Genomic DNA, 115343 nt, shown 5'->3' on the forward strand with positions numbered 1-115343 from the left:
CGAGAACGCGTTCGGCCCCCCGATGTGCGGCTGGCCGAGTCGGCTGAACAGCACGCGCAGCATCGCGTTCGCGTCCGTGGCGGTGCCGACGGTGGAGCGCGGGTCGGCACCGATGCGCTCCTGGTCGACGACGATCGCGGTGGTCAGACCGTCGAGCACGTCGACGTCCGGACGCGCGAGCGAGGGCATGAACCCCTGCACGAACGCGCTGTAGGTCTCGTTGATCATCCGCTGCGACTCGGCGGCGACGGTGCCGAACACGAGCGAGCTCTTGCCCGAGCCGGAGACCCCGGTGAACACCGTGAGCCGCCGCTTCGGCAGGTCGACGTCGACGTCGCGCAGGTTGTTCGCGCGGGCGCCGCGCACCCGGATCCGGTCGTGCCGGTCGGCAGGGTGCGCGTCGGTGCCGGTGGGGTCGTCGTCGACCGGATCGGTGTGCATGCGGGTCAGCGTACCGACGGGAGGCCCGTGGCGGGGCCGCCACGGGCCTCCCGTCCGATCCTGGATCGGCCGTCAGGCCGTGGTGCGGTGCTCAGGCACCGTGTCGGCGCACCAGGTCCGGCAGCTCGGCGGGTTCGAAGTCCTCGGCGGTCGCCTCGAGTTCGTCGGCGGTCCACCACCGCGAGGCGAGGATGTCGACGCGCTCGTCGTCGGTCCACTCGGCGTCGGACAGCTCGAAGCCGGGCGTGCGGACGACGTAGAACTCGGCGTGCCCGCGGTCGTGGTCGGCGAGGTCCCACTCGACCGTGAAGTCCCAGGACCACACCGGTTCGCCGGGTTCGTCGATGACGATCCCGGTCTCCTCGCGCAGCTCGCGGATCGCGGCGTCACGGTGGGACTCCCCCGGGTCGACCCCGCCACCCGGCGTGATCCAGCGGTGGGCACCGTCTGACGAGGGCGACTTCGTGTCCATCAGGAACACGCGGCCCTCGGGATCGAGCAGCAGGATGCGGGAGGTGCGGCGCAGGCCGGGCTTGGCGGTCACCCGCCCGACGTTAGCCGACGAAGCCGCTGACGTCGCCGACCAGCTTGGTGTGGTCGGCGGGGATCGGCTCGACGGCGGCCAGGGCGATCTCGGCCGCGAACTCGGACACGCTGTAGAGCTTGCCGACCTCCTGCCGACGGCCCTCGATCGCGCCGGGGTTCAGGCGGTTCAGCAGCGTCGCGGTGATCGTGCCTTCGATCATGTCGCCGGAGACGACGACGAACTCGATGCCGGCGGCCTCGAGCTGCGGGATGAGCTCACGGAGGGCGAGTTCCCCGGCGCGCTTGCTCTTGGCGACCGGGACGTACTCGTCCATCGTCTCGGCGGTCTCGACGAAGTGGGCCTGGTGGCTCGTGACGAACACCACGCGCGACCCGGCGGGCATGTGCGGCACGGCGGTCTGCAGCATGTCGACCTGCGCGTCGCGGTTCAGGCGGAGCGCGTAGTCCTCGCCGACGCCGGACTCCATGCCGCCCGACGCGTTGAGCACGAGCAGGTCGATGCCGCCCCATTCCCGGACGACGGTGTCGACGAGGGCCTGCACGGAGTCGTGCTCGGTGAGGTCGGCGCCGACGGCCAGGGCGGAACCGCCGGCCTCGACGATCTTCTCGGCGATCTGCTCCGCACGCTTGGCCTTGTTGCGGTAGTTCACGACGACCTTCGCATCGGCCTCGGCGAGGTACCCGACGGTGTCGGCGCCGATGCCACGGGACGAACCGGTGACGACGGCGCGCTTGTCGGTGAGGGATCCGGGGGCGAGGGGGTTGCTCACAGTCGTGTTCTCCAGGTCTGGTTGCGGCCGGTCGGGCGCACCGAGCCTACCAATCGCCTGCACGACCGTCGGACGGCCCTGATATGTTGAACGGAGTTGTACCGGCTGTCGCGACGCAGCGAGCCGCCGCGCGCGACCGAGGGAGGGAGATCGCGTGAACGGAATCGATTGGATCCAGAGCACCGTCTGGATCGGCCTGGTGTTGCTCCTGGGCGTGGTCGAGATCTTCACCCTCGACTTCATCTTCATCATGCTCGCGGCGGGCGCCGCCGGCGGGCTGATCGCCGCGTTGCTCGGCGCCCCGTGGTGGCTATCCGCCATCGTCGCCGCGGTCGCCGCACTCGTGCTGCTGTCGCTCGTCCGACCGCGCCTGCTCGTGGCACTCGGCCGCGGTGCCGACCCGCACCGCACCAACGTCGAGGGGCTCATCGGGCTCCCCGGCACGGTCGCGGTCGCCTTCACCTCCTCCAGCCCCGGCCAGGTGCGCCTGGCCAACGGCGAGACCTGGAGTGCACGGTTCGCCGCGGACTCCGTCGACCGCACACCGCCACTCGGGACCCCCGTGGTCGTCGAGTCGATCGAGGGGTCGACTGCGGTCGTGCGCCTCGCAGAAAGGGCCACCTCGTGACCAGCATCTCCCCGGGGACGATCGCACTGCTCGTGCTCATCCTCGTCGTCGTCATCTTCGTGATCGTCGTCCTGGCGAAGGCGATCCGCATCGTCCCCCAGGCCACCGCAGGGATCGTCGAGCGACTCGGCAAGTACCACAAGACCCTCAACCCGGGCCTGAACCTTCTCGTCCCGTTCATCGACCGCCTGCGCCCGCTGCTCGACATGCGTGAGCAGGTCGTCTCGTTCCCGCCGCAGCCCGTGATCACCGAGGACAACCTGGTGGTCTCGATCGACACCGTCGTCTACTTCCAGGTGACCGACGCCCGCGCCGCGACGTACGAGATCGCGAACTACCTCGGTGCCGTCGAGCAGCTCACCACGACCACGCTCCGCAACGTCGTGGGTGGCCTGAACCTCGAAGAGGCACTGACCAGCCGCGACAACATCAACGGCCAGCTCCGCGTCGTCCTCGACGAAGCCACGGGCAAGTGGGGCATCCGCGTCGGCCGAGTCGAGCTGAAGGCCATCGAGCCGCCTGTGTCCATCCAGGACGCCATGGAGCAGCAGCTCCGTGCCGAGCGCAGCCGACGTGCCGCGATCCTGCAGGCAGAGGGCACCAAGCAGTCCCAGATCCTCGAAGCCGAGGGACAGCGGCAGGCCGCGATCCTGGCCGCCGAGGGTGACGCCAAGGCACAGGTGCTCCGCGCCGAGGGTGAGGCACAGGCCATCGCGACCGTGTTCGAGGCCATCCACACCGGCGACCCGGACGAGAAGCTGCTCTCCTACCAGTACCTGCAGACCCTGCCGAAGATCGCCGAGGGCACCTCGAACAAGCTCTGGATGATCCCGAGCGAGTTCACCGAGGCCCTGTCCGGCATCGCGAAGGGCTTCAGTGCCAGCCGTGGTGGCGGCGCCGGTCCGGTCGCCGGCGGTGCTGGCGGCACGGACTTCCTGTCACGCATCTCGAAGCTCGCGAACGAGAGCCTGGCGAACACTGCAGCCGCGGACACCACGATGCCGCGTGCAGACGCCACCGCCGCGGACATCGTCCCCGAGTCCGACCTCGACGCCCGCCTGGCCGAGTCGAACCGCAGTGTCGATGCACACCTCGCGGCGGCCGACGACGCGACCGCCGAGCAGGTCGAGGACACCCCGCCCACGCCGGGCGACGACGCCTCCGGTCACCGGACCAGCGACGGTTCCGGCCGGCGCTGACGCTCCGGAACGAACGAACGAACGAACGAACGACGACGCCCGCCCCGGGGAACCGGGGCGGGCGTCGTCGTGTGGTCGGTGGTGTCAGGCGCCGCGTCGTGCGCGGAGCACCTGCAGGCGCTCTTCGAGGAGCTCCTCGAGTTCCTCGCGCGAGCGGCGCTCGAGCAGCATGTCCCAGTGGGTACGGGGTGCCTTCACGTCTTCTTCGGCGACCTCGACGGGGATCCCGTCGTCACCGAGCAGCCGGCCCTCGCGGCCGGAGCGCGGCTCCGACCAGGTCTGGGGGACGTCCGCATCCGCAGAGAAGACGATGTCGAACGTCTCACCCGAATCCGTCTGGTAGACCGCGCGCTTGCGATCCGAGAGCTCGACGCCCTCTTCGCTCTGGAGACTCTGACTCCCGAGCCGCATGCCGCGGAGACTCCGATCAGCCATGTGTGTGCTCCTCTCGCTCGTCTGCCCTCCACAACACTGTCCCACGCCCCATCAATCCCGTACCGGCGCATTCACAGTCCGTTCCCAGTGGCTGGGCGCGGCGAGTCGGATCAGGAGCCGGTGCGTCGCCCCCAGGGCGCACAGGCGAGGAGCACGAGGAGGCCGCCGAGGGAGAGCAGGAGCGTGATCGAGCCGGACAGGATCGACGCCGGGGTGGTGGAGGTGCCGAGCGGCACATCGGTGACCATCGACGTCGCGGTGTACTCCGGCACCCGGTCGATCGTGCGACCGCCCGGGTCGATGACCTGCGACGCTCCGACGGTCGAGATGTTCACGAGCGACCGGCCGGTCTCGATGGCCCGCATCCGAGCGATCTCGAGCTGCTGCAGGTTCTCGTCGGTGCCCGAGAAGTCGGCGTTGTTCGTCTGCGCGAGGATCACCTGCGCTCCCCCGCGCACCATGTCGGAGGTGAGCCCGTCGTCGACGATGTCGAAGCAGATCGAGATGCCGGCCCGGATCCCCGCGACGGAGAGCACGTTCGGCTTGGTCCCCGGCGTGTAGTCGCGCTGCAACAGGCCGATCAGCGACGGCGCGAGCTTCGAGAAGAACCAGCGGTCGGGCACGTACTCGCCGAACGGCACCGGACGCTTCTTGTCGTAGGACGACTGCCAGCCGTCGGCGGTCCAGACGAACGACGTGTTGTGCAGCACCCCCGACGGCGTCTGCGTGATGGCGCCCGCCACGATCGGGGCGTCGAGCGAGTCGACCACCGAGTCGAGCGCGGCGGCGATGACCGGCTGCTGACGCGGGTCGTACTCCGCCCCTGCCTCGGGCCAGACGACCAGGTCCACACCCTTCGCGTCCACGTCCGTCGCCGCGACCTGTGCTGCCAGGACGTCGCCGGGCTCCGCACGGTCGAAGTAGCCCGCGGGGCCGTTGCCCTGCACCGACTCGACCCGGATCGTGCCGCTCGTCGCCGTCGGCCACGCCGGCACGGCCAGGACCGCCGCGACGAGCAGACCCGCCGTCGCCACCCGCACGGGCAGCCGGAGCCTGGCACCCGGCACGCGGGGCACCACGAGCGCGAGCGACACCACGACCGCGACGCAGTACACGACGATGAACGTCAGCCCGAGGACGCCGACGTACGCGGCCAGGTGGGTGAACGGCCCCTGCGACTGCGACAGGCCGACCCGACCCCACGCGAAGCCGCCGTACGGCCAGCTCCCCGAGAACCACTCGCGCCCGGTCCAGAGTGCGGCGACGACGGCCGGGAGGCCCCACACACGTCCGGCGGTCGAGGGCACCACGCGTGCGACCCAGCGGTACGCCAGGGCGATGGCGACGCTGCCGAGCGCGAAGAACGCGGCTTCGAGCAGGGCGAGTGCGAACCACGGGACCGGGCCCAGGTAGCGGCCGGCCCATGAGATGGCCGGGATCCAGAAGGCCGCGCCGGCGAGGTAGCCGATCCACGCCGCACGCCGCGCTCGCTGCCCCATCACCGCGAGCAGCATGCAGGCGAGTGCCGGGTAGGCGAGGAACCACCACCCGGGCGACGGGAACGCGAGGGCGAAGAGGATCCCGCCGACGACGGCCAACGGCAGCGCGGTGCCCAGCGGCAACGCGGCGAACGGACCGGTCGCGACCGCCCCGCGGCCGACGCGCGCGGGCAGCCCGCGCACACTGGTCTCCGGAACCGGCACCGTGCCTCCCGTCAGACCGTCGCGTAGGCGACGATGCCGCGGCGGACCGCGTCCGTCGCCCGTCGGGCGGTCTGGGCGAGCTCGTCGTCGCCGGCGTTCCGGATCTGGTCGAGCAGGTCGATGACCTGCTTCGACCAGCGCACGAAGTCGCCGGCCGGCAGGTCGAGGGTGCGGAGGACGTCGTCGAGGGCCGAGCCCGAAGCCCAGCGGAACATGCCGACGGCCATCGCCGGGGTCGGCGGCTGTGAACCGGCCAGACGTGCGGCACGCTCGATGTCGTCGAGGCGCGACCAGATGGTCAGCGTCTCGTCGAGCGCGGGCCGGAACGCACCGCGGGGCAGGGCGTGCTCGGTACCGGGCGCGTCCTCGCGTCGGGGCTGGTAGATGATCGTCGCTGCCATGGCGGCGAGCTGTGCCGGGGTGAGGTCCTTCCAGACCCCCGCCTCGAGGCACTCGGCGACGAGCAGGTCGCGGTCGCCGTAGATGCGCTGGAGGCGACGGCCGCCCGCTGCCACCGTGGCCTCGCCGTCGCCGGCGTCCACCAGGTAACCGAGTTCGAGCAGGACCTCGGTGACACGGTCGAACGTCGTCGCGACGGCGCCCGTGCGGGACCGGATCTGCTGGACGAGTTTGTCGTTGGCGCGCTTGAGCTTCCACCACCGCTCGGACCAGCGGGCGTGGGCTTCGCGTTCCGGGCAGGCGTGGCAGGGGTGGCGCTGCAGCTGGCGGCGGACCGCCGTGATCGCGGCTTGGCGTTCCTGGCGCGCGCCGTGCGACGCCTCGCGGCCGCCGGGCACGTTGGTGCGCTCGAGGTCGGAGAGTTCACGGCGGAGGGCCGAGTACTCGGTGAAGTCGCCGAGGTGGCACTGCATCGCCTGTCGGTAGCCGTCGAGCGACTCCTGCTGCGAGCGGACCTTGCGGGCGAGGTCGACCACCGACCGGTCTGCCTGGAACTGGGCGAACGACGTCTCGAGGACCTCGCGCGTGCGCTGCCGACCGAACTGGTCGATCAGGTTGACGGCCATGTTGTAGGTCGGCTTGAACGACGAGTTCAGCGGGTACGTGCGACGGCTGGCCAGCGACGCGACGGCCTGCGGGTCGAGCCCGTCGGTCCACTGGATGACCGAGTGTCCCTCGACGTCGATGCCACGGCGCCCGGCTCGACCGGTGAGCTGCGTGTACTCCCCCGGGGTGATCGGCACACGGGCTTCGCCGTTGAACTTCTCGAGCTTCTCGAGCACGACGGTGCGCGCCGGCATGTTCACGCCGAGCGCCAGGGTCTCGGTGGCGAACACGACCTTCAGCAGTTTGCGCTGGAAGAGGTTCTCGACGACCTCCTTGAAGGCGGGGAGCAGACCCGCGTGGTGCGCCGCGACTCCGCGCTCGAGCCCTTCGAGCCACTCCCAGTAGCCGAGGACGGCCAGGTCTTCGTCGAGCAACGTGCGGCAGTGGTACTCCGCCGTCTCGCGGATCTCGTTGCGCTCCTGCACCGTCGTCAGGGACAGGCCCGAGCGCAGGACGTTTCGGACTCCCTGGTCGCAGCCGTTGCGGCTGAACACGAAGAAGATGGCGGGCAGGAGCATCCGCTCGTCGAGCATGTGCGCGATCTGTTCGCGGTGCGCCTTCTCGGTGCGCGGCCCGCGGCGCTCGGGGTAGCCGCCACGACCGCGTCGGCCGCGGTGGCCGCCGCCGTTCCGCTCGCTCCGGGAACCGCCGCCGACCATGCGGAGCAGTTCCGGGTTCACACGGTTCGTCGCCGCGGCGCCGCTCGAGTCGAACAGGTCGACCATCTTCGAACCGACCAAGACGTGCTGCTCGAGCGGGACCGGACGATCCTCGGAGACGATGACGTCCGTGTCGCCGCGGACGGTCTGCAGCCAGTCGCCGAACTCCTCGGCGTTGGACACCGTGGCGCTGAGCGAGACCAGGCGGACCTCGGTCGGGAGGTGCAGGATCACCTCTTCCCACACGGCACCGCGGAACCGGTCGGCGAGGTAGTGCACCTCGTCGAGGACCACCCATGCGAGGTCGTCGAGCAGGTCCGAGTCGGCGTAGATCATGTTCCGGAGCACTTCGGTCGTCATCACGACGACGCGGGCTCGGGGGTTCACGTTCGTGTCGCCGGTGAGCAGCCCGACCTCGGACTCGCCGTAGACGTCGACGAGCTCGGCGTACTTCTGGTTGCTCAGTGCCTTCATCGGCGTCGTGTAGAAGACCTTCGCCGTCGGCTGGCGCATGGCGAGCCAGATGGCGAACTCCGCGACGATGGTCTTGCCGGCTCCGGTCGGGGCGGCGACGAGGACGCTGCGGCCCTGGTCGAGCGAGTCGCACGCGGCGAACTGGAACGGGTCGAGGTCGAACCGCAGGTCGGTCCGGAAGAGCTCGAGGTTGCGCGACCGGTTGCGCACCTTGGCCGCGGCGAAGCGCTCGGCCGCACTCGTGCTGCTCACAGGTCGTACTCCTCGTCGAGCTTCGCCTGGCGCTTGGCGAGACGACGGTCGTGGATCCACGTCACGAGGCACGCAGCCAGGTACAGCACCAACATCGGGACCGCGAGCAGGAACATCGAGATGACGTCGGAGCTCGGCGTGACGATGGCGCAGAAGACCAGGATGCAGAGGATCGCGACGCGCCAGCTCTTGATGATGGCCGCGGCCGAGAGCACCCCGACGAAGTTCAGCAGGACGAGGAACACCGGCAGCACGAAGGCGATGCCCACCGCGACGATCAGCTTGATGACGAAGTCGTAGTACGCCTTCGCGTCGACGATCGAGGTGTCCTGGCTCGACACGAAGCTGCCGAGGATGCCGACCACGTGCGGCAGGATGAACCATCCGAAGTAGCACCCGGCGAAGAACAGCGGGATCGCGGTGCCGAGGAAGCCCCAGACGTACTGCCGCTCGCGCCGGACGAGCGCGGGCACGATGAACGCCCAGATCTGGTAGAGCCAGACCGGGCTCGCGATGACGACGCCGATGGTGATCGCGATCTGCAGCTTGAGGTCGAACGCCCCGGTGATCATCGGGAAGTTCAGCTCGGCCGTGTGGCCACCGACCTTGGCCAGCTCGGTCACCGGTGCGCGCAGCGCGTCGAGCACCCACGGGGTGAGGAACCAGCCGCCGATCGCGCCGACGACGATCGCCACGACTGCGCGGAAGAGACGGTTGCGCAGCTCGATGAGGTGCTGCCCGAGCGACATGCGGCCTTCGGCGTCGGTCTTCTGGCGCCCCTGCCGCTTCGCTCGCCCGCGCGCGGTCGTCGAAGCCATGTGCTCGATCTTACGGGGTCGGGACCGACAGTCCGCCGGGTGGCGGCGCGGGAGTGTGGTGGCTGTGTGGGTGGGCGGGCGGCTGGCGCGTGGCGAGCGGGCGGGCGGGCGTGAGCGGGCGTCCCTGGCGGGATCGGGCGTACCTGGTCGGATCAACTCACCAGGTACGCCCGGAACGACCAGGTACCCGAAGCCCACCGTGCGGGATCGGGCGTACCCGGTCGGAACGTGCAGCGCTCGGACGTGCCCCAGCGGCAGACGTCAGCCCGCGGCGAGGGCCGCGGCCGCGAAGTCGCGCACGGCCTCACGGGCGGCGGGCGGGTCGAGCACCACGGCTCGACCGGGCAATCCCGCGACGAGACGGACCACCCCGTCGAACCCGTGCGACGCCGCGAGCCGGATGCGCACACGACCTTCCCCGTCGGGCGCGTCGGCGGTGTCGGACAGGAAGTCGGCGACCAGGGGCAGCGACGTCGAGTCGAGCTCCACCGTGACGATGACGTCGTCGGCGGCCTGCTGGAACAGTGTGTCCGGGATGACGACCTGATCGATCGTCTTCTCGGCCGGGCGGTCGTCGACGCGCGCCTCGGACATGCGGTCGAGCCGGAACGTCCGGAGCGCCTGCCGGTCGAGGTCCCACGCGCGCAGGTACCAGTCGGTGTCGATGGACTCGACCCGGAGCGGGTCGACCCGTCGAGTGCCGCCCTGGGTGCGCGGTCCGGCGTACTCGAAGACCAGGCCGCGGCCGTCGGACATCGCCCGGCGGATGGTGGCGAGGGCGACGTCGTGCAGGTCCTGCCCGACGGCGACGGTCGACGCCGCTCCCCCGGCGCCGCGGGACAGCTTGGCCATGAGCGCGCGGATGGCGTCACGGTCGGCGGCCTCGGGCAGCGCGGACAGGTACTGCAGACCGGCGATGAGCGCGGACGCCTCACGAGCCGACAGACGCGGTGAGTCGTCGATCGCCACGAGGTTGGTCAGCACGATCATGTCGTTCTGGTCGAAGTCGTCCCACGCGATGTCGAACAGGTCGCCGTGCTGGTACTGCATCGTCTCGCCGGGCACCCCGGACACCGCGATGAGTTCGACGGCGCGTCGGATGCGGGCCTCAGGCACACCGAAGTGCCGAGCCGCCTCGGCCACCGAGACCCGCTCACGGTCGATCAGGTACGGCACCAGGGCGAGCAGGAACGCGAGCTTGTCCTGCGCCTGCAGGGGTTGGGCGTCAGCCACGAACGGGGTCCTCTCCGGGGGCTGCGGCACGGTCGTCGTCGGTGTGGTCGCGCACGAGTGCACGGAGGCGCTCCCCGACCCGTGACCGCAGGTCGTCGGGCTCGAGTACCCGGACCTCGGGCCCGAACGCGGCGAGCTCCTCGGCGAGGATCTGCGGGTCGACGTGGTGCAGCACGAGCGCGCCGTCGGCATCGGTCTCGGTGTCGCGGCGACGGGTCAGTCGGCGTTCGGCGTCGGAACCGGGCGTCACCGCGATGCGCGCGGTGCGCTGGGCCCAGATCCGCTCGAGCTCGGCGAGGGTGCGCTCCCCAGCGCCGACAGGGGCGGTGTGCTGCCCGACCTCGTACTGCGTGACGGGTCCGACGATGCGGGCCAGTAGGTAGTTCTTGTCCGAGTCCGTCGCGAACTCGTGGGCGGCGAGCATCCACCGGCCGCCGTGCTGCACCAGTGCGAGTGGAGCCACTTCGCGCCGACGGGCGTCGTGCTGCCCCGGCGTGATGTAGTCGAAGCGCACGGCTGCACCGCGGTCGAGCGCGGAACGGAGCGGCTCGAACGAGGCGTCCCGGGCGCGGAGCCGCGGGGCGTAGGCGTCGACGCCGAGCTGCAGGGCGCCGTCGTCGTCCTCGGCACCGGCCGAGCGGACCTTGAGCAGGCCACGGCGGGAGTCGGCGGACAGCGCACCTTCGCGCCAGGCCATCGCGGCCAGGGAGAGCAACGCGGATTCGTCCGGGGTGAAGCGGACGTCGACGGGCAGGTCGTACTCGCCCTTCGGGATCCGGTACCGGAGCGTCTGGTTGTTGCCCGCCGCACCCGGCGTCTCGATGGTCTCGAGGGGGATGCCGAGCTCGCGGACGTCGTCCTTGTCGCGCTCGAACTGGCGCTCGAGCGAGGCGTTGTCGCCACCGTTCGAGAACCGCTGCCGGTACCCCTGCACGTTGGCCAGGATCTCGGCCTTGGTCAGCCCGGACTCCGTCGAGAGCAGCGCGAGCACGAGGCTGAACAGCCGCTCCTCGGCGGGCACACGGGGCACACGGGTCGCTGGCACGAGCCGATCCTACGGCAGCGCGGGTGCACCGGAGTGCACCCGCGCCGCGGTCCGTGGACGGTCGGACCGGGTCAGTTCGAGATCGCCCCGAGGACGTCGATCACGTACGCGTACGCGGTCCCCTGCTGGTTGACGATGGCCAGGACCTGATCGCCGACGTGGTGCCCGACGATGGCGGTCCGGACGCCCTCGTCGACCTGACCCTTGGTGAGCGGGATGGCCTGCGCGCCCGATCCGTCGGTCCAGCTGGAGCCGGCGACGGACGGGTCGGCACCCCAGGTCACGGCGGTGTACTTGATGACCGCGGTGTCCTTCGCGGTGAGCTCGCGGCCGTCGCCCTTGCGGAGCAGGTGCGACTCGTTCGACTTCGGGGCGCTCCACGACGGGATCGTGATGCCGGGGGCACCGGACGGGGCGAGCACCACGGCCGGCATCTTGTCGCCGGCGAGCTGCGGGGTGCCCGTGGCGCGGGCGTCGAACGCGCGCTTGACGTCGATGACGGCGATCACGGCGTCCTCGGTCTTCCCCGACGAGGAGCTGCCACCGGTGCCGTCGGTGCTGCTCAGGGCGCTCTTCGGCAGGGCCACCGCCAGGCGGTCGCCGACGCGGGCGCACTGCAGTGAGGCACCGAGGGCTCCGTAGTTGCTCGCACCGGCGGTGATCGGCGCCGTCTGGCCCGAGTAGCCACTCGTCTGGGCGACCTCGCCGGTGGAGCCGTCGACCAGGGTGTACTCGACCAGGACGGGCGTGCCGTCGTCGATCGTGCGACCGGAGCCCTGCTCGAGCACGGACACCTGGGTGCCCTTGGTGGTCAGGCCCTTCGGCACGCTGACCTTCGGCTCCGAGCCGAACTTGCCGGTGGCGGTCACCGCTTCGGACGCGGCGCCGGGAGCGGCACAGCTCGAGGGCGTGGTGCCGGCACCGTTCGACGCGCAGGCGGTGAGGGACACCGCGAGACCGATGGTGACCAGGAGTGCGGGGATGGTGCGCACGGACCCTCTTTCCGTTCGATGCAGGACGGGCACGCCGTCAGCCTACCGGTCGTCCTCGACGGCCCCGGACGGTACCGCATCGGCATCCGACGATGCCGCAGCGGGCTCGGACGGCGCCGCAGCACCATCCGCCGCCGACGACGCCTCGGCCGCCGCGACCTTGCGCGCCTGCGCCGCAGACTGCCGGGCCACCTTGCGGAGCTTCTTGTCGCTCGTCGCCCGCTCGCCCACGGCACCGGGGGTCCAGGCCTCGACGTCCTCGTCCGAGAACTCCGCCTTGCCCGCGCGGCGCTTCAGGTTCGGCAGCACCGTCCCGTCGGCCAGGCGTCGCGCGGTGACGAGGAATCCGGTGTGCCCGACCATGCGGTGGTCCGGGCGCACGGCGAGGCCCTCGACGTGCCAGGTGCGCACCAGGGTCTCGCTCGGCATCGGGTCGGTGAAGCGCCCGGTGTCGCGCAGGGCCTCGGCCGTGCGGGACAGCTGCGTGACGGTCGCGACGTAGCAGACGATGAGTCCGCCGGGCACGAGGGCGTCGGCCGCGGCGTCCACGCACTCCCACGGCGCGAGCATGTCGAGCACGACGCGGTCGACGCTCTGCTCCTCGACGGCGTCGGGCAGCTCCTCGACGAGGTCGCCGACGGTCACCGACCAGTTGTCCGGCACGGCACCGAGGAAGGTGCCGACGTTGCCCTTCGCGATCGCGGCGAACTCCTCGCGGCGCTCGAACGACTGCAGCTGCCCGGTCGGGCCGATCGCGCGGAGCAGGAACAGCGACAGCGCCCCCGAGCCGACGCCGGCCTCGACCACGCGGGCACCCGGGAAGACGTCCGCGAAGGCCACGATCTGCGCCGCGTCCTTCGGGTAGACGATCGCGGCACCACGCGGCATCGACATGACGTAGTCGTTGAGCAGCGGACGGAGCGCCAGGTACTCGTCACCGGTGCTCGCCCGGATGACGGAGCCGTCGGGCTGCCCGATGACGTCGTCGTGCCGGAGCACGCCGCGGTGTGTGTGGTACTCCCCCGCGGTCTCGAGCGACAGCGTCGTGAGCTTGCCCTTCGGACCGGTCAGCTGGACGCGGTCGCCGGCCCGGAACGGGCCGCGCGGCGGGGTGTGCGGGGCGCCACCCGCGGTGTGCGGGAGCGCTGCGGTCGGGTCCGCGGTCGGACTGGAGGCGCGGCTCGCGTCTGCCTCGTCGCGTGCGTCGTCGGCGTGGCTCATCGGGTGACCCCTTCGGTGTCCGCAGCGTGCGCCGGGTCCGGCACCGCGCCTCCAGCACGTGCGGCCAGTGCCGGCGTCGTTAACTCGACCAGCCGGTCGACGTCGACGCCCGCCAGGGTGGTCAGGTGCACGTCGCCGCCGGCGATCTCGGAGAGCGGGACGATGTGCTCGACGGCGACCGTGACGGCGCCGGAGGCGACGGCCGACGCGACGCCGGTGGCGGAGTCCTCGATCGCGACGCACGCGGTGGGCTCGACGCCGAGCTGCGCGGCGGCGGACAGGTACGCGTCCGGGAACGGCTTCGGGCGGTCGACGTCGTCGCCGGCGACGACGACGCGGAAGCCACGCTCGCCCAGGGCCTCAGCGGCGACGAGCGCCATCTTGCGACGGGACATCGTGACCAGGGCGGTCGGGATGCCGCGGGCGTGGAGCTCCTCGACGAGCTCACGGGCACCCGGCCGCCACGGCAGTTCGCCGGCGCGCAGGTGCTCCATCACGTAGTCGGTCATCCACTGGATGATCTCCTCGACCTCCATGTCGACGCCCTTGGCGCGCAGGAGCTCACCGGAGCGCTCGAGACCGCTGCCCACCAGGGACAGGCCGTCCTCGTGGGTCCACTCGGCGCCGTAGCGGCTCGTCAGGTCGACCTGGGACCGCTGCCAGATCGGCTCGGTGTCGATGATCGTGCCGTCCATGTCCCACAGCACGGCTGCGGGCGGGACGAGGGCAGGAGGATGCGCGGTCACGGGCGTCGAGTCTACCGGGGCCGTTCCGCTGGGCGCGGACGCGCGCGTGCGCCGACACCCCCTGGGCCTACAGTGGATGCCTGAATCGTGTCCGGCCGGGGGCACCGCTCCCGCCCCGCTCCGCTCCACCACCAGGAGGTCCGCTCCGTGCCACAGCACTCCCCCTTCAGCGACGGTCGCTTGCTCGTCGTCGCCTTCGAGGGCTGGAACGACGCCGGCGAGGCCGCGAGCGGTCTGGCGCGTCGCATCGTCGAGTCGCTCGGGCTCGACGAGCTGCGCGAACTCGACGGTGAGCGGTACGTCGACTACCAGTTCAACCGGCCCACCGTCGGCACCGACGACAACGGTGACCGCGGCGTGCAGTGGCCCCGCATCGTGCTGTACGGGCCCGGTGCCGAGGGGCGTCCGGTCATCGGCGCCACCGGCTCGCCCACCGACCGTGACGTCTTCGTCCTCGTCGGCCCGGAACCCTCGCGCACCTGGCGGGGCTTCTGCTCGGAGATCATCGACCTGGCGGACGTCTACTCGATCGACGCCGTCGTCTTCGTCGGCGCCATGCTCGCCGACGTCCCCCACACCCGACCGATCTCGGTGTTCGTGTCGAGCGAGAACGCCGGGGTCCGCGCCGCCTTCGACGTCGACAAGTCCTCGTACGAGGGCCCGACCGGCATCCTCGGGGTCCTCGCCGACGCGATGGACAAGGCCGGGCTGACCACGCTCTCCCTGTGGGCGTCGGTGCCGCACTACGTCCACAACTCGCCCTCGCCGAAGGCCACGCTCTCGCTGCTCGACAAGATCGAGGAACTCACGGACGTCACGGTGCCGCGCGGCTCACTGCTCGACGACGCCACCGAGTGGGAAGAGGGCATCGACGCCCTCGCCGCCGACGACGAGGACATGGCGTCCTACATCGGGCAGCTCGAGCAGGCACGCGACACCGTCGACTCCCCCGAGGCCTCGGGCGACGCCATCGCGCAGGAGTTCGAGCAGTACCTCCGTCGCCGTGAGCGCAAGGACGGCAAGGACGGCGGTACCGCCGGTGGCGAGGGGCCGTGGCGGCCACAGCAGTAGCCGTCACCCGCTGACGGACGGGAGGCGCGGTGCCAGCTGGCACCGCGCCTCCCGTCCGTCGCGAGGTGTGCGATCACGACACGCCGCTCACGTCCGGCGAGTGGTCGCGAACTGTCGGCTGCGGACCGCCTCGGCGACAGTTTCCGACCCCTCGGCGGCACGCACGCGACGTGTCGCGACCACACGGCGGGCGGGGATCAGGCCAGCCGGATGCCCAGCAGCGCGTCGATCAGGTCGAGGAGCTCCGGCGTGCACGCCGTGCCGCCGGCGATCGCCGTGTCGACCGCGGCGACGGCACCGGGGGTGTCGAGGTCGTCCGACACCCGCGCGCGGATGCGTGCCGCGACGTCCGCAGCGTCGTCGGCGTGCCCGGCGGAGGCTCCGGAAGCCCAGGCGTCCCAGCCGGCGAGCCGCGTCTGGGCGCTCGTCAGCTCGGTGTCGAACCACTCCCAGTCGTCGGAGTACTTGTGCGACAGCAGCGCGAGCCGGATGGCACGGGGGTCGGCGCCGTCGTCGAGCAGCCCGCGCACGGTGACGAGGTTGCCGAGCGACTTCGAGATCTTCGTGCCCTGGTAGGCGATCATCCCGGTGTGCACGAACGCGTTCGCGAGGGGCTGGTGTGCGAGGGCCGCAGCGTGCCCGGCGCTCATCTCGTGGTGCGGGAAGACGAGGTCGCTCCCGCCGCCCTGCACGCTGATCGGCAGCCCGAGGCGGTCACCGGCGATGACGCTGCACTCGATGTGCCAGCCGGGGCGACCGGCGCCGATCTCGGTGTCCCAGGCCGGCTCGCCGTCACGCGCGGCGCGCCACAGCAGCGGGTCGAGCGGATCACGCTTGCCCGGACGATCCGGGTCGCCGCCGCGTTCGGCTGCGAGGGCGAGCATGGTCTCGCGGTCCAGACCGCTCTCGTCGCCGAGCGTCCACGCGTCGGCGGGGCGGTTCACGTCGAAGTACAGGTCGTCACCCTCGGCGCCGTCGGTCGGGACCTCGTACGCGTAGCCGGACTCCTGCAGGAACGAGACCGCCTCGGCGACGCGCTCGACCTCGTCCGTGACGGCCACGAAGTCGTCCGGCGGCAGGATCCGCAGCGACTCCATGTCGCGGCGGAACAGGTCCACCTGCTCAGCCGCCAGGGCACGCCAGTCGACGCCGTCGCGTGCGGCACGCTCGAGCAGCGGGTCGTCCACGTCCGTGACGTTCTGCGCGTACTCGACGTCGAGCCCCGCGTCACGCCAGGCACGGCCGAGCGTGTCGAACGCCAGGTAGGTCGCCGCGTGGCCGAGGTGCGTGGCGTCGTACGGCGTGATGCCGCACACGTACAGCGCGGCGCGGTCCTCGTCGCGGGCGGGGTCCACCGGCTTGCCCGTCGCCGTGTCGTGGACGACCGGTCGGGGCGCGGCGCCGGGGACGTCGGGGACGGATGGGGCCTGCCAGGCCCTCACGGCTGGATCACTCCGAGCGACAACAACACGATGAGCACGATACCGAGTGCGATCCGGTAGACGACGAAGGGCATGAAGCTGCGCTTGCTGATGTAGTTCATGAACGCCGCGATCACGACGAACCCGACCACGAACGCGACGACGGTGGCGATGAGCGTGTCGGCGAGTCCGAACGGCGAGCCGTGGTCGCCGAGGCTCGTCGCGGCCTCGTAGAACCCGGACAGGAACACCGCCGGGATCGCCAGCAGGAACGCGAAGCGCGCGGCCGCGGGACGGGTGTACCCGAGGGCGAGACCCATCGACACGGTCGCGCCGGAACGGGAGACGCCGGGCACCAGGGCGAGCATCTGCGCCAGGCCGATGAGCAGGCCACCGCGGAAGGTCATCTGCTCGATGCGCCGCTCCTTGCGACCGACCCGGTCGAGCACCCCGAGCACGACGCCGAACACGACGAGGACGATCGCGACGATCCAGAGCGACCGGAACGTGGTCTCGATCGAGTCCTTGAGCAGGAGCCCGGCGACCCCGATCGGGATCGTGCCGAGGATCACCAGCCAGCCGAGACGGACGTCGGGGTCGCCCTTCGGCACGTCACGCTTGACCACCGAGCGGAACCACCGCCCGATGATCCGGGTGATGTCCTTCCAGAAGTAGATGAGCACCGCGGTCTCGGTGCCGAGCTGCGTCACGGCGGTGAAGGCCGCACCGGGATCCTTCGCGTCGGGCAGGAAGAGCCCCACGATGCGCAGGTGCGCGCTGGAGGACACCGGCAGGAACTCGGTGAGCCCCTGGATGAAGCCGAGGAAGATCGCCTCGAGGATGTGCATCGCACGGGCCTTTCAGAGGTGAGGTCGGTCAGGGCACCGCCACGACGGCGACCATGAACAATATCAGTACGTGGCGAGCAGGTCGGCCAGCACCCGCCGACCGAACGCCAGCGAGTCGAGCGGCACCCGCTCGTCCACGCCGTGGAACATCGCGGGGAAGTCGACACCGGCTGGCAGCTGCAGCGGCACGAACCCGTACCCCGCGATGCCGAGCGTCGAGAGCGCCTTGTTGTCGGTACCGCCGGACAGCAGGTACGGCAGGACCGGTGCGCCCGGGTCGTGCCGGCCGAGGACGTCGCGGACGGCGTCGACCAGCGGGCCGCCGAAGTCCTGCTCGAGGCCGATGTCGCGGAACGACATGACCACCTCGACCTCGGGGCCGGCGAGCTCCCGCACCCGTTCGAGCACGGACTCCTCGTCGCCGGGCAGGCAGCGGATGTCGACCAGCGCCTCGGCGGCGTCGGGGATGACGTTGTGCTTGTAGCCGGCGGTCAGCACCGTCGGGTTCGACGTGGTGTGCAGCGCGGCGTGGATGAACCGCGACGCCGACCCGGTGGCCAGCGCGACCTCGTCCGGGCCGGTGACGGTCGGGTCGACCCCGAGGAACCGCGCCACCTCGGCCACCATCGCGTCCGTCGTGCCCGAGAGCCGGACGGGCCACTCCTCGCTGCCGATCCGGGCGACCGCCGCAGCGAGCTTCGTGACGGCGTTGTCGCGGATCACGTGCGAGCCGTGGGCGGCGGTGCCGCGCGCGATCAGCTTCACCCACATGAGCGCCTTCTCGCCGGTCTGCAGCAGGTAGGCGCGACGGTCACCGAGCGTGATCGAGTACCCGCCGACCTCGCTGATCGCCGCCGACGCCCCCGCGAAGACCTCGGGGTGCTGGTCGACCACGTGGTGGGACCCCAGGACTCCCCCGGCCTCTTCGTCGGCGAAGTACGCGATCACCAGGTCACGCTCCGGCGCCCCGTGCTGCTCGACGACGTCGGCCAGCGACGTGAGCATCATCGCGTCCATGTTCTTCATGTCGACGGCGCCCCGACCCCACAGCGATCCGTCCTTGACCACACCACCGAACGGGTCGACCGACCAGTTCGCGGGGTCGGCCGGCACGACGTCGAGGTGTCCGTGCACCACGAGCGCCGGCTTGTCACGGTTCCGACCGGGCACCCGCGCCACGACGCTCACGCGGTCCGGCTCGGACTCGAACAACTGCGGCTCGAGACCCAACGCGCGGAGCTTGTCCTCGACGTAGTGGGCCGCCTCGGTCTCCCCACGGGACTTCCCCTCGCCCCAGTTCGTGGTGTCGATGCGGATGAGGTCGCGGGCGATCGCCGCGGTGGCCTCGAGCTCGGGCACGGACTGCGGCTCGGAGGGCCCGGGGTTCGTCATGGCTCCACGGTATCGGTCGGCACCGACCCCGTCGCCGAGGCCGGGAACGCAGGACTCGCCCGGGATGCGCGACCGTGTTCATCGCGCGTTCAGACCCGTGCTAGTGTCTTCTCTCGGCAGGAACGCCGGGTTCAACCCGGGAAACAGACACCAGACACCCTGTCCGGGTGGCGGAATTGGTAGACGCGCTAGCTTGAGGTGCTAGTGCCCGTATTAGGGCGTGGGGGTTCAAGTCCCCCCTCGGACACAGGAAATGCGTGCCCCCTGACCTTTCGGTCGGGGGGCATTTTCTGTTGTGTCTTCCCGGCGAGTGCCGCCATCGCTGCGCTCAGGGCGTCACCGCCTCTGGGGCGCCACTTCGCTTCGCTCAGGTCGACCACGTGCCACTTCGCTTCGCTCAGGGCATTGACGCCGCCGCCTTGCTGCGCTCGGGGCGGTCGGGGTACGGCAGAGGGCGGGCGGTGGACGCGGGACGTGCGGCCTGGAGGCGCGGGGCGGGGCCGCAGCGCGCCTCCAGGCCGGAACGTGCGCACGTCACGGGCCGGTGCGACGTTGCGGACTCCGTGTGACGGAACAAGGTCGCACCGAGTGGGCAACGCCGCACCGTGCTGCGAGACCCGCGCGCGCGGTCAGCGCGAGCGGCGCACCCGCCGCACCACCAGCACGACGGCGCCGAGCGCCGCCAGCCAGCCCCAGTTCGCGACCACCGGGTCGAGCACCTGGTGCCGCCAGTCCGACCGACTCGACCCCAGGCGCGACGCAACGGGGTGGTTCCCACGCTCCGCCGCGACACCGGTCTCGCTGATCACCCGGTCCGGCCGACCCCGGAGCGCATCGGTCACCCGGTGCGTCGCGACGTCCACGCGGTCCCCGACGACGAGCAGCATCCAGTGCGCCAGGCGGCCCTCGCTGAACCGCCGGTAGGCGTACCGCCGGACGATCCCGGCGACGCCGCTCAGGGGCTGCGCGGTGCCGAACACCGGCGTCACGTGGGCGTGCTCGATCGAGCGCTCCCGGCCGTGCGCACCGTCCTGCTGCGGCGGGCGGTCCCAGTGGGCTCCGGTGGCCGAACCGGCCTCGCGCGAGAGCTTCGGAACGGACGGCCGGTCCGCCGGGTCGAGGTCGCTCCCCCACCCCGGGATGCGGGCACGGAGTTCCTCGGCCGACGGCACCCGACGGGGTGGATCGGCGATGTACGGGGTGTGGTCGGACATGTCGGGCCTCCTCACGGCACGACGACGGTCTTGATGCAACCGTCGAGCTTGGACGAGAACAGGTGGTACCCCTCGGCGATGTGCTCGAGGGGGATGCGGTGCGTGATGATGTCGCTCGGCTTGAAGTGCCCGGCCTGGATGTGCTCGAGCAACCGCGGCCACTGGCGCTTCACGTGCGCCTGGTTCGCGTGGATCGTGACGCCCTTGTTCATCGCGTCACCGAACTTCACCGCGCTCGGGATCGGCCCGTACGCGCCGATCGCCGAGACCGTGCCGCCCTTGCGGACGCCGTCGATCGCCCAGTTGAGCGCCGTCGGGGAACCGCCCTGCAGCTTGAGCTTCGAGGCGGTGACCTGCTGGGTGAAGTTGCCGTCCGCCTCGGCTCCGACGGCGTCGATCACGCTGTCCGCACCGAGGAAGTCGGTCTGCTTCTTCATCTCGAGCACGACGTCGTCGACCTCGGCGAAGTTGATCGTCTCGGCGTGCGCGAAGCTCCGGGCCTTCTCGAGCCGGTACTCGAGCTGGTCGACGACGATCACCCGGCCGGCTCCCATGAACCACGCTGACGCCGCGGAGAACAGCCCGACCGGCCCGGCACCGAGCACGACGACGGTGTCGCCCTCGCGGATCGACGCCAACTGCGCCCCGAAGTACCCGGTGCTCAGTGCGTCCGTCATGAGGAGGGCGTCGTCGTCGTCGAGCCAGTCCGGGATCACCTGCGGTCCGACGTCGGCGAACGGCACCCGCACGCGCTCCGCCTGCCCACCGTCGTACCCGCCGGTGGTGTGCGAGTACCCGTAGATCCCGCCGACCGCGGTCGCGTTCGGGTTCACGTTGTGGCAGTTCGCGAAGAGTCCGCGGGCGCAGAACCAGCACGTGCCGCAGAAGATGTTGAACGGGACCATCACGCGGTCGCCGACCGACAGGGTCTCGACGGACGAGCCGATCTGCTCGACCACCCCGATGAACTCGTGGCCGAAGGTGTGACCGACGCGGGTGTCGGGCATCATGCCGTGGTACAGGTGCAGGTCCGAGCCGCAGATCGCGGCCCGTTCCACCCGGACGATCGCGTCGTTCGGGTGCTCGATCCGGGGATCCGGCTTCTCCTCGACGCGGACCCGGTACGGGCCGCGGTAGGTCATGGCGCGCATGGACGCTCCTCTCGCTCGTCCGTCCACGCTGACGCGCGCCACGTTGGAGCGGACACAGGACCGCAGATCGCGGACAGGCGGTGGACGTCCGCACAGACGGACGGGAGGCGCGGTGCCAGCTGGCACCGCGCCTCCCGTCCATCACCGGCGTGCGTCGACCGCTCGGCGCAGCCAAGCGCGGGCTCCGGCGACGTCATCGAAGACGCCGTCGTCCTGCGCCGCCGCGGACGCCACGAGGAGTTCGCGGAACACCGGCCCCGGGGTGAGTCCCGCGTCGACGAGGTCGCGGCCGGACAGCAGCCGCACGGGTCGACGCGCGACCTGGTCCCGGAGCGCGACGTCGAACCACGACCACGCCGAGGACCGGCTCGCCCCCGGACCACGCCCCTGCGAGTCGGCTTCGCACACCCGGGCCCACGACTCCATCGCGGGCAGGGAGGATCCGAGCCGTCGGAACAGCCGCCGAGCAGCGGGAACGGACGGTGGCGCGCCGTTGGACGAGTGCGGGACCATGTGCTCGCGAACGAGCGGGACGACCCGCTCGACGATGTGGCGTGGCGCGCCGAGGCGACCGAGCAGCACTGCTGCTGCCGCAGCGCCGGACACCTCGTGGCCTAGGCTGCGGATGCGGACCGCACCTGCGTCGTCGGCGAGGACCTGCGTGCCGGAGCCGGCCTTCCCCAGGTCGTGCAGGACGGCGGCGAGCACGATGACGACCCGGTCGTCACCCCGGATCCCGTCCGCGGTGCAGGCGCGGGCGGCAGCGTCCCCCGCCGCTCCGAGGTGGACGTGCACGGGACCCTCCGGGTGCCACCGGGGGTCCTGCGGCACGTCTCGGACCGCGGCGAGCTCGGGCAGGTGTCGCTCCCAGCCGCTGTCGTGCAGCGTTCGGAGGGCAGCCGACACGTGGTCGCCGAGTGCCAGCTTGCGGATCTCGGGCCAGATCCGCCCGGTGGCGATCGACTCGAACCGTGCCGCGATCGACCGCGCCAGACTCAGCGTCGCGGGGTGCACGGCGAAGTCGAACCGGGCGACGAGCTGCACGGCACGCAAGACCCGGAGCGGGTCCTCACTGCAGCGTTCGGAAGCGTGCCGCAGCACGCCGATGACGGCATCGTCGATCCCACCGACCGCGTCGAGGAACACGTTCGTGCGGGGGTCCCAGGCGACGGCGTTCACCGTGAAGTCCCGACCGAGGGCGGACACCGTGACCGGATCGAGCGCACCGGACTCCGCCGTCACTGCGACGTCGACGCGGGATCCGTCGAGCACCACCTTGAGGACCGGGAACCCCGCACCGGCCTCGACGACGATCGCTCCGACCGCACGCAACGCTCCGACGACCACATCGGTCCTGGTGCCGTGCACCTCGACGTCGACGTCACCGGTGGTGGTCGGTCCGCGCCCGGCTTCCCGAAGCAGCGCGTCGCGGACTGCTCCGCCGACCAGGGAGGGCTGCCCGATCCCGCCCAGGACCTCGAGCACCGTTCGGGCTCCGGCGTCGAGGCCGAAGGCGCGGAGCGGGTCGGCCGGACCGGGGCACCGGTGGACGGTGCTGTCGTGACGCTCGGCGCCGCATCGGAGGCACGATCGGACGGAGGAGGTGGTGGTGGTGGGGCGCACGTGTCGGTCGACTTCCGGGACCTCGTCGCCGTGGGCGCCGAGGGAGTCAGTATGCCGGAGAGCGGCAGGTGGGTGCGAACGCACGTGACGGACGGACGGGAGGCGCGGTGCCAGCTGGCACCGCGCCTCCCGTCCGATCCGTGGGTGCGTCTAGCTCTTCGACGCCTCGACGAAATTGCGGCCTGATGCCGCGTTCCGCCTCCTAGCTCTTCGACGCCTCGACGAAATTGCGGCCTGATGCCGCGTTCCGCCTCCTAGCTCTTCGACGCCTCGACGAAGTTGCGTCGCGGGTCCGTCTCCTTGATGAGCGAGGTCGCGTCGCGACCCGACACGGCACCGGTGATCCAGCCGATGATGATGCGGGCCTTCCGGTTCAGGGTCGGCATCGCGTACACGTGGTACGCGCGGTGCGCGAGCCACGCGAGCAGGTTGGTCATCTTGATGCCCTTGATGTTCGCGGCACCCTTGCCGACACCGTACGACGCGACGGTGCCGATGGAGGGGTGGCGGTACTCCTCGAGCGGCTTGCCGGTGATGGTCGCGACGATGTTGTCGGCGGCGACCACGGCCTGGCGCACGGCGTTCTGCGCGTTCGGCGGGTAGAACGCCGGCTGCTTGTCGGCGGTCAGGTCGGGCACCTGCGCGACGTTGCCGAGGCCCCAGACGCCCTCGACGACCTGGTGGGTGTCCTCGGCCTCGACCTGGAGCTTCGCGTTCGCGGCGAGGTGGCCCTTCGGCCCGCGCGGCAGGTCGGAGGCGTCCAGGAGCGGGTTCGGCTTCACGCCCGCGGTCCAGACGAGCAGGCCGGTGGCGAACTCGTCGCCGTCGGAGAACTTGACCACACCGCCCTCGGCGCTCGGCATGGTGGTCTTCAGGCGGACGTCGATGCCACGGGCGCGGAGCGACTCGAGCGTCCACTTGGACAGCTCGGGGCCGACCTCGGGAGCGACGCGGTCGAGGGCGTCGATGAGCACCCAGCGGGGCTGCTCGCCGGCGAGCGACGGGTAGGTCTTGATGGCGGCCTGCGAGACGTCGAACAGCTCACCGATCGCCTCGACGCCGGTGTAGCCACCGCCGACGAAGACGCTGGTCAGCAGACGGCGACGCTCGTCCTCGTCGCGGGTGGCAGCGGCCTTCGCGATGTTGTCGAGGAGCTTGGCGCGCACGTAGGCGGCCTCTTCGACGCTCTTGAAACCGACGCCGTACTCCTCGAGCCCGGGGGTCGGGAAGGTGCGGGTGACGGAACCGAGGGCGACGACCAGGTGGTCGTAGCCGAGGGTGCGGTCGTCGCCGCCGGCGGTCGCGATCGAGACGGTCTTGTCGGCCGACGAGATCGCGGTGACCTTGCCCTGGATCACGCGGGTCTTGCGCAGTGCACGGCGCAGCTCGACGGTGACGTCCTTCGGCGCGATGTGGCCACCGGCGACCTCGGGCAGGAACGGCAGGTACGTGTAGTAGGTGTTCTGGTCCACGAGCGTGATGCGCATGGGCACCGTGGCCGCGTGCTTCTGGAGCTGCTTGACCGTGGTGTAGCCAGCGGAGCCGCCGCCGAGGACGAGGACGTGAGGGATCGAGTCTGCCATTCCTCCGGTCTACCGGACTTTGGCTTGGCGCGTCATGAGTTCCGCGGCCTGTCGCGGAGCCGCCACCACGCGGTCTCGGCCAGTTCGGGTCCGGTGAACACCCCGTGCGGGGTGCGGCGGGACTCGGTGAGCGAGAACCGGCGCAGTCGGTAGCCGCCGCCGAAGCGGTCGATGATCGCCTCGGGTGACGCCTCGGGGTCGCGCGTGACGTACCAGGTGCGGTCGTCGACCGGCTCGATCACGCCGCGGTCACCGTCGTCCGCCAATGCGGGAACGCAGGATGTCGATGCGCTTCTGGATCTGCTCGATGCTCGCCTGCGCCACGGCCGGGCCACCGCTGATCCTTCGGAGTTCGGCGTGGATCGATCCGTGCGGTTCGTTCGAGTGGCGGGACCAGATCGACACGAGCCGGGCGAGCTCGGTGCGCTGCTCCTTGATCGTCATGTACATCGGTCGGTCGGGCTCGGGCGCTTTCGGCATGCCGTCCTTTGCCGTGCGGCCCTTGGAGCGCTTCGCCTGCGTCGCCTGTCGCGCGCGCAGGAGGTCGCGAACCTGGTCGGGTTCGAGGAGCCCGGGGATGCCGATGAAGTCGAGCTCCTCGAGGGAACCGACCTCGCCGCCGGTGCCGAACTCACCGCCGTCGTAGAGGACGCGGTCGAAGGACGCCTGCGAGTCGAGTGCCTCGAACGGCTGGACCTCGAGCAGGCTCTCGGACGCGCGGTCTTCCTTGTTGGCCTCGGCGACCATCGCGTCTTCGGGGTTGTACATCCCGTCGTCGGCGTCCTTCGGGCGGTCGAGGGCGTGGTCGCGCTCGAGCTCGAGGGTGGCGGCGAGGGCCATCAGGCCGGGGACGCTCGGCAGGAAGACACTCGCGGTCTCCCCGCGGCGACGGGCACGCACGAAGCGGCCGATCACCTGGGCGAAGAACAGCGGCGTGCTCGCGCTCGTGGCGTAGACCCCGACGCAGAGCCGTGGGACGTCGACGCCCTCGGACACCATGCGGACGGCGACCATCCAGCGCGAGGTGTCCTCGGCGAACGCGCTGATGCGGCTCGACCCGGCGGCTTCGTCGGACAGCACCACGGTGGGACGCTCCCCCGTGATCTGCTGCAGGATCCGGGCGTAGGCGCGCGCCGTGGTGGTGTCGGTGGCGATGACCAGACCGCCGGCGTCGGGCACACCACGACGGACCTCGGTCAGACGCTTGTCGGCGGCGGAGAGCACGGCCGGCATCCACTCGCCCTCTGGCGACAGCGCGGTGCGCCAGGCCTGCGCCGTGATGTCCTTCGTGACCTGCTCGCCCAGGGATGCCGACATCTCGTCGCCCATCCGGGTCTTCCAGCGCATCTGTCCGGCGTAGGCCATGAACAGCACCGGGCGGACGACGCCGTCCTTCAGGGCTCGGCCGTAGCCGTAGTTGTAGTCGGAGATCGAGGTGCGGATGCCCTGCTCGTCGGGGGCGTACTGCACGAACGGGATCGGTGCGGTGTCGGACCGGAAGGGGGTTCCCGACAGCGAGAGCCGGCGGGTGGCACCGGAGAACGCTTCTCGGATGCCGTCGCCCCACGTCAGGGCGTCGCCACCGTGGTGGACCTCGTCGAGGACGACCAGGGTGCGGCCGCCCTCGGTGATGCGCTTGTGCACCTCGGGGTTCATGCCGACCTGGGCGTACGTGATCGCGACGCCCTGGTAGTGCCGGCCGAACATGCCGTCGCCGTTCTTGAACATCGGGTCGATCCGGATGCCCACACGGTCGGCGGAGTCGGCCCACTGGCGCTTCAGGTGCTCGGTCGGGGCCACGACGACGATGCGGTCGACGGTGCCGCGGGCCAGGAGCTCGGTCGCCAGTCGGAGCGCGAAGGTGGTCTTGCCGGCACCCGGGGTCGCTGCCGTCAGGAAGTCGCGGGGTTCCTTCTCGAAGTACTTCGTGAGCGCTTCGATCTGCCAGGCGCGGAGCTTCGACGCCGTGCCCCAGGCGGCCCGGTCCGGGAACGCCGGCGACAGGTGCTGGACGGCGGAGTTGCCAGCCGCTTCGGCCAGGGCCGCGGCGTCGGCTTCGTCACGGGCGGCGTCGCCCTGCGCCTGCGCCGTCTGGTGCGCCTGGGTCTGGTGCCCCTGGTTCTCGTGGACCGGGGTGCCGTCGTGCGTCGGCGACGATCCGCCTGCGCCGGACCGGTCGTCACCCGACTCCGCCCACAGCGTGGCGGGCTGCTGGTCTTCGTACTCCGCTGCGCTCACTGAACCCGATTCTACCGCCACCGTCAGTCCTGCCGAGCGTGCGGGACGCCGCCGTCGGGGGTCCGGCGGACCAGGGATGCCGGTCGCAGCACGCCGGCGCCGAACCGGGCGGCGACCGCGTCGACCGTGGTCTCGGTGTCACGCCACGGCGCGTCGTCGTCCCACAGGGCGTTGCTCGCGGCCGCGGGCACGAGGTTCTCACCACGCACCCCGATCAGCCGGATCCGGTTGCCCGGTCGGTGCAGCACGTCGTACAGCTCGACGGCTTCGCGGTGCAGGCGCTTCGCGACGTCGGTGGGCTCCGCCAGGGTGCGCGACCGGGTGAGGGTGGTGAAGTCGGTGTACCGGACCTTGAGCGCCACGGTCCGGGCCTGCACGTCGGCCTGGCGCAGGCGGACGGCGACCTTGTCGGCCAGGCGCAGGAGTTCGCGGGCGACGTCGTCGCGCTCGGTCAGGTCGCGGCCGAACGTGACCTCGTGCCCGATGGACTTCTCGCCGACGCCGGTGTCGACCACGCGGGGGTCGCGACCCCACGACAGGTCGTGCAGCCGCTGCCCGCCGGCCGGGCCGAGTGCCGACACCAGCGACCCGAGCGGGGTGTTCGCCAGGTCGCCGACCGTGCGGATGCCCCGGCGTTCGAGCGTCTCCTGCGTCTTGCCGCCGACGCCCCAGAGCGCGGACACCGGCTGCGGGTGCAGGAACGCCACGGTGTCGGCGGCGGGGACCACGAGCAGGCCGTCCGGCTTCGACCGGCTGGAGGCGAGCTTCGCGACGAACTTCGTCGATGCCGCACCGACGGAGCAGTGCAGTCCGGTCTCGGCGAAGACCGTGCGGCGGATCGCCTGGCCGATCTGCCACGGAGTGCCGTACAGCCGGAGGGCACCGGCGACGTCGAGGAACGCCTCGTCGATGCCGAGGCGCTCGACCCGCGGGGTGAACCGGTCGAAGATCGCCATCACCGCGGCGGACTTCGCCCGGTACTTCTCGAAGTGCGGCTCGACGATGACGGCGTTCGGGCAGCGGCGTTTGGCGACGGCCATCGGCATCGCGGAGTTGACCCCGTAGCGACGGGCTTCGTAGGTGGCGGCGGTGACGACGGAGCGGTCGGAGTCGTGTCCGACGATGACCGGCAGCCCCACCAGGTCGGGGCGGTCGAGCAGTTCGACGGAGGCGAAGAAGGCGTCCATGTCGACGTGCAGCACGGTCGCCGAGACGTCGTCCACCGGTGCGTCGGAGACGAGGCGGTTCCGTCCGTCCTGCTTACTCACACCGAGATGATGCCAGGCGCCGCCGACATCGCCGTGCCGGGAGTGCCCACGGCCGCGCGGTGCGAGGTTCGTCGCGTCGTGCGCGGTTGCTCACCGGCCGCGGCACCGTACGCCGCCCTCAGCCGAGCGGGCCGAGCACCGACGCGGCGATCGTCCGCGCCGCGGAGTCCCGAGACGACGGGTGGTACTGCCCCGCCCGGACGTCCCGCGCCAGCCGCGCCAGCTCGCTGGAGGACCGGAACGCCGAGCCGCCGACGACGCGCACGGCCTCGTCCACGACGTGCTGCGCGGTGTCCACGGCCCGGGCCTTCGTCCCGACGAGCAGCGGGAACCAGCGGGCGCCGAGGTCGTCGAGCTCGTCGACCGACCGCGCCAGCGAGTCGACCTGCAGCGTGATCGCGTCGACCGCACCGCGCAGGTCGGCGATCGCCCGCCGCACGTCGGGGTCCTGCGACCGTCGGGTGCCGTCAGCCGCGGTCCGCCCCGCCACGGCGGACGCCGCGAGCGCGATCGCGCGCTCCGCGATCCCCACGTACACCGACGCGATGAGGAGCTCGAACGCCGCGAAGATCCCGAACACGAGCGGGTCCTGGTTCGGCCCGACCGGCAGCGACCGGACGATGCGGTCGGCGGGGACGTGCACGCCGTGCAGCTTCGTGGTGCGGCTCTGCGTCGCACGCATGCCGAGCGGGTCCCAGTCGTCCAGGTGCTCGACGTCGCCGTCCGACCGCAGGACGAACCCGTGCACGAGCCGTGGCTCCGGCCCCGAGGTGTCCTTGCCGAAGACGCTCATGACGTCCCACGCCGGTGCGAGCGACGTGAAGACCTTCGTGCCGGTGAACCGGTAGCCGCCGTCGCCGTCCGGCTCCGCCGTCGTCGACGAGTCGAACAGCACGGCGTCGTTGCCGGGTTCGCTCACCCCGAAGGCGAGCAGGTGGTCGTCCGCAGCGTGGTCGGTGACGGCCTGGAGGAACGACCCGCCTCGCGCACGGACGGCGCGGGCCGCCTGCACCCACACCTGGTGCATGCCGAGGCCGAGTGCCGTCGCCGGCGCGGCCTGGGCGAGGGCGCGCTGCACCCCCACGGTGGCCCGGAGGCCGAGGCCCGCCCCGCCCTGCTCGACGGGCACGCCGATCCGCAGGTAGCCGACGGCGCGGAGCTCGTCGAGGTCCTCGGTGCAGAACGCGTTCGCGGCGTCGTAGCCGGGGGCTCGCTCGGCGATGCGGCTGAACAGCTCGTCCGGCACCGACCAGCCGACGGCGTCCGTGTTGGCCTTCGTCATGCCACGAGACTAGGGTCCGGAACGTGTCAGATCGTCATCCTTGGACCAGGTACGTCGCGATCGGTGACTCGTTCACCGAGGGCATCGGGGACCCCGACCCCACCGTCCCGGGCGGCAACCGCGGCTGGGCGGACCGCGTCGCCGAGGTGCTCGCACACCAGACCGACGACTTCGCCTACGCGAACCTCGCGATCCGGGGGCGGTTGCTGCAGCAGATCATCGACGAGCAGGCCGAGGCCGCCGTCGCCCTGCACCCGGACCTCATCACGGTGTCCGCTGGCGGTAACGACATCATCCGCCCCGGCTCGGACCCGGACGAGCTCGCCGAGCGCGTGGACCGGCTCGTGGCCGACCTGCGCCGCGACGGAGCCACCGTCGTGCTGTTCACCGGCCCCGACGTCGGGATGACCCCGGTGCTCGGCATGGTCCGTGGCAAGACGGCGATCTACAACGAGAACCTGCACGCCATCGCCCTGAAGCACGGCGCCCTGGTGGCGAACACGTGGGCACTGCGCGTGCTCCGGGACCCGCGGATGTGGGCTCCCGACCGGCTGCACCACTCCCCGATGGGCCACTCGACGATCGCCGCGGCGGTGCTCGACACCCTCGGCGTGCCGCACGGCCTCGAACCGTTCAACCCGGACCCGCTCGAGGCACGGCCGTGGCGTGAGGCCCGCGCCGAGGACCTCGGCTGGGCCAGGGAGTACCTGGTGCCGTGGGTGGTCCGGCGCATCAAGCACACCTCGTCCGGCGACGGGGTGTCGGCGAAGCGGCCCGAGCTGCAGATCGTCACCGAGCATCCCTCCGACACCCCGTAGGCACTGGGCCTCGGAGCCACAGGCCCTCAGTCAGCGGGGCGCCGCAGCGTGAGCGGTCCGTCGTGCAGCGGCTCGGTCTGCCAGCTCGTCGTCGTCGATCCCGTCGTCGGGTCGATCCGCACGTGCGCCAGGTGCGGGGTCTCGACGAACCGCACGTCGACGCGGACCGTCCCGTCGTCCTCGACGGCACCGCTCGCGGCGAGCGGCCCCGCGACGGCCCACTCCCCCTGCCCGACCGGCACCGACAGGGTGCCGCCGTCGACGTCGAGCGTGAGCCGCCACCCGACGCCGTCACGGGCCAGCGGACCGACGTCGGCGAGGCCCTGCAGCGGACCACCGTCGACGGCGGGCAGTCCCAGGGAGGCGAGCCGGGCCTCCAGGGCGGGTGCCGAGGCCGCGTCGGACGCGCGGTCGACGGCGGGCAGCAGGTGCCGCCAGACCGCATCGAGGACCGCCTGCATGTCGAGGCTCTGGCCGGTCATCGCGAGCACGACGTCCTGCTCCGGCAGGACGACGCAGAACTGACCGTAGGCGCCGTCGCCGCGGAAGCCGTGGCGGGCCATCCAGAACTGGAAGCCGTAGCCCTGGGACCAGTCGGGGTTGGGCTCGTCCGGGTTGGCGACCTGCGTGCTGGTGGCCTGCTCGACCCAGTCGACGTCGAGGATCCGCTCGCCGTCCCACACGCCGCCCTGCAGGTACAGCTGGCCGAGCTTGGCGACCGCGTCCGTCGGCGCGTAGCACCCGCTGTACCCGAGCTCTGCGCCGGTGTCGTCGCGGCGCCAGGCGAGGTCGTCGATGCCGAGTGGGTCGAGCAGGTGCGGGCGGAGCCACGCGACGAGGGACCCGCCGGTCACCCGCCGGACGATCTCGGCGAGGGTGTACGTGCACGGCTGGTTGTAGGCGAAGACCGTGCCGGGTTCCTCGTCCGGCGGGAGCAGCAGGAACCCGCGCACCGTGTTCGTCGGGTCGAGGGCCTGGGCGCGGTCGATCGTCTCCTCGCGGTGGCCGCTCGCCATCGCGAGCAGGTGCCGGACGCGGATGCGGCGGCTGCGTTCGTCCGTGACGTCGGCGTCGAGCTCCGGGAAGTACGACAGCACGGTGGCGTCGAGGTCGATCAGGCCCGCCCGGACGGCGATGCCGACCCCGGCGGCGGTGAAGCTCTTGCTCAACGAGTAGAGCAGGTGCACGCGGTCGGCGGCGTACGGCTGCCACCAGCCCTCGGCCGCGACCTGGCCGTGCCGGAGCAGCATGATGCTGTGCGGCTCCACGTCGGGGGTGGACTCGAGGGCGTCGAGCAGGGCGGTCACGCCGGCGGGGTCGATGCCGAGGGCGGCGGGGGTGGTCCGGGGGAACGTCGTCATCGTCGTCACCCGACCGACTCTACGGTCGGCGGCCGACGGGCGTCACGCCCCCTGGAACGGGTTCGTCCAGCGCCACCAGACTCCGGGGTCGTCGATCGTGCGTTCGAGCACGAGCGGCACCGTGACCGGGTCGTGGTCCGAGATGCGGAACCGGACCTGCCCGACCCGTTCGCCCTTCGTGCCGAAGGTCACCTGCTCGAGCTTCGCCTTCGCGGTGACGGTGGTCCTGCCCCACACGAGCACCTCGGCGGCCTTCGTCGTGACCGCGTCGGCCTCGTCCTGCCACGGGGTCGAGAACGTGCCGAAGGTCTGCCCCTGGTGCGTGAGCGTCACCACCTGGAAGTTGTCCGCCACGGACCGCAGCAGCCGCTGCACGTCGACGTCGAGGGAGTCGTGGTCGACGCCGCCGAGCATCACGCCGACGACCGTGACGTCCTTGCCGCCGCGCTCGTACGTCGCCGCGAACAGCAGACAGGCGCCGGCCTCGTCGAGGGTGCCGGTCTTGATCCCCTCGATGCCATCGAGGCCGAGGAGCTTGTTCGAGTTCTCGATCTCGCCGACCGTCGGGATCGTCACGTCCTTGGTGCCGACGATGTCCTTCACGACCGGGTTCGCCAGCGCGAGCTGCCCGAGCTCGACCAGGTCGGTGGCGGTCGAGGTGTTGTCCGGGTCGAGGCCGGTCGGCTCGTGGATCGTGGTGTCGTCCAGGCCGTGTTCGTCGAGCCAGTCGTTCGCCGCGTGCTCGTAGGCGGCGATCGAGCCGAAGGCCCAGATGGCGAGCGCGCCGGCGTAGTTGTTCGCCGACTTCATGAGCATCACCTGGAACGTCTGGTGCTCGGTGAGCTCCAGGCCGGCCGGCATCGGGGCCACCTCGCCGTTCTGCGCCGCGTACTTGGCGTACAGACCCTCCATCTGCTTCGTGAAGCGGATGGACGGACCGGACTCCCCCGCGGCCATCGGTTTCTCGTCGAGCACCACGAGCGCCGTGACGACCTTCGTGATGCTCGCGATCGACCGGGGCTTCGTGTCGCCGCTGGTGCGCAGGCTCTCCGGGAAGTCGGTCGCCTCGACCGCCGTCGCGCCGTACCCCGGGAAGCTCAGCGCCGGGACGGTCGTCTTCGGTGCCGAGTAGGTGGTGGTGCTGGCGCTCGCCGGGCCGAACGGCACGACGGCCGCGGCGACGAGGTAACCGGCCACCAGGAGCAGGACGGCGACCACCGAGATCGTGACCGGCCTCCGGACGGCGGAGCGGGGGCGGCGGACGACTCGTGACACGGGACCCGAGCGTACCGGTCCGCTCCTCGGCCGAGGCTGCGACGGGCTGGTCGGGCTGGCGTGCCGGAGCGGGAGCCTGGGTGGTCGGGCTGGGGGGGTCCGGAGCGCGACGCCGCGTGTGACGGCCGTGTAAAAGATGGTCGTACCAATCGACCGAGCAGACCAACCGGCCCTACCGTCGAGGGCATGCACCGTGGACGGACCCTGAGCGCGGCGACCGCCGCCCACCTCGGCACACTCGTGCTCGATGACCTGCAGCCCGGCGACAAGCTGCCGCCGGAACGCACCCTCGCCGAGGACCTCGCCGTGTCCCGCACGACCATCCGCGAGGCACTGCAGGAGCTCGAGCGCCGTCGCCTGGTCTCCCGGACCCCTGGTCGTGGCACCGTCGTGCTGCCGCGGCCAGAGGAGGCGTCCGCCCTGCTCGACCACCACCGCGACGACCTGGACCACCGGGCCGAGCACGTCGCCGAGTTCCGGACCGTCGTGGAGCCGCAGGTCGCCGGACTCGCGGCGGCACGGGCGGGCGAGGCCGACCTGCTCACCCTGGAACGCATCCTCGCCGCGACGCACGCGGGCCTGAGCCCGGAGGAGTCGCTCGCCCAGGACGTCGCCTTCCACGTGCAGGTCGCCCGCACCTCGGGGAACCCCCTGCTCGTGTCCCTGTGCGAGCTCAGCAGCGGTTGGGTGCAGGACGTCCGTGCCCGCTCGCACAGCACCAGCGAGGGGCGCCGGTCGTCGTTCGAGTGGCACGAGCGGATCCTCGAGCGGATCCGGGAGCACGACGTCGCGGGCGCGACGCGGGCGATGGCCGACCACCTCGCCGACGTGGCCCACCCGGTCGAACGGAGGACGGAACGATGACCACCACACGCGAGACCACCGCCCCCGCGGTGGCGACCCTGCAGCCCGGCACCGGACCCGTCCGCGGTGACCACTCCCTGCCCGTCGACCCGGAGAGCGTCCTGTGGGGCCGACTGCCGAGCGACGGTGACACCCCGGCCCTGACGATCGGCCCCGGCGAGTCGGTCACCATCGACACCGTCAGTCACGAGGGGCTCCTCCCCGACCAGGGCAGCGACCCCGTCGGCTGGTTCGGCGAGCACGGCGTCGCTCCGGAGCACGTCCTCGCCGACGCCGTCACGATCGCCCGCTCCGGTCACCGCGACCCCGCGGCGGACGGACCGCACGTGGTGTCCGGGCCGATCGCGGTGCGCGGTGCCCGTCCCGGTGACGTGCTGACGATGACGGTCCTCGAGACCCTGCCCCGGGTGCACTACGGCGTCGTGTCGAACCGGCACGGCCGCGGCGCCCTGCACGGTGAGTTCCCGGTCGACGGCACGACGGTGAGCGTCTTCGCCGACGTCGTGGACACCGACCAGGGCCGGCGGGGCCGCATCCCGCTCACCCCCGCCGGCGACCGCTTCGCGCACTTCCCCCTCGCCCCGTTCCTCGGGATCATGGGCGTCGCCACCCCCGGGGAGCGGCTGCACTCCGTCCCGCCCGGTCGCCACGGCGGCAACATCGACGTCAACCTGCTGCAGGTCGGCGCGCAGCTGCACCTGCCGGTGCTCGTCCCCGGCGCGCTCGCCCACGTCGGTGACCCGCACTTCGCCCAGGGCGACGGCGAGGTGGCGCTCACCGCGATGGAGGCCTCGCTCCGCGCCACGATCCGCTTCGATCTGACCCCTGCCGCCGAGGCCGCCGCGCGCTTCGGGGACCTGGTCTGGCCCGTCGCCGAGACGCAGGAGTTCCTCGTGCCCACGGGCATGGACCCCGACCTCGACGAGGCCGTCCGGCAGTGCGTCCGGCACGCCGTCGCGATCCTCGGCGCGCGCTGGGGCATGGAACGCCACCTGGCGTACGCGTACTTGTCCGCAGCGACCGACTTCAACATCTCGCAGGTGGTGGACCTGGTCTCCGGTGTCCACGCCCGCATCCGCAAGGCCGACTTCGAGGAGCCCGCCCGATGACCACGCCCGCGGCGTCGCCCGCGCCCGAAGGCCTGCTCGAGGCCCTCGCCGCCTACGAGACCGCCCTGCTGGCGAACGACCGCGACGCCCTCGATGCCGCCTTCGTCGACTCCCCCGGCGCGATGCGCGGCGACGACCGTGGCCTGCTCGTCGGGCACGACGCGATCAGCGCGTTCCGCGGGGCACGGGGTGGGGTCGCGACCCGGTCGCTGACGCACGTCGAGGTCCGCCCCCTGGCCGAGGACCGCGCCCTCGTCGTGTCGGTGTCCCGGTTCGCCGCGGGTGGGCAGGGCCTCCAGACCCAGCTCTGGCGCCGCGACGGTGGCACCGGCGAACGCGGGTCCAACGACGGCGACACCGGCGCCGGCCCCCGCTGGCGCATCGAGGCGGCCCACGTCACCGGCCGTCCCGAGGCCGTCGACACCACCGTCTGGCGGGCCGTCGGCGACCCGCTCGTCGCCCCCACCGCCTCCGGACCGCTCGACGGCTTGACCGTCGCCGTCAAGGACCTCTACGCCGTCCCCGGCCAGCCCGTCGGCGCGGGCAACCCGACGTACCTGCGCGAGGCCCCCGTCGAGACCGCGCCCGCCGCAGCGGTCGCCGCGCTCCTCGCCGCCGGCGCCTCGATCCGTGGGATCGCACGCACCGACGAGTTCGCCTACAACCTGACGGGCCGGAACGCACACCACGGCACGCCGCCGAACAGCGCGGCTCCCACCCGACTGCCCGGAGGCTCGTCCAGCGGATCCGCGTCGGCCGTCGGCCTCGGCACGGCCGAGATCGGGATCGGCACGGACACCGCGGGATCGGTCCGGGTCCCCGCCTCGTACCAGGGGCTCTGGGGCCTCCGGACGACGCACGGCACGGTCTCCCGCGACGGGCTACTCCCGCTCGCGCCGTCGTTCGACACCGTGGGATGGCTCACGCGGAGCCCCGGTGTGCTGCTCGCCGCCCTCGACGCCACCGTGCCGCCACCGCCCGCGCCGACAGGATCGCCCGACACGACAGCGCTCGTCGTCCCGGAGGAACTCGTCGCACTCGTCGAACCGGACGTCGCCCGGGCCTTCGCCGCCTTCGTCGAGACGCTCGACGAACCCGTCGCGACCGTCCGGCTGCGCGACCTCGGCATCCCGGACCCGGCAGCACTGCAGCACCAGATGCGTCTCGTCCAGGCCGCCGAGGCGCTCGCCGCCCACGGTCCCTGGATCGACGCGCACCCAGGTGCCCTGAGCACCGTCGTCGGTGACCGGTTCCGCGCGGCACGGGCGGACGATCCCGGCACGACCGCCGACGCCGTGACACGCCTCGACGAGGTCCGTGCGACGATCCGCCGTGCCCTCACCGGTCGGACGCTGCTGTTCCCGACCGCCCCCGGACCCGCACCCCTGCTCCACGCGGACACCGCGGCGCTCGAGCGCACCCGGACCACCACCACGGCGATGACCGCGCTCGCGAGTGTCGGCGGCCTGCCCGCGGTGAGCGCACCGGCGCTGACCGTGGACGGCGCGCCCGTCGGCGTCTGCCTGGTCGGCGGGCCGACCACCGACCGAGCCCTGGTGATCCGCGCCGGGCGCATGCTGCCCGACCAGGCCGCCCCGGGCCTCCCGACCGTCTCGGTGGTGCGCTAGGAGGCGAGCCGCCGGGCGTGGGTGACCGCCCACAGACCGACGGCGCTCGCCGCGGCCACGTTGAGCGAGTCGACGCCGTGCGCCATCGGGATCCGGACGGTCGTGTCGGCCGACGCGATCGCGGCCGGCGTCAGCCCCTGCCCCTCGGTGCCCATCACGAGCGCGACCTTGTCGGGCAGGTCCGCCACGAAGGCGTCGAGGTCGACTGAATCGTCGGTCAGCGCCATCGCGGCCAGGTGGAAGCCCTGCGCGCGGAGTTCCTCGCCCGCCGCGGGCCAGTCGCCGATGCGGGTCCACGGCACCTGCAGGACCGTGCCCATGCTCACGCGGACGCTCCGGCGGTACAGCGGGTCGGCGCAGCGAGGACTGACGAGCACCGCGTCGGCACCGAGACCGGCGACGCTGCGGAACACCGCGCCGACGTTCGTGTGGTCGACGATGTCCTCGAGCACGACGACGACCTTCGCGTCCCGCACCACGTCGGCGACGCTCGGCAGCTCGGGACGCTGCATCGCGGCGATCGCACCGCGGTGCATCCGGAAGCCGGTGAGCTCCTCGAGCAGGACGTCGGCGCCGACGAAGACGGGGCCGTCGTGCTCCGCGACCAGGGGCAGGACACTGTCGAGCCACTTCTCCTGCACCAGGATGCTCCGCGGCACGTGCCCGGCGCGGACCGCACGCTCGATGACCGTGTTCGACTCGGCGATGTACAGGCCGCCCTCGGGCTCCGAGACCCGACGGAGTGCCACGTCGGTCAGACGGGCGAAGTCGTCGAGGCGGGGATCGTCGAGGGAGTCGATGCGGACGGAGTGCACGGGGCTCGTTTCGGTGTGGTGCGGTGGCGGCGTATGAGTCCCGCGGGCCAGGGCCGGCGCGGGTCCGGCGGGCCGGGGCGTCTCCGGGCTGCCGCCGGGCGGGTCCGCCGAGGATGCGCTCGGCCTGGGAAGCGACCGGGACGGTCGGGTGTTGAGGGTACCGTGAACAGGGTGCTGGATGATGCTGCGTCGACGACCGGACCGACCACCGGGGCGGCCGCCGGGTCGGTGACCGCCGACGACCTGGACCGCGTCGTCGAGGTGCTCGCGGGCAAGCGGATCGCCGTGCTCTCCGGTGCCGGTCTGAGCACCGACTCCGGCATCCCCGACTACCGCGGCGCCGGGCGCGTGGTGCGCAAGCCGATGACGTTCCAGGAGTTCCTGGCCGACCCCGCGAAGCGCCAGCGCTACTGGGCCGGATCGCACCTGGGCTGGCGGAGCTTCGCCGCCGCCGTGCCGAACGACGGGCACCGTGCGCTCGCCGCACTCGAGGACGCCGGGATCGCCGCCGGGATCATCACGCAGAACGTCGACGGCCTGCACCTGCGCGCCGGGTCCCGCCGCGTCGTCGAGATCCACGGCTCGATGGACCGTGCCGTGTGCCTGCGGTGCGGCCAGGTGTTCTCCCGCTCCGACCTCGCCGCCACCATCGACCGCGAGAACCCGTGGATCGACGAGCCCGGAACCGTGCAGCTGCAGCCGGACGGCGACGTCGAGATCACCGACGTCGAACGGTTCGTCGTGCCCGCGTGCACGGTGTGCGGCGGCGACCTGAAGCCCGACGTCGTCTTCTTCGGCGAGTTCGTGCCGGCCGAGAAGTTCCGCGAGGCCGTGTCGATCGTCGCCGACGCCGACGCACTCCTCGTCGTCGGATCGTCCCTCACCGTGAACTCGGGCGTGCGGCTGGTCGACCACGCTGCACGCCGCAAGAACCCGGTGGTCATCGTGAACCGCGGCGAGACCCGCAGTGACCGCCGTGCGGCCGTGAAGCTCGATGCCGGTACCACCGAGACGCTCGTGCAGCTGGCGGAGCGACTCAGTGCGGCGGCATCGGCCGACTGACCTCCCGCTGTCGCCGGACGGGCCTGCCGGGCGCGTCTGCGAAGATCGTCGGGTGACGACCCTCCTGTACCTCGTCCGACACGGCGAGACCGACTGGAACGCGCAGCGCCGCATCCAGGGCTCCACCGACATCCCGCTCAACGACACCGGACGACGGCAGGCCGCCGAGGCCGCCGAGCTCCTGACCCGCCGACCGTTCGACGCGGTCGTCGCCTCACCGCTGTCCCGAGCGGCCGAGACGGGCGCGATCATCGCGGATCGCCTGGCACTCGACGCGCCGACGGCGTACCCGGGCCTGGCCGAGCGCTCCTACGGCGAGGCCGAGGGCCTGACCGACGACGAGGTGTCGGCACGGTACCCGCACGACGACATCCCCGGTCGGGAATCCCGCTCGGCGCTGCTCGCCCGCGTCACCGAGACCCTCGGCGAGATCGCGGTCCGGTTCGACGGGGGCGTCGTGGTGGTCGCGACCCACGGCGCGGTGATCCGCAGTGTCGTGAACGCCGCCGCCCCCGGTACCGCCGACCGCCGCCACACCCCGATCCGGAACGGGTCCATCCACTCGTTCCGGTGGGACCCCGAGCGCTTCCACGCCGAACTCGTCCGCTTCGACGACCCGATCGACGACGTGTCCGACGCGGCCGGAGGGTCGGCGTTCGAGTACCAGAACCCCTTGGAGCGCAGGGGCTGACCGGGGACTAGGCTCCGACGCACCCGCACACCGGGTGAGGGGAGCCACATGTCCGACGACGGAACCGACCGACACGGTCAGCGTGCCCTCGACCCGCAGGACGACGACCTCGACCGTGTCTTCGGCCCCGAGACCGCGAGCGTCCCCACCCGCACCCGGGCCCGCACCTGGTTCATCATCGGCGGGAGTGCCCTGGCGGTCGCCGCCGTCATCGCGGTGGTGCTCGGCTCGATCATCGGGAGCGTCCAGAACGGCATCGGCGGGGTCTTCCCACGCCCGGACGTGGCGCTCGACCGGTTCGACACGCGCGTGCGTGCCCTGCCCGGCGTCACCGACGTGCGGCACCACGCCCCGTCCAAGACCGCGTTCGCGAGCTACGACGCCATCGCGACGGTCCGTGCGGATCCCGCGCTCGACCCCGTTGCCCGGCGTGACCTTGTCGCCGCCATCAGCCGCGCAGCAGACGAGTCCGGCGGCAACGGCGTCCGTGTCGTCGTGGTCGCCGACCTCGGCACCCTGCAGATCGGCGTCACCGGCGCCGGTGCGGTCGCGGCGAAGCGCCTGGCACTGGCGGACACGCTGGACCACATCGGCGGTGTGACGGAGGTCCGCTGCTCGTGGGAGCGTGGCGGGGACCCGTCCGACTCCGCAAGCGACCAGTCGATCGTCGTGCGGACCCCGGGTCGGGGGGCAGCGGTGCCGCCGATCGTGGCGCGGGTCACCGAGGAGACGCAGAAGGTGTTCCCGGGGGCGGACGTGCAGGTGATCGCGCCGGAGTGACGGTGCGGTGGTCGCGCCGTCGAGGCCGGGGAGTGGCACGCCCGACGTGACCGCGGTCCGCGCCGGCCCTCAGCCCCGCCGGTCCCCCACAGCCCGCTCGACGGCCCGGACGACCCGCTCCGCCGAGTCCTGCCACCGGAACCGGCCGGCACGCTCGATCGACTGCCGCGAGGCCTCGTCCCACCGTTCCTCGACCCGCCGGACAGCCGCAGCGACGGCGGACGGCGACGCCGGGTCGAAGTACTCCGCAGCGGAGCCGCCGATCTCCCGGAAGATCGGGATGTCACTGACGACGACCGGGGTCCCGACGCCCATCGCCTCGACGAGCGGGATGCCGAACCCCTCGTCGTACGACGCGGTCGCCAGTGCCGTGGCCGAACGGAGAACGGACAGGTACTCCTCGTCGGTGGCGCCGTCGTGGAACACGATCGATCCCGCAGGAGCCAGCGCCTCGAGCCGTGCCCGGTCGGCGTCGGACACCCGCGACATGCAGTGCAGCGTCCAGTCCGCCCCGAGGAGCGGCAGCGCCGCCGCCAGGGTCTCCACGTTCTTGTACGGCATGAACGAGCCCATGTAGACGAGCGAGCGTTGCCGTGGCGCTCCGGCCGACCGCGGTGTCGCCGGATCGGCCGCGTTGTAGGCCACGGTCACGGGTCGGCGCGTCAGCCGGTGCTCGGCGATCAGCCCGGCGGTCGTCTCCGACACCGTCACCACCCCGTCGGCGCCGTTCAGCAGGAACCGCTGCGGCGCCCAGGACAGGTGGAACGCCCGCCAGCCGAGCCGCAGCGGCCACGAGAACTCCCGCGGCGGCGTGCGGTTGCGGTAGTAGATCAGGTCGTGCAGCGTCAGGACGAGCGCGTACCGGCGCCCCCGCGACCCCATCGTCTGCATGGGCGAGAACACCGCGTCGAGCCCGAGCCGGTTGACGCGCCGGGCGACGAGCGGCTCCCCCGCGTCCGTCGGCGCGGGCAGCAGCTCCCACGGCAGGTCGCTCGGCAGCGACTCGAGCTGGCGCTCGTCACTGACGAGCAGTACGTGGTCGTGCCGGTCCGGCAGGTGCGCGACGACGCCGGCGGTGAACCGGCTGATGCCGTCGTGCCGACCGATCCGCACGTACCGGCAGTCGATGCCGATGCGCAGGCGCGTCACGACGCGTCCGCCGTCCGGGAGGCCCGCCCCGACCCCGACCGTCGGCTGTCCGCCGCGGCCGCAACGCGTCCCGTGCGCCCCTGGCGTCCGGCACGTCCGGCCGTGTCCGCCATCCGGCGGAGCACCGCCGCCGCGGCCGGAGCTGGCGTCTCGTAGTGGACGAGGTGGCCGACACCCGGGATCACGACGAGCTCGGCGTCACGCAGACGCTCGGCGAGTGCGCGCTGTTCGGGGACGGCGGTGATGTCGTCGTGCTCGGCCGCGACGAGCAGCACGGGCACCTCGATCCGGTCGGCGTACTCGGAGACGTCGTGGGAGACCGAGGTGCGGAATGCCTCGAGCACGCTCGTGCGGTTCGCGAAGGCCGAGAAGTACCGGTCGTGCTGGTCGTGCACCCATCGGCGGACGGCGGGGTCGCGCGACTTCAGCATCGCGATGCTCATCGCCCGGACGATCGCCCCGTTCCGCAGGATCCCGAGCCCGATCGGCTTCGGCAGCACCGCGCCGGCGCGGTAGTACCCGATCGCGATCGCCGTCCCGACGGCACGCGGACCCTGCAGTGCCGGGGCCGCGATGGGGTTCACGAGCACGAGCAGTCGGGTGTCGAGCCCGGCGGCGACGGTGGCCGACACCACGATCGACCCGAACGAGTGCCCGAGCACAACGGTGTCGCGGCCGAGCCCGAGCGCGGCGTGGAACCCGGCCAACCAGGCCACGTAGGCGTCGACGTCGGACACCGGCAGCGGATCGGACACGCCGAAGCCGGGCAGGTCCGGCACGACCACACGGACACCTTCGAGGTGCGCGGCGATGGTCTCGAGCCCGTGGTGGTCCCCGCGGAACCCGTGGACGGCGAGCACGGTGCGATCCGCATCCTCGGGCCCGTAGACCCAGTAGTGCGTGGTCCGGCCGTCGACCTGGACGGCACGGTGCACGACCGGGGTGGCGGCCATCAACGACTGGTACGGGGAGAGTACGGGCGGTTGCATCCGCGCCAGTCTAGGGAGCGAACCGCACGAAACCCCGGACACCCGCAGCATCTCGCGCCTATCGTGTCCGGGGCGGGCCGCAAGACCGGTCCGTCGATGACGACGAGGAGCACGGTGACCTTCACAGCCCCGATCCAGCTGCCCGGCCTGACGCTCGACCCGCAGTGGTACAAGCGCTCGGTCTTCTACGAGTGCATGATCCGGTCGTTCGTCGACTCCAACGGAGACGGCATCGGCGACATCCAGGGCGTGATCGGCAAGCTCGACTACCTGCAGTGGCTCGGCGTGGACGCCCTGTGGCTGCCGCCGTTCTTCCAGTCGCCGATGCGCGACGGCGGGTACGACATCTCCGACTACCGCGCGATCCTGCCGGAGTTCGGCACGCTCGACGACTTCCGCGAGCTCGTCACGAAGTCGCACGAGCGGAACATGCGCATCGTGATCGACATGGTGATCAACCACACCAGCGATCAGCACGAGTGGTTCCAGCAGTCCCGCGAGGACCCGAACGGCCCCTACGGCGACTTCTACGTCTGGCGGGACACCGACGAGGACTACTCGAACATCCGCATCATCTTCGTCGACACCGAGGAGTCCAACTGGACCTTCGACCCGGTCCGACGCCAGTTCTTCTTCCACCGCTTCTTCTCGCACCAGCCCGACCTGAACTTCGAGAACCCCGCGGTCATCGAGGCGATCTACGACGTCGTCCGGCACTGGCTCGACATGGGCGTCGACGGGCTCCGGCTCGACGCGATCCCGTACCTGTTCGAGTCGGAGGAGGGCAACGGCGAGGGCGAGCCGGAGACCCACGAGTTCATCAAGAAGCTCCGCGCGATGGTCGACGACGAGTACCCCGGCCGTGTGCTCCTGGCCGAGGCCAACCAGTGGCCGCGCGAGACGGCGGCGTTCTTCGGCACCGACGAGGAGCCCGAGTGCCACATGGCGTTCGACTTCCCGGTGATGCCGCGCATCTTCTACTCGCTCCGCGCCCAGCACGCCGCCGAGCTCAAGGCGATCCTGTCCGAGACCCTCGACGTGCCGGCCAGCGCGGCGTGGGGCGTCTTCCTCCGCAACCACGACGAGCTCACGCTCGAGATGGTGAGCGAGGAGTACCGGCAGGCGATGTACGGCTGGTACGGCTACGACCCGCGGATGCGCTCGAACATCGGTATCCGTCGTCGCCTCGCGCCCCTGCTCGACAACTCCCGCGCCGAGCTCGAGCTCATCCACGCGCTGCTGTTCTCGCTGCCCGGTTCGCCGTTCCTGTACTACGGCGACGAGATCGGGATGGGCGACAACATCTGGCTGCCGGACCGCGACTCGTCGCGCACGCCGATGCAGTGGACGCCCGACCGCAACGCGGGCTTCTCCACCGCCGACCCGGGCAAGCTCTACCTGCCCGTCGTCCAGTCGCTCGTGTACAACTACGCGCAGGTCAACGTCGAGGCGCAGCTCGCCCAGTCGCGTTCGCTGCTGCACTGGGTCCGGAACGTCATCCACACGCGCAAGGCCCACCCGGTGTTCGGCCTCGGCTCCCTGCACGTGCAGGAGACCTCGAACGACTCGGTGCTCGCCTTCGTCCGCTCGTGGGAGGGCTCCGGCCAGCAGTTCGGCCCGTCCGCCGAGGACGTCCTGTGCGTGTTCTCGTTCGCGACGAACCCGACCTCGGTCACGGTGTCCGCTCCGGAGTTCGCGGGGCGTCCGCTCTACGACCTGTTCGGCGGCGGCTCGTTCCCGTCGTTCGACGAGGACGGCAACGTCACGCTGACCATGGGCACGCAGTCGTTCTACTGGCTCCACGTCGGCGCGCCGACCCGGTAGCCGGGGGTGTCGGTGCGTCCCGTTAGCCTGACCGCGTGACGTTCCCCACTGCACAGCTCGACGCGCCCGCTCCGTCCCAGGACCTCACCGGTCGGCCCTGGTGGCACGCGCTGGGCGTCTTCGACCTCGAGACCACCGGGGTCGACGTCGAGACGGCCCGGATCGTCACCGCCCACGTCGGGCTCATCGACATGACCGGGGCCTCCATCGTCGAGGGCGCCTGGATCGCCGACCCCGGCGTCCCGATCCCCGAGGGTGCCGCCGCCGTGCACGGCTACACGACCGAGCGTGCCCAGGCCGAGGGGCGTCCCGCGGCCGAGGTCGTGGCCGAGATCATCGCCGCGATCGAGGCTGTGTTCGCCCGTGGCATCCCCCTCGTGATCTACAACGCCCCGTACGACCTCACCGTCCTCGACCGCGAAGCGAAGCGGCACGGGTTCGCCTCCCCCGTCATCGGCAACGTCGTCGACCCGCTGGTGATCGACAAGGCACTCGACACCTTCCGCAAGGGCAAGCGCACGCTCGAGGCCGCGTCGGAGCTCTACGGCGTCACACTCGACGACGCGCACGACGCCGGTGCCGACGCGATCGCTGCCGGGCGTGTCGCCCAGGCCATCGCGGGCAAGTACCCGGACGAGCTCGGCATCTCCGCCGAGGAACTCCACCGCAAGCAGGTCGGCTGGTGCGCCGAGCAGGCCACCTCGTTCCAGGACTACATGCGCAAGAAGCGCGACCCGACGTTCACCGCCGACGGCCGCTGGCCGCACCGCAACGGCGCTTGACCCCGCACTGCCCCCTCGCAAAGCACCGGTGTTCGCGCGCCGAACACCCGCAGAACGCGGTGTGACGTGCCAACACCGGTGTCTTGCGTCCCTGGGTCAGGGGCAGCTGGAGACACCGCACAACGCGAACGGGCGGCCCTCCCGGAGGAGGACCGCCCGTGGGCGTTGCGTGGGGCTGCTTACTTGCTGAAGCCCTTGAAGCGCTGGTTGAACTTCTCGACGCGACCGGCCGAGTCGAGGATGCGCTGCTTGCCCGTGTAGAACGGGTGCGAAGCGGACGAGATCTCGACGTCGATGACCGGGTAGGTCGCACCGTCGAGCTCGATGGTCTTGTCGCTGTTCGCGGTCGAACGCGTCAGGAACGTCTCACCGGAGGCCAGGTCGCGGAAGACGATGGCGCGGTACTCGGGGTGGGTGTCGGTCTTCATGGAGATTCCTCGATAGCGGTGGTGGGATTGCGCGAACTGCGCGGGAAGTCGTCGGCTTGCGCCAGCCGTCCACGATACCAGAGAGACGGCGGGATCGCAGCGCTACGCGGCGCGTGCCGTGTAGCGACCGGCGTCCTTGGTGACCGAGAGGCCGATGCCGAACGCCTCGGTCAGGGTCTGGTCCGTCAGGACCTCGTCGATGGGGCCTGCGGCCTGCACGTGGCCGTCGGCGAGGACGAGCGCGTGGGTGAAGCCGGCCGGGATCTCCTCGACGTGGTGGGTCACGATGACGATGGCCGGCGAGTCGGCGCTCTGGGCGTAGCCGCCGAGGGTGCGGACGAGGCTCTCGCGGGCACCGAGGTCGAGCGACGCGGCCGGTTCGTCGAGGAACAGGATCTCCGGGTCGGTCATCACGGCACGTGCGATCTGCACGCGCTTCTGCTCGCCATCGCTCAGGTCGCCGAACGTGCGGTCGGTGAAGGACCCCAGGCCCCACTCCTCGAGCACGCGCTGCGCACGGCGGACGTCGAGCTCCTCGTACTCCTCGTTCCAGCGACCCGTGACCGAGTAGGCCGCGGTGAGCACGACGTCGATGACCTTCTCGGTCACCGGGATGCGACGGGCCAGCGCGGTCGACGCGAAGCCGATGCGCGGGCGGAGCTCGAACAGGTCGGCACCGCCGAGTTCGGTCCCGAGCACCTCGACGTCGCCGGAGGTCGGGAACGTCTGGGCACCGGCGACCTGCAGCAGCGTCGTCTTGCCGGCACCGTTCGCGCCGAGCACGACCCAGCGTTCGTCGTCCTGCACCTCCCACGAGATCGCGTCGAGGATGGTGGCCCCGTTGCGGACCACGGAGACGTCTGACAAGCGCACGACCGAGGGCATGCGACCAGCCTACGGGTTCTGGCCGAGCACCCGGTCGTAGACCTGCCGTGTCCTGGTGGCGATCGCGTCCCAGGTGAACTCGGTCTCGACACGGAGCCGTCCGGCGCGTCCCATGAGCTTCGCCAGCCCCTCGTCGGCGAGCACCTCGGTGAGGGTCGCGGCGAGGTCCGCCACGAAACGGTCGGGGTCGGTCGGGGTGCCGGTGCCGTCCTGCACCTGGTCGATCGGGACGATGCGGCCGGTGAGCCCGTCGGCGACGACCTCGGGGATGCCCCCGGTGCCGGTGCCGACGACGGGGATGCCGCACGCCATCGCCTCGAGGTTCACGATGCCGAGCGGCTCGTAGACCGACGGGCAGACGAACACGGTGCCCGAGGACAGCACGTTCACGATCTCCTGGTGCGCGAGCATCCGGTCGATCCAGACGACGCCTTCACGTTCCGCGCGGAGGCCCTCGACGAGCTCGGTGACCTCGGCCAGGATCTCGGGGGTGTCGGGCGCGCCGGCGCACAGCACGATCTGCACGTCCGACGGCAGCGACGCCACGGCGCGGAGCAGGTACGGCAGGCCCTTCTGGCGGGTGATCCGTCCGACGAACACGACGCTCGGGCGCGTCGGGTCGATGCCGAGGGCGCGCACGGCGTCCTCGTCGACGGTCGGCTTCCACGCGTCGATGTCGATGCCGTTGTAGACGACGTGCACCTTCGCCGGGTCGATCGACGGGTACGAACGCAGGATGTCCGCACGCATGGCCTTCGAGACCGCGATGACGCCGTCGGCGTGTTCGAACGCCTCGCGCTCCATCCAGCTGGACAGGCGGTAGCCGCCGCCGAGCTGCTCGGCCTTCCACGGACGGAGCGGCTCGAGGCTGTGGGCGGTCACGACGTGGGGGATGCCGTAGGTGAGCTGCGCGATCCGGCCCGCGGAGTTCGCGTACCAGGTGTGCGAGTGCACGAGGTCGGCACCCTCGACGTCGGCCGCGATGGCCACGTCGGTGCCGAGGGCCTGCAGCGCGCCGTTCGCCTGGCCGAGGCCGTCCGGGGTCCGGTAGCCCCACACGTCGGGTTCGTCACGGAAGGCCCCGAAGGCCCGGACACGGACTTCCGTGTCCGTTCCCGACCGCAACGCGGCGGTGAGTTCGGACACGTGGACACCCGCTCCGCCGTAGACCTCCGGCGGATACTCCCTGGTCAGCAGATCGACTCGCACTGGTTCAACGTAACCGGTTCCCAGTGCTGACGCCTACTGTGAGCGGCATGGCACCAAAGAAGGTCTTCGGCATCGTGCTCGCCGGCGGCGAGGGCAAACGACTCATGCCGCTCACGGCCGATCGCGCGAAGCCCGCCGTCCCGTTCGGCGGCAACTTCCGTCTCATCGACTTCGCACTGTCGAACCTGGTCAACTCCGGTCTGCAGAAGATCGTCGTCCTGACCCAGTACAAGTCGCACAGTCTCGACCGGCACGTCGCGGAGACGTGGCGCATGGAGGGGCTGCTCGGCTCCTACGTCGCGTCCGTCCCCGCGCAGCAGCGGCTCGGCAAGCGCTGGTTCGCCGGCTCGGCCGACGCGATCCTGCAGTCGCTCAACCTGCTGCGCGACGAGCGACCCGACATCGTGGTCGTCGTCGGGGCGGACCACGTGTACCGGATGGACTTCCACCAGATGGTCGAGGCGCACATCGCCTCCGGCCGCAGCGCCACGGTGGCGGCGATCCGTCAGCCGATCGGGCTCGCCGACCAGTTCGGCGTGATCCAGGTGGCTGACGACGACCCGACGAAGATCGAGGCGTTCCTCGAGAAGCCGAAGGACGCCGTCGGCCTGGCCGACTCCCCCGGCGAGATCCTGGCCTCGATGGGCAACTACGTGTTCAACGCGGACGCGCTCGTCGACGCGGTCCTGCGTGACGGCCAGCTCGAGACGTCCGCGCACGACATGGGCGGCGACATCGTCCCCGACTTCGTCAACCGCGGCGACGCCGGCGTGTACGACCTGCAGCGCAACGAGGTCCCCGGTTCCACCGACCGCGACAAGTACTACTGGCGCGACGTCGGCACCATCGACTCGTTCTTCGACGCCCACATGGACCTCATCGCGCCGGTCCCGGTCTTCAACCTGTACAACCAGGACTGGCCGATCTTCAACCAGCAGACGAACCTGCCGCCGGCGAAGTTCGTCCGCGACGCCAACGGCAACACCGGGTCCACGGTGGACTCGCTCGTGTCGCTCGGTTGCCTGGTGTCGGGTGCGCAGGTCGAGCGCAGCATGATCGGGCCCTGGTGCTCGATCGACTCCGGCGCGAAGGTCCTCGACTCGATCGTGTTCGAGCGCGCCACCATCGGTGCCGGGGCGATCGTCAACCGCGCCATCCTCGACAAGGACGTCGTCCTCGCGCCGGGTGCGCAGGTGGGCGTCGACCGCGAGGCCGACGAGGCGCGCGGGTTCACCGTCACCGAGTCGGGCATCACCGTGGTGGGCAAGGGCGTCCGCGTCGACGCCTGATCCGTCACCGAGTCGGGGCTCCGCCCATGGGTCGGCAAGGGCGTCCGCGTCGACGCATAAGCAGACACCCGGGGCGCAGCCCCGGACGGACGGCCTGGAGGCACGGCTCGCGTCACGGACGCGGCCGTGCCTCCGTCAGTCGGTACCGTTGGTGCGTGCCCCGCTTCCTCGTCGTCCTCGATGCCGATTCCACCCTCCTCGAGGACGAGGTGATCGAACTGCTCGCCGACAGCGCCGGGACCCGGCCACAGGTGGCGGCGATCACGGAGCGCGCCATGCGCGGGGAACTCGACTTCGCCGAGAGCCTCCGGGAGCGTGTCGCGACCCTGGCGGGCCTCCAGGCTGACGTCTTCGTCCGCGCACAGCAGGCGGTCCGTGTGACGCGGGGCGCCGACCAGCTCGTCCGCGCGGTGCACGCCGCCGGCGGCACCATCGGCGTGGTGTCGGGCGGGTTCCACGAGGTGCTCGACCCGTTCGCCGAGCAGCTGGGCCTCGACCACTGCCGGGCGAACCGTCTCGAGGTCACCGACGGCGTGCTCACCGGCCGTGTGCTCGGCGACGTCGTCGACGCGCACGCCAAGGCCGTCGCGCTCCGCGAGTGGGCGGACGCGGACGGGGTCGACCCGGCACGGACGATCGCGATCGGCGACGGCGCGAACGACCTCGAGATGATGCGCGTCGCGGCGCTGTCGGTCGCGTTCGACGCGAAGCCGCGCGTGCGCGAGCAGGCCGACGTCGCGGTCGTCGACCGTGACCTGTCCGCCGTGCTCGCGACGCTCGGCCTGCGCGGCTGAGCCGTCCGGGGGCTAGTGCCCCATCCCGAGGCCACCGTCGACCGGGATGATCGCACCCGAGACGTACCCGGCACCGTCGCTCGCCAGGAACAGCGTGGCGTCTGCGACGTCGTCGACCGTGCCGTAGCGGGCGGCCGGGATCGCCTTCTTGAACTCGGCCTGCAGCTCGTCGGAGAGTGCGGCGGTCATGTCCGTCTGGATGAAGCCGGGCGCCACGACGTTGGCGGTGATGCCGCGCGAGCCGAGCTCACGCGTGATCGACCGGGCCATGCCGACCAGGGCGGCCTTCGAGGACGCGTAGTTGACCTGGCCGATCTGGCCGTAGGCGCCCACGACGCTCGACATCAGCACGATGCGGCCGAACCTGGCCTTCATCATGCCCTTCGTCGCGCGCTTGACGACGCGGAAGGTGCCCGTGAGGTTCGTGTCGACGACGCTCGTGAAGTCGTCCTCGGACATGCGGAGGAGCAGCTGGTCGTTCGTGATGCCGGCGTTCGCGACGAGGACCTCGATCGGACCGAGCTCGGCCTCGACCTGCGTGAACGCGGCGTCGACGGAGGCCGTGTCGGTGATGTCGGCCTGTACCGTCAGTGCGCCCTCGGGGCCACCGTGGCCGCTGCGCGACGTCACGGCGACCCGGTGGCCGGCCGCGACGAACCGCTCGGCCAGCGCGTGGCCGATGCCGCGGTTGCCGCCGGTGATGAGGACGGTACGGGGGGTGCTCATGGTCGCTCCGTTCGGTGGGATCTGCTCGGCACGCGGTGCCGGGGACCCGGCGGACACGCCCGGACGAGCGTACCGGAGCGGACCACCCCGCCGGTTCGCGCGCGGCGCACCCACGATCGGTCCGGCGGGATTAGGCTTGACCACGGGTAGACGGAGACCATCTGTATGAAGAGCACGCACACGAGCATCACGTCGCTGCCGGACACACCGGAGCAGGACCGGGCGCACCGCCTGTCCCGCTACGTCTGGCAGATGGCCGTCCGAGTGGTCCTCTTCATCTCCGCGGTGCTCGTGTACTCGATCTGGCACTCGTGGCTGGCGGTCATCCCGATCGTCCTGGCCGCGGTGATCCCCTGGGTCGCGGTCGTCATCGCGAACGCGGGCAGCCGGACCGAGAGCGACATGATCTCCCCCGCCGGGTCCATCGAGCTCTACGACGCCGTCGACCCGCGACTCCGCGAACAGCAGGAGGACGCCCGGGCCCAGGCCTACCGCGACGAGCAGGACCGCCTCCGCCAGCAGGCGCAGCACGCGCAGGACGAGTGGCAGCGCAACGGCGACCGATCGAAGATGTGGGGACCCCGCTGATGGGTGCGACGTTCGACCTGCAGACCGAGCCCGGATCCACCCCGGTGTGCTCGCGAGCCGGGTGCGTGTCGACGGCCGGGTGGCGTGTGAACTGGCGCAATCCCCGGATCCACGCGATCGACCGCGTGAAGATCTGGGCCGCGTGCGAAGAACACCGTGACTTCCTCGCCGACTACCTCCGCTCCCGCTCGTTCCCGGTGCGCGTCACCGGGATGCACGAGGACGTCGATCACCTCGACGACGAGCGCGAGTCGACCGCTGCGCCGAAGAACGACGTCGGGGTGCGCTCCACCGGCACCTCGCGATGACCGACGGCTTCGACCCGCAGTCCCGGTACGGCCGCAAGCACGCCGCGAAGCTGCAGCGCGCATCCGCGGGTTCGGGCGCTCCGGCGCAGCAGCACGACCCCGACGAACCCTTCGTCGGCTGGCGCTTCGTCCGGAGTCGCCGCTGGCTCGGCTACTTCGCGATCGCGGTCGCCTTCGCCATCGTCTGCGCGTTGTTCGGCATGTGGCAGTGGGACCGCCGCAACGAGGCCGTCCGGCAGAACGAGCAGGTCGCGCAGAACTACGACCACACTCCCGTCCCCGTCGACCGGGCGCTGCCGAAGGCCTCGAGCTGGCAGGACGAGCAGGAGTGGCTCCGGGTCTCCGTGACCGGTCGCTACGACGTCGACTCGCAGCTGCTCGTGCGCAACCGCGTGCACAACGGGCAGCCCGGGTTCGAGGTCCTGACGCCCCTGGTCACGTCCGAGGGCCGCGCCTTCATCGTCGACCGCGGGTGGGTGCCGACCGGCAACGCACAGGACGCCCCCGACCACGTGCCGGCTCCCCCGTCCGGCGAGGTGACCGCGATCGTCCGCCTGCAGCAGAGCGAACCGCGTATCCCCGGCCGCTCCGACCCGAAGGACACCGACCAGGTGCAGTCGGTGACCCTCGCCGACGTGGCGGACAAGGTCGACGACCCGATCTGGACGGGCGCCTACGGGCAGCTCGCCTCGGAGTCCCCCGCCCCGACCGAAGCCCGCCCGCTCGGCTGGGAGCGTCCCAATGCCGACACGGGGCTGCACCTCAGCTACTTCATCCAATGGTTCCTGTTCGCCGCCGGGGGCTTCGGCTTCTTGGCGTACGTGATGGTGCAGGAGTACCGGAACCTCAACCAGGACGACCCGGAGGAGCGCGAGCGCGCCCTCGAGCGCGAGCGTCGCAAGAACGCGAAGCCGAAGACCGACGCCGAGATCGAGGACGAGCTCATCGCGTCACGTCGCTGACGCGTGCGCCTGCGCGTGCGCCTGTGCGCGTCGCCAGTGCGCCGTGCGCACCTCGCGACCCGTGCGCGCTTCGGCGCACCGTGCCGCGCCACAAGCGGGCACCCAGCAAGCAGCGCCGCAGCGGACTGCGGACGCGGCACCGTGCGGACGGGAGGCACGGCGCACGACCGGTGCCGCGCCTCCAGGCCGTACCGTGCCCACCTCGCGGCCCCGTGCGCGCTTCCGCGCACCGTGCCGCCCCACAAGCGCGCACCCAGCACGCAACACGCAACACGCACCGGACCGGACCGCGAACGCCGCGCCGTGCGGACGGGCCTCGCCCGACCGCACGCGCGGCAACTAGGCGAGCTCGATGAGCTCCGCGTAGTCCTTGTTCCAGTGGTCCTCGGTGCCGTCCGGCAGCAGCAGCACCCGCTCGGGATTGAGCGCCTCGACCGCTCCGGCGTCGTGGGACACCAGGACGACCGCACCCTCGAAGCCGGCCAGGGCGTTGAGGATCTCCTCGCGCGACGCCGGGTCCAGGTTGTTCGTCGGCTCGTCGAGCAGCAGGACGTTCGCGCCGGAGACCACGATCATCGCGAGCGACAGACGTGTCTTCTCGCCACCGGACAGGACGCCGGCCTTCTTGTAGCCGTCGTCGCCGGTGAACAGGAACGACCCGAGCACGCGACGGGCCTCGGTCTCGTTGAGGTCGGTCGACGCCGACACCATGTTCTCGATCACGGTGCGGTTGACGTCGATGTTCTCGTGCTCCTGCGCGTAGTAGCCGATGCGCAGGCCGTGGCCGGGCTGGATCTCGCCGGTGTCGGGCTGGTCGGCGCCCGCCAGGATCCGCAGCAGCGTCGTCTTGCCCGCACCGTTGAAGCCGAGGATGACGACGCGCGAACCGCGGTCGATCGCCAGGTCGACACCCGCGAAGATCTCGAGCGACCCGTAGGACTTCGACAGGCCCTCGGCCATCAGCGGCGTGCGGCCGCACGGGGCCGGGGTGGGGAAGCGGATCTTCGCGACCCGGTCGGCGACGCGCTCGTCCTCGAGGCCGGCGAGCAGCTTGTCGGCACGCGCGACCATCTGGTGGGCTGCCGCGGCCTTCGACGCCTTGGCGCCGAACCGGGCGGCCTGGTCCTTGAGCGTGGCGGCCTTCTTCTCGGCGCCTGCGCGCTCCTTGCGGCGGCGCTCCTCGTCGGCGACGCGTTGCCGCTGGTAGAGCTTCCAGCCCATGTTGTAGATGTCGATGGTCTGGCGGTTGGCGTCCAGGTAGAAGACGCGGTTCACGACCTCGTCGACGAGCTCGACGTCGTGGGAGATGATGATGACGCCACCGGGGTAGGTCTTCAGGTGCTCGCGGAGCCACACGACGGAATCGGCGTCGAGGTGGTTGGTCGGCTCGTCGAGGATCATCGTCTCGGCGTCCGAGAACAGGATCCGGGCGAGCTCGATGCGCCGCCGCTGACCGCCCGAGAGCGTCTTGAGCTGCTGGTCGAGGATGCGGTCCGGAAGCTTGAGGTTCGAGGCGATGGAGGCCGCCTCGGCCTCGGCTGCGTAGCCACCGAGCGCGTTGAACTGGTCGTCGAGGCGGCTGTAGCGGCGCATCGCCTTCTCGGCAACGGCCGCGTCGTCACTCGCCATGTCGAGGGTCGCAAGCCGGATGCCCTCCACGAGCTCACCGAGTCCACGGGCGTCGAGGATGCGCTTCCGCGCCGTCTCCTCCGGGTCGCCAGAGCGGGGGTCCTGGGGCAGGTAGCCGATCTCGCCGCCGCGCTCGATCTTGCCGCCGGTGGGCTGCGTCTCGCCCGCGAGGGCCTTGGTCATCGTCGTCTTCCCCGCGCCGTTGCGGCCGACGAGTCCGATCTTGTCGCCCTTCTCGACACGGAAGGACACGTCCTCCATGAGGAGACGAGCTCCGACGCGGATCTCGAGTTCGTGCACGGCAAGCACAGTGGACGTCCAATCAGTTGGTGGGTTTGCACAACGGTGTGTGCGTGAGGTGCACCGCTACGCTGACGGGACCGATGGTTCCGAACGGAACCAGCAGTCCATTCTAGGAGAATCCATGACGAACGCCACCGGGTTCGCTCCCCGCGCAGTCCTCGCCGACCGTCTGCGCACGCACGGGCTGGCCACCGACGCCGCCCTCGTCGCCGGCGGAGCCCTGTTCACCGCCGCGATGGCGCAGCTCGAGGTCCCGATGTGGCCGGTCCCGATCACCGGGCAGACGCTCGCCGTCGTGCTCGTCGGCGCGACGCTCGGCGCACGTCGCGGCATGCTCTCGCTGCTCGTGTACGCCGTCGCCGGACTCGCGGGTGCCCCGTTCTTCGCCGACATGCAGGGCGGCCTGCAGGCCCTGGCCCTGCCGAGCTTCGGGTACGTCATCGGCTTCATCCCGGCCGCCGGGCTCGTCGGCTGGCTCGCGCGCCGCAACTGGGACCGCCACGTCGGTCGCGCCGCGGTGGCGATGCTGCTCGCGAGCGCCATCCCGTTCGTGACCGGCCTGCCGTACCTGGCGGTGGCGCTCGGCCAGCTCGGCGCCCCGAACGACGTCCAGTCGGTGCTCGCCGCCGGCCTGTACCCGTTCGTCATCGGTGGCATCGCCAAGGCATTCATCGCGGCCGGCATCCTGCCGCTCGCGTGGAAGGCCGTCGGCCGCCGCTGACGCCGCGCACGAGAACGGCCCCGCACCCGATCGGTGCGGGGCCGTTCTGCGTCCGGTGCGGGCCGGCCCTCGGTGCGGTTCGGGTGGTTCGGGCGGTTCGCCGAGATCGCGGGGCACGCCCCGTGCGCGACCCGCCGGTCGGTCACGACTCCCCGTCACCCGAACGCCGGGTGGTCGCGTTCTGTCGCCTGGACCGCGGCCAGCCGACAGAACGCGACCACTCCGCGAACGTGGGCGGGCGGTCCCGACCGATCGGCGGCGCGCCCCGCGCGTGGCGTGCGCACAGACGGACGGGAGGTCCGGTGCCAGCTGGCACCGGACCTCCCGTCCGTCAGGGGGTCGTGACTAGATCGCGAACCCGAGGGCGCGCATCATCTCGCGTCCGTCGTCGGTGATCCGTTCCGGACCCCACGGCGGCATCCAGACCCAGTTGATCCGGAAGGCGTCCACGATGCCGTCGAGGGCGTTCGCGGTGTCCCCCTCGATGACGTCGGTCAGGGGGCAGCCCGCGCTGGTGAGCGTCATGCTGATGACGAGCGCGTTGGCATCGTCGTCCCAGGCGAGGTCGTAGATCAGACCGAGGTCGACGATGTTCACGCCGAGCTCCGGGTCCTGGACCTCCTTCAGGCCCTCGACGACCTCGTCGAACTTGTCGGGAGCGAGTGCGGCGATCATCAGGCCTGCGCCTCGGCGGCAGCGGCCTGCACGTAGCGGTCGTAGCCCTCGTTCTCGAGGCGGTCGGCGAGCTCCGGGCCGCCCTGCTCCGCGACCTTGCCGGCGACGAACACGTGCACGAAGTCCGGCTTGATGTAGCGGAGGATGCGCGTGTAGTGCGTGATGAGCAGCACACCGAGGCCGGTCGCGGCCTTGGCGCGGTTGACACCCTCGGAGACGATCTTCAGCGCGTCGACGTCGAGGCCGGAGTCGGTCTCGTCGAGGACGGCGAACTTCGGCTTGAGGAGCTCGAGCTGCATGATCTCGTGGCGCTTCTTCTCGCCACCGGAGAAGCCCTCGTTGACGTTGCGCTCGGCGAACGACGAGTCCATCTTCAGGTCGGCCATCGACTGACGGAGTTCCTTGATCCAGCCACGGAGTGCCGGAGCCTCACCGTCGATCGCCGTCTTGGCGGTGCGCAGGAAGTTCGACACCGTCACGCCCGGGATCTCGACCGGGTACTGCATCGCCAGGAACATGCCGGCACGGGCGCGCTCGTCGACGCTCATCGCGAGGACGTCCTCGCCGTCGAGGGTGATCGTGCCTCCGACGACGTTGTACCGGGGGTGCCCGGCGATCGTGTACGCCAGGGTGGACTTGCCGGAGCCGTTCGGCCCCATGATCGCGTGGATCTCGCCCTCGTTGATGGTGAGGTCGACACCCTTCAGGATCTCCTTGGTGCCCTGGTCGGTGTCGATCGAGACCTTGAGGTCACGGATTTCCAGAGTGGACATTGCGTTCCTTCGGTTGCAGCTGTGTGCGGCGTCAGCCGCGGGAAGTGTTGGTGTGCTCAGTCGACCGGGACGACGTCCTGCACGTCGACGTAGACGTCGCCGTCGCGGACCTCGACCCGGAAGACCGGGACGGGCTCGTAGGCCGGGAAGTTCTGCGGCTTGCCGGTGGTCAGCGAGAAGCGGGACCCGTGGGCCCAGCACTCCAGCGAGTCACCCTCGACGAAGCCCTCGGCCAGCGAGATGTCGCCGTGCGTGCAGGTGTCGCCGATGGCGTGGACCGTGCCGGACGAGTCCTTCACGATCGCGACCGCCGTACCGTCGACGACCACCCGCATCGGGCTGTCCACCGCGATGTCGGCTTCGGCGCAGACCTTCTCGGCCATCAGGCGGTGGCCTCCGCGCCATCGGCCCGCGGGGCGGCAGCCTGTGCGTCGCCCGCCTCGGCCGGTGCGGCGATGACCGAACGGCCCTCGGCCAGCTCCTGCTCGACCGCGGCGATGAGGCGTTCCTCGAGCTCGGGCGCACCGATCTTCTGGATGACCTCGACCAGGAAGCCGAGCACGACGAGACGCCGGGCTTCTTCTTCCGGGACGCCGCGGGACTGCAGGTAGAACAGCTGCTCGTCGTCGAAGCGACCGGTCGCACTCGCGTGCCCGGCACCCTCGATGTTGCCCGTCTCGATCTCGAGGTTCGGGATGCTGTCGGCACGGGTGCCGTCCGTCAGCACGAGGTTGCGGTTCTGCTCGTACGAGTCGGTGCCGTCGCCGGCGCGGCCGATCAGGACGTCACCGATCCAGACGGTGTGCGCGCCCTGGCCCTGCAACGCGCCCTTGTAGTTGACCCGACCGCGCGTGTTGGGCGCGTCGTGGTTCACGTAGACCTGCTGCTCGATGTACTGGCCGGCGTCGGCGAAGTACACGCCGTACATCTCCGTGTCGGCGCCCTGCGCACCCAGGTGGGTCGAGGGGTTGACCCGGATGACGTCGCCGCCGAGCGAGACCACGACGTGCTTCAGGAACGCGTCGCGGCCGACCTCGGCGAAGTGCGTCGCGACGTGGACGGCGTCGTCGTCCCAGTCCTGCAGGCTGACGACGGTCAGTCGCGAATTCTGCTGCGCGACGATCTCGACGTTCTCGCTGAGCAGGGCGCTGCCGCGGTTGTCGAGCACGACGATGCCCTGCGCGTTCGGCTCGGCCGTGATGACCGTGTGTGCGGCGCGGGGCTGCGACCCGAAGTCGGAGCGGGTCACGGTGATGAACTCGTGTGCCTCGGTGGCCTTGATCGTGATCGCCAGCACGGCGTCGCGCGCGCTCCAGGCCGCGGCCGAGGCGCGGTCCTCGGGCAGCCCAGCGGAGCCGACGCGGGGGTCGTCGCTGCGGCCCCATTCGACGTCGGCACCCTCGGACTGTCGGGCGAGGTACGGGTAGGCGGATCCGTCGAGTCCGCCGTCCAGCAGCGGCTGGAGCTTGGCGAGCGGTGCGAACTTCCAGTTGACCTCTCGGCCGGTGACCTTCGGGAACGCCTCGACGTCGCCGGACTGGAACCGCTCGGAGCGGGTCTGGACCGGCACCTTCTTGTCGGGGGCGTCCCAGCCGCCGTCGGAGTGGGCTCCGGCGCCGTGCTGGGTGCCACCCTGCGCTGCGGCAGCGGGCTCGATCGGCTGGTCGATGTGGGGAGGGGTGGTGCTGGACATCTAGCCGACGGATCCTTCCATGCTCATCTCGATGAGCTTGTTGAGTTCGAGTGCGTACTCCATCGGGAGCTCGCGGGCGATCGGCTCGATGAAGCCACGGACGATCATCGCCATCGCCTCGTCCTCGGCCATGCCGCGGGACATGAGGTAGAAGAGCTGCTCCTCGCTGACACGCGAGACCGTCGCCTCGTGTCCCAGCTGCACGTCGTCGACACGGATGTCGATCGCCGGGTAGGTGTCGCTCCGGCTGATCGTGTCGACCAGCAGGGCGTCGCAGCGCACGGTGTTGGCGGCGTGGTGTGCGGCCGGGTCGACCCGGACCTCACCGCGGTAACCCGCACGACCGCCACCACGGGCGATCGACTTCGACACGATCGACGACGTCGTGTACGGCGCCATGTGGATCATCTTCGCGCCGGCGTCCTGGTGCTGACCCGGGCCCGCGAAGGCGACGGAGAGCGTCTCGCCCTTGGCGTGCTCACCGGCGAGGTAGATCGACGGGTACTTCATCGTGACCTTGGACCCGATGTTGCCGTCGATCCACTCCATCGTCGCGCCCTCGTGTGCGATCGCACGCTTGGTGACGAGGTTGTAGACGTTGTTCGACCAGTTCTGGATCGTCGTGTACCGAACGCGGGCGTTCTTCTTGACGATGATCTCGACGACGGCCGAGTGCAGCGAGTCGGACTTGTAGATCGGGGCGGTGCAGCCCTCGATGTAGTGGACGTACGAGTCCTCGTCCGCGATGATCAGCGTCCGCTCGAACTGGCCCATGTTCTCGGTGTTGATCCGGAAGTACGCCTGCAGCGGGATCTCGACGTGGACGCCCTTCGGGACGTAGACGAACGAGCCACCGGACCAGACGGCCGTGTTCAGCGCGGCGAACTTGTTGTCGCCCGCCGGGATCACGGTGCCGAAGTACTCCTCGAACAGCTCCGGGTGCTCACGGAGCGCCGTGTCGGTGTCCATGAAGATGACGCCCTGCTGCTCCAGGTCCTCGCGGATCTGGTGGTAGACGACCTCGGACTCGTACTGCGCGGCGACACCGGCGACGAGGCGCTGGCGTTCGGCCTCGGGGATGCCGAGCTTCTCGTAGGTCGCACGGATGTCCTCGGGGAGGTCTTCCCACGACTGCGCCTGCTTCTCCGTGGAGCGCACGAAGTACTTGATGTTGTCGAAGTCGATGCCCGTCAGGTCGGCGCCCCACGTCGGCATCGGCTTGCGACCGAAGAGCGACAGCCCCTTGAGGCGGTTCTTCAGCATCCACTCGGGCTCGTCCTTGAGGTTCGAGATGTCGGTGACGACCTCTTCCGAGATCCCACGACGGGCGGAGGACCCTGCCGAGTCGGAGTCGGACCAGCCGAACTCGTATTGGCCGAGCCCTTCGAGCTCGGGACGGTCGATGAGCACGTCGGACATGGTCTCCTCGTTTCCTTCTCGCGGGACAGCGTTACAGGTGTCAACCCGTGGCGTCTGGACGCCATTCCACCGCGGACCGCTGACATGCGGACCCGGTGCTGCTCCCTCGCAACGACAATGGTTCCACGCAGTCCGTGGAGTGATCGGCGATCTCGGCCCATTCGGAGCCGGCGCCTGCCTAGACTTGACTGCTGCTGAACCCTCGAATCCTACAGGTTCACTGCACGGAACAACAGGAAGGCACCACCCTCGTGACACGCGTCGGATCCCCCGTCGAGCAGGATCTCCGGACCGGACGGTGGTGGTCGCTCCCCCGCGTGGTCGACCGTCGCGTCGTGGCGCTGGCCTGGGCGTCCTTCGTGGTCGAGGTCGTGCTGATCGGCACCGGAGGGCTGGTGCGCCTCACCGCCTCGGGCCTCGGATGCCCCACCTGGCCCAAGTGCACGGCGGATTCGCTGGTCTCCACGCCGGAGATGGGCATCCACGGCATCATCGAGTTCGGCAACCGCCTGCTCACCTTCGTGCTCGTGATCGTGGCCGTCGCGATGTTCCTCGCGGTCGTCCGGATGCTCCGCACGCGCCCCGAACTCTTCTGGCTCGCGTTCGCTCAGGGCGTCGCGATCCCCGTGCAGGCCGTCATCGGCGGCATGAGCGTCTGGACGAACCTGAACCCCTTCGTGGTCGGGCTGCACTTCGTCGTCTCCGCCGCGCTCACCTCGGTGACCGCTGCGCTGGTCTACCGGACGACGCACGGCCCGCGCACCGCCCAGCGGCTCGTCCCCGGCTGGTACACGGGTGTCGTCCGCGGCACCGTCGCCGCCGTGGTCGTGACCGTGCTCGTCGGCATCCTGACCACCGGCAGCGGCCCGCACGCCGGAGCCGACGCCGCGGTCGACGGTGGGCGTCTGCACCGCACCGGATTCGACCCGGCGGTCATGGAGCACGTGCACGCCTGGCCCGCGTACGCCCTCTTCGCCCTGACCCTGGTGCTCGTCATCGGAGCCGTCCGCCTGCGCCGACCGAGCAAGTGGCCGCTGCTGCTGCTCGTCGTCGAGTTCCTGCAGATCGCGGTCGGCCTCACGCAGGCGCGCACGGGCCTGCCCGTCGGACTCGTCGGCACGCACATGGTGCTCGCCGGGCTGCTCGTCGGCGCGGTGACCGCCGTGGTGCTGTCGACGCGGGCCTCGGCCGGCCGAGACGCCGTCCGGGAACCACTCGACGCCTGACGCCCGGGCGCGTCGCGCGCTCGACACCCGTTCTCCGACACCCCACGAGTCGTTCGACTCGTGGGGTGTCGCGTTCCCGGTGGGCATCGTCAGCGGGCGCACCACGCGCGGTCAGCAACCACTCGCGTCCGCCCCGTGGCCGACGCTCCCCGCGCGCCGGACGGGAGGCCCGTGGCGGGCCCGCACCGTGCCTCCCGTCCGCCTCGTGCCGAGCACGGGACGCCGGTGCCCTGCGGACACGCCTCCGGGTGCACGAGAAGCCGCCGGATCCGGCGGCGTCTCGGCGGACGCGCGGCGTCGTGCAAACACGACGCGGCGTCGACTGGACACGACGGCGTCGCGTGGGCGCGACGGCGTCCTGCGGGCCGAGCGCGCGCGGGTGCCCCGCTCGACCGCCTAGAAGGTGAAGACCTGCGGCAGCAGCGGGTCGATGCCCACGGCGATGAAGAGCAGCGTCAGGTACGTGATCGAGCTGTGGAAGACCCGCATCGGCTGCACGTGCTCGACGTGCTGGATGGCCCGCGAGTACAGGCGGTGCGACTCGACGACGAACCAGATGCCGCCCGCCAGCGCGACGACCGTGTAGAGCGGACCCATGTGCCCGACCGGGATGAGCAGCAGTGAGCAGACGAGCGTCGCCCAGGCGTAGAGCACGACCTGCAGGCCGACGACGGTGCGGCCACGGACCACGGCGAGCATCGGCACGTCGGCCGCGTCGTAGTCGTCGCGGTACTTCATCGACAGCGGCCAGTAGTGCGGCGGCGTCCAGAGGAAGATCACCATGAACAGGATGACCGGGGTCCAGGTCAGCGACCCGGTGACGCCCGCCCAGCCGATGAGCACCGGCATGCAGCCGGCCGAGCCGCCCCAGACGATGTTCTGCGGGGTGCGGCGCTTGAGCCACAGCGTGTAGACGAACACGTAGATCAGGATCGCGATGACGCTCAGCGCGGCGGCCAGCCAGTTCACCAGGAACCCGAGCACCGCGGTCGACAGGATGCCGAGCACCCACGAGAACACGAGCGCCTCGCGGTCGGACAGCTCCCCGGTGACGAGCGGGCGGGTGCTGGTCCGCTTCATCAGCCGGTCGATGTCCCGGTCGATGTAGCAGTTGAAGGCCGACGCCGAACCGGCCGACATCGCTCCGCCCAGCATCGTCCAGAAGACGAGCCACAGGTCGGGGACGCCGCGTTCGGCGAGGAACATCGTCGGCGCCGTGGTGACGAGCAGCAGCTCCATCACGCGCGGCTTCGTCAACGAGACGTACGCACGGACCTTGCGGGACAGCGGCGATCGGGGTCGATCGGTGTCGGGCCGGGTCACGGTGGCAGTCGGCAAGAGAACCTCAGTCTGTTCGCATCAGCTCGCACACTCGGTGGACGACTGCGACGGCGTCCGGGCATGCGCTGACCCGGAATGTCCACGGGTCCCGACCAGTTTACGGGATGGAAGCGCCGCGACGGTGCCCCGCTCCGACATCCCGGCGTGATCCGGACGCGCTCGACACGCCCGGATCGACCGTCGGCGGCCACCCCGGTGTGAACATCGGGGGTCACCTGAACCCCTTCTGAGTACCGGGTCACTATGCTGGACACGCCCTCCCGCAGTGCGCGCCCCGATGACGTCGGCCGCGATGAGCCGGTCGGCCGCCGTCAGACGGCGACACGACTCGGCCCCGGGATGGCCACATGTCCGTGCGATGGCACGAGCCCTCGCACATGTCGCATCAAGAAGGGTCAACATCCAAGTGGCTGAATTCACCTGGGACGCCATCGACCGGAAGGCCGTCGACACGGCCCGCGTTCTCGCCGCCGACTCGGTCGAGGCCGCCGGCAACGGTCACCCCGGCACCGCGATGAGCCTCGCTCCGCTCGCCCACCTGCTCTTCCAGAAGGTGATGCGTCGCGACCCCAGCGACGCCACCTGGATCGGCCGCGACCGCTTCATCCTCTCCGCCGGTCACGCCTCGATCCTCCAGTACGTGCAGTTCTACCTGCACGGCTACGGGCTCGAGCTCGAGGACCTGCAGCACCTGCGCAAGTGGGGCTCGAAGACCCCGGGTCACCCGGAGTACGGCCACACCGACGGTGTCGAGATCACCACGGGCCCGCTCGGCCAGGGCCTCGCGTCCTCGGTCGGCTTCGCCTACGCCCAGCGCTTCGAGCGCGGCCTGTTCGACCCGGAGACCCCGGCCGGTCAGTCGCCGTTCGACCACTTCACCTACGTGATCGCCGGTGACGGTGACATGCAGGAGGGCGTGACCAACGAGGCAGGCTCGCTCGCGGGTCGCCAGCAGCTCGGCAACCTCATCGCCTTCTACGACTCGAACCAGATCTCGATCGAGGACAACACCGACATCGCGTTCTCGGAGAGCGTCCCCGAGCGCTACGAGGCGCTCGGATGGCACGTCCAGATCGTCGACTGGAAGAAGACCGGCGAGTACTCCGAGGACGTCGAGGAGCTCCACGCCGCGATCGAGGCCGCCAAGCAGGTCACCGACAAGCCGTCGCTCATCGTCCTCAAGACGATCATCGGCTGGCCGTCGCCGACCAAGCAGAACTCGGGCAAGATCCACGGTTCGGCGCTCGGCGCCGACGAGATCAAGGGCCTCAAGGAGGTCCTCGGCTTCGACACCGACAAGACCTTCGAGGTGGCCCCCGAGGTCCTCGAGTACACCCGCGGTGCCGTCGCCAAGGGCCAGGCCGAGCACGCCGAGTGGCAGAAGACCTTCGACGCGTGGGCCGCCGCCAACGCCGACAAGAAGGCGCTGTTCGACCGTGTCCAGTCGAAGGAACTCCCGGAGGGCCTCGAAGCAGCGCTCCCGGTCTTCCCGACCGACAAGGCCGTCTCGACCCGTGCCGCTTCCGGCAAGGTCATCAACGCCATCGCGCCGCTGATGCCCGAGTTCTGGGGCGGTTCGGCCGACCTCGCCGAGTCGAACCTCACCACGATCGAGGGCGCCAAGTCCTTCGGTCCGGCCGAGGCCTCGACGTCGACGTGGAGCACCGACCCGTACGGCCGCGTGCTGCACTTCGGCATCCGCGAGCACGCCATGGGTTCGATCCTCAACGGCATCGTCCTGCACGGGAACACCCGCCCCTTCGGTGGCACGTTCCTCATCTTCAGCGACTACATGCGTCCGGCGGTCCGTCTCGCCGCGCTCATGCAGGCGCCGGCGATCTACGTCTGGACCCACGACTCGATCGCCCTCGGCGAGGACGGCCCGACGCACCAGCCGATCGAGCAGGTCTCGTCGCTCCGTGCGATCCCGGGGCTCGACGTCGTCCGCCCGGCCGACGCCAACGAGGTCGCCTACGCGTGGCTCGAGATGCTCAAGCACACCGACCGCCCGGCCGGCATCGCGCTGAGCCGCCAGAACCTCCCCGTGTTCGAGCGTGGCGAGGGTGACGCCTCCGGTGAGGTCTTCGCCTCGGCGAAGAACGTCGCCAAGGGTGCGTACATCCTGGCCGAGGCGCCCAACGGCACCCCGGACGTCATCCTCATCGCGACCGGTTCCGAGGTCCAGATCGCGGTCGAGGCTCGCGAACAGCTCAAGGCCGAGGGCATCAACGCCCGCGTCGTGAGCGCCCCGTCGATCGAGTGGTTCCGCGCCCAGTCCGAGAACTACCAGGACCAGGTGCTCCCGAAGGACGTCACCGCTCGCGTGTCGGTCGAGGCCGGCATCGCCATGAGCTGGCGCGACATCGTCGGCGACAAGGGCCGCAGCGTCTCGATCGAGCACTTCGGTGCCTCGGCCGACTACCAGACGCTCTTCAAGGAGTTCGGCTTCACGACGGAGCACGTCGTGGCCGCCGCGAAGGAATCGATCGCGGCTTCCTGACCTGCGAGGGCCGGGTCCGGTTTCCGGATCCGGCCCTTCTTCCGGGAGGCCCGGCGCGGTTCCGCCCCGGGCCTCACGTCCCCCAGACCCCGACTCACGGTCCTCACGGACCCGTCGATGAAAGAAGAAGAGAAACACATGGCTGAGAACACCCCCACCGCCGCCCTCTCCGCGGTCGGCGTGAGCATCTGGCTCGACGACCTCTCCCGCGAGCTCCTCGAGACCGGCAAGCTCACCGAGCTCATCGAGCAGAAGAACGTCGTCGGCGTGACGACGAACCCGACGATCTTCGCGTCGGCCCTCGCCAAGGGCGAGCGCTACGACTCGCAGGTCAAGGAGCTCGCCGCTGCGGGCACCGACGTCACCGACGCGATCTTCGAGATCACCACGCAGGACGTCGCGAACGCCTCCGACGTCTTCAAGCCGATCTACGACGAGACCAAGGGCTTCGACGGCCGCGTCTCGATCGAGGTCGAGCCGGGCCTCGCGCACGACACCGCCAAGACCATCGAGCAGGCGAAGTTCCTGTTCGACAAGGTCGGCAAGGAGAACGTCCTCATCAAGATCCCGGCGACGCTCGAGGGTCTCGAGGCGATCACCGAGGTCATCGGCGCCGGCATCTCCGTCAACGTCACCCTGATCTTCTCGCTCGAGCGCTACCGCGCCGTCATCGACGCCTACCTCGGTGGGCTCGAGAAGGCCAAGGCCGCCGGCCACGACCTCTCCAAGATCCACTCCGTCGCGTCCTTCTTCGTGTCGCGCGTCGACTCCGAGATCGACAAGCGCCTGGACGCCGTCGGCACCGACGAGGCCAAGGCCCTCAAGTCGAAGGCCGGCATCGCCAACGCGCAGCTCGCGTACCAGGTCTGGACCGAGGCGTTCGCCTCGGAGCGCGCCCTCGGCCTGCTCGAGTCCGGTGCCAACACGCAGCGTCCGCTCTGGGCCTCGACCGGTGTCAAGGACCCGTCGCTCCCCGACACGCTCTACGTGACCGAGCTCGCCGCCCCGAACACCGTGAACACGATGCCGGGCAAGACGCTCGACGCCACGTTCGACCACGGTGAGATCCACGGCGACGCGATCGCCGGCACGTTCGACCAGGCGCAGCAGGTCCTCGACCAGCTCGCCGCGCAGGGCGTCGACTACGACGACGTCGTCGCGCTGCTCGAGAAGGAGGGCGTGGACAAGTTCAACGTCTCCTGGGGCGAGCTCGTCGACACCGTCAAGAACGCGCTCGAGGGCGCCAAGTAGTGACGGTTTCCATCGCAGCCAGCGGCGATGCCGCGCGGGCCATCGAACACGTGGTCCCGCGGCTCGTCGCTGACCTGGTGGCCTCGGGCATCACCGCCCAGGACGCCGATCTGTGGGGAACCGCCGCCGAGGCCGAGGCGTCGAAGCGCCTCGGCTGGGTGGAGGCCGTCTCGGTCTCCCGCCCGCTCGTCGCCGAGGTGACCGCGCTGCGCGAGTCGCTCCGTGCCGAAGGGGTCGACCGCGTCGTCCTCGCCGGCATGGGCGGCTCGTCCCTCGCACCCGAGGTCATCACGCGCACCGCCGGAGTGCCCCTCACGGTCCTCGACTCGACCGACCCCGCACAGGTCCGCGCCGCCGTGACGACCGACCTCGAGCGCACCGTGCTCGTGGTCTCGTCGAAGTCCGGCTCGACGCTCGAGACCGATTCGCAGCGTCGTGTCTACGAGCAGGCCTTCCGCGACGCCGGCATCGACCCGGCCCGCCGCATCGTCGTCGTCACCGACCCGGGCTCCGCGCTCGAGGCCGCTGCGGTCGACGCCGGCTACCGCGTCTTCACCGCCGACCCCACGGTCGGCGGCCGCTACTCCGCGCTCACCGCCTTCGGCCTCGTGCCGTCCGGGCTCGCGGGAGCGGACATCGCCGAGCTCCTCGACGAGGCCGACGCGATCTCCGCGCTGCTCTCGGTCGACCTGGACGAGAACCCCGGGCTCGTGCTCGGTGCGGTCCTCGCCGGCACCGAGCCGCTGCGCGACAAGATCGCCATCGTGCCCGACGGCACGCACATCGTCGGCTTCGGCGACTGGGTCGAACAGCTGATCGCCGAGTCGACCGGCAAGGACGGCCGCGGCCTGCTGCCCGTCGTCCTGCACGCGGACTCCCCCGAGGTCTCCGCCGGCCTGCCCGACGTCCAGGTGATCCGCCTGGTCGGATCGCGCGAGGACGAGCGTCACGTGACCGAGGGCGAGGTCGAGATCACCGGCACGCTCGGTGGCCAGATCCTCGTCTGGGAGTACGCCGTCGCGGTCGCTGGTCGCCTGCTCGGCATCAACCCCTTCGACCAGCCCGACGTCGAGGCCGCCAAGGTCGCGACCCGTGCGCTGCTCGACGACCGGCCCGCTCCGGCTGCACCGGCGTTCTCCGAGGGCGGCATCGCCGTCCGCGCGACGCCCGGACTGGCGGTCGGTGCGACGCTCGCGGAAGCCGTGGCGGGCCTCCTGTCCGCCCTCGACCCGACCGGCTACGTGTCGGTGCAGGCGTACGTCGACCGCACCACGAACAGCGGCCTCGAGTCGCTGCGCGACGCGATCGCGGCGCGCACGGAGCGTCCCGTCACGTTCGGGTACGGTCCGCGGTTCCTGCACTCGACCGGCCAGTACCACAAGGGCGGCCCCGCCACGGGAGTGTTCCTCCAGATCGTGGCCGACGAGACGGAGGACCTGGCGATCCCGGGTCGGCCGTTCACGTTCGGGCAGCTCCTCCGGGCCCAGGCAGCCGGCGACGCGAGTGTCCTCGCCGAGCACGGCCGGCCGGTCCTCACCCTCACGACGTCGGACGTCCACGCCGCCACCGCGGCGATCACGTCCGCCGTCTCCCACTGACTCGTAAGGAGTTCACCGACTCATGTCACCGGTGGCAATCACTCCGGAGCACAACCCGCTCCGGCTGCCGACGGATCGTCGACTGAACCGGATCGCGGGACCGAGCACGCTCATCATCTTCGGCGTGACGGGCGACCTGTCACGCAAGAAGCTGATGCCCGCGGTCTACGACCTGGCCAACCGGGGGCTCCTGCCCCCGGGGTTCGCGCTCGTCGGGTTCGCCCGTCGCGACTGGGAGGACCAAGACTTCTCCCAGCTCGTGCACGACGCCGTGAAGGAGCACTCGCGCACCCCGTTCGACGAGGGCGTCTGGCGTCAGCTCGAACAAGGCATCCGCTTCGTCCAGGGCTCGTTCGACGACCCCGAGGCGTTCCGCGAGCTCAAGCGCACCGTCGACGACCTCGACGCCGAGCGCGGGACGCTGGGCAACCACGCGTTCTACCTGTCCATCCCGCCGAAGATGTTCCCGGTCGTCACCGAGCAGCTGAAGCTGTCCGGGCTGACCGAGAAGCGCGAGGGCTCCTGGAGCCGCGTGGTCGTCGAGAAGCCCTTCGGCTCCGACCTCCGCACCGCGCGCGAACTCAACGCGATCGTCGAGAGCGTCTTCGCCCCCGACGACGTGTTCCGCATCGACCACTACCTCGGCAAGGAGACCGTCCAGAACCTGCTGACGCTCCGGTTCGCGAACCAGATGTACGAACCCATCTGGAACTCGAACTACGTCGACCACGTCCAGATCACGATGGCCGAGGACATCGGCGTCGCCGGACGCGCCGCGTACTACGACGGCATCGGTGCGGCGCGCGACGTCATCCAGAACCACCTCCTGCAGCTCCTCGCCCTCACCGCGATGGAGGAGCCCGTCTCGTTCAAGGCCGCTGACCTGCGCGCCGAGAAGGAGAAGGTGCTCTCCGCCGTGCGCCTGCCGGAAGACCTGTCGACCGCCACTGCCCGCGGGCAGTACGACGGTGGCTGGCAGGGCGGCGAGAAGGTGCTCGGCTTCCTCGAGGAGGCCGGGATGAACCCGGAGTCCGGTACCGAGACCTACGCGGCGATCAAGCTCGACATCGCCACACGTCGCTGGCAGGGCGTCCCGTTCTACCTGCGCGCCGGCAAGCGTCTCGGCCGTCGTGTGACCGAGATCGCGATCGTGTTCAAGCGCGTCCCCGAGGACGTCTACGGCAACACGCAGTCCCCGCTCGGCCAGAACGCGCTCGTCATCCGTGTCCAGCCGGACGAGGGCGTCACGCTCCGCTTCGGCTCGAAGGTCCCCGGCGTCGGCACCCAGGTGCGCGACGTGACGATGGACTTCGGCTACGGCCATGCGTTCACCGAAGCATCCCCCGAGGCGTACGAGCGACTCATCCTCGACGTGCTCCTCGGTGACCCGCCGCTGTTCCCGCGGCACCAGGAGGTCGAGCTGTCCTGGAAGATCCTCGACCCCATCGAGGAGTTCTGGGCCACGCAGGGCCAGCCCGAGCAGTACCGTCCCGGCACGTGGGGCCCGGCATCCGCCGACGCCCTGCTCGCCCGCGACGGTCGGACCTGGAGGCGTCCGTGAAGATCGACATGCCCGACACCACGGTGTCGAAGATCCAGAAGAAGCTCGTCCGCATCCGCGAAGAGGGCGGCGCCGTCGCCCTCGGCCGCGTGCTGACCCTCATCATCTCGACGGCCCTCGGCCACGAGGAAGAGGCGATCGAGGCGGCGAACGAGGCGTCCCGCGAGCACCCGATGCGCGTGATCATCGTCTCGAAGAACAGCGGTGACACGAAGTCCCCCGGCCGCCTCGACGCGCAGATCCGCGTCGGCAGCGACGCGGGTGCGAGCGAGGTCATCGTCCTCCGTGCGTACGGCGAGACCGCGACCGACGAGGAGAGCCTGGTCACCGGCCTCCTGCTGCCGGACGCACCCGTCGTCGCATGGTGGCCGCAGACCGCTCCCGAGCAGCCCGCGGCGTCAGCCCTCGGCCGCATCGCGCAGCGACGGATCACGGACGCGGCCGCGCAGAAGGACCCGAACGACGCGATCGAGGCGCTCGGCGCGTCCTACGTGCCGGGTGACACCGACTTCGCGTGGACCCGTCTGACCCTGTGGCGGAACCAGCTCGCCGCGGCGCTCGACCAGCCGCCGTACGAGCCGATCACCGCAGTCGAGGTCTCCGGAGCGTCTGACAGCCCGTCGACGATCCTCCTCGCCGCCTGGCTCCAGCTGCAGCTCCGGGTGCCGGTGTCCGTCGTCACGTCGCCGCGCGCGACGGGGTCGAGCGGCATCCACGGTGTGCAGCTCGTCCGCGAGTCCGGCACCATCGAGCTCGAGCGTTCCCTGGTGGACGTCGCCACGCTCTCGATGCCCGGGCAGCCGACGCACGACCTGTCGCTGCCACGCCGCAACCTGCGCGACTGCCTGGCCGAGGAACTCCGTAGACTCGACCCGGACGTCCTCTTCGGAGACGTCGTCAAGCACGGGGTGCCCCAGCTGCGCGAGACCATCGCCCGCTGATCCACACCCCACACGGTCGGGCCGCCTGTCTGGTGCAGGCGGCCCGACCGGACCGAAGGCGGTCGGACGACCGGTCGGCCGCCACGAACACGGGAGTCACGTGACCAACGAACGGCGGGTGCTCGTGCACCCGGACAAGCAGGCCCTCGGCGCTTCGGTCGCCGCACGCTTCATCACCAAGATCATCGACGTGCTCGACGAGCAGGAGCGTGCCGACATCGCGATCAGCGGTGGCTCGGTGTCGTCCCTCGTCCTCGCCGCGATCGGCCAGTCGCCGGCTCGTGAGAGCGTCGACTGGTCGAAGGTCCACGTGTGGTGGGTCGACGAGCGCTGGGTGCCGGCCGGTGACGCCGACCGCAACACCACGGGGACGCAGACCGACTTCTTCGACCACGTCGACATCCCGGAGTCGAACATCCACCCGATGCCCGCGTCCGACGCCGGCATCGACATCGAGCAGGCTGCGCTGCAGTACGAGCGCGAGCTGCAGGACGCCGCGTACGAGGGCGCCGTCGCTCCGCGCTTCGACATCACGCTGCTCGGCGTCGGTCCCGACGGACACACCGCCTCGCTCTTCCCGGAGTTCCCGCAGCTCACGGTCACCGACCGTGCCGTCGTGTCGGTCGACGACTCCCCCAAGCCGCCGCCGCAGCGTCTGACCGTCACCTTCCCCGTGATCAACGCCTCGCAGCGCGTCTGGGTGATCCTCTCCGGCGCCGAGAAGGCCTCGGTCCTCGGGCTGGCCCTCGCCGGTGCGTCGATCGAAGACGTCCCCGTCGGTGGCGTGCAGGGTCGCAAGCGCACGGTCTTCTTCGTGGACCAGGATGCCGCGCGCGACGTCCCCGAGAACCTCATCGCGTCGACGTACTAGACGCGCGTTCCTGACGGACGGGAGGCCCGGTGCCAGCTGGCACCGGGCCTCCCGTCCGTTTGTGGTGGCGCTCACCGCGCGCCGCGCCCGACACGACTCCCCGCCGAAGCAACGCCGAGTGGTCACGAACTGTCGGCTACGCGGATGCCGGACGACGGTTCGCGCCACCTCGACGCACCGCACGCGGCATGTCGTGACCGCTCGGCGAGCGAGCCGCCCGCGCCCCGGACACACGAAGGCCCCTGCACCATCGGTGCAGGGGCCTTCGTCAGCGTGCGTGCGCTAGCTCTTCTTCGCCATGGTGCCGCGACGCTCTCGGAGCTGCTGGAGCGCGTCCTCGAGGAGCTGCGCTGCCTCTTCCTCGGTGCGGCGTTCCTTCACGTACGCGAGGTGGGTCTTGTAGGGCTCCGTCTTGGAGACCACGGGCGGGTTCTCCTTGTCGCGACCGGCCGGCAGACCACTCGACGGCGAGTCCACCGTCTCGGGGATCTCTTCGTCGGGCAGGTTCGCGGCGAAGTACCGCACGACCTCGTTGCCGAGGGCGTCCCAGTACGAGATCGCCACCCGCTCTGCCTGGACCCCGCGGTCCTGTTCGCCCATCGGTCCCGCGCCGACGCGGGACCCTCGGATTGCACTGCCTCCGCTTGCCATGGATCAGACCCCCGCCGTGAACTTGTTGATGAGACCGAGCACGATGATGGAGACGATCCAGACCAGACCGAGGATCACCGTGATGCGGTTGAGGTTGCGCTCGGCCACACCGGACGCACCGAGGTTGCTCGTGACCCCACCGCCGAACATGTCGGAGAGGCCACCACCGCGGCCCTTGTGCAGCAGGATGAGGAGCGTGAGCAGGAGGCTCGTGATTGCGAGCAGGACCTGCAGCACGACGGAGAGTATCGCCACGACGTACCTTTCGTGTCAGTCAGCCGTACCAGTGTACCGGCCGCGCGGAGCACGGCCGGTACCTGGACGGGAGTGGTGCGGACGACTGCCCGCGACGATGCCTGTGGACTACAGTCCGACGTGCTGCCGGAACCGGGCGATGGCCGCGAACTCCTGCACGTCGAGCGAAGCGCCACCGACGAGCGCACCGTCGATGTCGGGCTCGCGGAGGAACCCCGCGATGTTACCCGACTTGACGGAGCCGCCGTAGAGCACGCGGGTGTCGGCCGCAGCCTGGTCACCCCAGGCTGCAGCGATGCCACGACGGATGGCCGCGCACTCGTCCTGCGCCTGCTCGGCCGTGGCCGCCTGGCCGGAGCCGATGGCCCAGACCGGCTCGTACGCCACGACGATGTCGGCGGCCTCGACCGCGTCGAGCACGACGCGGAGCTGCTCGACCGGGACGACACCGGCGCCGCGCTCCTCGCGCTGCTCGCCGGTCTCGCCGACGCAGACCACGGGCACGAGACCGTGCTTGACGGCCGCTGCGGTCTTCGCCGCGACGACCTCGTCGGTCTCACCGTGCAGCGTGCGCCGCTCGGAGTGGCCGACGATGACGTACTGGGCGTCGAGTGCAGCGAGGAACGCGCCGGAGACGTCACCGGTGTAGGCGCCGGAATCGAACTGGGACAGGTCCTGCGCACCGAAGTGGATCGGCAGCTTGTCGGCCGAGATGAGCGTCTGCACGCTCCGCAGGTCGGTGAACGGCGGGAACACCGCGACCTCGACGTCGTCGAAGTCGTGCCGGGCGTCCTTGAGCGTCCACGCGAGCTTCTGCACGGTGGCGATGGCCTGGAGGTGGTCCAGGTTCATCTTCCAGTTGCCCGCGATGAGCGGCGTCCGGGTCATGCGGTCCACCCCAGTGCTTCGAGACCGGGGAGCGACTTGCCCTCGAGGAACTCGAGGCTCGCACCGCCACCGGTCGAGATGTGCCCGAACTGGTCGTCCGAGAAGCCGAGCGACCGGACGGCCGCGGCGGAGTCGCCACCGCCGACCACACCGAGGCCGTCGACCTCGGTCAGGGCCTGCGCGACCGTCTTCGTGCCGGCGGCGAAGGCCGGGAACTCGAACACGCCCATCGGGCCGTTCCAGAAGACGGTCTTCGAACCCGAGACGGCCGAGGCGAACCGGGCTGCGGTCTCCGGGCCGATGTCGAGGCCGATGCCGTCCGTGCCGAACGACGAGGACTCGATGGCGTCCGCCGCCACGGTCTCGTGGTCGGCGTCGGCCGCGAAGCCGGAGGCCACCACGACGTCGGTCGGCAGGTCGATGGTGACACCGAGCTCCTTCGCCCGCGAGAGGTACTCGCGGACGACGTCGAGCTGGTCGGCCTCGAGCAGCGACTTCGCGACCCCGTGGCCCTGCGCCGCGAGGAACGTGAAGAGCATGCCGCCACCGATGCAGAGCGTGTCGACCTTCGGCAGGATGTGGTCGATCACGCCGAGCTTGTCGCTGACCTTCGAACCGCCGAGCACCACCGTGTAGGGGCGCTCCGGGTCCTTCGTCAGGCGCTCGAGCACGCGGAGCTCGGTCTCGATGAGGGAGCCGGCCGCACTGGGCAGCGCGGACGCGAGCTCGTAGACCGAGGCCTGCTTGCGGTGCACGACGCCGAAGCCGTCGGAGACGAAGGCGTCCCCGAGGGCGGCGATCCGCTCCGCGAAGGCACGGCGCTCGTCTGCGTCCTTCGAGGTCTCCTCCGGGTTGAACCGGAGGTTCTCGAGCAGCAGGACGTCGCCGTCCCCGAGGGCCTCGGCGGCCGCGGTCGCTTCGTCACCGACGGTCCCGCCGACGAACGTGACCTCCTTGCCGAGCAGCTCGGAGAGCCGCTGCGCCACGGGGGCGAGCGAGTACTCCGGGGCGGGCGAACCATCCGGGCGCCCGAGGTGCGAGACCACGATGACGCGGGCCCCGGCGTTCACCAGCGTGTTCAGGGTGCCGAGCGACGCCCGCACGCGGCCGTCGTCCGTGATGGTGCCGTCCTTGAGCGGGACGTTCAGGTCACAACGGACGATGACGCGCTTGCCGGCGAGGTCGCCGAGGTCCTCGAGGGTGCGGAGGGCCATGTGTTACAGACGCTCGCCGACGTACTCGGTGAGGTCGACGAGGCGGTTCGAGTAGCCCCACTCGTTGTCGTACCACGAGGTGATCTTCACGAGGCCGCCGATGACCTTGGTCAGGCCGGAGTCGTAGATCGAGGAGTGCGGGTCCGTGGTGATGTCGGTCGACACCAGCGGGTCCTCGCTGTAGAGCAGGATGCCCTTGAGGGGGCCTTCCGCGGCCTCCTTGTAGGCGGCGTTGATCTCGTCGACCGTGACCTCGGACTTGGTCTCGAGCGTGAGGTCGGTGATCGAGCCGGTGGGGACCGGGACGCGCAGGGCGAAGCCGTCCAGCTTGCCGGCGAGCTCGGGGAGCACGAGGCCGATGGCCTTCGCGGCACCGGTCGAGGTCGGCACGATGTTCAGCGCTGCGGCACGTGCACGACGGGGGTCCTTGTGCGGGCCGTCCTGCAGGTTCTGGTCCGCGGTGTAGGCGTGGACCGTGGTCATGAGGCCACGCTCGATGCCGAACTTGTCGTGGAACACCTTGGCGAGCGGCGCGAGGCTGTTCGTGGTGCAGGACGCGTTCGAGATGATGTGGTGGTTCGCGGGGTCGTACTGCCCCTCGTTCACGCCAAGCACGATGGTGACGTCGTCACCCGAGGCCGGCGCGGAGATGATGACCTTCTTGGCACCGGCGTCGATGTGCTTCTGCGCATCGGCGGCCTTGGTGAAGAAACCGGTCGACTCGATGACGATGTCGACGCCCAGCTCGCCCCAGGGCAGGTTGGCGGGGTCGCGCTCGGCAAGGACCTTGATGGCCTTGCCGTCGACGACGATGTTGTCGCCGTCGAGCTCGACGGTCGCGGGCAGCTTGCCCGTGATGGAGTCGAACTTCAGCAGGTTGGCGAGTGACGCGTTGTCGGTGAGGTCGTTCACCGCCACGATCTCGAGGTCGGAGCCCTTCGCGAGGGCGGCCCGGAAGAAGTTACGGCCGATGCGGCCGAAGCCGTTGATACCGATCTTGACGGTCAATGGATCTCCTGGTGAGTGTGGAGCGCCCAGGGGGCGCTGCTTTCGGGAGTCGCGCACCCTGGCGGGCCCGCGTGTGGTGGACGATACGCCCCGTAACGTCGCCGTAACGACCCTAGCAGTCGGACACTGCGTGCCCGAGCGGGATGACGGTCCGTCCGGACGGTCGCCGACCAGGCCGGGAACGGGCCCGAGAACGGGCCGGCAAACGGACGGGAGGCGCGGTACCAGCTGGCACCGCGCCTCCCGTCCGCAGGATCGACAGACCGCTCTCAGGCCCCTTCGAGCTCCTCGGGAACGCTCGCTTCGGTACCCGGGATGCCGAGGTCGGAGGCCCGCTTGTCGGCCATCGCCAGCAGGCGACGGATGCGGCCGGCGATGGCGTCCTTGGTCATCGGCGGGTCCGCGTGCTGGCCGAGCTCGTCGAGCGAGGCGTCGCGGTGCTGCAGGCGGAGCGTGCCGGCGTACTGCAGGTGGTCGGGGACCTCGTCGCCGAGGATCTCGAGCGCACGCTCGACGCGGGCGCAGGCAGCCACGGCGGCCTGCGCGGAACGGCGCAGGTTCGCGTCGTCGAAGTTGACCAGGCGGTTCGCGGTCGCACGGACCTCGCGACGCTGGCGCATCTCCTCCCAGTCGGCGGTGGTGCGCGCGGCGCCCATGACGGTCAGCATCTGGCCGATGGCCTCGCCGTCGCGGATGACGACGCGGTGCACCCCGCGGACCTCGCGGCCCTTGGCGGCCACCCCGAGACGCGACGCGGCACCGACGAGGGCCATCGCGGCCTCGTTGCCCGGGCACGTGACCTCGAGCGCTGCGGCCCGACCCGGGTCGGTCAGGGTGCCGGAGGCGAGGAACGCACCGCGCCAGATGGCGGCGAGGTCGTCACGGTTGCCCGTGGTGAGGCGGTTCGGCAGCCCGCGGACGGGGCGACGACGGGCGTCCATCAGGCCGGTCTGGCGGGCGAGGGTCTCCCCCGCCTCGAGCACGCGGACCAGGTAGCGGGTCCCGCGGCGGGCGGACGCGGACGAGCCCACCGACGCCTCACTGCGCACGCCGTAGAGCTCGGCGAGGTCCTTGCGGACCCGGTGCACGATGATCCGGGTGTCGAGCTCGACCTCGACCGCGATGCGGCCCGAGATGACGTGCAGACCACCAGCGAACCGGAGGATCGTGGCCAGTTCGGCGGCGCGGACCGTGTTGCGGTTCACGGCGACCCTGGCCAGTTCGTCCTTGACCTCGGCAGTCAACGGCACAGCATCATTCCTAACGTTCGTTCAGTGGTTCCCGCAGATCCGGCGGCACGGGCGTGGGAGCGGCCGGAGGGACGGTCACTCCCGGCCGAGATCTCGGTTCTTCACACGCACGGCGACGCCAGGCATCCCGCGGAGGAGGTTCGCCAACTCGGCGACGATGGCGACCGAGCGGTGCTTCCCGCCGGTACAGCCGATGGCGATCGTAGCGTGTCTTTTGTTCTCGCGCTGGTACCCCTCGAACACCGGCTCGAGGACGGAGGCGTAGCGATCGACGAACGGACGGGCCCCGGCCTGGGCCAGCACGTAGTCCGAGACCGGCTGGTCGAGCCCGGTGTGCGGCCGCAGTTCCGGCACCCAGTAGGGGTTCGGGAGGAACCGCACGTCGGCCACCATGTCGGCGTCGGCGGGGAGTCCGTACTTGAAGCCGAAGCTCATCAGCGTGACCTGTACGCCCACGAAGTGCTCGTCGGCGAAGTGCTCGATGACGGTGTTCGCGAGCTGGTGGATGTTGAGGTCGGAGGTGTCGATCACCACGTCGGACGCCTCGCGGAGGCCGGCGAGACGCGCCCGTTCGCGGGCGATGCCGTCGAGCAGGGTGTCCTCGCCCTGGAGCGGGTGGGGTCGACGAACCTGCTCGAAGCGCCGGACCAGCACGGCGTCGGTGGCCTCGAGGAACAGCACCCGGACCCGCGCGGAGGTGCTCGAGCGGACCTGCTCGACCGCGTGCTCGGGGTCGGTGAAGAACCGCCCGCCGCGGACGTCGACCACCGTGGCGATCTTCGGGATCTTCTCCCCCGCGCGGTCGGCCAGCTCGGTCAGCGGGGCCAGCATCTGCGTGGGCAGGTTGTCGACGACGTACCAGCCCAGGTCTTCGAGGGCCTTACCGACGGTGGACCGCCCGGCCCCGGACATGCCGGTGACGATGAGGATGTCGTGCTGCGACGCGTGGGTGGTCGCGGTGGCGCTGTCGGTCATCTGGGAGTGGGCTCCGTCGTGGCGGCCCGGGCGCGTCGCCCGGGGAGGTCTCGGCTGCCGGACCAGGCTACCGCCCGGTGGCGGCCGGGAGGCGCGGGGTTCGTCACGACGGTCGCTGCGGACCGTCGTCGGTCACCTCGGGGACCCGCACCGGGCCTCCGGGATCGGTTCCGGTTCCGGTCCCAGCCCCGGTCCCGGTGTCGGCGATCGCGTCGGGGTCCGGTTCGGGGGCGCTCGACGCGCTCGTGGCGGGTGCACTCGTCGGCGTCTGGGCCAGCTTCGAGACCACCGCGGCAGCGGTCGCCGGGCCGATCCCGTTCACCTCGCCGATGTCCTCGGCCGTGGCCTCGCGCAGCCGGGCGACCGAGCCGAAGTGCTTCAGCAGGGCGTTGACGCGGCTCGGGCCGAGACCGGGGATTTCGGACAGCCGCGAGCGGACGTCGCGCTTCCGCTTGCTGCGCTGGTGGGTGATCGCGAACCGGTGCGCCTCGTCGCGGATGCGCTGGATGAGGAAGAGCGCCTCGGAGTTGCGGGGCAGGATGACCGGGAAGTCGTCGTCGGGGAGCCAGAGCTCCTCGAGCCGCTTGGCGATGCCGACCAGGGCGATGTCGTGCACGCCGGCTTCGTCCATCGCGCGCTTCGCGGCTTGCACCTGGGGCTGGCCGCCGTCGACGATGAGCAGCTGCGGGCGGTACGCGAACCGCTTCGTCGGCTTCGACCCCTCGACGACCTCGTCGGTCGTGACGTCGGGGACGTCCGGCAGCTCGGCGTCCTCGTCCAGCCGTGCCAGACGCCGCGAGAGCACCTGGTACATGCTGTCGGTGTCGTCGGTGGTCTCGGCGATCGAGTACCGGCGGTACTGGTCCTTGCGCGGCAGACCGTCCTCGAACACCACCATCGACGCGACGACGTTCGTGCCCTGCAGGTGCGAGATGTCGTAGCACTCCATGCGGAGCGGCGCCTCGGTCATGCCGAGGGCGTCCTGGATGTCGGCCAGGGCCGCAGCCCGCGTCGTGTAGTCGGCGGAGCGCTTGGTCTTGTAGAGCATGAGCGCCTGCCCGGCGTTCTGCGCGGCCGTCCGGGCGAGCCCGGCACGATCGCCGCGCTGCGCGGTGCTGAGCTTCGTCCCACGGCCGTTCCGGCGCCCGCTGAGCCACTCCTGGAGCGCGTCGGCGTCCTCCGGCAGTTCGGGGACCACGACCTCGCGCGGGGGCTCGTCCGTGACGTAGACACCCTGCACGATCTGCTCGACGAGGTCGCCGGTGGCGATGTCGAGCTCCTTGTCGACCACCCAGCCGCGGACACCACGGATGCGGCCACCACGGACGGAGAACAGCTGCACGGCCGCGGCGAGCTCGTCCTCCGCGATGCCGAACAGGTCGAGGTCGACCGAGTCGCGGAGCACCACGGCGGACTTCTCGAGCACGGCCTCGAGCGCTTCGACCTGGTCGCGGTACTTCGCGGCCTGCTCGTACTGCATCGCGTCGGCCGAGGCACCCATGCGCTGCCGGAGCTCGGTGATGACCCGACGGTCGTAGGAGTTCATGAAGCGCACGAACTCCTCGACGAGCGCACGGTGCTCCTCGATCGTGACCTTCTGCGAGCACGGCCCACCGCACTTGCCGATCTGCCCCGGGAAGCACGGCCGGCCCGTCTGCATCGCCTTCTTGTACGACGAGTCCGAACACGTGCGGATCGGGAACACCTTGATCATCAGGTCGATGGTGTCGTGCACCGCCCAGATCTTCGGGTACGGACCGAAGTACTTCGCGCCCTTGATCTTGCGGTTGCGCGTGACCATCACCCGCGGCGCTTCGTCACCCAGGGTGACCGCCATGTACGGGTACGACTTGTCGTCGCGGAACTTGACGTTGAACGGCGGGTCGAACTCCTTGATCCAGGTGTACTCCAGCTGGAGCGCCTCGATCTCGGAGCCGACCGTCGTCCACTCGACGCTGCGCGCCGTCAGGACCATGCGCCGCGTGCGCTCGTGCAGCGTCGGGAGCGGCGCGAAGTAGTTGCTCAGCCGGGCGCGGAGGTTCTTCGCCTTGCCGACGTAGAGCACCCGACCGGCTTCGTCACGCCAGCGGTAGACGCCCGGGTCGGTCGGGATCTCCCCCGCCTTCGGACGCCACGGGACGGTGTCCGCCACCTACCGAGCACCCGCCTTCTGCTTGCTCGCCTGCTTGGTCGTGCCCTGCTGCTTGCCGCCCTGCTGCTTCTGGGTGGCCTGGCGTGCGCCGACCGCCTGCTGCTTGCCCACCCGGGCGTCCTGCGCGTCGAAGATCTCGCGCAGGAAGACACCCGTGTGGCTCTCCGGCACGGTCGCCACGTGCTCCGGGGTACCCGTCGCCAGCACCGTGCCGCCGCCGGAGCCGCCCTCGGGACCCATGTCGATCAGCCAGTCGGCGGACTTGATGACGTCGAGGTTGTGCTCGATCGTGATGACCGTGTTGCCCTTGTCGACCAGGCTCTGCAGCACGAGGAGCAGCTTGCGGACGTCCTCGAAGTGCAGACCGGTGGTCGGCTCGTCGAGCACGTAGACCGTGCGGCCGTTGGAGCGACGCTGCAGCTCGGTGGCGAGCTTGACGCGCTGCGCCTCGCCGCCGGAGAGCGTGGTCGCGCTCTGGCCCAGTCGCACGTAGCCGAGGCCCACGTCGACGAGGGTCGCCATGTACCGGTGGATCGCCGAGATCGGCTCGAAGAACTCGGCCGCCTCGCTGATCGGCATGTCGAGGACCTCGGAGATGTTCTTGCCCTTGTAGTGGACCTGGAGCGTCTCGCGGTTGTAGCGCGCACCACCGCAGACCTCGCACGCGACGTAGACGTCGGGCAGGAAGTTCATCTCGATCTTGATGGTGCCGTCGCCCGCGCAGTTCTCGCAGCGGCCGCCCTTGACGTTGAAGCTGAAGCGGCCGGGCTGGTAGCCGCGGGTCTTGGCCTCTTGCGTCTCGGCGAAGAGCTGACGGATGCGGTCGAACACGCCCGTGTAGGTCGCCGGGTTCGAGCGCGGCGTGCGGCCGATCGGTGCCTGGTCGACGTGCACGACCTTGTCGAGCTGGTCGAGGCCCTTCACCCGGGTGTGCTTGCCCGCGATGTGCCGTGCGCCGTTGAGCTGGTTGGCGAGCACCTTGTACAGGATGTCGTTCACCAGCGTCGACTTGCCGGACCCGCTCACGCCCGTCACCGCGGTGAACACACCGAGGGGGAAGTCCGCGTCGATCGACTTGAGGTTGTTCGCACGGGCACCCTGCACGGTGATGGCGCGCTTCAGGTTGACCTTGCGGCGCTCGGCCGGCACCTCGATCGCGCGTCGGCCGGCGAGGTAGTCACCGGTGATCGACTCGCGGTTCTCGATGATGCCCTCGTACGAGCCGGAGTGCACGACGTTTCCGCCGTTCACGCCGGCGCCGGGGCCGATGTCGACGACCCAGTCGGCCGTGCGGATCGTGTCCTCGTCGTGCTCGACGACGATCAGCGTGTTGCCGAGGTCCTTGAGCTTGACCAGGGTGTCGATGAGTCGACGGTTGTCGCGCTGGTGCAGGCCGATGCTCGGCTCGTCGAGCACGTAGAGCACACCGGTCAGCCCGGAGCCGATCTGCGTCGCCAGGCGGATGCGCTGCGCCTCGCCGCCGGACAGACCACCGGCACCACGCGCGAGCGTGAGGTAGTTCAGGCCCACCTCGAGCAGGAACTCGAGGCGTGCGCGGATCTCGCGGAGGACCGCGGCAGCGATGTGCGCTTCACGGTCGGTCAGCGTCAGCTCGTCCATGAACGAGTACGCGTTGTCGAGCGACATGTCGGTGACGTCCGCGATGCTGCGGTCGTTGACCGTCACCGCGAGCACCTCGGGCTTGAGGCGGGTGCCCTCGCACACCGGGCACGGGACCTCGCGCAGGTAGCCCTGGAAGCGCTGCCGCTGCGAGTCCGACTCGGCCTCGGCGAACTTGCGCTCGATGTAGGGCATGACGCCCTCGAACCCGCTCGTGTACCGCATCTCGCGGCCGAACCGGTTGCGCCAGGAGACCGACACCTGGAAGTCCTTGCCGGTCAGGATCGACGCCTGCACCGCGGGGTCGAGCTGGTTCCACGGGGTGTCGAGCGAGAAGCCGAGCTCCTTGCCGAGGCCGCCGAGCAGCTTCTCGAAGTAGGAGTACAGCCCGCTGGTACCGGTCCAGGGCAGCAGGACGCCGGCACGCAACGAGGCCTCGGGGTCGCCGAGCACCAGGTCGGGGTCGACCGACATGCGCGTGCCGAGGCCGGAGCACTCGGGGCAGGCACCGAACGGCGCGTTGAACGAGAACGTGCGCGGCTCGATCTCGGTGAGCGCGAGCGGGTGGTTGTTCGGGCACGAGAGGTTCTCGGAGTAGGTCCGGACCGCGCCGGGCCCCTCGTGGTCCACCAGGTCGATGCCGACCGTGCCGTCGGTCAGGCGCAGGGCGGTCTCGAGCGAGTCGGTGAGTCGCCCGAGGATGTCGTCGCTCGCCACCAGGCGGTCGACGATGACCGAGATGTCATGCTTGACCTGCTTCTTGAGCTTGGGCGGGTCGCTGAGCTGGATTCGCTCGCCGTCCACGATCGCGCGGGCGTACCCGGACGCCGCGAGCTCCTGGAAGAGGTCGACGAACTCGCCCTTCTTCTTGGAGATGACGGGCGCGAGGACCTGGAACCGGGTGCCGGTCTCGAACTGCATGAGCTGGTCGGCGATCTGCTGCACGGTCTGCTTGCTGATCACCTCGCCGCACGTCGGGCAGTGGGGGACCCCGATGCGCGCCCAGAGCAGACGCATGTAGTCGTAGACCTCGGTGATCGTGCCGACCGTCGACCGAGGGTTGCGGTTGGTCGACTTCTGGTCGATCGAGACCGCCGGCGACAGCCCCTCGATGAAGTCGACGTCGGGGCGGTCGACCTGGCCGAGGAACTGGCGCGCGTAGGCGGACAGCGACTCGACGTACCGGCGCTGCCCCTCGGCGAAGATCGTGTCGAACGCCAGCGAGGACTTGCCCGAACCGGAGAGGCCGGTGAACACGACGAGTGAGTCGCGCGGGATCTCGAGGTCGACGTCGCGGAGGTTGTGCACGCGCGCGCCGCGCACGCTGAGCGTGGAGGTGCTGTGCGGTGCGGTCCCGCCGGGGAGGTGGAGGTCAGCGGGCTCGCCGAAGGCGTTCCGGCCCGACGTCGAGGTACCGGGGGCAGAGGTGATGGTCATCGTCGTCGATTCTACGAAGCGGGACCGACATTCGGCCGGGATGGAGGGTCAGACGAGTGCGTCGAGAGCGAACGCGACACCGGATGCACGCTCGCTCGCTGCCCAGAGCTGCGCTGCGACCGTCCGGTCGTGCGCCCGTGGTTCCGCCGCGACCACGGCGGCCGGGCCACGGAGCTGCATCCAGCCCGCCGGACCCCAGTACTCCCCCGAACGCACGTCCGCACCGACGGCCGCGTGCACGAGCGGCTGGGCACCGAGGTCCTTGCCCTGGGCCACGATGCGCTGCGCCGGGCGGATCCACTCGGGCTCGGGTCGTGCCGGGCTGACCTCCGGGCGTGCCGGTGACAGGCGGTCGAGCGACAGGCCGGGGTGCGCGACGACGCTCGACACGGACGACCCCGAGTCGGCCAGTCGCCCGGCGAGCTCGAAGCCGAACAGCATCACCGCGAGCTTGCTCCTTGCGTACTGGCGGTGGCTCGAGTACCGACCGACGCCGAGCGGATCGGTCGCGTCGAGCTGGGCGAACCGATGGGCGATCGACCCGAGGTGCACGACCCGGCCGGCTCGTCGTTCGAGCAGGGGCAGGACCAGGGCGGTCCACGCGAAGTGCCCGAGGTGGTTCGTGCCGATCTGCAGCTCGGTGCCCTGTGCCGTGCTCCCCCGCGTCGACGCCCCGACGACCCCGGCGTTGTTCACGACCGCGTCGACGCCGTCGGGCTCCAGCGCGGCGAGTTCGTCGGCAGCGGCACTGACCGAGTCGAGGTCGGCGAGGTCGAGGTGGACGTGCGCGAGCGAGGCGCCGTCGACGTGCCGCCGGATGCTGCGCTCGGCGGCGTCCGCCCGACCGCGGTCGCGCGTCGCCAGCACCACACGGTGCCCCGCCGCGGCGAGCTGCTCGGCGGCGTGGTAGCCGAGCCCGGCGCTCGCACCGGTGACGACGACCGTACGGGCGCCGTCAGCTGACATGCCCGGCCGACTCCATCTGGCGCAGGGCCTTCTTCAGGTCCTGCACCTCGTCGCGCAGTCGCGCCGCGAGCTCGAACTTCAGCTCGGCCGCAGCCTGCAGCATCTGGTCGTTCAGGTCGGCGATGATGGCACCGAGCTGCGTCGCGCCCTCGCCCGCGATGCCGCCGCGCTTGAGGTTCGGCGTGGGCGACCGACGGCCGTCGGTGCCGGGGCGACCCTGCAGGAGCGCCTTCGTGTCGTCGTTCTCGCGCTGCAGGACCTCGGTGATGTCCGCGATCTTCTTGCGCAGCGGCTGGGGGTCGATGCCGCGCTCCAGGTTGTAGGCGACCTGCTTCTCGCGACGGCGATCGGTCTCCTCGATCGCGATCTTCATGGAGTCGGTCATCTTGTCGGCGTACATCAGCACCTGGCCCGACACGTTGCGGGCAGCGCGACCGATCGTCTGGATGAGCGACGTCGACGACCGGAGGAAGCCTTCCTTGTCGGCGTCGAGGATCGCGACGAGCGACACCTCGGGCAGGTCGAGGCCCTCGCGCAGCAGGTTGATGCCGACGAGCACGTCGTAGACGCCCTGCCGCAGCTCGGTCAACAGTTCGACGCGCTTCAGGGTGTCGACGTCGGAGTGCAGGTACCGGACGCGCACGCCGGCGTTCCCGAGGAAGTCGGTGAGTTCCTCCGCCATGCGCTTGGTCAGCGTGGTGACGAGGACGCGTTCGTCCTTCTCGACCCGCTGCTTGATCTCCTCGAGCAGGTCGTCGATCTGGCCGTCGCTCGGCTTGACCACGATCTCTGGGTCGATCAGGCCGGTCGGGCGGATGATCTGCTCGACGACGCTGTCGGTGACCCCGAGCTCGTAGCGCCCGGGGGTGGCCGACAGGTAGACCTTCTGCCCGACGCGCTCGAGGAACTCCTCCCACTTCAGGGGGCGGTTGTCCATCGCGCTCGGCAGGCGGAACCCGTGCTCGACGAGGGTGCGCTTGCGCGAGGCGTCGCCCTCGTACATCGCGCCGATCTGCGGCACGGTGACGTGCGACTCGTCGATGACGATGAGGAAGTCGTCGGGGAAGTAGTCGATGAGGCAGTGCGGCGCTTCGCCCGGACCACGGCCGTCCATGTGCCGCGAGTAGTTCTCGATGCCCGAGCAGAACCCGATCTGCTCCATCATCTCGATGTCGAACGTGGTGCGCATCCGGAGGCGCTGGGCCTCGAGCAGCTTGCCCTGGCCCTCGAGCTCGGCGAGCCGTTCCGCGAGCTCTTCCTTGATGGAGGCGATCGCGCGGTGCATCACGTCGGTGTCCGCGACGTAGTGCGAGGCCGGGAAGATCGACACGGCGGGCAGGTCGTCGATGACGTTGCCGGTGAGGGGGTGCAGCGAGGAGAGCGCTTCGATCTCGTCACCGAACATCTCGATGCGGATCGCGTGCTCTTCGTACATCGGGATGATCTCGATGGTGTCGCCACGCACCCGGAACGTGCCCCGGGCGAAGTCCACGTCGTTGCGCTGGTACTGCATGGCGACGAACTTCCGGACGAGCTGGTCGCGCGAGATCGTCTGACCCACGTGGAGCGCGACCGATGCGTTCATGTACTGCTCGGGGGTGCCGAGGCCGTAGATGCAGGAGACGGTGGACACCACCACGGTGTCACGACGGCTGAGCAGCGAGTTCGTCGTGGAGTGCCGGAGCCGTTCGACCTCGGCGTTGACCGAGGAGTCCTTCTCGATGAAGGTGTCCGTCTGCGGGACGTACGCCTCGGGCTGGTAGTAGTCGTAGTACGAGACGAAGTACTCGACCGCGTTGTTCGGCATCAGGCCGCGGAACTCGTTGGCGAGCTGCGCCGCGAGGGTCTTGTTGTGCGCGAGCACGAGCGTCGGCCGCTGGACCTGCTCGATGAGCCACGCGGTCGTCGCCGACTTGCCGGTACCGGTCGCACCCAGCAGCACGACGTCGGTCTCACCGGCGTTGATCCGCCCGGCGAGTTCCGCGATGGCCGCGGGCTGGTCGCCACTCGGCGAGTACTCGCTGATGACCTCGAACGGACGCACCGCTCGGGTCGGTTCGATCGCAACACCCATGGGGACAACGGTAGTCGGCACCCCTGACACCGAGGACCCCTGCTCGCCCTCGGCGTATTGTCCGCTGCAAGCAGGCTCCAAGTCGACTGATAGTGGCCGGGCATACCGTCCGATCCGTTCAGTCACCCGACTCCTTCCCACTCCCCCGAAGAGGCCTCATGACCACGGCGACCCCGGCCGCACCGATCAAGGGCACCCCGTTCCGCGGACGCATCCGCGGGCGCGTGCTCGTCCTGCTCTGCTGCATGTACGCGATCTCGTACATCGACCGGACGAACATCTCGACCGCGCTGCCGCACATCACCGAGGAGTTCGGGTTCAACGAGGCGACCGCCGGCCTCATCGTCTCCGCGTTCTCGTTGCCGTACGCCCTGCTGCAGGTGTTCGGCGGCACGATCAGCGAGAAGTTCGGCCCGCGCCGTGCGCTCTTCGTCATCACGGTGATCTGGGGCGTCGCGACGCTCTGGACCGGGTTCGCCGTCGGCTTCTGGACCCTCTTCGCCGCACGGGCACTGCTCGGGCTGAGCGAGGCCGCGGCGTTCCCGACCGCCACGCAGGCGATGAGCCGGTGGATCCCCCGCGACCGGAACGGCTTCGCCCAGGGCGTGGTCCACTCGGCCGCCCGGCTCGGCAACGCCCTGGCGCCGCTCATCGTCGCGTGGGTGATCGGCGCGACGGGGAGTTGGCGCTGGGCGTTCTTCGCCACCGCGGTGCTGTCCCTGGCGTGGGCGGTCGTCTGGTTCGTCTGGTTCCGCGACGAGCCCGAGTCCGCGAAGGGCATCACGCAGGTCGAGCTCGCCGAGCTCCCGCCGGTCGAGACGCGCGCGACCCGTCCCCCGGTGCCGTGGCGGCAGATGGCGAAGCAGATCCTGCCGGTCACCTTCGTCGACTTCGGGTACGGCTGGACCCTCTGGGTGTTCCTCACGTGGCTCCCGACGTTCCTCAGCTCCACCTACGGCCTGGAGATCGGCGACTTCGCCCTGTTCACCACCCTCATCCTGCTGGCCGGTGTCGTCGGGGACACGGTCGGCGGGATGCTCAGCGACCGCATCATCCACCGCGGCGGGAACACCCGGAACGCCCGCCGGATCATCCTGGTGATCGGACTCGGCGGCTCGCTCCTCTGCCTCGTCCCGCTCGTGATCGGGCAGGGGCTGCTCGTCGCGACGATCTCGCTGGCGCTGTCGTTCTTCTTCCTCGAACTCTGCAACGCCAACCTCTGGGCGATCCCGATGGACGTCGCGCCGCAGTGGTCCGGCACGGCCTCCGGCTTCATGAACACCGGGTTCGGCATCGCCGGTGTCGTCTCGCCCATCGTCTTCGGGCTGCTCATCGACGCCTCGGGCTGGCAGGTTCCCTTCGCGCTCTCCTGTGTCCTGCTCGGAGCCGCGGCCGTCGTCGCGTGGTTCATGAAGCCCCAGCGGCTGACCTCCACCGACGGCGTGCTCGAGATCGGCGTCCCGAAGGCCGAGCAGCGCCCGGCCTGACGGGCAACGTGCGGAACGTGCGCCGGCCCTGGTGGTCCGCGCGCGACGGCCGGGAGGCGCGGGTCGGGCCCTCCCGGCCGCCGTGCCACGCGTCCACCGCACCGCGCGGCTGGCGTGAGCGGGCGCTCAGCGCGTGGCGCGCCGCCCGACGTCGTCGGTCTCGCCGACGAGGGCGTCGTCCGGCTCCACCGGTTCCGGCGACCGCTGCGGCACCGCCGCGCCTGCGGAACGACGCGCCCGCGCCGCGCGCGACGCCCGAGAGGACAACGACGGCCGCCCGGTCAGCGGCACGCTGAGGGGCGTCCACCGGAACAGCTCGGTCACCGCGACGGACAGCACCAGCACGAGCACGTAGGTGACGAGGGTGAGCCACGGCCGTGGCACGACGGCCTCGAGCCAGCTGTCGCCGTAGAGCAGGATCCAGATGACGAACGGGTGGCTCAGGAAGATGCCGAACGAGCGGTCGGAGGCGTAGTCGACGAACCGGGCGGTCCGGCTCCCGGGGCGCCGTCGGTCTGCCCATGCGGCGCCGATCGCCAGGAACCCGACGAACACCGCGGTGCTCCAGACCACCTGGATCGGCTGCAGCGGCGTCCCCGCGGCGTAGAGGGACTGCCCGAGGCCCACCTGGAGCGCCCACACGACGAGGGTCAGCCCCCCGACGCCGGCGGACCCCCACAGGACCGGACGCCGGTGGACCCGGATGAACCGCAGGAAGGCGTCGGCGTGGTCGGCGGCGATCGCCCCCGAGACGATGAAGAAGACGTACGAGAAGAAGAACTGCTTCTGGTACCCCTGCATCCACGCGTCGCTCGCCGGGAAGTACTTGTACCCGGCGAACACCACCAGCTGGACGAGGAAGGCCACGACCAGCACGGTCACGTGGTGCCCGCGGGTCCGGCGCACGAGCCAGACGATCACCGGCAGGAGCAGGTACACCTGCATCGTCACGAGCAGGAAGTACAGGTGGTACCACGAGGTGCCGGTGACGATGCCCTCGGCCGCGGTGCGCACCAGGTCCGGGACGTCGCCGCGGCGGGTCGGGCTCAGCAGCCACGCCGCCGCGACGTAGACGAACGACCACGCCAGGTACGGCACGCCCACGAGCAGGAACCGCTTCGGCCAGAACTGCGCCATCGGCCTCGGGCGCAAGGTGTAGCTGTACACGAGCACGAACGCGGTCAGCGAGAAGAAGACCAGCCGGGTGAAGTGCAGCAGGGCGAGCAGCGCGTTCAGCCCGACGTCGTCGGTGGCGGCGGTGTGGCTCGTGGTGTGCACCCCGATCACGCACGCGAACGTGAGGATGCGGAGCACGTCGACCTCGTACAGGTGCCGCGGCTTGCCCTCGGCCGTGCGCGACGGCGTCTGCACCCCCGGCTCGTCGCCGTTCGATGCCGGCGACACGCGTGATGGTCCGTTCACGAGGGTCGGGCCATGGTCCGGACCTTGGCGCGCTGCACCTTGCCGGTGGGTGCACGCGGCAGGTCGGGCACGACGATGACCTCGACCGGTCGACGGAACCGGGTCAGGTGTGCCTCGGCCCGGGCCACGAGCTCGGCGACGAGGGCTGCGTGGTCGGTCGGTTCGTCGGGCTGCGGGATCACGTAGGCGATCGGCACGGCACCGAGCACGTCGTCGGGGCGGCCGACGACGACCGCCTCGAGCACGCGCGGGTCACCGAGCAGGACGTCCTCGACCTCGGACGGGTAGACCTTCTCGCCGCCGCGGTTGATGACGTCGTCGGAGCGCCCGGCCAGGGACACCCAGCCGTCGGCGCTCACGGAACCGACGTCACCGGTGTGGAGCCAGCCGTCGGCGTCGAACCGCTCGGACGCACGACCCCCGAGGTACCCGCGGACGATCCCCTCGCCACGCACCCAGAGCGCGCCGATCTCATCGGGAGGCAGGAGCGCCCCGTCCTCGCCGCGGACCTGCACCTCGCACCCGACCGGCACCCCGACGGTGCCGGGCCGGGCCGGTCCGTCGAGCGGGGTCGCCGTGATCTGCGAGGCGCCCTCGGTCATGCCCCAGCTCACGACGAGCGGCACGTCGCCGAGGGCGGCGCGCACGGGATCGGGCAGCGGCGCCGACGCACTGCGCACGAACCGCAGGCCCGGCGGGAACTCGAGCGGCCCGGTCTTCGTCAGGACGGCCAGGACCGCCGGGACGGCGTTGAGCCAGGTGATCCGTCGTTCCGCGAGCAGGTCCCAGAACCCGGTGCGGCGGAAGCGCCGGTCGAGCACGAGGGTCGCGCCGGCGACGAGCGTCGCGAGCAGTCCCACCACCTCGGCGTTGACGTGGAACAGCGGCAAGGAGTTGAACCCGCGGTCGTCCGGCACGAGCCGGTTGTGCCGCGCGACGGCCCGGGCGACGAACAGCAGCTGCGTCTCGGGCAGCTCGACGCCCTTCGGCGTGCCGGTCGACCCGGAGGTGAACAGCACGACGGACCCCTGGCCAGGCGCGTGCGGGCTGTCGGCGGGCAGGTCGCCGTCGCGGACGGCGGTCGGGAGGAACGTGGTGGGGTCGATCCCGCTGGCCGGCGCCCCGGGGACGGTCGCGTCCACCGCACGGTCGGACACGACGATGGACGCGCCGCCGATCAGGTCGGCGAGCCGGCCGGGCTCGCTGGCCGGCTGGCCGGTGTCGACGGGGATCGCCCGGCGTCCGGAGGCGACGGCACTCAGGTGCACGACCGCGAACGCGAGCGGGTCGCCCACGTCGACCAGGACGGCACCCGACGGGGCGATGCCGATCGCGTCGAAGGTCCGCGACCAGGCGGTCACCGCGTCGTCGAGCGCGCGGTACGTGAGGACACGCTCGGAGCGAGCGTCCTCGAGAAAGTGGCGCTCGCTCCCGTCGGCCGCACGGGCCCGGATGAGCGAGCGCAGGTCGGGTTCATCGCGAACGGGCTGCACGCAGGAAGGCTATTGCGCGACCCTATGAGCGGTCGGAGGGAACAGCGGGATCTGTGGAGAACCGGTGCAGCATCCACTGCCACAGCGGGAGCATCCGAGGCTCGCCGTCACGGGTGAGCGGTGTCGAGTCCTTGATGATCAGGGAGTGCGCCTTGCCCTCGCCACCGAGGTCGGTGAGGATCGCGTGCGGGTCGGCGCCGGCGAGTGGCGGCTCGGTGTCCGTCTCGAACGGCCCGGACACGCCACTCAGGCCGAGGACGTCCCACGAACCGGTGATGCGGGGGCCGAAGGTGTCCCGGACGTCGTCGATGGCGTACATCCGGTCCACCGGTGTCCGGCCCGGGCGGTCCATCCACGCTGCGTGTGCCGGCCCGCGCGACTCGACGGGCGAGGAGAACATCAGCGCGCCGTGGACACTGCGGATGTGCGCGATGTACGCCGCCTCTCCGCCGCCCTGCGAGTGCCCGGCGACCACGATGTCGTCCCAGACGATCCGGTCGTCGCCCTGGACGAACCGACCCCATCCGCCGTCGGGGTCGTGGTCGTCGAGGTACGCGACCGCGTCCCGGAACCGCGACACGATCGACCCGGCGGGACTGACCGCACTGAACTCCGAGGGCCGCGTGCCGTCGAAGCGGTTCCGCTGCACCATGCCGTAGCAGCGTGCGTCGGCCTCACACGTGCCGGACAGGGTGCGGCCGAGGTTCCAGTAGTCGAGGCCGAGCACGTGGTAGCCGTCCGCCAGGGCGGCCCCGAGGAACCGCTGGTACTCCGCGGGACGGGACCGGGTCGCCGGCAGGAACAACAGGAGCGGACCGTCGGCCGAGGTGCGTGCGGCGAAGTCGTCGCGGTTCGGGGTGAGCCGCTCGCCGTTCACCGTGCCGAGCCGGAACCGGTGGAACTCCCCCATGGGCCCGTGTTCGTCGCCCGACGGCCGCTCGTGCACCGCGACCCGGCCGTTGTCCGCCACACGCTGGGCACCGAGGACGTTCGCGGCGACGAGCGACGCGGCCCCGATCGCCACGAGGACGATGGCGGCGATGACCAGGAGCAGGCGGTGGTTCACGGAGTGATCCGCGCCCACACCTCGTCAGCGGAGCGGATCGTCTGCTCGAGCGTCCCGGTGGCGTCGACCACGTGGTCGGCGAGGGCGAGACGAACGGCATCGCTCGCCTGGGCGGCGACGCGACGCTCGGCCTCGTCGCGGGGCATCCCGCGGTGCGCGACGAGCCGTTCGATGCGCTGCGCCGCGGGGGCGTCGACCACCACCACGGCGTCGAACCGGAGCGGACGCGAGCCGCGGGCCTCGGCGAGCAAGGGCACGTCGTAGACCACCACGGCGTCGGGGTCGGCGTCCTCGGCGACGTCGAACGCCTGCTGCGCGAGCCGCCAGACCTCCGGATGCGTGATGGCTTCGAGGTCCTTCCGGGCCGCGGGGTCCGCGAACACGATCGACCCGAGCGCCGGCCGGTCGAGGGAACCGTCTGCGGCGATCACCGACGGACCGAACCGCTCGGCGACCTGCTCCAGGCCCGGGCTGCCCGGTGCCACGGCGTCCCGCGCCAGTCGGTCTGCATCGACGACGACGGCCCCGTGCTCCGCCCATCGCCGGGAAACGGTCGACTTGCCCGCGGCGATGCCGCCCGTGAGTCCGATGATGTGCACGGCAACAGGGTAACGACCCGTGCATCCGGAAACGCCGGAAGCCCGGCACCCTGTCAGGGGTGCCGGGCTTCCGGTCGGGACGAACCGCTCGATCAGTTGTTGGTCGAGCTGAGCTTCTCGCGGAGTGCCGCGAGCGACGCGTCGTCGGCCAGGGGGCTCGCGCCACCGGTCTCGCCGGCGAACGACGAGGTCGACGACGACGAGGAAGCCGAGGCCGGGAGGTCGAAGCCACCCTGCGCCTCGTCGGCGATGGTCTTCGCGACCTGCGCCTTGTGGGCTTCCCAACGCGCCTGGGCGGCCGCGTACTGGCCCTCCCACTCGGTGCGCTGCGTGTCGTAGCCCTCGAGCCACTCGTTGGTCTCCGGGTCGAAGCCCTCGGGGTACTTGTAGTCACCCTTGTCGTCGTACTCGGTCGGCATGCCGTAGAGCGCCGGGTCGAACTCGTCGCTCTCCGGGTCGACGCCCTCGTTCGCCTGCTTGAGGCTGAGCGAGATGCGGCGACGGTCGAGGTCGATGTCGATGATCTTCACGAAGACCTCGTCGTTGACCGAGACGACCTGCTCGGCGAGCTCGACGTGCTTGTTCGAGAGCTCCGAGATGTGCACGAGGCCCTCGATGCCGTCGGCAACGCGGACGAAGGCACCGAACGGGACGAGCTTCGTGACCTTGCCCGGTGCGATCTGACCGATCGCGTGGGTGCGGGCGAAGACCTGCCACGGGTCCTCCTGCGTCGCCTTGAGCGAGAGCGACACGCGCTCGCGGTCCAGGTCGACCTCGAGGATCTCGACGGTGACTTCCTGACCGACCTCGACGACCTCGCTGGCGTGCTCGATGTGCTTCCAGCTGAGCTCGGAGACGTGGACGAGACCGTCGACGCCGCCGAGGTCCACGAACGCACCGAAGTTGACGATCGAGGACACGATGCCCTTGCGGACCTGGCCCTTGTGGAGGTTGTTGAGGAACGTCGTCCGGGACTCGGACTGCGTCTGCTCGAGGAGCGCACGGCGCGACAGGACCACGTTGTTGCGGTTCTTGTCGAGCTCGAGGATCTTGGCCTCGATCTCCTGGCCGAGGTACGGCGTGAGGTCGCGGACACGACGGAGCTCGATGAGCGAAGCGGGGAGGAAGCCACGGAGGCCGATGTCGACGATGAGACCGCCCTTGACGACCTCGATGACCGTCCCGGTCACGACGCCGTCGGACTCCTTGATCTTCTCGACGTCGCCCCACGCACGCTCGTACTGCGCGCGCTTCTTCGACAGGATGAGGCGGCCTTCCTTGTCCTCCTTCTGGAGAACCAGGGCCTCGACCTCGTCGCCGACCTCGACGACCTCGTTGGGGTCGACGTCGTGCTTGATCGAGAGCTCGCGCGAGGGGATGACGCCCTCGGTCTTGTAACCGACGTCGAGGAGAACCTCGTCGCGGTCGATCTTCACGACGGTGCCGGAGATGAGATCACCGTCGTTGAAGAACTTCAGGGTCTTCTCGACCTCGGCCAGGAAGTCATCAGCCGAACCGATGTCGTTGATGGCGACCTGCTTAGGAGCCTTGGTCGTAGTGGTTGTCATGTAGAGATTGCTCCGAACGGACATGAGTCGGGCCATGGGGTGCGGGGACTCGGCCCCCGTGGTGCACCGCCGTGGCGATTGATTGAGTGGCGCGGATTGCGCCGCGCAAGTCTAACCGCACCGGCGGAGGCCCCACAACCGGGCGTGTCGACGGCGCGTCACCCGACCAGGGCGGTCCGGAGGGTGTCGAGGCCGATGCTGCCGAGCGACAGCGCACGGTGGTGGAACGCCTTCAGGTCGAAGTCCGCTCCCTCGCGCGCAGCGACCTCGTCGCGGATGGACTCCCAGACGCGCTGACCCACCTTGTACGAGGGTGCCTGCCCCGGCCACCCGAAGTACCGCGCGACCTCGAACCGGACGAACGCCGGGTCCATGTTCACGTTCTGCCCCATGAAGTCGAGCGCGTACTCCCACGTCCAGCCGCCGCCGTCGGGGTTCGTCTTCTGCAGGTGCACGCCGATGTCGAGCACGACGCGGGCCGCACGCATCCGCTGCCCGTCGAGCATGCCGAGCCGGTCGCCGTCGTCGTCGAGGAACCCGAGCTGCTCCATCAGCCGCTCGGCGTACAGCGCCCAGCCCTCGACGTGCCCGGAGGACCCGGACAGCTGCCGGCGCCAGGTGTTCAGCTCGCCGCGGTTGTAGACGCCCTGACTGATCTGGAGGTGGTGTCCGGGGACGCCCTCGTGGTAGACCGTCGTCTTCTCGCGCCAGGTGCCGAACTCGGTGACGCCCTGGGGCACCGACCACCACATCCGGCCGGCACGGGAGAAGTCGTCGGAGGGGCCGCTGTAGTAGATGCCTCCCTCTTGCGTGGGGGCGATCCGGCACTCCAGGCGACGGATCGGGTCCGGGATGTCGAAGTAGGTACCGGCCATCGCGGCGATCGACGCATCGCTGGTCTCCTGCATCCACCGCTGCAGCGCGTCGGTTCCGTGCAGGATCCGGGACGGGTCGGTGTCGAGCACCTCGATCGCCCGGGCGACGCTCGCGCCGGACTCGATGCGGTCGGCGATGCGCTCCTGCTCGTCCCGCATGCGCGCGAGTTCCTCGAGGCCCCACTCGTACGTCTCGTCGAGGTCGACCACCGCACCGAGGAACCGGCGCGAGTGCAACTCGTAGGCCTCGCGACCGACGGCGTCGACGGGGGTGGCGAGCGGCAGCAGCTCGTGCTCCAGGAACTGCCCGAGCGACCGGTAGGCGGCCGAGGCGACCTGGGCACCACGGGTGAGCTCGGCGCGGAGCGTGTCCGGCACCGGCGAACCGTCGTCGAACGCGGCACCCTCGGCGAGGCGGGCGAAGAAGCCGTCCTCGGCGCCGTTCCTCGCTGCCTGCTCGGCGACCAGGGCGACCTGGCGCTTGGCCGGGGTGACGTCTTCGCGGGTGCCCTCGAGCAGGGTCTCGCGGATGCCCTCGAGCGCGTCCGGCAGCGCGTGCAGTCGGCTCGCGATGTCCTGCCAGTCCCCCTCGGTGGCGGTCGGCATCAGGTCGATGATCTCGCGGACCGACTGCGCCGGACTCGCGATGACGTTGAGGTCACGGAGGTGCAGCTTGCGCTCGTACGACTCCCGCACGAGGTCCAGTTCGGCGCCGAGGTCGGCCTTCGTCACCTGGTCCACGGCGTCGACGGCGGGAGCGGCGTCGAGTGCCCGCTTCGCACCGCGCGCGGCCTCGGCCATCGCGGCGGCACCGGCGGGCGAGGTGTCGCCGTACTCCCCCGTGCGTCCCGGGACGCCGATGTACGTGGCGGTCGTCGGGTCGAGGTCGACGAGGGTGGTGACCCAGTCCTCGGCGACGCGGTCGACGGCGGACGGCTGGCGGACAGGACGCTCTTCGCTCATGCCCCGACCCTACCGACCCGCGGGTCGGCAGGACTCCCGAGCCGCCCGGGTCAGTGGGCGGCGCTCTCCCAGTTCGGCCCCACGCCGACCGAGACGTCGAGCGGGACGCTCAGCTCGGCGGCGCTGCCCATCCGGGTGCGGAGGATCTCCTCGACACGCTCCTGCTCACCCGGCGCGACCTCGAGGATGAGCTCGTCGTGCACCTGGAGCAGCAGGTGCGACTGCAGCTCGCCCTCGCGCAGGTCGTCGGCGACCCCGAGCATCGCGATCTTGATGATGTCGGCGGCCGAACCCTGGATCGGGGCGTTCAACGCGGCCCGCTCGGCGTTCTCGCGCAGGACCCGGTTCGGGCTCTTCAGGTCGGGGAACGGGCGGCGGCGTCCGAAGATCGTCTCGGTGTAGCCGTCCTCGCGCGCCTGCTCGACGACGTTGCGCAGGTAGTCGCGCACCGCACCGAAGCGGGCGAAGTACTCGGTCATCAGGGTGCGGGCCTCGGACTGCTCGATGCGCAGCTGCTTGGACAGGCCGAAGGCACTCAACCCGTACGCCAGGCCGTAGGACATCGCCTTGACCTTGGTGCGCATCTCGTTGGAGACCTCGGACGGGTCGACCCCGAAGACCCGGGCACCGACGAAGCGGTGCAGGTCCTCGCCCTCGTTGAAGGCCTGGATGAGCCCCGGATCGCCGGAGAGGTGCGCCATGATCCGCATCTCGATCTGTGAGTAGTCGGCGGTCACGAGCGTCGTGTACGGCTCGGCGACCGCGAACGCCGACCGGATCCGGCGACCGACGGCCGTCTTCACGGGGATGTTCTGCAGGTTCGGGTCGGTCGACGAGACCCGGCCGGTGCTCGTACCGGTCTGCTCGTAGCGGGTGTGGATGCGCCCGTCGACCACGGCGGCATCGAGGGTGTCGACGATCTGCCGGAGCTTCGTGGCGTCGCGGTGCTGCAGCAGGAGCCCGAGGAACGGGTGCGGGTGCTGTTCCTGCAGGTCGGCCAGGCTCGCGGCGTCGGTCGAGAACCCGGTCTTCGTCTTGCGGGTCTTCGGCATCGCGAGCTCGGTGAACAGGACCTCCTGCAGCTGCTTCGGCGACCCGAGGTTGACCTCGTGCCCGATCTCGGCGAAGGCCTGCTGGGCGAGTTCGGCGGCGCGCTCCCCGAGTTCCTTCGACAGGCCGGTGAGCACCGGTCGGTCGATGCCGACACCGATGGTCTCCATGCCGGCCAGCACCGACACGAGCGGCAGCTCGATGTCGTCGAGGACCTGCAGCGACGACGCGTCGATCCGGGCGCGCAGGGCCGTGGTGACGCGGAGCACGAACCACGCGTGCACCCCGACGTTGACCGGGTCGGTCTCGGGGACCAGCTGGTTGGGATCAGCCGTCGGCAGTTCCTCGCCGAGCTCCTGGTAGACGAGGTCGGACAGCGGCTGCCCCTGCTTGCCGGGCTGCGCGAGCCACCCCATGATCCGGGCGTCGCCGGCGATGCCGTTCACGACGAAGCCGGCGGTGCCGAGCGCCTTGATGGCGGCCTTGGCGTCGTGGAAGTGCTTCGGGGCGTCGGAGGCGAACCAGGCCGAGAGCTGCTCGTAGTCCTTCGCACCGCTGCCGCCCGGCACCAGTACGGCGTCGTCGTGGGTCGCGATGCCGATGGCGCTGAGGCGTCCGTCGATGACCTCGACCGCGACGCCGTAGCCGTTCGCCGCCTCGGTCGCGTTGCGGCGCTCGAGCCAGTAGCCGAGCTCTTCGTCGATCAGGGTCTTGACCGGTGGCGGGGTCGGCGCGCCTTCATCGACGGTGCCCTCGGCCGCCGGCTCGGCGGGGTCGCCCGACCCGGCCACCTTGAAGACGCGGTCGAGCAGCGTGCGGAACTGCAGCTTGGCGAAGAGCTCGCGCACCGCGGTCTCGTCGACCGGGCGGAGCGCGACGTCGGCGGGACCGACGGGCAGCTCGACGTCGGTGACCAGGCGGTTGAGCCGGCGGTTCCGGATCGCCCGGTCCCGCTGCTCGCGCAGGTTGTTGCCGACCACGCCCTTGATCTCGTCGGCGTGCTCGAGGACGCCGTCGAGCGACCCGTACTGGGTCACCCACTTGACCGCGGTCTTCTCGCCGACCTTGTCGATGCCGATCAGGTTGTCGCTGGTCTCGCCGACGAGGGCGGCGATGTCCGGGTACTGGTGGGGCTCGATGCCGTAGCGCTCGTAGACCTTGTCGCGGTCGTAGCGGGTGAGTTCGGAGACACCGCGGACGGACGGGTAGAGCAGCGTGACGTCGTCGTTGACGAGCTGGATCGAGTCGCGGTCACCGGAGACCACGTAGACCGTGAAGCCCTGGTCGGCACCCTGCTTGGAGAGGGTCGCGAGGATGTCGTCGGCCTCGTAGTCCTCTTTCGTGACGGTGGTGATGCCCATCGCCTCGAGCGCCTGCTGCAGGAGCGGGATCTGTCCCTTGAACTCGGCCGGGGTCTCGGAGCGGGTGCCCTTGTACTCGGCGTACTCCCGCGTGCGGAACGAGAACCGGGAGATGTCGAACGCCACCGCCAGGTGGGTGGGCTTCTCGCGCTGCAGCAGCATCAGCAGCATCGAGATGAAGCCGTGGATCGCGTTGGTGTGCTGCCCCTCGCGGTTCACGAAGCTGTCGACCGGCAGGGCGTAGAAGGCCCGGAAGGCGAGCGAGTGGCCGTCGATGACCATGAGGGTAGGCTTTGCGGAGTCCGACACCCGGACAGCCTACCGACGCCCGCTGACACGGAAGGTCGACGCAGACCGTGACCGACGACACCACATCGACCACGATCGATCCCCGCCTCGACGAACGCGGCATGGGCGAGCTGGCCGAGAAGATGGGCATGGTCATCACCGAGCTCTCGGCTGAGCGGGCGGTCGGTTCGATCCCCGTCGAGGGCAACCGCCAGCCGGTCGGCCTGCTGCACGGCGGCGCCTACGTCGTCCTGGCGGAGAGCCTCGGGTCGATGGCCGCGAACGTGCACGCCGGGCCCGGCCGCTACGCCGTCGGCATCGAGCTCAGCGCCTCGCACTCCCGCAGCGCGACGAGCGGCATCGTCACGGGCACGTGCACCGCCATCCACCTGGGCGGCACGCTCACCACCCACGAGATCGTCCTGACCGACGACCAGGGTCGCCGGTGCTCCACGGTGCGGATCACGAACATGATCCGCGAGCGTCGCTGACCGACGGACCGACCCCTCAGTCCTCCGGCGGCCGCTGCAGCAACAGGCGGGCGTCGCCGAACCCGAGCCGCCGGTAGAGCCGCTCGCCGTCCACGCTCGAGTGCACCGACGTCCGCTCCACGCCGAGTTCGTCGGCGAGCTCCAGCAGGGCCGTGACGAGCCGTCCGGCGACGCCGGAGCCTCGCAGCTCCGGGTGCACGTAGACCGTCTGCACGTCGGCGGTCAGTCGGTGCCCCGGCCGGTCCGGCAGTGGCGGTCGCGCGACGAGCCCGAGCCAGGCCATCCCGAGCACGACGCCGTCCCGCTCCGCGACGACGCACCGGTGCGACTCCGCGTGGTCGGCCGCGAAGGCCGTCATCGCATCGCGGTAGGCCTCCACGCTCGCCGCCGGCTGCGCGCCGCCCTCGTCGACGCTCCACCGCCACCGCAGGTCTGCCACCGCCGGCATGTCGTCAGGTCGGGAGGCCCGGATCACCACGTCGTCCATGGCTCCAGCCTGCCAGGTGGTCGCGGCACACGCCCCGCCCCCGGACGCAGGAACGCCGCCGGACCCGGGTGGGGCGGCGGCGTTCCGTGAGCGACGGTGGTGCGCTGGACTACTTCTTGGCGCTGAGCTGCTCGATGATCGCCTTCGCGACGTCGTGCATGGTCAGGCGGCGGTCCATCGAGGCCTTCTGGATCCAGCGGAACGCCTCGGGCTCGGTGAGGCCCATCTTCTCGTTCAGCAGGCCCTTGGCCCGGTCGACGAGCTTGCGGGTCTCGAAGCGCTCGACGAGGTCCGCGACCTCGGCCTCGAGCGTGATGATCTGCTGGTACCGCGACAGGGCGATCTCGATCGCGGGGAGCAGGTCGTTCGGGGTGAAGGGCTTGACCACGTAGGCCAGCGCGCCGGCCTCAGTTGCACGCTCGACGAGGTCCTTCTGGCTGAACGCGGTCAGCAGGACGACGGGCGCGATGTGGTTCTTGGACAGCTTCTCGGCTGCGGAGATGCCGTCGAGCTGGGGCATCTTGACGTCCATCACGACGAGGTCGGGGCGGAGGTCGGTCGCGAGCTGCACGGCGGTCTCACCGTCACCGGCTTCACCGACCACGTCGAAGCCGTTGTCGCGGAGGATCTCCACGATGTCGAGGCGGATGAGCGACTCGTCCTCGGCGACGACGACGCGACGGGGTGCTGGTGCTGTTGCTTCTGTGTCACTCACGGACGAAAGCCTACTAGACGACGGAAGTGCCGCATCCCAGACCACGCAGATCGAACGACGGATCGATCGTTGGTACGAGTGGCGGGACTTGAACCCGCACGCCGTGAGGCAGAGCATTTTGAGTGCCCCGTGTCTGCCGATTCCACCACACTCGCGAGGAGGCCAACACTACCAGCCCGACCCGTGCCTCCCGGCCCGTCGTCGACCGTCTCAGGAGCCCTCGAGCGCCTCGATCGCCGTCACGAGACCGGCTCGTCGCGGCGACCGCCGCGGCAGCACCGCGAGCAGCGCGCGCAGCACGAGCGCGTCGGTCGCACCGTCCGGGGTGCGCGCCCACGCGAGCAGGGCGTCGACGCCGCCGTCGGCGACGACCGACTCGCGGAACCGCAGCCGCACCAGGTCACGGACCGCGTCCACGCCCGGTGCGGCGGAGCTCGGCAGGACCGGTCCGGCGTACCGGTCGACGGCCTGGAGGCGCGCCCCGCGTTCGAGCGCGGACAGCACGCCGTCGACGTCGGTCCGGACCCCGGTCAGCCGGTACGGCCGCGACGTCACGGTCACGTCCGGCGCGTGCTGCGCGAGGACCCGCCGGAGCCGGACGACCTCGGCGCGCAGGGTGACGACCGAGCCCGGGTCACCGTAGACGGCCGCGGCGAGGTCGGTCGCCGCGAGGCCGTCGGGGTGCGCGGCGAGCACGACGAGCAGCTCGGAGTGCCGGGCGGACAGCTCGACCCGGCGGTCGGCGATCCGGAGCACGGCGGTGTCGGTCCCGAGCACGGTCAGTCGGGCCGGCGGCACGCGGGGTGTCCGCGCGCGTGGACGGACCGCGGCCAGGGCCAGCCGGGCCTCGGCGGCGGCGACCGTGGCGGCGAGCAGCGGCAGCGTGTGCCGCTCGACGGCGCGGTCGTCGCCCGTCAGGTCGAGCACCCCCACCGTGGCACCGCTCGCGTCGTGCACCGGGACGGCCGTGCACGAGAACGGCTCGACGGCGTTCGCGTAGTGCTCGTCGGACCGGATCTGCACCGGACGGTCCAGACGCAGTGCCGTGCCGGGCGCGCTGGTGCCGACGCGGTCCTCCGACCAGTCGGCTCCGGGGACGAAGCCCATGTCCTCGGCGGCACGACGCGTGGAGCGGGCGCCGTCGACCCAGACGAGACGACCCGCGGCGTCCGCGACGGCGACGACGCAGCCGGCCGAGCGGGAGTCGTCGAGCAGCAGCCGACGGACCACCGGCAGCAGGGTGGAGAGCGGGCCGTCGTGTCGTACGGCGTCGAGTTCGTCGTCGTCGAGGGCGAGGACCGGGGTGGCGTCGGGGTCGACCCGGGCGGACCGCTGCCACGACGCGGCGACGAGCGGGCGGAGCCGACCGGGTGCGCGCATGCGTCCTCCGATCGACCCCACCCGCCGCTCCGTCGCGACGCGTACGGTCAGCCTACGTCCGGGCCACCCGCGGGACCAGGCCGAGATCGGCGAGCTCGGCGTCGTCGAACATCCGCGACCGGGTGAGGAACCGTTTGCCCGCGGGGACCTCGACCGAGAACCCGCCGCCCCGACCGTCGACCACGTCGATCGTCAGGTGCGTGTACTTCCAGTACTCGAACTGCGACACCGACATGTACACCTCGACCGGCTCGAGGCCGTCGACCTGCAACGCGCCGAGCAGGACGTCCCCCGGGCCGGTCCGGAACATGCCGACGGGGTAGCACATCGGGCTCGAGCCGTCGCAGCAGCCGCCGGACTGGTGGAACATCAGCGGGCCGTGCCGGGCGGTGAGGGTGCGCAGCAGCTCCTCCGCCGCCGGCGTCACCGCGACGCGTGCGGTGTCGGGCATCAGAAGAAGCCCATCGGTCCATCGGCGTAGGAGACGAGCAGGTTCTTCGTCTGCTGGTAGTGGTCGAGCATCATCTTGTGGTTCTCGCGCCCGATGCCGGACTGCTTGTAGCCGCCGAAGGCCGCACCCGCCGGGTACTGGTGGTACGTGTTCGACCACACGCGCCCGGCCTGGATGTCACGTCCGGCGCGGTACAGGGTCGTGACGTCTCGGCTCCACACCCCGGCGCCGAGCCCGTACAGGGTGTCGTTGGCCGTGGCGATCGCGTCGTCGTAGCCGCTGAAGGACGTCAGGGCGAGCACGGGCCCGAAGATCTCCTCCTGGAAGATCCGCATCGAGTTGTCGCCCTCGAACACCGTCGGCGTGACGTAGTAGCCGCCGGAGAGTTCGCCGCCCAGGTCGGCGCGCTCGCCACCGGTCAGGAGCTTCGCGCCCTCCTGCTTGCCGATGTCGATGTAGCTCAGGATCTTCTCGAGCTGGTCGTTGGACGCCTGGGCGCCGATCATCGTCGACAGGTCGAGCGGGTGTCCCTGCTTGACGGCACGCACGCGTTCCAGGCCGTCGGCGACGAACCCGTCGTAGATCTCCTTCGCCACGAGTGCCCGGGACGGACACGTGCAGACCTCGCCCTGATTGAGGTTGAAGAAGGTGAAGCCCTCGAGCGCCTTGTCGTAGAAGGAGTCCTTCTCGGCCGCCACGTCGGGGAAGAACACGTTCGGGCTCTTGCCGCCGAGCTCGAGCGTCACCGGGATGAGGCTCTGCGACGCGTACTGCATGATCAGCCGCCCGGTGGTGGTCTCCCCCGTGAAGGCGATCTTCCGGATGTCGGGGTGCTGCGCGAGCGGTGCGCCGACCTCGATGCCGAAGCCGTTGACGACGTTGAGCACCCCGGCGGGAAGCAGGTCGCGGATGAGCTCGACGAGCACGTGGATGGACGCCGGGGTCTGCTCGGCGGGCTTCAGCACGACGCAGTTGCCGGCGGCGAGGGCCGGTGCGAGCTTCCACACGGCCATCAGGATCGGGAAGTTCCAGGGGATGATCTGCCCGACGACGCCGAGCGGTTCGTGGAAGTGGTAGGCCACGGTGTCGTGGTCGATCTCGCCGGCGGAGCCCTCCTGCGCACGGATCGCCCCGGCGAAGTACCGGAAGTGGTCGATCGCGAGCGGGATGTCGGCGCCGAGGGTCTCGCGGATCGGCTTGCCGTTCTCCCACGTCTCGGCGACGGCGAGCATCTCGAGGTGCTCCTCCATGCGGTCCGCGATCCTGTTGAGGATGACGGCACGTTCGGCCGCGCTCGTCCGGCCCCAGGCCGGGAACGCCTTCCAGGCGGCGGCGACGGCGCGGTCGACGTCCGTGGAGTCACCGCGTGCGACCTCGGTGAAGACCTTGCCCGTGACGGGCGTCGGGTTCTCGAAGTACTGCCCGCTGGCGGACGGCACGTACTCACCGCCGATGAAGTGGTCGTACCGGGATCGGTACTCGACCAGGGAGCCGGGTTCGCCGGGTGCGGCGTAGCTGGTGGGCGAGGGTGCGATGGTCATGGTGGTGCCCTTTCGACGACGCTGTCGGGGCGCACGGGTCGCGCGCCTGCTCCGCACCGTACGACCGCGGGGGTTGCAGGTCGTTGCACGGCCCGCGGCTCCGACGGGTAGCGTGCTGGACACCAGCGCCGGCGAACAGGGAGGAGCGCTCGTGGATTCTCGTGCCGTCAGGACGTTCCGGGTGTTCGTCGTCGTCACCGCCGTCGTCGCCATCGCACTGGGCATCGTGGCGATCGTCTGGCCCCGCCCGTCGCTCGTGCTCGTGGCGCTGCTGTTCGGCGTGTACCTCGTCGTGGCCGGGGCACTGCGCGTCTTCGCCGCGGTGCGGGGCCACGGTACCCGCCCGGTGTGGCGGTGGACGTCCGGCATCGTCGGCGGCCTGGTCGCGGTCGCGGGGCTCGTGACGCTGCTCGACCCGGCGATCCCGCTCGTCGTCTACGCCGTGCTCGCCGGGGTCGGCTTCCTGATCGAGGGGGTCGCCGCGATCGTCGGCGGCTTCGTCGGACACCCGGGATCGTCACGCGTCCCGACGGTCGTCAGTGGCGTGCTGTCGATCATCGGTGGCATCGTCGTGCTCGTCGCGCCCGGACTCGCGCTGACCGTCTTCATGGTCTTCGCCGGCATCGCGCTCATCTTCGTCGGGGCCGCGGCCCTGCTCCTCCTGCCGCCGCGCGCCGCCGTCCGCCGGTAGCCGCCGCGCGCCGCCGTCCGCCGCTAGGCCGAACCGGTGCCGAAGAGCAGCCCGAGTGCGTAGGTGACGATCGCCGCACCGAACCCGATGGCGAGCTGCCGGAAGGCCCGCTTGCCGGGGGACGCTCCGCTCAGCACGCCGACGACGGCACCGGTGCCGAGCAGGGCGATGCCCACCAGCCCGCCGGCCACGGCGATCGCCGGCCACCCCTGCATGCCGAACAGGAACGGCAGCACCGGGATGACCGCGCCCGAGGCGAAGAAGCAGAAGCTCGACACCGCGGCGCTCAGCCCGGTGCCGACCGCCTCGTGGTCGTCCGCGACCGCGGTCGGACCCGTCGCCGGCCGCCGCTCACCGATGCCGGACAGCACCTGCGCGGCGTGCTCGGTTGCCTCCGCCTCGGACATCCCGCGCGCCCGGTAGACCAGCGCGAGCTCGTTCGCGTCGACGTCGAGGTCCGACACCGCCCTGCCGGCCTCGGGATGCGGCGCGGACGCCTCGAGCAGTTCGCGCTGCGACCGGACGGAGACGTACTCCCCCGCCCCCATCGACAACGCGCCGGCGAGCAGGCCGGCGATGCCGCTCAGCAGCACGAAGTGCCGGTCGGCCCCGGAGGCACTGATGCCGATGATGAGCGCCAGGTTCGACACCAGGCCGTCGTTCGCGCCGAACACCGCCGCCCGGAACGTGCCGGAGAGCCGCATCCGGCCGCGGTTCGCGAGCCCGCGCACGACCTCGCCGTGGATCCGCTCGTCGGCGGCCATCCGCGCGGTCGCGTCCGAGTCGTCGGCGTACGGCGAGCGGTCCTCGGCGCGCTGCATGAGCGCGAGGACGAAGACCGACCCGAACCGCTTGGCCAGCACGGCGAGCACCCGGGTGCGCAGACTCCCCCGCTCCGGTCGTCCGACGTCGTCGCCGAGCAGGTCGAGCCAGTGGTCGGCGTGCCGCCCTTCGGCCTCGGCCAGCGCGGCGAGGATCTCGCGTTCCTCGCCGGAACGGCGGGCAGCGAGGTTGCGGTACACGGCCGCTTCGGCACGTTCGTCGGCCAGGTAGCGACGCCAGCGGCGAACGTCGGCGCGCGACGCCGGGGTGTCGGATCGGAGGCTCACAGCGACCATCCTGCCGCCTGCGGCCGACGTCCGGTCACCACCAGGGCCGTGGAGACGCGGCAGGGCGCGGACCGGGGGCGGTCGACGCTGCTCGCGCCGGGCCTCCAGTCCGCGCCCTGGTGGCGACGGATCCCTCGGATCAGTCCCGGACGTAGGCCGGGGCGGCCTCGGCGTGGGCGTCGCCCACCCGGTGCACGCGCAGGTCGTTCGTCGAGCCCTCGATGCCGGGAGGGGACCCGGCCGTCACGATGACGCGGTCGCCGGGAGCGGCCAGGCCGTTCTCGAGGAGGACGTCGTCCACCTGCGAGAAGAGCTCGTCGGTGTGGGTCTTCCGCTCCACCAGGAACGAACGGACTCCCCAGGTGAGGGCCATCCGGCGGCGCGTGGCCTCGTTCGGGGTGAAGGCGATGATCGGCAGACCGTGGCGCAGACGCGACATGCGGCGGGCCGAGTCACCGGACTCGGTGAAGACGCAGAGGTACGACGCCTCGGTGAACTCGGCGATCTCGACGGCGGCGAGGGTGATCGCACCGCCGAGGGTGCGCGGCTTGGTGCCGAGTGGCGCGATGCGCTCGAGACCGTGGTCCTCGGTGGACTCGACGATGCGGGCCATGGTGCGGACGGTCTGCACCGGGTACTCACCGACGCTCGTCTCACCGGACAGCATGACCGCGTCCGCACCGTCGAGGACGGCGTTGGCGACGTCGGAGGTCTCCGCGCGGGTGGGGATCGGCGACGAGATCATCGACTCGAGCATCTGCGTCGCGACGATGACCGGCTTGGCCATGCGGCGGGACAGCTCGACGGCGCGCTTCTGCACGATCGGGACGGCCTCGAGCGGGAGCTCGACGCCGAGGTCACCGCGGGCGACCATGATGCTGTCGAAGGCGTCGATGATCTCCTCGAGGGCGTCGACGGCCTGGGGCTTCTCGACCTTGGCGATGACCGGCAGGCGCTTGCCCTCTTCGTCCATGATCTCGTGGGCACGCACGACGTCGCTCGCGTTGCGCACGAACGACAGCGCGATGAGGTCGGCGCCCTGGCGGATCGCCCAGCGCAGGTCGGCCTCGTCCTTCTCGCTCAGCGCGGGGACGTTGACGGCGACACCGGGCAGGTTGATGCCCTTGTTGTTGGACACCGTGCCGGGGACGACGACCTCGGTGCGGACCCGCACGCCGTCGGTGTCGAGGACACGGAGGCGGACACGGCCGTCGTCGATGAGCAGCGGGTCGCCGGGCTTGACGTCCTGCGGCAGGCCCTTGAACGTCGTGCCGCAGATCTCCTTCGAGCCCGGGACGTCCTCGGTCGTGATGGTGAAGACGTCACCGACCGCCAGGTCGTGCGGGCCGTCGGCGAAGCGTGCCAGACGGATCTTCGGACCCTGCAGGTCGACGAGGATCGCGACGGGCTTGCCGAGTTCTTCGGCGGCACGACGGACGTTGACGTAGTTGGCCTCGTGGACGCTGTAGTCACCGTGGCTGAGGTTGAGGCGGGCGACGTCGACGCCCGCTTCGATGATCTCCTTGACGGTCTCGTAGTCCGACGTTGCCGGTCCGAGCGTCGAAACGATCTTTGCGCGTCTCAATGGATTCCTTCGTGGTGGTGGATGGAGCTTGGGTTTCCGCGCTGTGGGGCCGCGCGGAACGGATCGAGGCCACCAGCACCCTACCGAGTGCTGGTGGCCTCACGCTCACGGGAGCGTGAGCATCTGGTGGAGACGGTCCGCCGTCCGGCGGCGGTCCGACATCTGGTGCGCGTCCGACATCAGACGGAGATCGCCCGGTCGGTCGCCTTGACCGGTGCCGGCAGGATCGTGGAGCCCTCGAGGTACTCGTCGACCTGTGCGGCCGCGGCACGGCCCTCGGCGATCGCCCAGACGATGAGCGACTGCCCACGACCCGCGTCGCCGGCGACGAACACCCCGGCCTCGTTGGTCGCGTAGTCGGCACGGCGGTCGAGCGCCCCGGAGACCGTCGTCGGCAGACCGAGCTGCGGCTCGATCGTGTCCGACTCGGGGCCGGTGAAGCCCATCGCGATGAGGACGAGGTCGGCCGGGATCTCCCGCTCGCTGCCCGCCTTCGGGACCCGTCGGCCGTCGAGGTACTCGGTCTCGGCGACCCGCAGCGCACGGACCTCGCCGGCGTCGTTCGACAGGAACTCGACGGTGGAGGCGAGGAAGTGCCGCTCGCCGCCCTCTTCGTGGGCGCTCGTGATCTCGAACACGGTCGGGAACATCGGCCACGGCTGGTCGGACGGACGCTCGAGCGGCGGCTGCTTGCCGATCGCCAGGTTCGTCACGCTCAACGCGCCCTGGCGGTGGGCGGTGCCGATGCAGTCCGCGCCGGTGTCGCCACCGCCGATGACGACGACGTGCTTGCCCTCGGCCGTGATCTGGTTGTCGACCGTCGTGCCCGCGTTCGCCTTGTTCTGCTGGACCAGGTAGTCCATGGCGAAGTGCACGCCCTCGAGGTCGCGCCCGGGGATCGGGAGGTCGCGCGGCACCGTGGCACCGGTGGCGACGACGACCGCGTCGTAGCGCGACTTCAGGTCGTCCCAGGTGATGTCCTTGCCGATCTCGACCCCGGCACGGAACCGGGTGCCCTCGGCCTGCATCTGGGCGAGGCGCGCGTCGATCTGGCGCTTCTCCATCTTGAAGTCCGGGATGCCGTAGCGGAGCAGGCCGCCGATGCGGTCGTCCCGCTCGTAGACGGCGACCGTGTGGCCGGCACGCGTGAGCTGCTGCGCGGCGGCGAGGCCGGCGGGGCCGGAGCCCACGACGGCGACGGTCTTGCCCGTCAGGCGCTCCGGCGGGTGCGGGGTGACCCAGCCGTTCTGGAACGCCTGGTCGATGATCGAGACCTCGACCTGCTTGATCGTCACCGGGGGCTGGTTGATGCCGAGCACGCACGACGACTCGCACGGTGCCGGGCAGAGCCGACCCGTGAACTCCGGGAAGTTGTTCGTCTCGTGCAGGCGCTCGATCGCCTGCCGGCCCTCACCGCGCCAGGTCAGGTCGTTCCACTCCGGGATCAGGTTGCCGAGCGGGCAGCCCTGGTGGCAGAACGGCACGCCGCAGTCCATGCAGCGGCCGGCCTGGCGCTTCAGGACACCGGACTCCTGCTGCTCGTAGACCTCTTTCCAGTCCATGAGCCGCACGGGCACGGGTCGCCGGGGCGGCAGTTCGCGTTCCTGGACCTTCAGGAATCCCTTGGGGTCAGCCACCGGTCACCTCCATGATCCTGTTCCAAACGATGTCACCGTCGGGGTCGAGCCCCTCGTCGACGGCCTGTCTGCGTGTCTCGAGCACCGCCGCGTAGTCGCGCGGCAGCACCTTGACGAAGTCGCTCAGGTCTCCGGACGCCAGCAGGTCGGACGCGAGCGTCGACCCCGTCTCGTCGGCGTGCCGGGTGAGCAGGTCGGTGACGATCTCGACGTCGGCGCTGTCGAGCGCCTCGAGCCGGAGTTCGCCCGACATCAGGGCGTCGGTGTTCACGTGCTCCTCGCGGAGCCCACGGACGTACGCCGTCCCACCGGACATACCGGCACCGAGGTTCCGGCCGGTCTCGCCGAGGATGAGCGCGAGCCCGCCCGTCATGTACTCGAGCGCGTGGTCGCCCACGCCCTCGACGACGGCTGTGGCACCGGAGTTCCGCACCAGGAACCGTTCACCCACGATGCCGCGGATGAACATGCTGCCCTGGGTGGCGCCGTACCCGATGACGTTGCCGGCGATGACGTTCTCGGCGGGGTCGAAGCCCGAACCGGCGTCGGGACGGACGACGATCTGGCCGCCGGAGAGCCCCTTGCCGACGTAGTCGTTGCTGTCGCCGATGAGCCGCAGCGTGATGCCCGCCGGCAGGAACGCGCCGAGCGACTGCCCGGCGGAACCGCGCAGCGTCACGTCGATCGAACCGTTCGGCAGACCGTGCTCGCCGTGTCGCAGGGTCACCTGGTGGCCGAGCATGGTGCCGACGGCACGCTCGGTGTTGCGGATGGGCAGGTCGAGCGCGATCGAACCGCCGTGGTCGAGCACGTCCGCGGTCTGCTGGATGAGCTGCACGTCGAAGTGCTGGTCCAGCTCGTGGTCCTGCTCGCGGTGGTGGCGGCGCGGTTCGGCGTCGTCGAAGCGCGGTCCCTTGAGCACCGGCGCGAGGTCGAGCCCGGAGGCCTTCCAGTGCTCGACGGCACGGTCGACGTCGAGCACGTCGGTCTGCCCGATCGCCTCGTCGAGGCTGCGGAAGCCGAGCTCGGCGAGGAGCTCGCGGACCTCTTGCGCGATGAACTCGAAGAAGTTGACGACGAACTCGGGCTTGCCGGAGAACCGTTTGCGGAGCTCGGGGTTCTGCGTGGCGACGCCGACCGGGCAGGTGTCCAGGTGGCAGACGCGCATCAGGATGCAGCCCTCGACCACGAGTGGTGCGGTGGCGAAGCCGTACTCCTCGGCCCCGAGCAACGCGGCCACGACGACGTCGCGCCCGGTCTTCATCTGCCCGTCCACCTGCACGACGACGCGGTCGCGCATGCCGTTCAGCATGAGCGTCTGCTGGGTCTCGGCCAGGCCGATCTCCCACGGCGTGCCGGCGTGCTTGAGCGAGTTCAGCGGGCTCGCGCCGGTGCCGCCGTCGTGGCCGGACACGAGCACGACGTCGGCCAGGGCCTTCGTCACGCCGGCCGCGACCGCACCGATGCCGGACTGGCTCACGAGCTTCACGTGGACGCGCGCGGCCGGGTTGGCGCGCTTGACGTCGAAGATCAGCTGCTTGAGGTCCTCGATGGAGTAGATGTCGTGGTGCGGCGGCGGCGAGATGAGCCCGACGCCCGCGGTGGCGTGCCGGGTGCGGGCCACCCACGGGTAGACCTTCGCCGGGGGCAGCTGCCCGCCCTCGCCGGGCTTCGCGCCCTGCGCCATCTTGAGCTGGATGTCGGTGGCGTGCGTCAGGTACATGCTCGTCACGCCGAAGCGGCCGGAGGCGACCTGCTTGATCGCGCTGCGACGCTCGGGGTCGAGCAACCGGTCGACGTCCTCGCCACCCTCGCCCGTGTTCGATCGGCCACCGAGTCGGTTCATCGCGATGGCGAGCGTCTCGTGGGCCTCCTTCGAGATGGACCCGTACGACATCGCACCGGTGTTGAACCGCTTGACGATCGACTCGATCGACTCGACCTCGTCGAGCGCGATGGGCTTCCGAGCGCCCTGCTTGAACCGGAACAGCCCGCGGAGCGTCATGAGCTGCTCGGACTGGTCGTCCACGGCGCTCGAGTACTCGCGGAAGATGTCGTACCGGCGAGCACGGGTGGCGTGCTGCAGGCGGAACACCGTGTCCGGGTTGAACAGGTGCGGCGGGCCTTGCCGGCGCCACTGGTACTCGCCACCGATCTGCAGCCGCTCGTGGGAGAGCACCGCGCCGTCCTGCGGGTACGCCTGGGCGTGCCGCTCGGCGTTCTCCTTGGCGATGACGTCGATGTCGACGCCACCCAGGATCGACGAGGTGCCCGTGAAGTACCTGTCGACGAACTCCTGGCTGAGCCCGACCGCCTCGAACGCCTGTGCGCCCGCGTAGCTGGACACCGTGGAGATGCCCATCTTCGACATGATCTTCAGGACGCCCTTGCCCAGCGCCTTGATGACGTTCTTGACGGCCTGCTCCGGTGTGATCCCGGGGATCATGCCGGCTCGGACCAGGTTCTCGCAGGTCTCCATCGCCAGGTACGGGTTGATCGCCGAGGCGCCGTACCCGATGAGGGTCGCCACGTGGTGGACCTCGCGCACGTTGCCGGCCTCGACGATGAGCCCGACCTTCATCCGCTGCTCGGTGCGGATCAGGTGGTGGTGGACCGCGGCGAGGAGCAGGAGGCTCGGCACCGGTGCCTGCTCGGAGTTGCCGTCGCGGTCGGACAGCACGATGAACTGCTTGCCGGACTCGATCGCGGCGTCGACCTCGTCGCACACGGCGGCGATGCGCTTCTGCATCGCCTTCTTGCCGGCGTCGACGCGGTACAGGCCCTTGATCGTGACGGTCAGGTGGCGACCCGACTCGGTCTCGAAGTGCTGGACCTTGGCGAGCTGGTCGTTGTCGATCACCGGGAAGTCGAGCGTGATCTGCTTCGCGTGCTCGGGGCCGGCGGAGAGCAGGTTGCGCTCCGGACCGAGCCCCATCCCCATCGAGGTGATGACCTGCTCGCGGATCGAGTCGAGCGGCGGGTTGGTCACCTGCGCGAACTGCTGCGTGAAGTAGTCGAACAGCAGCCGCGGACGCTCCGACAGCACGGCGATCGGGGTGTCCGAACCCATCGCACCGAGGGGTTCGGCCCCCGCTGCCGCCATCGGGCGCAGCAGGATCCGGACCTCTTCCTCGGTGTACCCGAACGCGCGCTGCCGTCGGGTGACCGAGGCCGGGGTGTGCACAATGTGCTCGCGCTCCGGCAGGTCGTTGAGGTTGATGCGGCCGGCTTCGAGCCAGTCTCCCCACGGCCCCGAGGCGGCGAGCTCGCGCTTGACCTCGTCGTCCTCGATGATGCGCCCGGCCTCGGTGTCCACCAGGAACATCCGGCCCGGACGCAGGCGGCCCTTGCGCACGACCTTGGCGGCCGGCACGTCGATGACGCCCGTCTCGGAGCCCATGACGATGAGGCCGTCGTCCGTGACCAGGAAGCGTCCGGGGCGCAGGCCGTTGCGGTCGAGGGTGGCGCCGACGAGCGAGCCGTCGGTGAAGGTGATCGCGGCGGGGCCGTCCCACGGCTCCATGAGCATCGAGTGGTACTCGTAGAACGCGCGGAGGTCCGGATCCATCCCGACCTGGTTCTCCCACGCCTCGGGCACCATCATCGACACGGCGTGCGGCAGGGTCCGGCCGGTCAGGGTCAGCAGCTCGAGGACCTCGTCGAACGAGGCCGAGTCGCTCGCCCCCGGGCTCACGATGGGCAGCAGCGGCGCCATGTCGCCGAGCAGTTCACTCTCGAGCTGCGACTGGCGCGCGCGCATCCAGTTGCGGTTGCCGCGCACCGTGTTGATCTCGCCGTTGTGGGCGATCGTCCGGAACGGCTGCGCGAGCGGCCACGACGGGAACGTGTTGGTGGAGTACCGCGAGTGCACGATCGCGAGCTTCGAAGCGAAGCGCTCGTCGCTGAGGTCCGGGTAGAACGGCTCGAGCTGGAGCGTCGTGACCATGCCCTTGTAGACCATGGTGCGGCTCGACAGCGACATGAAGTACAGGTCGTTGTCGTGCTCGGCGCGCTTGCGGAGCCGGAAGGCCTGGCGGTCCAGCGCGATGCCGCTCCACGAGGCACCGTGCACGTCGTGCCGGATGGAGGCGACGAACAGCTGCTCGAACGCCGGCATCGCGGCACGGGCCAGCGTGCCGAGGACCTCCGGACGCACCGGGACCTCGCGCCACCCGAGGACCTTCAGGCCCTCTTCGCGGGCGAGCCGCTCCACGGCACCCTTCACCGCGTGGCGCGCGTCGTCGTCCAGGGGCAGGTAGGCGGTACCGACGGCGTACTCCCCCGCTGCCGGCAGCTCGAAGGGCACGACGGCCCGGAGGAACTCGTCGGGCACCTGGCACAGGATGCCCGCGCCGTCACCGGTACCCGCGTCGGAGCCCACGGCACCGCGGTGCTCGAGGTTCCGGAGCGCACCGAGCGCCGCGTCGACGATGTCGTGACCGGGCGTGCCGCGCAGGGTCGCGACCATCGCGAGGCCGCAGGCGTCCTTCTCGTTCGCCGGGTCGTACATGCCCGTGGCGTCCGGGATCGCGGAGAAGCGGCGGTGCGGCGGCACGAGGCTCGTCGGTGCCGAGGGCTGGGTTGGCTGGAGCGCCATGGGGAACCGTCCTCACGAGGAAGTGGAACAGGGACAGCGGTGGCCCGGTGGTGCGTTCCGCCCGAGCGGGCGGGACTGGTGCCCGTGCCCGCCGTCAGTGAGTTGCCCTGTCGGCCGGCGAGGTTGCTGGGCCCCGCTTGTGGCGGAGACCGTCTGGTGCTGCTGCTGGTGGTGGTGCTGCACGTGACCGGTGGTCGTCGGGAGCGGGTGCTCCCACCACGGGATCAGCGAGTGGTCGGACCGGTTCGTCGCTCGTGACGCCGTCTGCTGCGTCGTCATCGTGCTCCGAGAAGGTGTCCTCGGAGTCTACAACGGAGGCCGGACGGGGCCCGCGACCCGGCAGGTACGGGCTCGGCTCCTTGCCGGTGTGCCGACGGCTCTGCACCACGAAGATCAGGATGCCGATGACGACCGCGGCGAGGGCGACCCACACGTTGGTGCGGACGCCGGAGAAGGTCTCGCTCGTGTCGACGCGGATGGACTCGAGCACCGAGCGTCCGGCGCCGTACCAGATCAGGTACAGACCGAGGACCTTGCCCCACTGCAGCGTGAACTTGCGCGCCAGGAAGAGGATGACGACGACGCCGAGGACGTTCCAGATGATCTCGTACAGGAACGTCGGGTGGAACAGCGTGCCCTCGGGCAGGCCCTTCGGGAACGCGGCGTTGCTCGAGTCGATCTCGAGGCCCCAGGGCAGGCTCGTCGGCATGCCGAAGAGCTCCTGGTTGAAGTAGTTGCCCAGGCGGCCGAAGGCCTGCGCGAGCAGGACGCCCGGCACCACGGCGTCGATGAACGACGTGAACCGCAGGCCCACCTGGCGGCAGCCGATCCACGCGCCCACCGAACCGAGGATGAGCGCCCCGAAGATGGCGAGCCCGCCCTCCCAGATGTACAGGAAGGACAGCGGGTCGATGCCGGGGCCGAAGTAGTCGGACACGTGGGTGAACACGTGGAAGAGGCGACCGCCGATGATGCCGGCGGGCACGGCCCAGATCGCGATGTCGATGATGATCCAGCGCTCGACGCCACGGGCGTTGAGCCGTCGGTTCGCCAGGACGACCGCGGCCACGATCCCGATCAGGATGCAGATCGCGTACGCGTGGATGCGGAAGTCGAGGGGCAGCGACCAGCCGAACGCGTCGCGCAGCCAGGCGGTCAGGTCGAAGTACTGCCAGGCGGTGCTCGGGCTCGGGATGCTCAGGAGGGGCATGGAGGTGCTGTCGCCTTTCGGAACTGACGGGGCGCGGTCGACGTGGCGTCGGCCTCGCTCACTGTAGCGCGGCTCACGGGCCGGACAGGAACTGGACTAGCGGCGGCGGGCGCCGGTGGCGAGGTCGGCGGCACGGTCGGCGACACCCTGCACACCGAGGTCGGCCAGCGCGCGGACGAACGCGGACCCGACGATGGCACCGTCGGCGTACTCGAGCACCTCGCCGACCTGCTCGGCCGTCGAGATCCCGAGGCCGACGCACGTGCGCTCGACCCCGGCGTCGCGCAGTCGCGACACCACGGTGCGTGCGGCGACGTCGACGCCGACCCGCGCACCGGTCACACCCATCGTCGAGACCGCGTACACGAACCCACGGCTGGCCTCGACCGCCTGGCGCATGCGCTCGTCGGAGGACGACGGCGCGGCGAGGAAGACCCGGTCGAGCCCGGTCCGCTCGGAGGCCTCGGTCCACGCGGAGGCCTCGTCGGGGATGAGGTCGGGCGTGATGAGGCCGGCGGCACCGGCGGCGACGAGGTCGTCGGCGAAGCGGTCCACGCCGTAGCGCAGCACCGGGTTCCAGTACGTCATGACGAGGACCGGCACGTCGGCCCGCTCGGTGATCTGCTGCACGGCGTCGAAGACCTGTGCCACCCGGAAGCCGTTCGCCAGGCTCTCCTCGGCCGCCCGCTGGATCACGGGGCCGTCCATCACCGGGTCGGAGTACGGCAAGCCGAACTCGATGACGTCCACGCCGTTCTCGGCGAGGGCGACGGCGGCGTCGACGCTGGTCTGCAGATTCGGGTACCCGGCGGGCAGGTAGCCGACGACGGCTCCGGCGCGCTCGGCGTTGGCGGTGTCGATCGTCGTCGCGACGCTCCGGTTCGTGGTCACAGCTGCACCGCGTTCTCGTCGAGGATGCCGAAGTAGCGACTGGCGGACGCGACGTCCTTGTCACCCCGGCCGGACAGGTTCACGAGCACGACGCCCTCGGGGCCGAGCTCCTTGCCGAGCTTGATGGCACCGGCGAGGGCGTGGGAGGACTCGATCGCCGGAATGATGCCCTCGGTCTGGCTTAGCAGGCGGAAGGCCTCCATCGCCTCGGTGTCGGTGATCGGCTGGTACTCCGCACGGCCGATCGACGCAAGGTACGCGTGCTCCGGTCCGACGCTCGGGTAGTCGAGTCCGGCGGAGATGCTGTGGCTCTCGATCGTCTGGCCGTCCTCGTCCTGCATCAGGTACGACTTCGCACCCTGCAGCACGCCCTCGCGACCGAGCGTGATGCTCGCCGCGTGCCGGCCGGTCTCGACGCCGTCGCCGCCGGCCTCGAAGCCGTGCAGTGCGACGGACTCGTCGTCGAGGAACGCCTCGAAGATGCCCATCGCGTTCGAACCACCACCGACACACGCCGCAACGGCGTCCGGCAGGCGCCCGACGCGGTCGAGGACCTGCTGGCGTGCCTCCTCGCCGATGACCTTGTGGAACTCGCGCACCATCTCGGGAAACGGGTGCGGACCGGCGACCGTGCCGAGCAGGTAGTGCGTCGACTCGACGTTGGCGACCCAGTCGCGCAGGGCGTCGTTGATGGCGTCCTTCAGGGTGCGCGAACCGGTCTCGACAGGGATCACCTCGGCGCCGAGCAGGCGCATCCGGGCCACGTTGAGGGCCTGTCGCTCGGTGTCCACGGCGCCCATGTAGACGACGCACTCCATGCCGAACAAAGCGGCAGCGGTCGCGGTGGCGACGCCGTGCTGGCCGGCACCCGTCTCGGCGATCAGGCGGGTCTTGCCGAGCCGACGGGCGACGAGCGCCTGGCCGAGGACGTTGTTGATCTTGTGGGACCCGGTGTGGTTCAGGTCCTCGCGCTTCAGGATGACCCGGGCACCACCGGCGTGCTTCGCGAACCGCGGCACCTCGGTGATGATCGATGGGCGCCCGGTGTAGTCGCGCTGCAGCTCGTCGAGCTCCGCCCGGAACGCCGGGTCCGCCCAGGCCTGACGGAAGGCGGCCTCGAGCTCGTCGAGCGCGAGGACGAGCGACTCGGGGACGAAGCGACCGCCGAAGTCGCCGAAGTAGGGGCCGTGCAGGTCGCGGAGTGAGGTCACGATGTGTCTCCCGGGACGAGTCCGACGCGGCCGGTCAGCCGCGTCGGACGGGTGGAACGTGCGGCCGCGGTCGGCGGCCTCGATGCGTGGGCGGAGCCGGTCAGGCCCGGTCGGCGGCGTCGACGAACGACGCCAGGGTCGCGGCGGGGTCGTCCCCCGTCACGAGCGCTTCGCCGACCAGGACGACGTCGGCACCCGCTGCTCGGTAGTGGGCGACGTCGGCCGGACCGGAGACCGCCGACTCGGCGACGCGCACGACCCCGTCGGGGATGCGGTCGGCGAGCGACCCGAACAGGTCGCGGTCCAGCGAGAAGTCGGTGAGGTCCCGCGCGTTGACGCCGAGGATGCGGGCGCCGGCGTCGAGGCCACGCGTGACCTCGTCACCGGAGTGCGCCTCGACCAGCACGCGCATGCCGAGTTCTTCGGCCAGGGTGTGCAGCTCGACCAGGCGGGCCTGCTCGAGCGCCGCCACGATGAGCAGCACGACGTCGGCTCCGGACGCCCGGGCCTCGATCACCTGGTACGGGTC

At 70.7% G+C, this 115343-nt stretch carries 98 protein-coding genes and 2 tRNA genes (2 of these 100 only partly in view); 29 read left to right on the forward strand and 71 right to left on the reverse strand.

Annotated features, from left to right (window positions below; genetic code table 11):
• From OE229_RS11790 to OE229_RS11800, 3 genes are all read right to left on the reverse strand, one after another.
• Positions 1 to 441, reverse strand: partial view of an excinuclease ABC subunit UvrA gene (locus OE229_RS11790; RefSeq protein WP_262138149.1) — the 5' end (the start) only. Its footprint begins 1953 nt before the window's first position; only the first 441 of its 2394 coding nucleotides appear in the window; it begins with the start codon at positions 439 to 441; the stop codon falls past the left edge of the window.
• A 91-nt stretch (positions 442 to 532) separates the two neighbouring features.
• Positions 533 to 985: an NUDIX hydrolase gene (locus OE229_RS11795; protein WP_182065039.1), complete on the reverse strand. Its 453-nt coding sequence runs from the start codon at positions 983 to 985 to the stop codon at positions 533 to 535.
• 10 nt (positions 986 to 995) lie between these two features.
• On the reverse strand, positions 996 to 1757 hold the full coding sequence (locus OE229_RS11800) for an SDR family oxidoreductase (RefSeq protein WP_262138152.1): 762 nt from the start codon (positions 1755 to 1757) through the stop codon (positions 996 to 998).
• Between the two features lie 154 nt (positions 1758 to 1911).
• Between OE229_RS11800 and OE229_RS11805 the strand changes: the two genes are divergently transcribed.
• Together OE229_RS11805 and OE229_RS11810 are read left to right on the forward strand one after the other, a co-directional pair.
• Positions 1912 to 2385: an NfeD family protein gene (locus tag OE229_RS11805; protein ID WP_035808305.1), complete on the forward strand. Its 474-nt coding sequence runs from the start codon at positions 1912 to 1914 to the stop codon at positions 2383 to 2385.
• Positions 2382 to 3584: an SPFH domain-containing protein gene (locus tag OE229_RS11810; RefSeq protein ID WP_182065041.1), complete on the forward strand. Its 1203-nt coding sequence runs from the start codon at positions 2382 to 2384 to the stop codon at positions 3582 to 3584. The genes OE229_RS11805 and OE229_RS11810 overlap by 4 nt, the downstream gene beginning before the upstream one ends.
• 84 nt (positions 3585 to 3668) lie before the next feature.
• Here the strand turns inward: OE229_RS11810 and OE229_RS11815 are convergent, their stop codons facing one another.
• From OE229_RS11815 to OE229_RS11855, 9 genes are all read right to left on the reverse strand, one after another.
• Positions 3669 to 4019, reverse strand: a complete 351-nt coding sequence (locus OE229_RS11815) for an RNA polymerase-binding protein RbpA (protein WP_027465636.1) — start codon at positions 4017 to 4019, stop codon at positions 3669 to 3671.
• A 110-nt stretch (positions 4020 to 4129) separates the two neighbouring features.
• Positions 4130 to 5722: an apolipoprotein N-acyltransferase gene (gene lnt, locus OE229_RS11820; protein WP_262138154.1), complete on the reverse strand. Its 1593-nt coding sequence runs from the start codon at positions 5720 to 5722 to the stop codon at positions 4130 to 4132.
• Between the two features lie 11 nt (positions 5723 to 5733).
• Positions 5734 to 8172 (reverse strand): DEAD/DEAH box helicase, encoded by a 2439-nt coding sequence (locus tag OE229_RS11825; protein ID WP_182065042.1) that lies wholly within the window; start codon positions 8170 to 8172, stop codon positions 5734 to 5736.
• Positions 8169 to 8921, reverse strand: a complete 753-nt coding sequence (tatC, locus tag OE229_RS11830) for a twin-arginine translocase subunit TatC (protein WP_182065077.1) — start codon at positions 8919 to 8921, stop codon at positions 8169 to 8171. The genes OE229_RS11825 and tatC overlap by 4 nt, the downstream gene beginning before the upstream one ends.
• Before the next feature lie 330 nt (positions 8922 to 9251).
• Entirely contained in the window at positions 9252 to 10223 is a 972-nt protein-coding gene (locus OE229_RS11835) for a helix-turn-helix transcriptional regulator (RefSeq protein WP_182065043.1), read from the reverse strand.
• Positions 10216 to 11268 carry a helix-turn-helix transcriptional regulator gene (locus OE229_RS11840; protein ID WP_182065044.1) on the reverse strand — a complete coding sequence of 351 codons (1053 nt, stop codon included), beginning with the start codon at positions 11266 to 11268 and terminating at the stop codon, positions 10216 to 10218. The genes OE229_RS11835 and OE229_RS11840 overlap by 8 nt, the downstream gene beginning before the upstream one ends.
• Positions 11269 to 11339: 71 nt before the next feature.
• Complete coding sequence (locus tag OE229_RS11845) at positions 11340 to 12260, reverse strand: FKBP-type peptidyl-prolyl cis-trans isomerase (RefSeq protein ID WP_182065045.1); 921 nt, start codon at positions 12258 to 12260, stop codon at positions 11340 to 11342.
• A gap of 42 nt (positions 12261 to 12302) precedes the next feature.
• Positions 12303 to 13481 (reverse strand): tRNA (adenine-N1)-methyltransferase, encoded by a 1179-nt coding sequence (locus OE229_RS11850; protein ID WP_262138157.1) that lies wholly within the window; start codon positions 13479 to 13481, stop codon positions 12303 to 12305.
• Positions 13478 to 14227 carry an HAD family hydrolase gene (locus OE229_RS11855; RefSeq protein WP_262138160.1) on the reverse strand — a complete coding sequence of 250 codons (750 nt, stop codon included), beginning with the start codon at positions 14225 to 14227 and terminating at the stop codon, positions 13478 to 13480. Before OE229_RS11855 ends, OE229_RS11850 begins: the two co-directional genes overlap by 4 nt.
• Before the next feature lie 147 nt (positions 14228 to 14374).
• Between OE229_RS11855 and OE229_RS11860 the strand changes: the two genes are divergently transcribed.
• Complete coding sequence (locus tag OE229_RS11860; RefSeq protein ID WP_111025032.1) at positions 14375 to 15298, forward strand: proteasome assembly chaperone family protein; 924 nt, start codon at positions 14375 to 14377, stop codon at positions 15296 to 15298.
• Positions 15299 to 15495: 197 nt separating this feature from the next.
• Here OE229_RS11860 and mshC read toward each other — a convergent pair whose 3' ends face one another.
• The 3 genes from mshC to OE229_RS11875 all read right to left on the reverse strand — a co-directional run bounded on the left by mshC (position 15496) and on the right by OE229_RS11875 (position 18959).
• Positions 15496 to 16740 carry a cysteine--1-D-myo-inosityl 2-amino-2-deoxy-alpha-D-glucopyranoside ligase gene (gene mshC, locus OE229_RS11865; protein WP_262138162.1) on the reverse strand — a complete coding sequence of 415 codons (1245 nt, stop codon included), beginning with the start codon at positions 16738 to 16740 and terminating at the stop codon, positions 15496 to 15498.
• Positions 16737 to 17567 (reverse strand): undecaprenyl-diphosphate phosphatase, encoded by an 831-nt coding sequence (locus OE229_RS11870; RefSeq protein WP_262138165.1) that lies wholly within the window; start codon positions 17565 to 17567, stop codon positions 16737 to 16739. The genes mshC and OE229_RS11870 overlap by 4 nt, the downstream gene beginning before the upstream one ends.
• 63 nt (positions 17568 to 17630) lie before the next feature.
• Complete coding sequence (locus tag OE229_RS11875; RefSeq protein WP_182065050.1) at positions 17631 to 18959, reverse strand: M20/M25/M40 family metallo-hydrolase; 1329 nt, start codon at positions 18957 to 18959, stop codon at positions 17631 to 17633.
• 161 nt (positions 18960 to 19120) lie between these two features.
• Between OE229_RS11875 and OE229_RS11880 the strand changes: the two genes are divergently transcribed.
• Positions 19121 to 19206: transfer RNA gene (locus tag OE229_RS11880), tRNA-Leu, on the forward strand.
• Positions 19207 to 19588: 382 nt separating this feature from the next.
• Here OE229_RS11880 and OE229_RS11885 read toward each other — a convergent pair.
• From OE229_RS11885 to OE229_RS11920, 8 genes are all read right to left on the reverse strand, one after another.
• The gene (locus tag OE229_RS11885; protein ID WP_262138168.1) at positions 19589 to 20173 is read right to left on the reverse strand and encodes a CxxCxxCC domain-containing protein; all 585 of its coding nucleotides are present in this window, start codon (positions 20171 to 20173) and stop codon (positions 19589 to 19591) included.
• 11 nt (positions 20174 to 20184) lie between these two features.
• Complete coding sequence (locus OE229_RS11890; protein WP_262138170.1) at positions 20185 to 21324, reverse strand: zinc-dependent alcohol dehydrogenase; 1140 nt, start codon at positions 21322 to 21324, stop codon at positions 20185 to 20187.
• A 141-nt stretch (positions 21325 to 21465) separates the two neighbouring features.
• Positions 21466 to 22809 (reverse strand): HD domain-containing protein, encoded by a 1344-nt coding sequence (locus OE229_RS11895; RefSeq protein WP_262138171.1) that lies wholly within the window; start codon positions 22807 to 22809, stop codon positions 21466 to 21468.
• Between the two features lie 392 nt (positions 22810 to 23201).
• Positions 23202 to 24530 (reverse strand): NAD(P)/FAD-dependent oxidoreductase, encoded by a 1329-nt coding sequence (locus OE229_RS11900; protein WP_263344498.1) that lies wholly within the window; start codon positions 24528 to 24530, stop codon positions 23202 to 23204.
• A gap of 32 nt (positions 24531 to 24562) precedes the next feature.
• On the reverse strand, positions 24563 to 24772 hold the full coding sequence (locus tag OE229_RS11905; RefSeq protein WP_263344500.1) for a hypothetical protein: 210 nt from the start codon (positions 24770 to 24772) through the stop codon (positions 24563 to 24565).
• A 7-nt stretch (positions 24773 to 24779) separates the two neighbouring features.
• The gene (locus OE229_RS11910; RefSeq protein ID WP_111031858.1) at positions 24780 to 26570 is read right to left on the reverse strand and encodes a DEAD/DEAH box helicase; all 1791 of its coding nucleotides are present in this window, start codon (positions 26568 to 26570) and stop codon (positions 24780 to 24782) included.
• 221 nt (positions 26571 to 26791) lie between these two features.
• Positions 26792 to 28036 carry a DNA polymerase IV gene (gene dinB, locus OE229_RS11915; protein ID WP_262138173.1) on the reverse strand — a complete coding sequence of 415 codons (1245 nt, stop codon included), beginning with the start codon at positions 28034 to 28036 and terminating at the stop codon, positions 26792 to 26794.
• Between the two features lie 118 nt (positions 28037 to 28154).
• Positions 28155 to 29318 (reverse strand): acyl-CoA dehydrogenase family protein, encoded by a 1164-nt coding sequence (locus OE229_RS11920; RefSeq protein ID WP_262138175.1) that lies wholly within the window; start codon positions 29316 to 29318, stop codon positions 28155 to 28157.
• 23 nt (positions 29319 to 29341) lie between these two features.
• Here OE229_RS11920 and OE229_RS11925 point away from each other — a divergent pair, with 23 nt between their 5' ends.
• Complete coding sequence (locus OE229_RS11925) at positions 29342 to 30136, forward strand: SGNH/GDSL hydrolase family protein (protein ID WP_182065056.1); 795 nt, start codon at positions 29342 to 29344, stop codon at positions 30134 to 30136.
• Positions 30137 to 30162: 26 nt separating this feature from the next.
• On the opposite strand, the gene OE229_RS11930 is transcribed toward OE229_RS11925, so the two are convergent.
• Together OE229_RS11930 and OE229_RS11935 are read right to left on the reverse strand one after the other, a co-directional pair.
• Positions 30163 to 31497 (reverse strand): serine hydrolase domain-containing protein, encoded by a 1335-nt coding sequence (locus tag OE229_RS11930; RefSeq protein ID WP_259578225.1) that lies wholly within the window; start codon positions 31495 to 31497, stop codon positions 30163 to 30165.
• Between the two features lie 42 nt (positions 31498 to 31539).
• On the reverse strand, positions 31540 to 32772 hold the full coding sequence (locus tag OE229_RS11935) for a D-alanyl-D-alanine carboxypeptidase family protein (RefSeq protein WP_182065057.1): 1233 nt from the start codon (positions 32770 to 32772) through the stop codon (positions 31540 to 31542).
• A 186-nt stretch (positions 32773 to 32958) separates the two neighbouring features.
• On the opposite strand from OE229_RS11935, the gene OE229_RS11940 reads away from it, so the two are divergent.
• Genes OE229_RS11940 through OE229_RS11950 form a run of 3 tightly spaced genes read left to right on the forward strand, consistent with a single transcriptional unit; the run spans position 32959 to position 36373 of the window.
• Entirely contained in the window at positions 32959 to 33636 is a 678-nt protein-coding gene (locus tag OE229_RS11940; protein ID WP_262138178.1) for a FadR/GntR family transcriptional regulator, read from the forward strand.
• Positions 33633 to 34745 carry an acetamidase/formamidase family protein gene (locus OE229_RS11945; protein WP_262138180.1) on the forward strand — a complete coding sequence of 371 codons (1113 nt, stop codon included), beginning with the start codon at positions 33633 to 33635 and terminating at the stop codon, positions 34743 to 34745. Before OE229_RS11940 ends, OE229_RS11945 begins: the two co-directional genes overlap by 4 nt.
• A complete protein-coding gene (locus OE229_RS11950) occupies positions 34742 to 36373 on the forward strand; it encodes an AtzH-like domain-containing protein (protein ID WP_262138182.1) in 1632 nt (543 codons plus the stop codon). The genes OE229_RS11945 and OE229_RS11950 overlap by 4 nt, the downstream gene beginning before the upstream one ends.
• Here the strand turns inward: OE229_RS11950 and OE229_RS11955 are convergent.
• Positions 36370 to 37188 (reverse strand): TrmH family RNA methyltransferase, encoded by an 819-nt coding sequence (locus tag OE229_RS11955; RefSeq protein ID WP_262138184.1) that lies wholly within the window; start codon positions 37186 to 37188, stop codon positions 36370 to 36372. The two genes, OE229_RS11950 and OE229_RS11955, sit on opposite strands and share 4 nt — an antisense overlap.
• 228 nt (positions 37189 to 37416) lie before the next feature.
• On the opposite strand from OE229_RS11955, the gene OE229_RS11960 reads away from it, so the two are divergent.
• From OE229_RS11960 to OE229_RS11970, 3 genes are read left to right on the forward strand one after another with little or no spacing between them, the layout of a single operon-like run.
• Entirely contained in the window at positions 37417 to 38250 is an 834-nt protein-coding gene (locus OE229_RS11960; RefSeq protein WP_182065081.1) for a Sir2 family NAD-dependent protein deacetylase, read from the forward strand.
• A 52-nt stretch (positions 38251 to 38302) separates the two neighbouring features.
• Positions 38303 to 38941, forward strand: a complete 639-nt coding sequence (locus OE229_RS11965) for a histidine phosphatase family protein (RefSeq protein WP_182065062.1) — start codon at positions 38303 to 38305, stop codon at positions 38939 to 38941.
• Between the two features lie 48 nt (positions 38942 to 38989).
• Positions 38990 to 39721: a hypothetical protein gene (locus OE229_RS11970; protein ID WP_182065063.1), complete on the forward strand. Its 732-nt coding sequence runs from the start codon at positions 38990 to 38992 to the stop codon at positions 39719 to 39721.
• A gap of 69 nt (positions 39722 to 39790) precedes the next feature.
• Here the strand turns inward: OE229_RS11970 and OE229_RS11975 are convergent, their stop codons facing one another.
• Together OE229_RS11975 and OE229_RS11980 are read right to left on the reverse strand one after the other, a co-directional pair.
• Positions 39791 to 40861, reverse strand: coding sequence for a glycosyltransferase family 4 protein (locus OE229_RS11975; protein ID WP_262140139.1), 1071 nt, complete (start codon positions 40859 to 40861; stop codon positions 39791 to 39793).
• Positions 40862 to 40866: 5 nt separating this feature from the next.
• Positions 40867 to 41859 carry an alpha/beta fold hydrolase gene (locus OE229_RS11980; protein ID WP_262138185.1) on the reverse strand — a complete coding sequence of 331 codons (993 nt, stop codon included), beginning with the start codon at positions 41857 to 41859 and terminating at the stop codon, positions 40867 to 40869.
• A gap of 114 nt (positions 41860 to 41973) precedes the next feature.
• Here OE229_RS11980 and treS point away from each other — a divergent pair, with 114 nt between their 5' ends.
• Complete coding sequence (gene treS, locus OE229_RS11985; RefSeq protein WP_262138186.1) at positions 41974 to 43683, forward strand: maltose alpha-D-glucosyltransferase; 1710 nt, start codon at positions 41974 to 41976, stop codon at positions 43681 to 43683.
• Positions 43684 to 43718: 35 nt separating this feature from the next.
• Positions 43719 to 44465 (forward strand): 3'-5' exonuclease, encoded by a 747-nt coding sequence (locus OE229_RS11990; RefSeq protein ID WP_111223637.1) that lies wholly within the window; start codon positions 43719 to 43721, stop codon positions 44463 to 44465.
• Between the two features lie 179 nt (positions 44466 to 44644).
• Here OE229_RS11990 and OE229_RS11995 read toward each other — a convergent pair whose 3' ends face one another.
• The 3 genes from OE229_RS11995 to glgA all read right to left on the reverse strand — a co-directional run bounded on the left by OE229_RS11995 (position 44645) and on the right by glgA (position 46987).
• Complete coding sequence (locus OE229_RS11995) at positions 44645 to 44893, reverse strand: type B 50S ribosomal protein L31 (RefSeq protein ID WP_017887280.1); 249 nt, start codon at positions 44891 to 44893, stop codon at positions 44645 to 44647.
• 102 nt (positions 44894 to 44995) lie between these two features.
• Entirely contained in the window at positions 44996 to 45778 is a 783-nt protein-coding gene (locus OE229_RS12000) for an ABC transporter ATP-binding protein (RefSeq protein ID WP_259577906.1), read from the reverse strand.
• Positions 45779 to 45787: 9 nt separating this feature from the next.
• Positions 45788 to 46987, reverse strand: coding sequence for a glycogen synthase (glgA, locus tag OE229_RS12005; protein WP_259577908.1), 1200 nt, complete (start codon positions 46985 to 46987; stop codon positions 45788 to 45790).
• Between the two features lie 47 nt (positions 46988 to 47034).
• Between glgA and OE229_RS12010 the strand changes: the two genes are divergently transcribed.
• Complete coding sequence (locus OE229_RS12010; RefSeq protein ID WP_259577910.1) at positions 47035 to 48276, forward strand: glucose-1-phosphate adenylyltransferase; 1242 nt, start codon at positions 47035 to 47037, stop codon at positions 48274 to 48276.
• A gap of 155 nt (positions 48277 to 48431) precedes the next feature.
• On the forward strand, positions 48432 to 49070 hold the full coding sequence (gene serB, locus OE229_RS12015) for a phosphoserine phosphatase SerB (protein ID WP_262138189.1): 639 nt from the start codon (positions 48432 to 48434) through the stop codon (positions 49068 to 49070).
• A 12-nt stretch (positions 49071 to 49082) separates the two neighbouring features.
• Here serB and fabG read toward each other — a convergent pair whose 3' ends face one another.
• Positions 49083 to 49796, reverse strand: coding sequence for a 3-oxoacyl-ACP reductase FabG (gene fabG / locus OE229_RS12020; RefSeq protein WP_259577913.1), 714 nt, complete (start codon positions 49794 to 49796; stop codon positions 49083 to 49085).
• Positions 49797 to 49961: 165 nt separating this feature from the next.
• Here fabG and OE229_RS12025 point away from each other — a divergent pair, with 165 nt between their 5' ends.
• The 3 genes from OE229_RS12025 to OE229_RS12035 are packed head-to-tail and all read left to right on the forward strand — an operon-like array spanning position 49962 to position 51654.
• Positions 49962 to 50384 carry a DUF3099 domain-containing protein gene (locus OE229_RS12025; protein ID WP_182065070.1) on the forward strand — a complete coding sequence of 141 codons (423 nt, stop codon included), beginning with the start codon at positions 49962 to 49964 and terminating at the stop codon, positions 50382 to 50384.
• Positions 50384 to 50692, forward strand: coding sequence for a hypothetical protein (locus OE229_RS12030; protein WP_371830589.1), 309 nt, complete (start codon positions 50384 to 50386; stop codon positions 50690 to 50692). Before OE229_RS12025 ends, OE229_RS12030 begins: the two co-directional genes overlap by 1 nt.
• Positions 50689 to 51654 carry an SURF1 family cytochrome oxidase biogenesis protein gene (locus OE229_RS12035; RefSeq protein ID WP_262138190.1) on the forward strand — a complete coding sequence of 322 codons (966 nt, stop codon included), beginning with the start codon at positions 50689 to 50691 and terminating at the stop codon, positions 51652 to 51654. Before OE229_RS12030 ends, OE229_RS12035 begins: the two co-directional genes overlap by 4 nt.
• A gap of 339 nt (positions 51655 to 51993) precedes the next feature.
• Here the strand turns inward: OE229_RS12035 and OE229_RS12040 are convergent, their stop codons facing one another.
• Complete coding sequence (locus tag OE229_RS12040) at positions 51994 to 53592, reverse strand: ABC-F family ATP-binding cassette domain-containing protein (protein WP_182065072.1); 1599 nt, start codon at positions 53590 to 53592, stop codon at positions 51994 to 51996.
• Positions 53593 to 53707: 115 nt separating this feature from the next.
• Here OE229_RS12040 and OE229_RS12045 point away from each other — a divergent pair, with 115 nt between their 5' ends.
• Entirely contained in the window at positions 53708 to 54307 is a 600-nt protein-coding gene (locus OE229_RS12045) for a biotin transporter BioY (RefSeq protein WP_262138191.1), read from the forward strand.
• Between the two features lie 345 nt (positions 54308 to 54652).
• On the opposite strand, the gene OE229_RS12050 is transcribed toward OE229_RS12045, so the two are convergent.
• Genes OE229_RS12050 through sufB form a run of 5 tightly spaced genes read right to left on the reverse strand, consistent with a single transcriptional unit; the run spans position 54653 to position 58867 of the window.
• Positions 54653 to 54982, reverse strand: a complete 330-nt coding sequence (locus tag OE229_RS12050; RefSeq protein ID WP_017887270.1) for a metal-sulfur cluster assembly factor — start codon at positions 54980 to 54982, stop codon at positions 54653 to 54655.
• Positions 54982 to 55755 (reverse strand): Fe-S cluster assembly ATPase SufC, encoded by a 774-nt coding sequence (gene sufC, locus OE229_RS12055; RefSeq protein ID WP_071244730.1) that lies wholly within the window; start codon positions 55753 to 55755, stop codon positions 54982 to 54984. The genes OE229_RS12050 and sufC overlap by 1 nt, the downstream gene beginning before the upstream one ends.
• A gap of 56 nt (positions 55756 to 55811) precedes the next feature.
• A complete protein-coding gene (locus OE229_RS12060) occupies positions 55812 to 56138 on the reverse strand; it encodes a non-heme iron oxygenase ferredoxin subunit (protein WP_371830590.1) in 327 nt (108 codons plus the stop codon).
• Complete coding sequence (sufD, locus tag OE229_RS12065) at positions 56138 to 57448, reverse strand: Fe-S cluster assembly protein SufD (protein ID WP_182065073.1); 1311 nt, start codon at positions 57446 to 57448, stop codon at positions 56138 to 56140. The genes OE229_RS12060 and sufD overlap by 1 nt, the downstream gene beginning before the upstream one ends.
• Positions 57449 to 58867, reverse strand: a complete 1419-nt coding sequence (gene sufB / locus OE229_RS12070; protein ID WP_071403757.1) for a Fe-S cluster assembly protein SufB — start codon at positions 58865 to 58867, stop codon at positions 57449 to 57451.
• Between the two features lie 251 nt (positions 58868 to 59118).
• Here sufB and OE229_RS12075 point away from each other — a divergent pair, with 251 nt between their 5' ends.
• Entirely contained in the window at positions 59119 to 60093 is a 975-nt protein-coding gene (locus OE229_RS12075; protein WP_259577928.1) for a COX15/CtaA family protein, read from the forward strand.
• 396 nt (positions 60094 to 60489) lie between these two features.
• Here the strand turns inward: OE229_RS12075 and OE229_RS12080 are convergent, their stop codons facing one another.
• Positions 60490 to 61416: a heme o synthase gene (locus OE229_RS12080; RefSeq protein ID WP_071403755.1), complete on the reverse strand. Its 927-nt coding sequence runs from the start codon at positions 61414 to 61416 to the stop codon at positions 60490 to 60492.
• Positions 61417 to 61840: 424 nt separating this feature from the next.
• Between OE229_RS12080 and tkt the strand changes: the two genes are divergently transcribed.
• From tkt to pgl, 6 genes are all read left to right on the forward strand, one after another.
• Entirely contained in the window at positions 61841 to 63934 is a 2094-nt protein-coding gene (gene tkt, locus OE229_RS12085; protein ID WP_263344507.1) for a transketolase, read from the forward strand.
• 138 nt (positions 63935 to 64072) lie between these two features.
• A complete protein-coding gene (gene tal, locus OE229_RS12090) occupies positions 64073 to 65185 on the forward strand; it encodes a transaldolase (protein WP_182067225.1) in 1113 nt (370 codons plus the stop codon).
• Complete coding sequence (locus OE229_RS12095) at positions 65185 to 66783, forward strand: glucose-6-phosphate isomerase (RefSeq protein WP_209134358.1); 1599 nt, start codon at positions 65185 to 65187, stop codon at positions 66781 to 66783. Before tal ends, OE229_RS12095 begins: the two co-directional genes overlap by 1 nt.
• Before the next feature lie 22 nt (positions 66784 to 66805).
• Entirely contained in the window at positions 66806 to 68344 is a 1539-nt protein-coding gene (gene zwf / locus OE229_RS12100) for a glucose-6-phosphate dehydrogenase (RefSeq protein WP_262138193.1), read from the forward strand.
• Positions 68341 to 69285, forward strand: coding sequence for a glucose-6-phosphate dehydrogenase assembly protein OpcA (locus OE229_RS12105; protein WP_182067013.1), 945 nt, complete (start codon positions 68341 to 68343; stop codon positions 69283 to 69285). The genes zwf and OE229_RS12105 overlap by 4 nt, the downstream gene beginning before the upstream one ends.
• 100 nt (positions 69286 to 69385) lie before the next feature.
• Positions 69386 to 70156 (forward strand): 6-phosphogluconolactonase, encoded by a 771-nt coding sequence (gene pgl / locus OE229_RS12110; RefSeq protein ID WP_182067014.1) that lies wholly within the window; start codon positions 69386 to 69388, stop codon positions 70154 to 70156.
• Between the two features lie 282 nt (positions 70157 to 70438).
• Here the strand turns inward: pgl and OE229_RS12115 are convergent, their stop codons facing one another.
• From OE229_RS12115 to uvrB, 11 genes are all read right to left on the reverse strand, one after another.
• A complete protein-coding gene (locus OE229_RS12115) occupies positions 70439 to 70807 on the reverse strand; it encodes an RNA polymerase-binding protein RbpA (RefSeq protein WP_262138194.1) in 369 nt (122 codons plus the stop codon).
• Positions 70808 to 70810: 3 nt separating this feature from the next.
• On the reverse strand, positions 70811 to 71062 hold the full coding sequence (secG, locus tag OE229_RS12120; protein WP_017887256.1) for a preprotein translocase subunit SecG: 252 nt from the start codon (positions 71060 to 71062) through the stop codon (positions 70811 to 70813).
• 108 nt (positions 71063 to 71170) lie between these two features.
• Positions 71171 to 71950 carry a triose-phosphate isomerase gene (gene tpiA, locus OE229_RS12125; protein ID WP_259577934.1) on the reverse strand — a complete coding sequence of 260 codons (780 nt, stop codon included), beginning with the start codon at positions 71948 to 71950 and terminating at the stop codon, positions 71171 to 71173.
• Complete coding sequence (locus OE229_RS12130; RefSeq protein WP_262138195.1) at positions 71947 to 73164, reverse strand: phosphoglycerate kinase; 1218 nt, start codon at positions 73162 to 73164, stop codon at positions 71947 to 71949. Before OE229_RS12130 ends, tpiA begins: the two co-directional genes overlap by 4 nt.
• 3 nt (positions 73165 to 73167) lie before the next feature.
• Positions 73168 to 74172 (reverse strand): type I glyceraldehyde-3-phosphate dehydrogenase, encoded by a 1005-nt coding sequence (gap, locus tag OE229_RS12135; RefSeq protein WP_027465689.1) that lies wholly within the window; start codon positions 74170 to 74172, stop codon positions 73168 to 73170.
• 269 nt (positions 74173 to 74441) lie between these two features.
• Positions 74442 to 75422 (reverse strand): DNA-binding protein WhiA, encoded by a 981-nt coding sequence (whiA, locus tag OE229_RS12140; RefSeq protein ID WP_071244735.1) that lies wholly within the window; start codon positions 75420 to 75422, stop codon positions 74442 to 74444.
• A 75-nt stretch (positions 75423 to 75497) separates the two neighbouring features.
• Positions 75498 to 76397, reverse strand: coding sequence for an RNase adapter RapZ (gene rapZ, locus OE229_RS12145; RefSeq protein ID WP_027465691.1), 900 nt, complete (start codon positions 76395 to 76397; stop codon positions 75498 to 75500).
• 103 nt (positions 76398 to 76500) lie between these two features.
• Positions 76501 to 78549 carry an excinuclease ABC subunit UvrC gene (gene uvrC / locus OE229_RS12150; RefSeq protein WP_262138200.1) on the reverse strand — a complete coding sequence of 683 codons (2049 nt, stop codon included), beginning with the start codon at positions 78547 to 78549 and terminating at the stop codon, positions 76501 to 76503.
• Positions 78550 to 81606: an excinuclease ABC subunit UvrA gene (uvrA, locus tag OE229_RS12155; RefSeq protein WP_262138202.1), complete on the reverse strand. Its 3057-nt coding sequence runs from the start codon at positions 81604 to 81606 to the stop codon at positions 78550 to 78552. It abuts the gene before it with no gap.
• A 48-nt stretch (positions 81607 to 81654) separates the two neighbouring features.
• On the reverse strand, positions 81655 to 82572 hold the full coding sequence (locus OE229_RS12160; protein ID WP_262138203.1) for an SDR family NAD(P)-dependent oxidoreductase: 918 nt from the start codon (positions 82570 to 82572) through the stop codon (positions 81655 to 81657).
• The gene (gene uvrB, locus OE229_RS12165; RefSeq protein WP_315973850.1) at positions 82562 to 84634 is read right to left on the reverse strand and encodes an excinuclease ABC subunit UvrB; all 2073 of its coding nucleotides are present in this window, start codon (positions 84632 to 84634) and stop codon (positions 82562 to 82564) included. The genes OE229_RS12160 and uvrB overlap by 11 nt, the downstream gene beginning before the upstream one ends.
• A gap of 170 nt (positions 84635 to 84804) precedes the next feature.
• Here uvrB and OE229_RS12170 point away from each other — a divergent pair, with 170 nt between their 5' ends.
• The gene (locus OE229_RS12170; RefSeq protein ID WP_262138208.1) at positions 84805 to 86133 is read left to right on the forward strand and encodes an MFS transporter; all 1329 of its coding nucleotides are present in this window, start codon (positions 84805 to 84807) and stop codon (positions 86131 to 86133) included.
• A 126-nt stretch (positions 86134 to 86259) separates the two neighbouring features.
• Here OE229_RS12170 and OE229_RS12175 read toward each other — a convergent pair whose 3' ends face one another.
• The 7 genes from OE229_RS12175 to polA all read right to left on the reverse strand — a co-directional run bounded on the left by OE229_RS12175 (position 86260) and on the right by polA (position 96812).
• Entirely contained in the window at positions 86260 to 87537 is a 1278-nt protein-coding gene (locus OE229_RS12175) for an acyltransferase (RefSeq protein WP_262138210.1), read from the reverse strand.
• Positions 87538 to 87551: 14 nt separating this feature from the next.
• Positions 87552 to 89048, reverse strand: a complete 1497-nt coding sequence (locus tag OE229_RS12180) for a class I adenylate-forming enzyme family protein (RefSeq protein ID WP_262138213.1) — start codon at positions 89046 to 89048, stop codon at positions 87552 to 87554.
• Positions 89049 to 89070: 22 nt separating this feature from the next.
• Positions 89071 to 90114, reverse strand: a complete 1044-nt coding sequence (locus OE229_RS12185) for a BPSS1187 family protein (protein WP_262138216.1) — start codon at positions 90112 to 90114, stop codon at positions 89071 to 89073.
• Positions 90111 to 90713 (reverse strand): dephospho-CoA kinase, encoded by a 603-nt coding sequence (coaE, locus tag OE229_RS12190; protein WP_262138219.1) that lies wholly within the window; start codon positions 90711 to 90713, stop codon positions 90111 to 90113. The genes OE229_RS12185 and coaE overlap by 4 nt, the downstream gene beginning before the upstream one ends.
• A gap of 92 nt (positions 90714 to 90805) precedes the next feature.
• Entirely contained in the window at positions 90806 to 92281 is a 1476-nt protein-coding gene (gene rpsA / locus OE229_RS12195) for a 30S ribosomal protein S1 (protein ID WP_182066416.1), read from the reverse strand.
• 158 nt (positions 92282 to 92439) lie between these two features.
• On the reverse strand, positions 92440 to 94119 hold the full coding sequence (locus OE229_RS12200; RefSeq protein ID WP_262138223.1) for a DUF885 domain-containing protein: 1680 nt from the start codon (positions 94117 to 94119) through the stop codon (positions 92440 to 92442).
• A gap of 50 nt (positions 94120 to 94169) precedes the next feature.
• Positions 94170 to 96812: a DNA polymerase I gene (polA, locus tag OE229_RS12205; protein WP_247737737.1), complete on the reverse strand. Its 2643-nt coding sequence runs from the start codon at positions 96810 to 96812 to the stop codon at positions 94170 to 94172.
• A gap of 128 nt (positions 96813 to 96940) precedes the next feature.
• Between polA and OE229_RS12210 the strand changes: the two genes are divergently transcribed.
• A complete protein-coding gene (locus OE229_RS12210; RefSeq protein WP_051596794.1) occupies positions 96941 to 97309 on the forward strand; it encodes a PaaI family thioesterase in 369 nt (122 codons plus the stop codon).
• A 16-nt stretch (positions 97310 to 97325) separates the two neighbouring features.
• On the opposite strand, the gene OE229_RS12215 is transcribed toward OE229_RS12210, so the two are convergent.
• The 6 genes from OE229_RS12215 to exaC form a co-directional block, all read right to left on the reverse strand.
• A complete protein-coding gene (locus OE229_RS12215) occupies positions 97326 to 97796 on the reverse strand; it encodes a GNAT family N-acetyltransferase (RefSeq protein ID WP_262138225.1) in 471 nt (156 codons plus the stop codon).
• A 109-nt stretch (positions 97797 to 97905) separates the two neighbouring features.
• The gene (locus OE229_RS12220) at positions 97906 to 98511 is read right to left on the reverse strand and encodes an ANTAR domain-containing response regulator (protein WP_017887240.1); all 606 of its coding nucleotides are present in this window, start codon (positions 98509 to 98511) and stop codon (positions 97906 to 97908) included.
• Positions 98512 to 98581: 70 nt separating this feature from the next.
• Positions 98582 to 98666, reverse strand: a tRNA-Leu gene (locus tag OE229_RS12225).
• Between the two features lie 55 nt (positions 98667 to 98721).
• Positions 98722 to 99891: a helix-turn-helix domain-containing protein gene (locus OE229_RS12230; RefSeq protein ID WP_262138227.1), complete on the reverse strand. Its 1170-nt coding sequence runs from the start codon at positions 99889 to 99891 to the stop codon at positions 98722 to 98724.
• Positions 99892 to 99943: 52 nt separating this feature from the next.
• Entirely contained in the window at positions 99944 to 100342 is a 399-nt protein-coding gene (locus OE229_RS12235; protein WP_262138229.1) for a DUF779 domain-containing protein, read from the reverse strand.
• On the reverse strand, positions 100342 to 101883 hold the full coding sequence (exaC, locus tag OE229_RS12240) for an acetaldehyde dehydrogenase ExaC (RefSeq protein WP_262138232.1): 1542 nt from the start codon (positions 101881 to 101883) through the stop codon (positions 100342 to 100344). The genes OE229_RS12235 and exaC overlap by 1 nt, the downstream gene beginning before the upstream one ends.
• A gap of 151 nt (positions 101884 to 102034) precedes the next feature.
• On the opposite strand from exaC, the gene OE229_RS12245 reads away from it, so the two are divergent.
• Positions 102035 to 102574 (forward strand): HdeD family acid-resistance protein, encoded by a 540-nt coding sequence (locus tag OE229_RS12245; RefSeq protein WP_262138234.1) that lies wholly within the window; start codon positions 102035 to 102037, stop codon positions 102572 to 102574.
• A 23-nt stretch (positions 102575 to 102597) separates the two neighbouring features.
• On the opposite strand, the gene OE229_RS12250 is transcribed toward OE229_RS12245, so the two are convergent.
• The 8 genes from OE229_RS12250 to trpC form a co-directional block, all read right to left on the reverse strand.
• Positions 102598 to 103692 (reverse strand): VIT1/CCC1 transporter family protein, encoded by a 1095-nt coding sequence (locus OE229_RS12250; RefSeq protein ID WP_182066409.1) that lies wholly within the window; start codon positions 103690 to 103692, stop codon positions 102598 to 102600.
• Between the two features lie 130 nt (positions 103693 to 103822).
• Complete coding sequence (gene pyk / locus OE229_RS12255; RefSeq protein ID WP_110891587.1) at positions 103823 to 105268, reverse strand: pyruvate kinase; 1446 nt, start codon at positions 105266 to 105268, stop codon at positions 103823 to 103825.
• Positions 105269 to 105447: 179 nt separating this feature from the next.
• A complete protein-coding gene (locus OE229_RS12260) occupies positions 105448 to 106905 on the reverse strand; it encodes a glutamate synthase subunit beta (RefSeq protein WP_111023053.1) in 1458 nt (485 codons plus the stop codon).
• Positions 106898 to 111502: a glutamate synthase large subunit gene (gltB, locus tag OE229_RS12265; protein WP_410007314.1), complete on the reverse strand. Its 4605-nt coding sequence runs from the start codon at positions 111500 to 111502 to the stop codon at positions 106898 to 106900. Before gltB ends, OE229_RS12260 begins: the two co-directional genes overlap by 8 nt.
• A gap of 94 nt (positions 111503 to 111596) precedes the next feature.
• Positions 111597 to 112712, reverse strand: a complete 1116-nt coding sequence (gene lgt / locus OE229_RS12270; RefSeq protein ID WP_263344513.1) for a prolipoprotein diacylglyceryl transferase — start codon at positions 112710 to 112712, stop codon at positions 111597 to 111599.
• A 96-nt stretch (positions 112713 to 112808) separates the two neighbouring features.
• On the reverse strand, positions 112809 to 113603 hold the full coding sequence (gene trpA, locus OE229_RS12275; protein ID WP_209134344.1) for a tryptophan synthase subunit alpha: 795 nt from the start codon (positions 113601 to 113603) through the stop codon (positions 112809 to 112811).
• Positions 113600 to 114814, reverse strand: a complete 1215-nt coding sequence (gene trpB, locus OE229_RS12280) for a tryptophan synthase subunit beta (RefSeq protein WP_182066405.1) — start codon at positions 114812 to 114814, stop codon at positions 113600 to 113602. The genes trpA and trpB overlap by 4 nt, the downstream gene beginning before the upstream one ends.
• A 100-nt stretch (positions 114815 to 114914) precedes the next feature.
• A protein-coding gene (trpC, locus tag OE229_RS12285) for an indole-3-glycerol phosphate synthase TrpC (RefSeq protein WP_259578230.1) crosses the window boundary here: on the reverse strand, positions 114915 to 115343 show its 3' portion. Its footprint extends 357 nt past the window's final position; the window shows 429 of its 786 coding nt (coding positions 358–786); its start codon lies off the right edge, out of view; it ends in the stop codon at positions 114915 to 114917.

The sequence above is a fragment of the Curtobacterium poinsettiae genome (assembly GCF_025677645.1).
In the GTDB taxonomy this organism is placed as follows: Bacteria; Actinomycetota; Actinomycetes; order Actinomycetales; family Microbacteriaceae; genus Curtobacterium; species Curtobacterium poinsettiae_A.

Coding starts and splice junctions, on each gene's coding strand:
- OE229_RS11815 (WP_027465636.1), bottom strand. CDS start 4,019: ATGGCTGATCGGAGTCTCCGCGGCATGCGGCTCGGGAGTCAGAGTCTC.
- tatC (WP_182065077.1), bottom strand. CDS start 8,921: ATGTCGCTCGGGCAGCACCTCATCGAGCTGCGCAACCGTCTCTTCCGC.
- OE229_RS11850 (WP_262138157.1), bottom strand. CDS start 13,481: ATGAGCCACGCCGACGACGCACGCGACGAGGCAGACGCGAGCCGCGCC.
- OE229_RS11870 (WP_262138165.1), bottom strand. CDS start 17,567: ATGCACATCCTCGAGGCGATCTTCCTCGGCTTCATCCAGGGGCTCACC.
- OE229_RS11875 (WP_182065050.1), bottom strand. CDS start 18,959: ATGACGAACCCCGGGCCCTCCGAGCCGCAGTCCGTGCCCGAGCTCGAG.
- OE229_RS11885 (WP_262138168.1), bottom strand. CDS start 20,173: ATGTCCGACCACACCCCGTACATCGCCGATCCACCCCGTCGGGTGCCG.
- OE229_RS11890 (WP_262138170.1), bottom strand. CDS start 21,324: ATGCGCGCCATGACCTACCGCGGCCCGTACCGGGTCCGCGTCGAGGAG.
- OE229_RS11900 (WP_263344498.1), bottom strand. CDS start 24,530: ATGGCAGACTCGATCCCTCACGTCCTCGTCCTCGGCGGCGGCTCCGCT.
- OE229_RS11920 (WP_262138175.1), bottom strand. CDS start 29,318: ATGACGAAGGCCAACACGGACGCCGTCGGCTGGTCGGTGCCGGACGAG.
- OE229_RS11930 (WP_259578225.1), bottom strand. CDS start 31,497: ATGACGACGTTCCCCCGGACCACCCCCGCCGCCCTCGGCATCGACCCC.
- OE229_RS11940 (WP_262138178.1), top strand. CDS start 32,959: ATGCACCGTGGACGGACCCTGAGCGCGGCGACCGCCGCCCACCTCGGC.
- OE229_RS11945 (WP_262138180.1), top strand. CDS start 33,633: ATGACCACCACACGCGAGACCACCGCCCCCGCGGTGGCGACCCTGCAG.
- OE229_RS11950 (WP_262138182.1), top strand. CDS start 34,742: ATGACCACGCCCGCGGCGTCGCCCGCGCCCGAAGGCCTGCTCGAGGCC.
- OE229_RS11970 (WP_182065063.1), top strand. CDS start 38,990: ATGTCCGACGACGGAACCGACCGACACGGTCAGCGTGCCCTCGACCCG.
- OE229_RS11980 (WP_262138185.1), bottom strand. CDS start 41,859: ATGCAACCGCCCGTACTCTCCCCGTACCAGTCGTTGATGGCCGCCACC.
- OE229_RS11995 (WP_017887280.1), bottom strand. CDS start 44,893: ATGAAGACCGACACCCACCCCGAGTACCGCGCCATCGTCTTCCGCGAC.
- OE229_RS12000 (WP_259577906.1), bottom strand. CDS start 45,778: ATGCCCTCGGTCGTGCGCTTGTCAGACGTCTCCGTGGTCCGCAACGGG.
- OE229_RS12010 (WP_259577910.1), top strand. CDS start 47,035: ATGGCACCAAAGAAGGTCTTCGGCATCGTGCTCGCCGGCGGCGAGGGC.
- fabG (WP_259577913.1), bottom strand. CDS start 49,796: ATGAGCACCCCCCGTACCGTCCTCATCACCGGCGGCAACCGCGGCATC.
- OE229_RS12025 (WP_182065070.1), top strand. CDS start 49,962: ATGAAGAGCACGCACACGAGCATCACGTCGCTGCCGGACACACCGGAG.
- OE229_RS12030 (WP_371830589.1), top strand. CDS start 50,384: ATGGGTGCGACGTTCGACCTGCAGACCGAGCCCGGATCCACCCCGGTG.
- OE229_RS12035 (WP_262138190.1), top strand. CDS start 50,689: ATGACCGACGGCTTCGACCCGCAGTCCCGGTACGGCCGCAAGCACGCC.
- OE229_RS12045 (WP_262138191.1), top strand. CDS start 53,708: ATGACGAACGCCACCGGGTTCGCTCCCCGCGCAGTCCTCGCCGACCGT.
- OE229_RS12050 (WP_017887270.1), bottom strand. CDS start 54,982: ATGATCGCCGCACTCGCTCCCGACAAGTTCGACGAGGTCGTCGAGGGC.
- sufC (WP_071244730.1), bottom strand. CDS start 55,755: ATGTCCACTCTGGAAATCCGTGACCTCAAGGTCTCGATCGACACCGAC.
- OE229_RS12060 (WP_371830590.1), bottom strand. CDS start 56,138: ATGGCCGAGAAGGTCTGCGCCGAAGCCGACATCGCGGTGGACAGCCCG.
- sufD (WP_182065073.1), bottom strand. CDS start 57,448: ATGTCCAGCACCACCCCTCCCCACATCGACCAGCCGATCGAGCCCGCT.
- sufB (WP_071403757.1), bottom strand. CDS start 58,867: ATGTCCGACGTGCTCATCGACCGTCCCGAGCTCGAAGGGCTCGGCCAA.
- tal (WP_182067225.1), top strand. CDS start 64,073: ATGGCTGAGAACACCCCCACCGCCGCCCTCTCCGCGGTCGGCGTGAGC.
- zwf (WP_262138193.1), top strand. CDS start 66,806: ATGTCACCGGTGGCAATCACTCCGGAGCACAACCCGCTCCGGCTGCCG.
- OE229_RS12115 (WP_262138194.1), bottom strand. CDS start 70,807: ATGGCAAGCGGAGGCAGTGCAATCCGAGGGTCCCGCGTCGGCGCGGGA.
- tpiA (WP_259577934.1), bottom strand. CDS start 71,950: ATGACCCGGACGCCGCTCATCGCGGGCAACTGGAAGATGAACCTGGAC.
- OE229_RS12130 (WP_262138195.1), bottom strand. CDS start 73,164: ATGGCCCTCCGCACCCTCGAGGACCTCGGCGACCTCGCCGGCAAGCGC.
- rapZ (WP_027465691.1), bottom strand. CDS start 76,397: ATGACCGACAGCGCCACCGCGACCACCCACGCGTCGCAGCACGACATC.
- uvrA (WP_262138202.1), bottom strand. CDS start 81,606: ATGACCATCACCTCTGCCCCCGGTACCTCGACGTCGGGCCGGAACGCC.
- OE229_RS12160 (WP_262138203.1), bottom strand. CDS start 82,572: ATGTCAGCTGACGGCGCCCGTACGGTCGTCGTCACCGGTGCGAGCGCC.
- OE229_RS12170 (WP_262138208.1), top strand. CDS start 84,805: ATGACCACGGCGACCCCGGCCGCACCGATCAAGGGCACCCCGTTCCGC.
- rpsA (WP_182066416.1), bottom strand. CDS start 92,281: ATGACAACCACTACGACCAAGGCTCCTAAGCAGGTCGCCATCAACGAC.
- OE229_RS12200 (WP_262138223.1), bottom strand. CDS start 94,119: ATGAGCGAAGAGCGTCCTGTCCGCCAGCCGTCCGCCGTCGACCGCGTC.
- polA (WP_247737737.1), bottom strand. CDS start 96,812: ATGGTCATCGACGGCCACTCGCTCGCCTTCCGGGCCTTCTACGCCCTG.
- OE229_RS12210 (WP_051596794.1), top strand. CDS start 96,941: ATGGGCGAGCTGGCCGAGAAGATGGGCATGGTCATCACCGAGCTCTCG.
- OE229_RS12215 (WP_262138225.1), bottom strand. CDS start 97,796: ATGGACGACGTGGTGATCCGGGCCTCCCGACCTGACGACATGCCGGCG.
- OE229_RS12230 (WP_262138227.1), bottom strand. CDS start 99,891: ATGCGCGCACCCGGTCGGCTCCGCCCGCTCGTCGCCGCGTCGTGGCAG.
- OE229_RS12235 (WP_262138229.1), bottom strand. CDS start 100,342: ATGCCCGACACCGCACGCGTCGCGGTGACGCCGGCGGCGGAGGAGCTG.
- exaC (WP_262138232.1), bottom strand. CDS start 101,883: ATGACCATCGCACCCTCGCCCACCAGCTACGCCGCACCCGGCGAACCC.
- OE229_RS12250 (WP_182066409.1), bottom strand. CDS start 103,692: ATGGTCGCTGTGAGCCTCCGATCCGACACCCCGGCGTCGCGCGCCGAC.
- gltB (WP_410007314.1), bottom strand. CDS start 111,502: ATGGCGCTCCAGCCAACCCAGCCCTCGGCACCGACGAGCCTCGTGCCG.
- lgt (WP_263344513.1), bottom strand. CDS start 112,712: ATGCCCCTCCTGAGCATCCCGAGCCCGAGCACCGCCTGGCAGTACTTC.